Below are 114,467 nucleotides of genomic sequence, written 5' to 3'. Positions count from 1 at the left end.
GTGGCGGAGACCGTGCTGTCGTTCGGCACCGGCGCCCTGGCCAACGTGTCGGCCAGCCGGATCGGGCAGCGCAAGGTGCGAACCCTGGTGATCAGCGAGGTCGACCGGTTGATCGAGGCCGACCTGATCCGCAAGGACGTGACCATCTACCGGCACGTCTCGCTGGACGCCGCCACCCCGGACGGCCGCGGCTACCGGCAGCAGAGCATCATCGAGGTGCCGGAGCTGATCACGAACCGCGAGCCGCTCGCCGCCCAGCTGGACCACTTCCTGGACATCGTCGCCGGCACCGCCGACGCTGACGTCGAGCGGCAGCGGATCCTGCCGGCGCACCGGGTGGTGGGTCGGCTCTTCGCCGACAGCGGCCGCTGACGCGGCATCCCCGCCCGACGGGGATGCTGCGAACGCCGACGCCCAGGTACGCTCCCGTCGTCCGACCGGCGGGGGCGCACCTTAGGGTCGCGAGGACCTAGCCCTGATGAGAAAAGATTAGGAAGCTTCGTGTCGAAGGTCGGTAGTTCCGCTGTGGCAGAGACCGAGCCGGATGTGACCCAGCCGGACCCGCCGCGGCGCGACAGCCTCGCCGGTCGTCTGCGCGTGCTCGTGGCGGCGTCGCCCCGGCTGGTCACCGACGCGGCGGTGATCGCCTTCGCGCTCTTCACGGTGATCTACCACGTCGCGTTCCTGTTCCGCCTCGCCCCGTCGGTGATCTTCCTGATCTGGCTGGTCGGCTGCGTGTTGCTCGCGGGTGTCGCGATCGTGCGGGCGGTCCGCCGGCAGCCCGCACCGGCGCCGGCCGGGACCGAGAGCCCGGCGGACCCCGGCACGGACCGGTCGCGCCGCTGGCCGCTGGTCGCGATCGTCGCCGGGGTCGGCGCGGCGGTCACGGCCGGTGTCGCCGGCGACATGCCGTGGTGGGTGCCCGCCGTCCTGGGTCTGGTCGCCTCCGTCGTGGTCGCGCTGCTGGCCCGGCGGCACTGGCTGACCGGCGCCGGAGCGGAGGCCCCCGCCACCGGCGCCTGGCAGGCCGGCTACGCGCTGCTGATCTCGGTGCTGGTGGCCGTCTCGTCGTTCTTCATGGCCCGCAACTCCAGGGACGACGTCTTCTACGTCGGTAAGTCCGTATGGGTGGCCGACCGCGATCAGATCCCCCTGCGCGACTTCCTCTTCACCGAGGGGGTCGCCCCGGCGCTGACGACCCAACCGCCCATCTCGTCGATCGAAGTCTTCGCCGGCGCGCTCGGGCGGTTCCTCGGTATCCACGGCGCCTCCGCCACCTGGTACGTGCTGCTGCCCGTGCTGGCCGTGCTCGCGGTGCTCGCCCTCTGGCGGCTGGTGCACCGCTGGGCGCCGCGCCGACCGGTTCTCGCCTTCAGCGTCGGCATCGCCTACCTCTACCTCGTGGCCGGTTCGGACGCCGCACTCGGCACCTTCCATCTGCCCCGGCTCTACGAGGGCAAGGGCATGTTCGTCTCCGCGGTCGTTCCGCTGATGTGGGTCTACCTCACCGACTGGTTCGAGTCGCGGTCGCGGTGGCGGCTCTTCCTGGTCTTCGCGCTCTCGATCGTGGCCACCGGGCTCACCTCCACGTCGGCGATCATCCTGCCGATCCTGGTCGGTGGGGCCGCCGCGGCGATGCTGCTGGTCGGGCGCTGGCGGGAGGCGCTCGCCGCGTTCGTCGCCGCTGTGGCATACCCGGTCGGTTCGGTGGTGGTGTCGCGGCTCGTCCTCGGGCCGGTCACCGAGGCCGGCGGGGAGACGCAGTTCTTCGACGCCGAGGGCACCTACCGGCGGACCCTGCTGATCGGGGTGCTGGGTGTGATCGGTGGCCTCGCCCTCTGGTGCGCTCCGATGCTGGTTCGGAGGCGTACCCCGCAGTTGCTCGCGGCGGGCGCCGCTCTGACCATGAGCGTACTGTTCGTCCCCGGCGTACTCGAACTGCTCGGTGACCTGAGCGGGGTCTCCGCGGTGCTCTGGCGGGTGCCCTGGATCCTCGCCCTGCCCGGGCTCGTCGGCATCCTGTGCACCGTGCGGCTGCCCGGGGCCCGGCGGCTCCTTGACGGGTTGGTCGGAGCCGCGACCGCCGCCGCGCTGGTGGCGTCGTTCGCCGTCTGGGGCGCGCCGATGTGGTCGACCGAGAGCTTCGTCGAGGTGCGGCCGCACCCGATCTGGAAGCTGCCCCAGCAGCGCCAGAAAATCGTCTTCTGGATGCAGGGGCTGGACCGTCCGCCGGGCCTGCTGCTCGCTCCCTCGACGCTGATGCGAATCTCGCCGATCGTCAGCAGCCGGCTGCGGGTCGTCATGCCCCGGGACGGTTACCTGATCGAGTACGACCAGAGTTCCGATTTCGTCCAGGACCGGTTCAAGCTTGCGGCGCTGGCCGACGGCCGGCCGGATCTTGCACCGCTGCCGGAACTGAAGGCGGCGGTGGACCGGCTGGACGTGTCCACGATCTGCGTGTACTCGGGCAATCGCGCCGCCCGGGAGACCGCGGTGGAACTCGGGTTCCAGGAGTTCGCGAAGCGGGCAGCTCCGGGGGCGATGCGCTGCTTCCGCCAGCCCGCCTGATCCGGGCCGGGGCATCCCGTCAGGGCCGGCGCCGGTTCCGGGACGTGTGGCCGGGAGGAGGTCGGACGGCCACACGACCGTGTCCGGTCGATTCATCCTCCGACTGATCGACCGATACCCGAACGATGCCCCCCGGTCGCTCTCGCGTTAAGGTCTTGGGCGAGTTGGACCGGTATGACGAACGACGCGGCCCGTCGGGCATTTCGCGTCTCCGTATGACACGACGCCCGCCGGGTGCGGCTCGTCGTCTACGTCGATAGGGAGCGTAGTCCTTGTTCCGCAAGTTGATGGGACCGTCGGGAGTCGCCGCCCGCGGCGCGCTGCTTCTGCTGGCTTACGTGGTGATGCTCGCCGCCGGTGCGCTCGGCTGGGTCGCCGTCTTCACGGTGGCCGGCCTCCTCGCCCTCGGCGGCGAGTACGCGCTCGCCCGGTGGTCGCCCGGCACACACACACTTCTGGAGAAGGTCGGCCTACGCGGGGACTACCGGCAGCTCACCCGGGACCTCGCGGTTGTCCTGCTGGTGGTGGCCACGGTCCGCCCGCGTGCGGCCGAGCTGAGCGTGATTCTCCTGCTGCCGGCCGCGGTCTGGCTCACCGCGGTCCTGGCGGGCGCGCTCAAGACCATGATCGACCGGCGCAACCCGGTCTCGGCGTTGGTGCGCAACATCGACCTCGGGCCGATCGCCGCCGCGCCTCGCCCGCCGGAGTGGACGGCCTGGCTCGCCGGTGACCGGCTGGCCCTGATCAACGTACTGCTGGCACCGGCCGCGGTGGTCGCGGCTGTGCGGGACGACGCCACAGCGGTGTTGATCGCGGGTGGTGTGGCGGTGGCCGCCGCCGCGGTGGTCGGCGGGACGGTGGCGGTGACCTGGCTACGGGGTCGGGGGCGCGGGCAGAGCACCCTGCTGCCCGCCGTGCAGCGCTGGCTGGACAGCTACCGCCCGGAGGTCGCGCTCTACTTCGCGGGCCCGGCCAAGGACGTCTACCAGGCGAACATGTGGCTCGCTCCGACCGAGGCGCTGGAGCAGCGCGCGGTGGTGCTGATGCGTAGCCGGGAGGCGTTCACCGAGCTCGCCGACACTCGACTGCCGGTGATCTGTGTGCCGGCCGGGGTGGACTTCATGAACCTCGAGCTGGGCAGCGTACGCGGGACGCTCTACGCGGCGAACGTCGGCGCGAACATCCACATGCTCCGCGAGCCGGGCATGAAGCACGTCTTCGTCGGGCACGGCGACAGCGACAAGGCGGCCAGCGTCAACCCCTACAGCAAGGTGTACGACGAGGTCTGGGTCGCCGGTCTCGCCGGTCGCGAGCGGTACGCCCGGGCGGGCGTGGGCGTGCTCGACTCCGACATCGTTGAGATCGGGCGTCCGCAGCTCGCTGGCGTGCACACCTTCGGCGCGGAGTCGGTCGATCGGCCCTTCACCGTGCTCTACGCCCCGACGTGGGAAGGGTGGCTGGACGACGACCCGTACCACACCTCGCTCGTGCTGATGGGGGAGCGGATCATCAAGGGTCTGCTGGCGACGAGGCCCGAAGTGCGCATCATCTACAAGCCGCACCCGCTGACCGGCTCCCGTTCCAAGGACGCCAAGGCAGTGCACGAGCGGCTGGTGGAACTCATCCGGGCCGCTGGCGGTGACGCCGACGCGACCTCGTTGGACGGTACCCGGCACCTCGTGGTCACCGGCCGGACGCCGGCGCTGTTCGACTGCTTCAATCAGACTGACCTGCTGATCAGCGACGTCTCCAGTGTGGTCTCGGACTTCGTTCAGAGCGAACGGCCGTACGTGGTGGCCAACCCGGGCGGCCTGCCGGAGGACGAGTTCCGGCGGGAGTACCCGACCGCCCGGGCGGCGTACCTGCTCTGCCGGGACTGCGGCGAGCTGGAGAAGATCGTTGCCGTGACCCGGGCCGACGACGACCCGATGACCGAGGCCCGGCGTGAGCTGAAGACCTACCTGCTCGGTCCGGCCGAGGCGAACTCGATGGACCGGTTCCAGGAGGAGATCTCCCGGCTCTGCCGCTGAACGACCCGACCGACAGGAACGGCGGTGGACGGATGCCTCCCGTCCACCGCCGTTCGTCGTCGGCTCAGCCCCGCTGCTGCGGCGGGTTGTCCACGTCCCGGGAGACCACCTCGCCGCGGTCGTCGACCCAGCCCTTGGGTCGGGCCGGGTTGCCGGCGACGAGCTGGTACGGCGCGACGTCTCTGGTCACCACCGAGCCGGCCGCGATCATCGCGTACTCGCCGATCTCGATTCCGCAGACCAGGGTCGCGTTCGCGCCGATCGAGGCGCCCCGGCGCACCATGGTCGGGGTGATCTTCCAGTCCGGATTCTGCGCGCGGGGCCGCAAGTCGTTGGTGAAGACGACGCACGGGCCGACGAAGACCTCGTCCTCCAGGGTCACCCCCTGGTAGACGGAGACGTTGTTCTGAATCTTGACCAGGTCGCCGACTGTGACGCCGGCGTCGACGTACACGTTGCGGCCGATGACGCAGCCGGCGCCCACCTCCGCCGACGACCGGATGTGGGCCAGGTGCCAGACCTTCGTGCCGTCGCCGACCCGGGCCCCCTCCTCCACGTCGGCGGTGGGGTGGACGAAGACCGAGGGGGACGGGGAACTGCTGTCAGTCATCCTTCAACTCGCATGGGTCGCAGGGCGCGCCGGGCGCCGTCGGTGACCCGCGTCGGCATGCGCCGGGACGGCCATCGGCCGCGCGGATCGGGGCTGCCACGCCCGCCCGGGCACGGAGCGTGGGGCCGGGGCGCGCGGGACTCGGCGTAGCATAGCGACCGCTCAGGCCAGCAGCGTCGCCACCGCGTCGGCGGCCGGCTGATCAGCCGGTAGCGTCTGCGTCGACACCACCGCCGTCACCGGCAGCGGGCCGTACAGGTGGGGAAAGAGCTGGTTGCCGCGCGAGGGCTCCCAGCGCAGCGCATCGCCCAGCCGTTCCGGGTCCACGGTCAGCAGGGTGAGCCCGGTGGCGCCGGTGAAGTGTCGCCGGGCCGTCTCCACCACCTGGTCGGCGGCGGAGAGGTGGATGAAGCCGTCCTGCCGGTCCACCGCCGAGCCGACCAGGTGGCCGACCGCCCGGGCGTCGTCCCACTCCACCGTCGGCAGCAACTTGTAGATCATCGTGGCAGCCTACGCGGGCCGGCAGGCGTTTCGGCCGTACCGCCGCCGACGCCGGTCGCGGCCCGGCATGCTCAGGTGGAGCAGGCCGCGGGAGGGTGACGATGGAGAGCTACGACGACAACTGGACCGAAACCCAGCGCGCGCTGTACGACGAGTGCTACCGAGCCGGTGGCGAGTGGGCGGAGGATCCGGACACCCCGTCCGATGACGTACAGCACGTGATCAACCTGGCCGAGGCGGACGACGACGCCTTCACCGACGCCGAGATCGACTACCCGCCCCTGGTCGACGCGGTGACCCAGGTCACCGGGGTCAACGTCACCAGCGTGCCGGCCCGCCACGACGACCCGGGTTTCCGAGGCTTCGTCGACGGCGTCCGGGACGGCGTCGACGACGACGTCTTCGGCCTCTAGGGCCGTCCCGGGGAGGCGGCCCTCCCGCTCGCGGCACCCTTCTGCCACCATTCGCAGGACGGTACTGCGATGGACGGGGGCACGGGTGCGGATCCTGCTGGTGGAGGACGACCGCCGGGTGGCCGCCGCGCTCTCCTCCGCCCTCACCCGCCGCGGGTACCAGGTCGAGCACGCCGCCACCGTCGCCGCCGCGCTCGCCGCCGCCCCGTGCGACCTGGTGCTGCTCGACCTGACCCTGCCCGACGGGGACGGCACCGACCTCTGCCGGGAGCTGCGCCGGCGCAGCAGCCAGCTCGGCATCATCGCGGTGACCGCCCGGGGGGAGGAACGCGACCGGGTGCTCGGTCTGCGCCTCGGCGCGGACGACTACGTCGTCAAGCCGTTCTCGATGGTGGAGCTGCAGGCCCGCATCGAGGCGGTGCTGCGCCGGGCCGCGAACGCCGCACCGGAGCGGCACCTGATCGAGGCCGGTGCGGTGCGCATCGACGTCGCCGCCCGGACGGTGACCGTGGACGGCCGGGCGGTCACGCTGACCCGCAAGGAGTTCGACGTGCTGCTCTCGCTGGCCCGTCAGCCCGGGGTGGCGGTGCCCCGCGACCGCATCCTGCTCGACGCCTGGGGCACCACCTGGACCGACCGGCACACCGTCGAGGTGCACGTCGGGTCGCTGCGCGGCAAGCTGGGCGACGCCCGCCTGGTCGAGACCGTACGTGGGGTCGGTTACCGGTTGCGCGATGCCTGAGGGGTTGCCGTGCGCCGTCGACTGGTGATCAGCTATCTGCTGCTGATGGTGCTCGTCCTCATCGCGTTGGAGACCCCGCTGGCCGCCACCCTGGCCAGCCGCGAGACCGAACGGGTCCGCGCCGACCGGCTCGCCGACGCCACCCGGTTCGCCTCGCTGGCCGGGCCGGCGCTGCGCGGTGGCGGGCCGGGCCCGCTGGAGGCGGAGCTGCGCAGCTACGACGAGCTGTACGCGATCGGCGCGGCGGTCGTCGACCGGGAACGGGGCACGGTCGTCGCCTCGGCGAGCTGGCGGCCGGCCGCGGGGACCACCACGGCTCTGGACATCGCGCTGTCCGGGCAGCAGACCAGCGCCCCTGAGTCGGTCCTGCCGTGGACGGCCGGTGCGGTGGTGGTGGCGGTGCCGATCAACGACGGCGGCGAGGTCCTCGGTGCGGTGGTCATCGTGACCCCGGCCGGCCCGATCAGCCGGGCCGTCACCGCCTGGTGGCTGCTGCTCGCCCTGGCCGGCCTGCTCGCCGTGCTGGCCTGCGTGCTCACCGCGTTCGGGCTGGCCGGCTGGGTGCTGCGCCCGGTCACCGAGCTGGACGCGGTCACCCACGAGATCGCCGAGGGCGACCGGAGCGCCCGGGTGCTGCACCGGCTCGGCCCGCCGGAGCTGCGCCGGCTCGCGGCGAGCTTCAACCACATGGCCGACGTGGTCTCCGACGTGATGGACCGGCAGCGGGCGTTCGTCGCGCACGCCAGCCACCAGCTGCGCAATCCGCTCACGGCGCTGCGGCTGCGGGTGGAGGAGTTGGGTCCCAGCCTCACCGACCCGGACGGGCGCTCCGAGCATCGGCTGGCGCTGGAGGAGACCGACCGGCTGGCCCTGGTGCTCGACGCGCTGCTGACCCTGGCCCGGGCCGAACGCGAGGAGAACGAGCGGGTCACCGTGGACGCCGCCGCGGTGGCCGCGTCCCGGGTGGCCGCGTGGGCGCCGCTGGCCCGGCACCGGTCGGTCGCGCTGCGGCTCGTCACGACCGACGCCCCGGCGTACGCCCGGACCGTCCCGACCGCCGTCGACCAGGCGCTGGACGCGTTGATCGACAACGCGGTGAAGTTCAGCGGCGCCGGCGGGGCGGTGACGGTGACGGTGACCAGCCGCGACGACGGGGTGGCCCTGGAGGTGCGTGACAGCGGTCCGGGCATGACCGAGAGCCAGCTCGGCCAGGCCACCGAACGGTTCTGGCGGGCACCGGACGTGCAGAACGTGGACGGCGCCGGGCTCGGCCTGACCATCGCGGCGGTGCTGGTGGACGCCTCCGACGGGCGGCTCACCATGCGCGCCGGAAAGCCGCGTGGACTGGTCGCCGGCCTGTGGTTCCCGGCGCCCGAGTCCGGCCCCGCAGCGGAGCCGGCGGACGACGAACCGCCCGTCGACCTACGCTCCACCCTCGCCCGGTAGCGGGCCGGGCGTCATGGCTTGGCCGCGCGGTACCAGGCGGCGGCCCCCGGGTGCAGCGACAGCGGTGCGGTGGTGATCGCCGAGCGTGGGCTCATCCGGCCCGCCGCCGGGTGCGCGGCGCCCAGCTCGGCCCGGCGCTCCATCAGCAGCCGGGTCACCTCCCGCACCAGCCGTTCCGGAAGGTCGGCCTGGACGATCAGGTAGTTCGGGTTTGCCACCGTGGTCACCGGGTCCACGCCGTACACGGAGCGGGGGATGTCCCGGGAGACGTATACCTGGCCGTAGCGGGCGCGCAGCGGGTCCGTCCACTCGCCGAGGTCCACGACCCGGGTGGCGCTGCGCCCGGCCAGCTCCTTGATGCCCCGCACCGGCAGCCCGCCGGAGAAGAAGAAGGCGTCGATCCGCCCGGCGCGGAGCGCGGTCACCGAGTCGTCCAACCCGAGCCGCTCCTGGCGCACCCCGTCACCGCCGAGCCCGGCCACCTCCAGCAGCCGGATCGCGGTGATCTCGGTGCCCGACCCGGGCGCGCCGACGGAGACCCGCCGGCCGCGCAGGTCGGCCACCGTACGGACCGGCCCGCCGCCGGTGGTGACCAGGTGCAGCTGGTCGTCGTACACCCGGGCGACGGCGCCGACCGTCGGGCTCTCCGTCGTGGTGGTGGGCAGCACATCGGCCTGGGTGAAGCCCAGCTCGGCCGCGCCCGAGCCGACCAGCCGGACGTTCTCCGCCGAGGCTGCGGTGACGACCACGCTGGCCCGCACGCCGGGCAGCTCCCGGTTGAGGATGGCCGCCAGGGACTGCCCGAAGGCGTAGTAGACGGCGGTGGGGCTGCCCGTGGCGATCCGGATCGGCAGCGGCTCGGCCGGGGCGTCCCGGCAGCTGGCGGCCCCGGTCAGGGTCGCGGCCAGCAGCAGCGTCAGCAGCGCCGCCGTCCTCGGACGGCGGTGACCGGGCCGGCTGGGCGAGGTACGACTCACGCGGTGCACTGTGCGCCGTCGGACCGGTGGGCGCAAGCCCGTCCGGCCGGTCCCGGCCGCGGCTGCCGCCCGGGTCCGGGTCAGCAGGCGGGGCGACGCTCCGGCTGCGTTGCCGCGCTGCGGGCCGGCTCCATCGCGGTGGTGCGGGCCGGCTCCATCGCCGCGCTGCGCAGGATCCGCTCCCGGTCCGGTCCGTCGGCGACGCTGACCAGGAAACAGCCGGTGCCGGGACGGAGCAGGGCCGGCACGTCGAGCACGGCCGCGCCACGGATCAGCACCGCGGCCAGTTCCCGGTCGGTGAGCCGTACCCCGAGGATGTGCCGGCGGACGTGCCGCCCGCCGGCCAGCAGCGCCGAACGCCACGCCGCCGCGGCGAGCCGGGACACCCACCGCCGACGGGCCGGCGAGGCGCCGGGCAGCGGACCGCCGAGCAGCTCCCGGCGTCCCTGCCACCAACCGGCGTCCAGCATCCGGGCGTACGCCACACGGTGCTCCCCGGGGACCCAGAGCCGGTGCAGTTCGTAGCGGCGGCGCAGGCCGCCGACGGCCACCTCGTGGGTCACCGGGATGTCCAGCCGGGCGAGCAACTGCCGCATCCGCTGGGCGGCGTCCTCCCGGTTGAACTCCACCCCCGGCGAGTGCGACGAAGGCGCCGCCGTCGGTCGTGCGCCGGTCGGCCGTGGCGTACAGCGCAGCAGGCAGGCGGCCTCGAACGCGTCACCCAGGGTCAGCCAGTCCAGCGGAGGTGGCGTCGCCGGGGAGGGGAGCCGGTCGAGCAGGGCGGGTTCACGGGCCAACGGGGGTGCTCCCTTGTCGGAGTCTGGGTTCCCCTACCGTGGCCCCTGCGCCGCCGTTGCGGAACCGGTGCCGCCCAGCCTTGAGGAAATCTTGCGGCTGCACGCCTCTAGAGGTCCGTGGCCACCAGATCCACCTGCCGCGGCCGACCGGGGCCGGCCGCCTGCTCCACGACGGTGTGCTTGAGTTCGCGCAGCGCGCCGATCAGCTCCGCGGCGGTACGCGGCCGGGCCCCGGCGACCAGCAGGTCACGGACCAACCGCCCCTTGGTCGCCTTGTTGAAGTGGCTCACCACCGAGCGGACCGGCACTCCGTCCACCTCCCGCTCGTGCAGCACCCGTAGCGTCACCGTCCGCTCGGCCAGCTCGCCGCGCGGCGTCCAGGTGGCCGCGTACGCGCCGGAGCGCAGGTCGAGCACCGGCCCGGAGCCGGCCGCAGCGGACAGCACCGGCGCCAGCACCGGCCGCCAGTACGCCGAGAGCGCCCCCACACCGGGCAGCCGGGCGCCGATCGGGCAGCGGTACGGCGGGATCCGGTCGGCGAGCCGCACCGCGCCCCACAGACCGGAGCTGATCAGGATCGACCGGCGGGCCGTCCGCTGCGCCGCCGCCGGCAACGAGGCCAGGTCCAGCGCCTCGTAGAGCACCCCGGTGTAGACCTGCGCGGCCGGCGCGGTGGCGGCCACCCGCAGCCGGGCGTTGCGGCGCAGCTCGCCGCGCTGGCCCTCGCTGAGCCCGAGCGCGACCCGCGCCGCCGCCTCGTCCGGCCCGGCGCTCAGCGCCACGAGCGCGTCGAGCACCTGCTCCCGGGCGGGGTTCAGCTCGGGCAGCGCGAGCCGGTCCGGGGACCATCGTCGACCGGTGCCGGCGTCGGCCTTCCCCTCCGAGGGCGGCAGCAGGATGAGCATTGGATCTCCTCGACGGGCGGACGGCGGCGGCCCGGCCAGCGTACGACCCGCCGCTACCGCCAGGGCCGGACCGGGGTGTCGGGGTGGTACACGCGATAGCCGCCTACCTCGCGGACCGGTGCGGCGTCGGGCCGGTCCGCGAGCAGCCGGCGCAGCCGCCGGTCCATCGGCGAGTCGACCTCCACCACGTAGCCCGGTCGCTCGGCCCGGCCGACCTGTCGCCAGTACGGCGGGTAGCGGTTCTGCCCGGGGGACAGGTCACCGTCGAGCACACCGCAGACCACCGCCTCGTCGGTGTTGAAGATCAGCCGGTTGCAGGTCCAGTAGTCCCCGTACACCTCGTGGGGGCCGTTGGCGCGCAGCGCGCCGGCCAGCTCCCGGGCCTGGCGCTCCTCGGTCCGCGACGCCCCGACGCCGCTGGTCGCGAAGAGCACGGTGATCACCAGCGTGGTCGCGGTCAGCGCGGCCAGCGCGGCGGTGGCCAGCGCGCCGGTGAGCCGGCCGAGCGCGCCGACCGTGCCCCGCCAGCAGGCGACGGCGGCGATCCAGAGCGGCCAGAGCACCGCCGGCAGCGACAGTTGCAGCACCGACAGGTAGCGGGCGTTGTCCAGCGGGCTGGTCGCGGCGAGCGGGGTGCGTACGTACGACAGCAGGGTCAACGCGGCGCCGGTGATCAGCGCGAGCTGCACCAGCGGCCGTGCCCGCTCACCGCGTGACGCCCCGGCGGCCCGGCGGTACGCGACCACCGCCAGCACCGCGGCGACCACCAGCAGCACCGGGTAGAGCAGCCCGAACCACTGCTGCCAGCGACCGCAGCCGTCCACCGGGCAGAGCCCGTGCGCCAGCGGCACCCCCTCCAGCAGACCACCCCGGATCCGCTCGGACCACGGCGGCAACGGGCCCTCCTGGGTGCTGACCGCGCGGAACACCGACAGTGAGTCCGCACCTGGCGGCGCCCGTAGATTGTCGTAGATCATCGGCGCCACCCCGACCACGAGGCCCGCCACCAGCAGGAGGCCGGACCAGCCGAGGAGCTCTCGCCGTACCGCCCACACCAGGGCCAGCCCAGCCACCGCCAGGTACGGCAGGATCAGCCAGTCTGACCAGGCGGCCAGCCCGACGAGCAGGCCGAACAGGGCGACGGCGAGCCGCCGGCGGTGCACGGTGCCCGCCGCCAGCCCCACCATGATCAGCAGCATCAGCAGCACCGCCGGCTTCACCTCGGGCCGCCCGCCGACGACGGTCAGCTGGTCACGCACCACCCGTTCCGGTCCGAGTGCCAGCAGGCCGACGACGAAGGCGGCGAACCAGGGCGCGCAGAGCCGACGGGTCAGCCGGTGGATCAGGTAGAGGAAGACCGCGTACAGCGCGAGCATCGGCAGCCGCAGCACCGGCCAGCTCGGCCCGGTCACCGCGACCAGCGGCGCGGCCAGGTACGACTCCAGCATTCCCATGTAGTGCTGGCCGTAGAGGAAGACTGGTCGTTCCCGGCCCTGCCCGATGTGCAGCGCGGCGAGGCCGAACGTGGCCTCGTCGCTGTTCGACACCGGCACGGTGTACAGCGTCAGGACCAGCCGATATCCGACGCCGGCCAGCCCGAACAGCAGCGCGACGAGCGCCGGCCGGTCGAGTCGCGGACGCCATCGTCCGCGGTGCTGCTCTGGATGCGACACGACCACGCCCCCGTCGTCGTCCCGACCGGAGTGTTTCACGGACGGCGGGCCGGCCGGGGCGGTTCTGGGCAGCCGGCGTCGCTCGCGTGGCCGTCGCCGTCGAGGTGTGGCAGGGTTGGCGGGTGCCACCCACTCCCGCCGGCCAGCTGGCCGTTCCGAACCTGCACCGGGCCGCGCGGATGGAGGACGCTGTGCACCAGCTCGTGGAGCGTCGGCTGCGGCGCACCGGCTGGCGCATCAACGTCATCGCGTACACCGGCTACGGCTCTCCGGGTTGGGTGCGGGTGATGTGCCGGGTGCTGCTGGGCCGACCGGACACCCGCCAGCGGGGGCGGCTGGACAAGGTTCGCGGCTGGCGCAGCTTCACGACGCTGCCGGCCAAGCACGTGACGGTGACGATCGAGGCCGGCGGCGTGCGCTGCGAGGCGCGGGCCGACCGCAGCGGCTTCGTCGACACGCTCGTCGAGGCCGACCTGCCGCCCGGCTGGGGCACGGTCCGGCTGAGCGTGCCGGACGCCGAGCCGGTGGACGCGCCGGTGCGCATCCTCGACCCGGAGGTGCGGTTCGGCATCCTCTCCGACATCGACGACACGGTGATGGTGACCGCGTTGCCCCGGCCGCTGCTCGCCGCGTGGAACACCTTCGTGCTCGACGAGCACGCCCGCGCCGCCGTGCCCGGCATGGCGGTGCTCTATGAGCGGCTGGTCACCGCGCACCCCGGCGCCCCGGTCTTCTACCTCTCCACCGGCGCGTGGAATGTGGCACCGACGCTGACCCGGTTCCTGTCCCGGCACCTCTACCCGGCCGGGCCACTGCTGCTCACCGACTGGGGCCCGACCGCCGACCGGTGGTTCCGCAGCGGGCGCGAGCACAAGCGGGCCACCCTGGCCCGGCTGGCCCGGGAGTTCCCCGAGGTGCGCTGGCTGCTGGTCGGCGACGACGGCCAGCACGACCAGGAGATCTACCGGGAGTTCGCCGCCGCCCACCCGGAGAACGTGGCCGCGGTGGCGATCCGTCGGCTCTCCCCGACCCAGTCGGTGCTGGCCGGCAGCCTGCCCGCCCCGGCCGGAGAGCGCGAGTCGGCGGGACGGGTGGGGCAGAAGTGGCTCTCCGCGCCGGACGGTGCCGGCCTGTGGACGCTGCTGCGCGACGCCGACCTGGTCTGACCCGTCGGCTGGCGCCGACGGCTAGCCCTGGCGGAGCCAGATGACGCCGAGTGGCGGGACCTGGAGGGCGGCGGAGGCGACCATGCCGTGCCACGGAACGTCCTCGGTGTCCACCGCGCCCAGGTTGCCCACCCCCGAGCCGCCGTAGTGGTGGGCGTCGGTGTTGAGCACCTCCGTCCAGGTGCCACCGGCCGGTAGGCCGATCCGGTAGTCGTGCAGCGGCAGGGCGGAGAAGTTCGCCACGCAGACCAGCGTCGACCCGTCCGGGGCGATCCGGATGAACGACACGGTGTTGTTGGCGACGTCGTCGCCGGCGATCCAGCGGAAACCGGCCGGCTCGGTGTCCTGCGCCCAGAGCGCCGGGGTGGCCCGGTAGATCCGGTTGAGGTCGCCGACGAGACGCTGCACGCCGGCCCGGGCCGGGTCGTGCAGCAGGTACCAGTCGAGGCCGCGCTCCTCGCTCCACTCCCGGTCGTCGGCCAGCTCCGAGCCCATGAAGAGCAGCTGCTTGCCCGGATGCGCCCACATGTACGCGAGCAGCGCCCGGACGTTGGCCAGCCGTTGCCACGTGTCGCCGGGCATCTTGCCGGCGAGTGAGCCCTTGCCGTGCACCACCTCGTCGTGGCTGATCGGCAGGACGTAGTTCTCGCTCCAGGCGTACGCCAGGGAGAAGGTGAGCTGGTGGTGGTGGTGCTGGCGGTAGATCGGGTCCTTCGAGGTGTAGAGCAGGGTGTCGTGCATCCAGCCCATGTTCCACTTGAAGCCGAAGCCCAGCCCGCCCTCGGCGGTGGACCGGGTCACCCCGGGCCAGGCGGTGGACTCCTCGGCGATCAGCACCACCCCGGCGTGATGCTTGTAGACGGTCGCGTTCACCTCCTGCATGAACGCGATGGCCTCCAGGTTCTCCCGGCCGCCGTACTGGTTGGGGGCCCACTCGCCGTCCTTGCGGGAGTAGTCCAGGTAGAGCATCGAGGCGACGGCGTCCACCCGGAGCCCGTCGACGTGGAACTGGTCGCACCAGTAGAGCGCGTTGGCGACCAGGAAGTTGCGGACCTCGCGGCGGCCGAAGTCGAAGACGTAGGTGCCCCAGTCGGGGTGCTCACCGCGCCGCGGGTCGGGGTGCTCGTAGAGCGGGGTGCCGTCGAAGCGCGCGAGGGCCCACTCGTCCTTGGGGAAGTGCGCGGGCACCCAGTCCAGGATCACGCCGATGCCGGCGGCGTGCAGCTGGTCGACGAGGTGCCGGAACTCGTCCGGGTCGCCGAACCGGGAGGTTGGCGCGTAGTAGCCGGTCACCTGGTAGCCCCAGGAACCGCCGAACGGGTGCTCCATCACCGGCAGGAACTCCACGTGGGTGAAGCCAAGCTCGGTGACGTACGCGGTCAGCTGCTCGGCCAGCTCGCGGTAGCCCAGCCCGGGCCGCCACGAGCCGAGGTGCACCTCGTAGACGCTCATCGGCTCCTGGTGCGGCTGCCGCTCGGCCCGCCGGGCCAGCCAGTCGGCGTCGGACCACCGGTACGTCGAGTGGTGCACCACCGAGGCGGTGGCCGGCGGCACCTCGGCGTACCCCGCCAGGGGGTCGGCCTTGTCCCGCCACTGCCCGTCGGCGCCGAGGACGCGGTACTTGTAGCGGGCCCCGACCCGGGCGTTGGGGACGAACAGTTCCCACACCCCGCTGGAGCCGAGTGAGCGCATCGGCCAACCGTCGTCCGGCGACCAGCCGGTGAAGTCGCCGACCACCCGCACCCCGCGGGCGTTGGGCGCCCACACGGTGAACGCCACACCCTCGTCGAAGACCCGGGCGCCGAGCGCCTCCCACAGGCGCTCGTGCCGGCCCTCACCGATCAGGTGCAGGTCCAGCTCGCCGAGCGTCGGCGGGTAGCGGTACGGGTCGTCGTGGGTCGCCCCGTCGACGTCCACCCGGTAGTCGAGGACCTCGCCGGGCAGCACCGCCTCGAACACGCCCACGTCGTGCACCCGCTTCATCGGGTGCCGTTCGTCGCCGACGAGCAGCACGACGTCGCCGGCGCCCCGGCGCATCGTGCGGATCGTCGTCGACCCGTCGACGGGGTGCGCGCCGAGCAGCGCGTGCGGGTCGTGCGTCGCGCCGGAGATCAGCTGGTCCATCGGGCGTCCTTCGGGGCGGGAGCGGTCGGCGCGGTGCCGCCGGAGAGGTCGTCCGGCACCTCGGCGACGGTGAGGTCGGCCGGCTCGGTGCCTGCCGGCTGCGGCTCGGTCGGCGGGGTCGGGCGACGCACGGTCAACACGTGCGCGGGTTGCAGGTACGGGTCGAGCCGTACCGCGTTGCGCTGACCCCAGTCGTAGCTGGTGCCGGTCAGTTCGTCGTGCACGGTGAACCGTTCGTGCCAGTCGAAGCCGAGCGCCGGCATGTCGAGCGTGGTGTTGCCCCACTGAACGGTGCGCGAATCGAACGAGCAGATCACGATGATTGTGTTGCCGGTCTCCGCGTCGTGTTTGGACCAGCAGAGCAGCGCCGGGTTGTCGATCTCGTGGAAGCGCAGGTTGCGCAGCTGGTGCAGGGCTGGGTTGTCCCGGCGTACCCGGTTCAGGGTGGCGATGAACGGGGCCAGCGAGCGGCCCTGCGCCTCGGCGCCGGCCCAGTCCCGGGGGCGCAGCTCGTACTTCTCGTTGTCCAGGTATTCCTCGGCGCCGGGGCGGGCCACGTGCTCGAACAGCTCGTAGCCGCCGTACATGCCCCAGGAGGGGGAGAGCAGCGCGGCCAGCACCGCCCGGATCTTGAACATCGGGGGGCCGCCGTGCTGCAACGACTCGTGCAAAATGTCCGGAGTGTTCGGCCAGAAGTTGGGTCGCATGTAGTCGGCCGCCGCGAGCAGCTCCTCGCAGTACTCCCGCATCTCCGCGGCTGACGTGCGCCAGGTGAAGTAGGTGTACGACTGGGTGAAGCCGACCTTGCCCAGGCCGTGCATGATGGCCGGCCGAGTGAACGCCTCGGCGAGGAACAGCACGTCCGGGTCGACCTTCTTCACCTCGGCGATCAGCCAGTGCCAGAAGTCGAAGGGCTTGGTGTGCGGGTTGTCCACCCGGAAGATCCGGATACCCTCGCCGACCCAGTGCAGCACCACGCGCAGCACCTCGGCCCGGATGCCCTCCGGATCGTTGTCGAAGTTCACCGGGTAGATGTCCTGGTACTTCTTCGGCGGGTTCTCCGCGTACGCGATGCTGCCGTCGGCCCGGGTGGTGAACCACTCCGGGTGCTCGGTGACCCACGGGTGGTCCGGTGCGCACTGCAACGCCAGGTCCATCGCCACCTCCAGGCCCTGTGCCGCCGCCGCCTGGATGAAGGCTCGGAAGTCTGCCGGCGTACCCAGGTCGGGGTGGATGGCGTCGTGGCCGCCCTCGGCGGCGCCGATCGCCCACGGCGAGCCCACGTCGTCCGGCCCGGCGGTGAGCGCGTTGTTGCGGCCCTTGCGGTTGACCCGGCCGATCGGGTGGATCGGCGGCAGGTAGAGCACGTCGAAGCCCATCGCGGCGACACCGGGCAGTCGCTCGGTGGCGGTGGCGAAGGTGCCGGAGCGGGCGGGTGCATCCGCTCGGGCCGGCACCGCCCCCTCGGAGCGGGGGAAGAACTCGTACCAGGCGGAGAAGAGGGCCCGCCGCCGGTCCACCCACATCGAGTACGTCTCACCTGCGGTGACCAGCTCACGCACCGGATGAGCCCAGAGCAGGTCGGCCAGGGCCAGCGCCGGGTCGACCCGCTGCGGCAGCGGCAGGTCGGTGTCGACCAGCGCGGTGACCGCCGCGGCGACCCTGGCCCGGTCGGCGGCCGGCACCAGCGGGCGGGCGGCGGTGAGCACCCGCGCCCCCTCCGCCAGGTCGTTGGCCAGCTCGGCCGGCCCCTGCCCGGCGGCGACCTTCTTGGTCACCGCGTTCTGCCAGGTGAGGTACGGGTCGGCGAACGCCTCGACGGAGAAGGTCCAGGTGCCCACGGCGTCCGGACGGATCACCGCGTGCCAGCGGTCCTGCCCGGGCTGGCCGGGCCGCATCCGGGTGAACGGCCTGGTGGTGCCGTCCGGGCCGGTCCAGACCACGTTGCAGCCCAGCGCGTCGTGCCCCTCCCGGTAGGCGCGCGCCGACACCGGAATCGGCTCGTCGACCACCGCCTTGGCCGGGTACCGCCCGCAGGAGACGACGGGGGAGACGTCTTCGATCGGGAACCGTCCAGTCACCCCGCCAACCTACTGCGCGAGATCCGTTCGCGCGCGGCCAAGCAAGCGACGTTGGCGAGCTGCGCGTTAGGAAGGGCCCCTTCCTATACCGGAGGCGTTAACAAGGGTCCCTTCCTCACATCACCGACCGGTAGACCTCCAGCGTCTGTTGGGCGACGGCGTCCCAGGAGAAGTGCTCGACCGCGCGACGCCGGCCGGCCAGGCCGAACCGCTCGGTGCGGGCCGGGTCGGCGAGCAGCGTGTTGATCGCCGCCGCGAGGTCGGCCACGAACCTCTCCGGCTGCAACGGGGTCCCGGACCCGTCGGTGGCCTGCTCGATCGGCACCAGCAGGCCCGTCTCGCCGTCGGCCACCACCTCGGGGATGCCGCCGGTGGCGGTCGCCACCACCGCCGTCTCGCAGGCCATCGCCTCCAGGTTGACGATGCCCATCGGCTCGTACACGGACGGGCAGGCGAAGACGGTGGCATGGGTGAGCACCTGGATCACCTCGGGCTTGGGCAGCATCTCGGCCACCCAGATCACCCCGGAGCGGTTGGCCCGCAGCTCGGCAACCAGGTCCTCCACCTCCTTGGCGATCTCCGCCGTGTCCGGTGCGCCGGCGAGCAGGACGAGCTGGGTGTCCGCCGGCAGCTCCCGGGCGGCCCGCAGCAGGTAGGGAAGCCCTTTCTGCCGGGTGATCCTTCCCACGTACGCCACGCTGGGTCGAGCCGGGTCGATGCCGAGCCGGTCGAGCACGTCGGTGCCCCGGTCCGGGGCGTACTGGGCGGTGTCGATGCCGTTGTAGACCACCCGGACCCGGTCCGGGTCGACCTGCGGGTATGCCGCGAGCACGTCACGGCGCATCCCGCCGCTGACCGCGATCACCGCGTCGGCAGCCTCCATCGCCGTGCGCTCGCACCAGGAGGAGAGCGCGTAGCCGCCGCCGAGCTGCTCGGCCTTCCACGGCCGCAGCGGCTCCAGGCTGTGCGCGGTCATCACGTGCGGCACCCCGTGCAGCAGCTTCGCGGTGTGCCCGGCCAGGTTCGCGTACCAGGTGTGGCTGTGCACCACGTCGGTGCCGGCCGTGCCGGCGGCCATCTCCAGGTCCACGCCCATCGTGCGCAGCGCGGCGTTCGCGCCGGTCAGGCCGGGCGGTTCGGCGTACGCGGTGACGCCCGGCTCGGTGCGCGGCAGGCCGAAGCAGTGCACCCGCACGTCGGCCACGCGGCGCAACTCCCGGGCCAGGTACTCGACGTGCACTCCCGCGCCGCCGTAGACCTCCGGCGGGTACTCCCGGGTCAGCAGATCGACGCGCAGCGGGGTGGGTTCCGTCATGACCCCGCACCCTAGTGCAGAAGACTCCCCGTACGAGTGGTGAAGTGGGGCGAGGGTGGATAGCGTCTGGGCATGGCTGCCAAGGTGCTCGCGATCGTCCTGGCGGGTGGGGAGGGCAAGCGCCTGATGCCACTCACCACGGACCGGGCCAAGCCGGCCGTCCCGTTCGGCGGGATGTACCGCATGGTCGACTTCGTCCTCTCCAACCTGGCCAACGCCGGCTATCTCAAGATCGTCGTGCTGACCCAGTACAAGTCCCACTCCCTCGACCGGCACATCACCAAGACCTGGCGGATGTCCACGCTGCTCGGCAACTACGTCACTCCGGTGCCGGCGCAGCAGCGGCGCGGCCCCTGGTGGTTCGCCGGCTCCGCCGACGCCATCTACCAGAGCTTCAACCTGATCAACGACGAGCAGCCCGACTACGTGATCGTCTTCGGCGCCGACCACATCTACCGGATGGACCCGCGGCAGATGGTGGAGGACCACATCGCCTCCGGCGCCGCCGTGACCGTCGCCGGCATCCGCCAGCCGCTGTCGATGGCCGACCAGTTCGGCGTCATCGAGGTAGGCGAGGACGGCCGGCGCATCCGGGCGTTCCGGGAGAAGCCCACCGACGCGGTCGGCCTGCCCGACGCGCCGGACGAGATCTACGCCTCGATGGGCAACTACGTCTTCACCACGCGAGCGCTCTGTGAGGCCGTCGAGCGCGACGCGGAGGACAAGACCAGCAAGCACGACATGGGCGGCAGCATCATCCCGATGCTCGTCGAGCGGGGCGAGGCGAACGTCTACGACTTCCGCGACAACGAGGTGCCGGGCAGCACCGACCGGGACCGGGGCTACTGGCGGGACGTCGGAACGCTCGACTCGTTCTACGACGCGCACATGGATCTGATCAACGTGCACCCGGTGTTCAACATGTACAACTTCGACTGGCCGATCTACACCGAGCAGCCGCCGTGGCCGCCGGCGAAGTTCGTACACCAGTGGGGGGAGCGGGTCGGCCGGGCGGTCGGCTCGATGATCTCCCCGGGCGTGGTGATCTCCGGCTCGCTGGTCGAAAATTCGATCGTCTCGCCGAAGGTGCGGGTGCACTCCTGGGCGCACGTCGAGGGCTCGGTGCTGATGGAGGGTGTGGAGATCGGTCGGCACGCGGTCGTCCGGCGCGCCATCCTGGACAAGAACGTGTTCGTCCCGGAGGGCGCCGAGATCGGTGTCGACCTGGAGAAGGACCGGCAGCGCTACACCGTCTCCGACAACGGCATCGTGGTGATCGGCAAGGGCCAGAGAGTCGAGCTGTGACCCGAGCCCGCCCGTCGTTGATCGCAGTACCGAGGAGGTAGACCCCGTGACCCATCCCCGTGCCGGCCAGCCCGCCGAGCCCGCCGACCTGGTCGACGTGCCGCGCCTGGTGACCGCCTACTACGCCGAGCATCCGGACCCCGCGGACCCGGCGCAGCAGGTCTCCTTCGGCACCTCCGGCCACCGGGGCTCCAGCCTGCGCAACGCGTTCAACTCCGACCACATCCTCGCGGTCACCCAGGCGCTCTGCGACTACCGCCGCGAGCAGGGCCCGGACGGCCCGCTCTTTCTCGCCCGGGACACCCACGCGCTCTCCGCGCCGGCCGCGGTGGACGCCCTGGAGGTGCTCGCCGCCAACGGGGTCACCGTGCTGGTGGACAGCCGCGACGGCTACACCCCCACCCCGGCGCTGTCGCACGCGATCCTCACCCACAACCGGGGGCGCACCAGCGGGCTCGCCGACGGCATCGTCATCACCCCGTCGCACAACCCGCCCGACGACGGCGGCTTCAAGTACAACCCCACCAACGGCGGGCCGGCCGACACCGACATCACCCGGTGGATCCAGGACCGGGCCAACGCGATCCTCGCCGCCGGGCTCAAGGAGGTCCGCCGGATCACCTACGCGCGGGCCCGCGCCGCCGACACCACCGGGGAGTACGACTTCCTCGCCAGCTACGTCGACGACCTGCCTTCCGCGATCGACATCGACGCCATCCGCGACGCCGGGGTCCGCATCGGCGCGGATCCGCTCGGCGGGGCGAGCGTGGCGTACTGGGGCGAGATCGCCGAGCGGCACCGGCTCGACCTGACCGTGGTCAACCCGACGGTCGACCCGACCTGGCGGTTCATGACGCTAGACGGCGACGGCAAGATCCGGATGGACTGCTCGTCGCCGAACGCCATGGCGTCACTGATCGCCGCCCGCGCCGACTACCAGATCTCCACCGGCAACGACGCCGACGCCGACCGGCACGGCATCGTCACCCCCGACGCCGGCCTGATGAACCCCAACCACTACCTCGCGGTGGCGATCAACCACCTGTTCCGCACCCGCAGCGACTGGGGCCCGGCCGCCGCGGTGGGCAAGACCCTGGTCTCCTCCTCGATGATCGACCGCGTCGCCGCCGACCTGGGCCGGCCGCTGCTGGAGGTGCCGGTCGGCTTCAAGTGGTTCGTTCCCGGGCTCCTCGACGGCGCGGTCGGCTTCGGCGGCGAGGAGAGCGCCGGCGCGTCGTTCCTGCGCCGAGACGGCTCCACCTGGACCACCGACAAGGACGGCCTCCTGCTCTGCCTGCTCGCCGCCGAGATCCTGGCCAGCACCGGGCGCAGCCCGAGCGAGCACTGGGCGGAGCTGGCGGAGCGGTTCGGCGCCCCCGCGTACGCCCGGATCGACGCCCCGGCCACCCGGGAGCAGAAGGCCGTGCTCGGCAAGCTCTCCCCGGAGCAGGTCACCGCCACCGAGCTGGCCGGCGAGCGGATCACCGCGACGCTGACCAGCGCGCCCGGCAACGGTGCCGCGATCGGTGGCCTCAAGGTCAGCACGAAGTCCGGCTGGTTCGCCGCCCGGCCCTCCGGCACCGAGGACGTCTACAAGATCTACGCCGAGTCGTTCCAGGGCCCCGAACACCTGGCGCGCATCCAGCAGGAGGCCAAGGCCCTGGTCGACGGGGTGCTCGGGCAGGCCTGAGCGCGGACGGGAAGCGGGCCGGGTGGGCGGCGGCCCGGTCAGCAGGGCGGCGGCAGCTCCCGCTGGGTGCGCCGCCGCAGCTCGTCAGGGAGCAGTTCGCTGAGTTGCTCGGGCAGGAACGGCAGGTCGAGCAGCGTCATCTTCAACTGGTTGCGTTCCTGGTAGCGCAACGGGTCGAAGCGGACCACCAGGCCGGCGTTGCGGCGGTAGCTGATGTCCACGGCGCCCTCGGTCGCCGCGTCCCGAAACACCAACCCGTCCATCTCCACCACGACCGACGACGAGTTGGGCTCCAGCTCCAGCCGGATCTTCTCGTCCGGTGAGAGCACCACCGCCCGGGAGATGCCGGCCATCGGCGCCGACGGCGTCACCACCACCGCGTCCGCCGCCGGGGAGATCAGCGGGCCGCCCGCGGCGTAGCTGTACGCCGTGGAACCGGTCGGTGTGCTGACCACCACCGCATCGGCGCGGTAGTAGCCGTACTGCTGGCCGTCCACGGCGAGGGTGGCGGTGACGAAGCCGGAGCCCGGCTGGCGGACCAGCGCGATGTCGTTGAACGCCACCACGTCGTCGCCGCACACGTCGCAGACCAGGCAGGCGTGCGACTCGATGGTGAAGTCCTTCGACAGCAACCGACTCAACGCCTCGGGCAGCTCCGGCGGCTCGACCTCGACCAGGAAACCGAGACGGCCCAGGTGTACGCCGAGCACCGGCTTCGGATCGAGGACGGCGGAGCGCAGCGCACCCAGCATGGTGCCGTCACCGCCGATGCTGATCAACGCGTCGGCGCGGACAGCCACCTCGTCCTCCGGAACGGGCTCGACGCTGGCCGGCACGCGGTGCTTGTCCTCCGCGCGCACCATCAGCGACTTGTGGTGGCGCGTCGCCCACCGCTCGATGATCCCGACCACCTCGGTGACATCCCGGGTGGGGTGCAGTACCAGACCCAGACCCGACACCCGTACAGCTCACCACATCGGTGGCAGCCGCGCCGGGCGTACCCCGAAGGTGCGCCGCCGGTCCGGGGACCGGGTCCGCCGCGGACCGTGCTACGGCCAGCGCTAACGCAGGTCCTTGCTCACCTCGCTGGCGATCAACTTCTCGTCGTCGGGGGAAGATGAGGATCGACGGCCGAGGCCGACTCGTCCTCCGGAGGTGGGGTCTTCGCATGCCGGTCGACGCACGGGAGCAGCAGTTGCGCCGCCGAGTGGCAGTTGACGAAGAACTTGAAACCGACCCGACGGAGGAGCTTTCAAGCGCCCTGACCTCCGGCTACGAGTTGGTGCCGGGGCGGCGGTATGTCTCGCTGTGGGGCTCCGAAGACGAGCTCTCGTTGTCGTGCCCAACTGCAGCCAAAGTTGCGGCCGTTGTTTTCGCGCAGGCGCATGCGCCACAGCCCGTTGCCCGGGGGTGAACGTGTAATCGTGGCCGTCGGGGTTGGCAGCCGGCATCAACCACAGCTCGGTGATGTCCAGGAGGCGGGTGATCTCCCGGTCGGTGCTGTAGCTGTCCCGTACGTGATGCATCAGCCGGCGGGTCATCTCCGGCGTGATCCACTCCCGGACGTGCTGGGCGCTGCCTTAGAGCACCGCCGGGTGCCCGCCATCCGGCACCGTCCGGACGTTCTTGGTGACCTTGACCGCGAAGAGGCGCCGTTGCCGACACGGCTGTCGACGCCCTCGCGGTGCCGGGCCGGCGCGGCATGATCCCGATGATCGCCGGGGAACGGCTGTACCGCGTGGGCGTTCTCTCATCACGCTGACGCAACGACCGGCGTGATCGCCTCGTTGAACGATGCGCCGCGCTGGCTGGCCCGAGCCGTTCCGCCTGACCCGGGGTTCTGGACCGGATCTGCTGCGGTGCTGGAATCAGCGTGGTTGGCGCCGCGGTCCGGACCGGCCGGGTGGAGCGAGCTGAGGAGAGAGATGTCTATCCAGGTTATTCACATCACCGGTGCCCGGCCGAACTTTCCCAAGGCCGCGCCGGTCATCCGAGCCTTGGACCGATGCCACGTCCGACAGCAACTGGTGCACACGGGGCAACACTACGACGAGCGGATGTCTGAGGTCTTCTTTCGCCAGTTGGGCCTGCCCGAACCCGATCTGAACCTGGCGGTGGGTTCCGGCAGCCACGCCCACCAGACGGGCGAGATCATGAACCGGTTGGAGCCCTTGTTCCAGACTGCGCGCCCCGGTCTCGTGGTGGTGTACGGGGACGTGAACTCCACCGTGGCGGCAGCGCTCGTCGCCGCCAAGCTCGGCATTCCTATCGCGCATGTGGAAGCTGGTTTGCGTAGCTTCAACCGATCGATGCCCGAGGAGGTCAACAGGCTGGTCACTGATCGGCTCTCGGATCTGCTCTTCGCGACGAGCCCGGATGCTTTGGTGAATCTGGGCAACGAAGGAATCAGCGCGACCAACGTCTTCTTCACCGGGAACCCGATGATCGACACGCTGCTGGCGAATCTGCACCGCTTCGACGTCGCGGCCGCCCGCGCACAGCTGTCGCTGCCGGAGCGGTATGTGGTCGCGACGCTGCATCGCCCGGCGAATGTGGACAATTCAGGTGATGCCGCCGAGTTGGTCAAGGCGCTTCATGCGGTTGCCGACCAGACGCCCATCGTCCTGCCCTTGCACCCGCGCGGACGGGACAGCCTCGCCGGTGCCGGCCTTTTCCTCCACCCGAACCTGCGGGTGGTCGATCCGTTGGGCTACGTCGAGTTCCTCAGTCTGGTGCGCGGCGCCAAGGCCGTTCTGACGGACTCGGGCGGCGTCCAGGAGGAGACGACCATGCTGGGCGTACCGTGCCTCACTCTTCGAGACGAGACAGAGCGCCCGGTGACGGTCACCCAGGGGACGAATCGTCTGGTGGCGAGGGAGAACCTGGCGGAGGTGGTCCGCGGGGTCCTGGCGGCAGGGCCACCCGCTGCCGGCTGGCCCACGCCGCCGCTGTGGGACGGACGGGCGGGCGTCCGAATCGCCGAGGTGATTGAGCGGTTCGTCGGGACGCACTAGGCCTTCATCGAGCGATGAGACGTTTACCAGGCAGTCTGTTTTGTTCCAAACGCATCTTTTGCGTGTCCTGGGCGGGTTGAAGTCGTTGGACGGGCGATGGATGGCGTGCTGAGCGGAGGGGTCGATGCATGTAGTGATCATGGCTGGTGGTGCGGGTGTGCGACTGCGGCCATACACGTCGACACTTCCGAAGCCACTCGTGCCGATCGGCGAGAGCTACGCCATCCTTGAGATCATCCTGCACCAGTTGGCGGCATGCGGATTTTCGCAGGTGACGTTGGCCATCAATCATCTCGGTTCCCTGATCCGTGCGTTCGTCGGGGACGGCTCGCGGTTCAAGCTCAACGTGGAGTACATCGAGGAGCGAGAGCCGCTCTCCACCATTGGGCCCCTGTTTGGTATCCGGGACAGGCTGCCGGAGCACTTCCTAGTGATGAACGGCGACATCCTCACGAACCTGGACTTCGCCGATCTGCTCACTCAACACCAGCGATCCGGCGCGCCACTGACGGTCGCGACATTCCGCCGAACGGTCAAAATCGACTTCGGCGTACTGGAGGCCGAGGGTGAAAAGATCACCTCCTTCTCCGAGAAGCCGGTCCTTCAGTACCGGGTCAGCATGGGGGTCTACGGGCTTTCCAAGAGGGCGATCGCGTCCTACCCGCCCGGACGGCCCTTCGGGTTCGACCAGCTTGTGCTGGACCTGATTGGTAAGGGTGACCCGCCGACAGGCTACGAATTCGATGGCTACTGGCTCGATATCGGCCGCCCTGAGGACTACGACGAAGCCAATCGGTCCTTTGCGCAGATGCAGGACATGCTGCTGCCCGTCGGTACGACGCCAGTGGCATGACAAGTGTGCTGATCTTCGGTGCCTCCGGTTTCCTCGGGAGCCAGGTACGGAGGGCAATCGAGGCCGATGCGGACGTCGTTTGTCCCTCAAGGACCGACTGCGATCTCACCATCTGCACGCCCGCAGAGCTACGAGAGTTGGTCGGCTCCGTACGCCCGGCCGCAGTGGTCTGCTGCGCGGGCGCGACCTCCGGTACCGCTGCGGAACTGCTTCTCGGCAACGCCATCGTGGCGGCAAAGTTAGTGGAGGCGGTGGCCGCCACGGCGCCCCGCGCCCGGTTGGTCCGGCTCGGGTCGGCCGCCGAGTACGGGCCGATACCGTTCGGCGCGTCAGTCGACGAGGACGTTACGGCGAAGCCGGTCAGCGACTACGGCATCAGTCAGGCGACGGCCACCCGGCTGATCGAGGTGGCATCGGCCGCTGGTCGGGTGGACTCGATCGTGCTGCGCGTGTTCAACCCGATCGGTCCGGGTGTCCCACCGACGACGCTGCTCGGGCGGGCGGCGACGCTGCTAGCCCGGCTCGCTCCCGACGATTCCTTGCGGACCGGGCCGCTCGACGCGTATCGCGATTTCGTCGACGTTCGGGACGTGGCGGCGGCGGTACGGGCTGCGGTCATGGTCAGGGCACCCCGGGCTCGCGTCCTCAACATCGCCAGCGGGCGGGCCGTATCGGTGCGGGACGTGCTACGCCTGCTGATCGAAACGTCCGGCCTGCGGGTGCAGATCGTGGAGGACCAGCCCTCGTCACCGCGGACGGCGACGGTTGACTGGGTCCGTGCCGATATCAGCCGCGCAGTCTCCGTGCTCGACTGGAACCCCGAACACGCCCTGAGTGACTCGATTCGAACCGTCTGGAGCGCAGCGGCGCTCGGCCTGGCCGGACGCTCTCCAAGTCGCCCCGGCCGCACCAGCGGCATGCAGGCCTCTGTGCCGGGCAAACAGAAAGAGGAGCAGTTGACATGAGGACGGTTTCTGCCGGTGACACGGTAGTGGTGACGGGCGCCGGAGGATTCATCGGTTCACACCTGGTGGAGGCCCTCGTGGCAGGAGGACAGCAGGTGCGTGCCCTCGTCCACTACAACGGGGCGGGGACGCACGGGTGGCTGGACACGCTTAGCCCAGACCAGTTGGCGAACGTCGAGGTCATTGCAGGAGACATCCGTGATCGCGGCATTACCCAGCGTCTAGTGGACGGGACGAAGGTCGTCTACCACCTGGCTGCGCTCGGCGGGATCCCGTACTCGTACCTGGCACCCCAGTCGTACGTGGACACCAACATCACCGGCACGCTCAATGTGCTGGAGAGCGCACGGGTGGCCGGAGTCGACCGGGTGGTGGTGACCTCCACCAGCGAGGTTTATGGCACGGCCACCACGGTGCCGATGACCGAGGACCACCGCCTGCGTGGCCAGTCACCGTACGCAGCTACGAAGATCGGCGCGGACAAGTTGGCGGAGAGCTACCACCTCAGCTTCGGGCTGCCGGTGGTTACCCTCCGACCGTTCAACACCTTCGGGCCCCGGCAGTCGACCCGTGCCGTGATCCCGACGATCATCAGCCAGTTGGCGAAGGGGCGCGGCGGGGTGGAGTTGGGTGCGTTGACCACGACCCGCGATCTGCTGTATGTGGCGGACACCGTAGCGGCCTTTATCGCAGTCGGGACCGCTGTCGAGTCTGCGGTGGTTGGCCGGGTGTTCCAGGCCTCCACGGGGTGCGAGACAGCCATCGGTGAACTGGTCCGCCGGATCGGGGCGATGTTCGGCAACCACCCGGAGGTGGTGGTGACCGAGGCCCGGCTGCGGCCTGCGGGTTCCGAGGTTGAGCGGCTGGTGGGTGACAGCCGGCTGCTCCGGGAGCAGACGGGTTGGCAGCCCACCGCCACCCTCGACGATGGGCTCAAGGCGACGGTCGAGTGGTTCCTCGAGCCCGGGAACCTCGCCCGGTACCGGCCGGACCGCGCCGTCTGAGCGCGCCCCGCCTGACTTTTCACACCCACCTGGAGGGCGTCCGCTGCCGCCGCCCGACAACGAGTGGTGGCAGCCGACCGGAGGAACGACGTGATGATGACGCGTGGCGACACCTGGTCGCCGGTGATCGGGAGTGCTGTCCGTGCAGGGCGGACGACGGGATCGGAGGTGATGTCGAAGCAGCGTGGCGGGATCTGGTCCACCGTGACCAGAGCTGCCGTCATCGTGATGTTGCTGAACTTCGACCAGTTCCCGCGTACGGTTGGCCGAACCTTTCTCATCACTGGGGCCGCCCTGGCGGTGCTGCTGGTGTTTCACGACCTGTTCCGACCGGCCTCCCGCGCGCGGGTCGTCGTCTTCTGGGTGCTCATGACGTTCGGGGTCCTCGCCCTGCCGGGGATTCTGCGAACGCCGGAGACCGAGTACGGGCAGCAGAAGTTCTTCCTCCTGGTGACGCTGACCCTGCTCGCCACCATCGCTGTGGCCGTCATTCGAGGCCGGCGGGACGTGGAGATGTTCGCCGCGATCTTCCTGGGCTGCGGCGTGGTGTTGGCGCTCGCGGCGCTGGTCGGCGAATCGCAGGGTGACCGGTCGGGCGGCTTCGGCTCTAATCCCATCTGGCTAGCCCGGGCGATCGGGGGTGCGATGGTGGCCCTGGCATGGCTGTACTTCCGCAGTCGACTCTCGTGGTGGTGGGCGGCCGGGATCGGACTCTTCCTCATCATGGGCCTGTTCGCCACAGGCTCGCGAGGCCCGCTGGTGGCGACCGCCGCCGCCGTCCTCACTCTGGTACTCGCCGGTCTGCGTCAGAGGGGCAGGCGGGGGCGGCGGGAGTGGATCGGCGTCGGGCTCATGTCCAGCGTGGTCGTTGCCGTCTGGGCACTACCGTCGCTACTGCCGCCACGGATGTACGCACTCATCGTCGATCCATCCGAGGAGTTGTTCGACAGCGCCCGAGCGGACATGCGTCAGCGCACCCTGTCCGTCATCGCCGAGAACCCGGGCGGGGTGGGGTACGGCAACTGGAACAGCCACACCTGGATGATCGAGCACACCTATCCGCACAACCTGTGGCTGGAGCTAGTCGCCGAGGGCGGCTGGCTGGTCGGCGGGGTGTTCATGCTGGCTGTCGCACTCGTGGCTATCGGGCTCTGGCGGTCGGCCGCGACTGATCCGGTGGCCGGATTCGTCCTCGCGATTCTGACGTTCAACGTGCTCGCGGTCTCGACGTCCGGCGACATCAACGCGAGTCGGCCGTTGTTTTGTTCGCTGGCTCTCGGCCTGCTCGTGCTCCTCGGAGCGACTCGGGACGAGAGTGCGGGCAGGCACCGGATGCTGCGGGACGCATACCGGCACACGCCACCGGGCTGGCAGGGCGTCGATGGGCGTTGGCGGGCGCCAGACCGGTATCTGGCGTCCACCCGCCGGGGCAGGCCGCCGGTTTCCGGGCGGCGTGAGCCGAGCCGATCGAGGATGGGGCACGGGCGAGCGGGGGAGTGCGTACGCCGGTGAGCAGGCTGCGCGTCCGGTGCATGTCAGGGAGCCGGCGAGGCGTGGTTGCCATCATTGCGGGCTCGGCCGGCGGTCAGGTACTCGCCATGGCAGCCGCGCCGCTGCTGTCCCGAATCTACCGGCCCGCTGATTTCGGCGTCCTGACCGTGGTCGCCGCTCTGACGCTGACGATCGGGACGGTGTCGGTCCTCCGTTACGACCTGGCCGTCCCGCTGCCGGAACGGGAGCGCGACGCGCACACGCTGGTCGCGCTCGGGATCGCCGCAGCCTGCGTAACGGTGCTGGCGGGCACCGTCGCGGTGCTGGCGGTCAGGGATGAGGTCGCCCGGATCTTCGGACAGCCGGAGCTGGAAACGTGGTTGTGGGTCGTCCCGCCGGCAGCGGCGGCAACGGGCGTCGTGCTGCTGCTCAATCAACTCGCCATCCGGCACCGCCGGTATGGATCGATCGGCCGGCGCAACTTCTTCCAGTCGGCGACCACCGCGGCCATGCAGCTCACACTGGGCGGTGCGGCGCTGCGCCCCGGCGGCCTGGTGCTGGGGCTCGGGATGGGCCAGGCCATGGCCGCGCTCGTCCTTATGCGCGGCGCGGGCTTCTCCGGTGGACAGGCACGGGCGGGTCGTGAGAGGCGCCACCTGCGCGAGGTCGCCCGTCGATACCGAGGGTTTCCACTGCTGCTGACGCCGTCGGGTTTGCTCAACGTCCTCGGCACCCAGCTACCGGTGTTGCTCATCGCCTACTGGTACGGAGGCTCCGTCGCCGGCTGGCTCGGGTTGACCCAACGTGTGATCGCGATTCCGGCCGCTCTGGTCGCGTCGGCGGTCGCTCAGGTCTACCTGGCGGAGGTCTCCCGCGCGGCGCGCCAGCAACCCGGTCGTTGCCGGTCCATCTTCGTCGCCGCGAGTCGTAAGCTCGCACTCTTCGCCGGCCTCACCGCAGTGGTGCTCTGGGTCGCTGCACCCGCCGCGTTCTCTGTCGTGTTCGGGTCGGAGTGGGAGCGCAGCGGGACGTACGCACAGGCTCTGGCGCTATACGTCGCCGCCCAACTCATGGCGTCGCCGCTGTCCCAGACCCTGGTTGTCTTCGAGCAACAGGGCCGCCAACTGGCCTGGGACGTGGGTCGGGTCGTACTCGTCGCCGGGGCGGTCAGTGCCGTTGCCGCAGCTGGTGCATCATCGCTGGTTGCGGTCTGGGCCCTGAGCGTATCCGGGCTCCTTGCTTACACCGCGTCATGGCTGATGGCATTGCGGACCGTGACGTTTGCCGGGCGGCAGGCCGAGGCAGTCGGCGTGACCGAGACCCCGTTGGTGCCCCAGGGCTGACCGGTGGCGGCTCTTCCGACGCCCTGCACGTCTTTGCCGATGGAGGCGTCGTTGACCCAGGTGTCCAGTGCAGAAAGGAGCAAGGCGATGCGGGACGCTGATCGACAAAGGTACCGGTGGCTGCGCGGAGGACGTCGATGAGCCGTCGGCGGCCCGCTGCGCGGGACGACGCGGACCCAACCCGCGCCAGCGAACGGGTTCCCGACGGGATGCCCCGGATGCTGCTCGTCTCCTACCACTTTCCCCCGGCCGAGACGGTGGGGGCCCGGCGGCCAGCCGCTCTTGTCGTCTTCGCCATCGAGCACGGCTGGGACGTCCAGGTGCTCACCGCCGCTGCGGCTGCGTCGGGTGACGCGTCTGCCGTGATCCCCGAGGACCTGGTGGTGCGGGTGGCGCCCGCACCGAAGCTTCCGCGGTTCAACCTCTCGCCGTCGGGTATCCCACACTCCGCGACCGACCGGCCAGCGTCGCGGGTCCGGCTGGCGGCAGTCCGGCGGGCGGCCAACCGCCGGCTCTGGCGTCTCGGCATGGAGATGCTCGTGCCGGACCCGCAACTTAACTGGATCCGACCGGCCACTCGGGAGTACCTGAGGGTGCGCGGTGACTGGCGGCCGGACGTCATCGTCACCTCGGGCCCCCCCTTCTCCGGGTTCGTCGTGGCGGCCAAGCTGGCTCGCCGGCTCGACGTGCCTTGGGTCGCCGACTACCGCGACCTCTGGTCGATCGGCAACGAGTACTGGGCTCGATCCAGGTTGCGCCTCGTCGTAGACCGCTGGATCGAGCGGTGGGTACTTCGCTCGGTAGCCGCGTGCGTGACCGTTTCTGAGCCGATGGCCGAAACCTTGCGGGCCACGTTCGGATGCGAGACCTACGCGATCATGAATGGAATCGACCGCCGCCCGCTCCCCCCAACCAGCGCGGCACCTGCCATCAGGGCGCAGCCCGCAGCCGCTGGCCAGGCCGTACCCACGTTGACGCTGGCGCATACCGGCTACATCTACCCGGGAAAGCGGGAGCCTGGCCCGTTGCTTGACGCGATTGCGCTGCTCGGGCCGGACGCCGCACATATCCACCTCGTGTTCGCCGGCGAGGACAATGGGGTGGTGCGCGCTGGCGTGGAGCGTGCCGGTGTGCAGGACTCGGTCACCCTCCTCGGTCACGTCTCTGCTGAGAAGTCCTGGCGCATCCAGGCGGAAGCGGACGTGCTCGTCCTGTTGATGTGGAACGATCCGCGGGACGCCGGGACGATGAGCGGCAAGATGTTCGACTACCTCCAAGCCCGGCGGCCGATTCTGTTGCTCGGTTATGAGGGGGGTTTGGCGGCGAAGATGGTGCGCGAGCGCCGCGCCGGCGTTGTCCACAACGACAAGCACGCGATCGCGGCTCAGCTCCGCGAGTGGCTGGCCGTCAAGGAGCGGACCGGCCAGATCCCAGCCGTGCCCGCCGCCGCGCTGGACGGCCTCTACCGGGAGGACCAACTCATCGGATACATCGAGATTCTGCGTGATGTTGCCCTGCGAGCTGCGACCGGTCGAGGCTCCCGGACGGTCACGTCACGCCGCTAAGCCGCGACCCCGCGCCCAACCGGGCGGGCGCGGGGACGCGTCGCGCCGCATGACCCGGCCAGATCAGCGCCCGACCACGAGGGTGGAGCGCTGGCGCAGCGGCTTACGGGCAGCCTCCGCCACCGCATCATAGTAGGCGAGCCGCCGGGCACCGAGCGTCTCAGTGGAGAACTGCCTGGCCCGAGCCAGATTCCTGGCAGAGGCGCTGGCCAGCCGTTCCGGATCGGCCAGCAGCCGGGTGATGGCGGCGGCCAGGGCCGCAGGATCATTGGGCGGAACGAGATTCGCCGGGGTGAGCAACTCGGGGATTCCGCCTACGGTCGAGCCGACGGCGGGTAGAGCCCGAGCCATGGCTTCGATAAGTGCGCGTGGCAGCCCTTCGGTCCGCGAGGGCATCACGAACAGGTCGGCCCTGTCGAGCTGCTCGCGCACCGCCTCGACCGTAGGTAGGACACCGGTGAAGGTCACCCGGTCTGCAACGCCGAGCCGGGTGGCGAGCTGTTCGAGATCGAGGCGGTACGCGCCGACCCCGACGTGTACCAACTGGAGCCGCGGGGAAAGGGCGGACGACTGAGCGATCGCCTCGATCAGGGTATCGATGCCCTTGTAGAGCTGTTCGAGCGAGCCGATCGAAATTAGCTTGGCTTCCCGCAGCAGCGGCCGTACGCCCCGTGCCCGTGGGACGTACGCCGCCGGCGGCAGATCGACGCTGGAGATGCCAGTTGTGGGAGTACTGGGCAGGCTGGGGTATCGCCGCTGCAGATGCCGTTCCGTCTCGTACGCCACCGCGACTGCCGAGCGGCATTGCTGGCGCAGCCGTCGGGTGGCCGACGCTCGCAGCACCGGCCGCAGCGGATGGCGGACCACGCCGGGGGCGAGCACGTCGTACGGATCGCCGATGACCTCCAAGGCGTACGGAAGCCTGGCACGTTCTCGGGCCGCAGCCAACAAAGAGCCGATCGGGGAGGGCACTCGGAGGATCACCGCGTCCTCGGCGTCCGCCGACGCGGTGACGGCGCGTGCCACCAGGTGCCGACGGAGCAGGTACTGGCGGGGGCCGACGTAGTACGGCAACGGCCAGACCTCGACCCGGTCTCCGTCCACCCGGGCGGCCCCTTCGGGAACGTCCGCCACGTCAAGCGTCCGGCCGACCACCCGGACACGCTGGAACACGGTGAGGTAGCGCCGCCAGATCGAGTTGTCCGGTCCCGCCTGGACCCAGACCCGACCGTCGGGGGTGCGGCTAAACCGGGATTCGGTGCTCACCACGACCCTCATTGGCGCACCACCAGCGCGGCGACCTGTTCGCAGACATCGGTGACCTGCTCGGCTGTCCTACGGTTGTCGAACTGGTCGACCATCCGTTGCCGAGCGGCCGAGCCGCGGCCTGCCAACGTGCCTGCGATGAACTCGGCGTATGCGTTATTCAAGGCGGCTGCCAGCGCAGGCGGGTCGTCGCGGGGCACGACCCAGCCGGAGTGGGCGTCGACCGTCTCGGGGAGCCCTCCGGCGTCACTGACGATGCTCGGTACGGCCATCGCCCCGGCCTCGACCGCCGCCCCGTGGCTCTCGCTCAGCGACGGGCTGACGCTGACATCCGCAGCCAGGTAGCAGGGCCGGACGTCGGGCACGGTCGTCAGCCAGGTGATGCTGTCGTCCTCGTTGACCCTGAACCGATCGATGAGGCTACGCCGGTACGTCTCTCCAGCTTGAGTCCAGCCGCCACCGACCAGCAGCAAATGACAGTTCTCGTGCTTCTCGCGGAACATCCGCCACGCGTCGAGCAGCACGTCGTGACCCTTGATGCCGCGTCCCCGGTGGACCAGCCGCTTTGGCGGATACGCATACGCAACCATGATGACCAGGAACGCGTCCGGAGCAACGCCCAACGCGGCGCGGGCCGCTGCGCGCTGCTCCGGTGCTGTCTCGGTCGGGTCGAACCTGCTGGTATCCACCCCGTAGGTCGCCACCGGAAGTCGGTTTGGGGGGCATCCCAGCGCCGCGTATCGGGCAGCGGCGTTGGCGCAGCCGTTGACGATGACGTCGTCCAACCGCCACATCAGGCGCTCTGCGGTCCTAATCAGTGGCGAGTCCAGATACAGCGGGCCGGCAACGCTGTGTACCCGACGGACGGGTAGCCCGACCGTTGCCAGCCGCGCCGCGTACGCTGAGGCGATCAGGTGGTACTGCACGATGTCCGGCCGCAGGCGGCGGATCAGGCGACGCAGGCGTGCGAGCCCGACCAGCGTCGATGGTGCCGGCCGTAGTGGGAATAGGCACTCGAAAACCTTGAACCCGCGCCCACGCAGCTCGGAGGTGAGCCGGCCGGGGCCCGGGGGAAGCACCACCATGACCTCGTGTCCGCGCGCCCGCATCGCCTCCACCTGCGGCAGGATCCAAGTCCCCCCGCTGTTCGTCTTCATCAGAACGACGATCCGGAGCTGTCGGCTCGCCTGGGTCCCCTGCGTGTGAACCTGCTTCTCGTCGGTCGATGTCACCGTGCGGGATCTCCCTTCAGCACACGTTCAACGACTATGTGGGCGGGGGCCTGGCGCGCCGACGCGCCAGACCACCGCCCACGGGTCAGTGCGGTAGCGGCGCTTCGCGGGTGGAGGCGAGGGTCGGGTTGACCGGATGGGCGCAGAGTTGAGCGAGTTGCGCCACAATCTTGTCCGGGTCGTCATACGGATCGAGGCCGCTGACCTCCAGCGAATCCAGGGCAGGCACTGAAACATGCGATATCAGTGGGTGGAACGGCCTGGTGTCTGTTTCGCCGGTACCCAGCAGATCCTCGTGGAGCTTCTCGCCCGGCCGCAGACCGGTGTAGACGATCGGCACCGTACTCGCGGCCTGGTCGGCCATTTGCCGGGCCAGGTTGGCGATGCGGACCGGTTCCCCCATGTCAAGCACCAATGCTTCCCCGTCACGGCCAATCGCCGCAGCCTGTAGCACAAGGTGTACGGCTTCCTCGACAGTCATCAGGTAGCGCGTCACGTCCGGGTGCGTGACCGTCAGCGGGTTACCCGCCTCGATCTGCCGCTGGAAGGCCGTCACGACCGATCCACGGCTGCTCAGGACGTTTCCGAACCGGACGCTGAGGAAGGTGCCGGGAAACCGTGAGGCGGCGTGCGCGGTCAGCATCTCGGTGATTCGCTTGGAGTATCCGAGCACGCTGATCGGGTCGGCGGCCTTGTCCGTGGAGATGTTCACGAACCGTGCTACGTCCTGGCAGGCGTCGAGCACGGACACCGTGCCCCAGACGTTGGTCTTGACCGCCTCGCCTGGGTGCCGCTGGAGCAGGGGCAGGTGCTTGAGCGCCGCAGCGTGAAAGATGATCTCCGGGCGGCGTTCTCGGATGATCCGTCGGATGCCCTCGTCGTCCCGCAAGTCGGCGAGGATCAGCTCGGGACCGTCCAGCAGGGCCCGTCCGGCGAGCGACATCTGGAGGCTGTGCAGAGCGGACTCGTCCCGGTCCAGCATCATCAGCTCACCCGGGTCCGCCTTCATCACCTGACGGCAGAGCTCGGAGCCGATCGAGCCGCCGGCGCCGGTGACCAGGATCCGTCGGCCGGTCAGGCTGTTTGTGCTTAGCGGCAGGTCGCCGACCACCTGGCGGCGCCCGAGCAGGTCGCTGATCCGCACGTCGCGGACGTCGGTGACGGTGATCCGGTGGTCAACCAGCTCTCGCACCGGAGGCAGTACCTTGAACGCCGCCCCGGTCTGGAGGGTTGCTTCGCGCATCTGCCGTATTAATGCGGCGTCGGCGTTGGCGACAGAGAAGATGACCGTGCTGGCGTTGGTGCGGCGTACCACCTTGCTGACGTCGCGCCGTCCGCCGAGCACGCGTACCCCGCCGATGCGCAGGTCGCGCTTGTCCGGGTCGTCGTCGAGAGCGCCGACCGGCAGGTACCGGCCGCGTGGGTCGCTGAGCATCGCGCGGAGCAGGCCCTGCCCGGCGTCACCCATCCCGAAGAGCAGGACCGGCGTCGCCGACCGGTGATCAGGACGCATGGCAAGATCGCGCCGGTGCCGGTACGCGAACCGGGCTGCCAGCATGAGCAGTAGGGCGAGAGCGCCGCCGACCAGTGGGGTGCTCGCCGGCACGGGCCGGTCATCGGACGGCAGCAGCCCGAGCAGTAGGATGCCGGCCGTCGTGATCGTTGTTCCGGCCACGCCCTGGACTTCCTGCAGGCTGCCCAGCGGATGATGTCCGGAGTAGAGCCGCCGGAGCGCGGCCACCGCGACGTGCACCAGTGCGGCGAGCGCGGCGACGACGGCGGCTCGCGCGAATAGGTTGGGCGGGGGTTGGAACTCGTAGCGGGTCCACGCGGCCGCGAGAAAGCCGCATAGCCAGGCGGTGGCGTCGGCGGCGAGGAACGCGACAGTGCGGCGGCGGGCTCGGGACCTGCGTGTCGGCTCGTCCGCCCGAGGCGGGCTGTCCGTGTCCAGCGGCATGTATGCTCCTTGATCCATTTCCGACCATTCCGCCCGAGGGGGCGGGAAGTTTGTTCCGCTTTAAGCTTCATACATGCTATTTGCACGGTTTACGCAATCTCGTCGGTTTTGGGCTGAAAGTTCAGCAATGTCCGACGGTGATGCCAGCTCAGCGGGCCGGGACGCCCTTGACAACCGCGCCCTCGTGTACGTCGCGGACGACGCAGGCGCCTGCCCCCACGACGCTGTCCCGTCCGACGGTCAGGCCCTGCAGCACGGCGGCGGTGGTGCCGATCAGCACCCCCGCGTTGAGGTGGCAGTCACCGGATACCGCGGCGAGGGGGTTGACCGAGACGTAGTCGGCGAGCACGCAGTCGTGTCCGACCGTGGTGTTCTGGTTGAGGTGCACGTGGCGACCGATGGTCACGTTTGTGGTGACCCGAGCGCCTGCAAAGGCGACGAACCCGGGCCCGTGGACGGTGTCCGGACCGATCGTGGCCGCCGGATGGATGAGGCTCGCTGCGGGTGTGCCGTATTGGTCGATGCGCTCGCCGACGGCCCTGCGCACCTGTGGGTCGCCAATTCCGATGACATGGTGGGTGTCCGCTGGTGCGTCATGTAACCAAGCGAGGCCGCCGAGGAAGGGGACCTCCAGCCGCTGTACACGCTTCAGGTTCTCGTCTGAGGGCCGATCGTCGATGAAGCCGAGCAGTCGCCAACGTGGTCCCCCGGCGTGGTCTGCCAGAGCCCGAGCGGTGACGAGCATCTCGCGGCCGTGGCCGCCGCAGCCGACAACCACAAGTGGAATGGTCACGCGACCGCCGCCTCAACCCGGGCGGACAGGAACTCGTCGATCGCCGCGAGCACGAATTCGATCTGACGCTCGGTGAGCCCGCTGCCGCTGGGCAGGGTGAGTCCTTGAGCGAAGAGCGTGTCGGCCGCACCGGTGAGCACACTCTCGGCTTCGGCGTACACCGGCTGTCGGTGCATCGGTTTCCATACCGGCCGGGTCTCGATGTCGCGGGCGGCCAGGTGGGCGGCGAGGTCCGTCGCCTCCCAGCCGGAACGCGCCGCCTCCACGCGCAGGCACGTTAACCAGCAGTTGGAGCCGGTGTCTTCCCCGCCGATCAACTCGACGCCGGGGACAGGGGCGAAGAGCTTGGCGTAACGGTCCCGCAGCGCACGGCGGCGAGTGATCATCCCGTCGAGCCGCATCAACTGAGCCCGGCCCAGCGCGGCCAGCAGATTACTCAGTCGGTAGTTGTATCCGATTTCGTGGTGCTCGTAGTGCAGCGTCGGCTCTCGCGCCTGGGTAGCGAGGTGGCGGGCATGCGCGAGCAGGGTGAGATCGTCGGAGACGAGCATCCCGCCCCCCGAGGTCGTCATGATCTTGTTGCCGTTGAACGAGAACGCTCCGACGTGTCCGAACGAGCCGGCAGGTCGCCCGTTGTGGTAGGCGCCGAGAGCTTCTGCGGCGTCTTCCACGACCGGTACGCCCGCCTCCGCACAGAACGGCAACAAGGTGGTGTAGTCGACGCAGCTGCCAAACATATCCACCGGTATGACTGCGGCTATCCGCTCGCCTCGGGCACTGAGCTGTCCCAGCGCCTCGGTGAGCAGCCCGACATCGAGGTTGCCGGTGAGCGGGTCGCAGTCAACGAAGACTGGCCGGGCACCTGTGTAGCGAACCGCATTCGCGGTGGCCACGAAGGTCAGTGTCGGTACCAGGACCACGTCGCCCGGACCGGCCCCGAGGCCGAGCAGGGCCAGGTGCAGCGCCGCAGTGCCGGAGGTGACGGCTACCGCGCCCTGGGTGCCGACCCGGTGGGCAACCTCCCGCTCGAACGCCTCAAGGTCGGGGCCGACCGGCGCGACCCACCCTGACCGCAGCGCGGCCACCATGTACGACTCCTCCAAGGGGCCGACGTCGGGTGCTGACAGGTAGATCGTCCGGCTCATCGCGGCACCTCCGGCACGGGTCGTGGTGCTGGCTTCTGGTCCTGTCGGCCCGATCTCGACCAGTGGCCGGCTCCGAGGAATTCCGGCGCGGTCGCGGATCCGGCCGCGTTGATGCCCTCGCGACGCAGCACGGTGCGCGCGGTCGCGACCAGGATCGACAGGTCAAGTCGGAGGTTCCGGATGTCCACGTACTGCACGTCGAGGTCCAGCTTCTCCTCCCAGCTCAGGCTGTTGCGCCCGCGCACCTGGGCCAGCCCGGTGACGCCGGGCCGTACCTCATGCCGGCGGGCCTGGCTGGAGGAGTAGCGATCGAGGTACTCCGGCAGCAACGGGCGCGGGCCCACGAGGCTCATGTCGCCGCGCAGCACGTTCCAGAGCGTGGGCAGCTCGTCCAGGCTGGTGGCGCGCAGCCAGCGCCCCAGGGGGGTGAGCCGGTCGCCGTCGCCGACCAGGCCGCGGCCGTAGTTGGGCGGCCGCATGGTGCGGAACTTGACCACCTCGAAGGGCTGGCCGTGCAGGCCGGCGCGGCACTGGCGGAACAGCACCGGGCGGCCGAGGCCCACCATGACGAGGACCGCCACCACCAGCAGTAGCGGCGTGATCAGCACCAGCAGTACGGCCGCGAGGGTCGCGTCAAAGATGCGCTTGACCGGGTCAGGACGCGGCAACAGTGGGGGGTTTTCGGGGGCTTCCACGAGACCACCAGGCACCGGCACCGATCCGACCTCCGAGAGAAAGCGACGTAGAGCCACGTATGGGTTTTACCAGTACAAAGCGGTGAAGCGGCCTCGAATCCAGACAGTCAGGCTGCTTCGCCCCGATCAACCTCTAAACGGCGCGCATGGACACGGCCTCGCAGTGCGCCCTCCTGCAGTCCGTGCCATCAACGGTCGAGCGGTAGGGTCGCGACCGGCCGGTCGGGCGAGTGGAGAACTGGCCGGTCGGGCGAGGGGGAATACTGTGCTGCACCTGAGGGTGATTGCTCCGCCGGACCAGTCGGCAGCGGTGGCCGACCTGCTGGCCGCCGAGCCGGGGGTGACCCACCTGGTGGTGCTGCCCGGCGTCGCCCGGCAACCCCGGGGCGACCTCATCCAGTGCGACGTGGTCCGGGAGAGTGCCGACAGCGTCCTGCACGGCCTGCAGCAACTCGGTGTGGAGGCGCGCGGCGGGATCGCCGCTGACGACGTCGAGCTGACCATCTCCGCGGCGGCCGACCGGGCGGCGGAGAAGGCGCCCGGCAGCGGCGCCGACGCGGTGGTCTGGGACGAGATCGCGGCGAAGACCGGCGAGCAGACCGAACTGTCCGGCACCTATCTGGTGCTGATCACCATCGCCACCATGATCGCCGGTATCGGTGTGCTGCTGGACCAGCCGATCCTCATCGTCGGGGCGATGGTGGTCGGTCCGGAGTTCGGTCCCCTCGCCGCGCTCTGCGTCGCGCTGCTGCGCCGCCGGCTCCGGGTGATCGTCCGGTCGGTGCAGGCACTGACGGTCGGCTTCCTGGCGGCCATGGTCGCGACCGTACTGAGCACCTGGGCACTGAACGCCGCCGATCTGGTCAACCGGGAGATGCTGCTCGCGGACCGCCCGCTCACCGATTTCATCTGGCGACCCGACGCGCTGTCCTGGGTGGTCGGTCTGCTCGCCGGGGTAGCCGGCATGCTCTCGTTGACCTCGAAGAAGTCGGGCAGCCTGGTCGGAGTGCTGATCTCGGTGACCACGGTGCCGGCCGCGGCGAACGTGGCGGTGGCCGCCGCCTACGGGGTGTGGGACGAGGCGGCCGGGTCGGCCCTCCAGTTGGTGATCAACCTCTGCGCGATCGTCCTGGCCGGGCTGCTCACCCTCGCGGTGCAGCAGCTGTGGTGGTGGAGCCTGGCCCGTCGGTCCCGTCGTCCAGCAGCCGGTTGAGCAGGGTCCGCAACGGGACCGACTCACCGTCGCGGCCACCCGCCCCGACGATCAGCGGCGCCGGGCTGGGCTCCGGATCGACGCCGAACAGCCGGGCCCGCAGGCCGCCCGGCACCGTCAGCAGGTGGAACCGGCCGGCCACGTCCACCGCCCGGGTTCCGGCCCGGTCGACGTACCAGCCGGTCAGCCGGGTCCGGTAGCGGCCGCGCCCGTCGTAGCCACGGGCGACCAGCCGGGTGGTGGGCAGTCCTCGCCGCGTCGCCTCGGCCACGAACCAGGCCACCAGCTCCGCCGCCTCGGCCTGCTCGGCGGCTCGCCGCCGCGCGTCCGCGTCGGCGTGCGCCCGCACCGCCTGCCGCTGCCGCTCCCGCCACTCGCGGCCGTCCCGCTCACTCACGACGCCGACGGTACGCCCGCCGGTGCGGCGCGGCTCAGTCGAGTACGGCCCGCAGGGTGTACCGGGCGATGTTGGCCATCACCGGATTGGTCTCGACGTAGTACGGCAGTGCGTTGATCGCCTGCATCAGGGCCCAGCCGCGCCCCCGCTCCCACGTGTCGTCGTCCACGCCGAGCGCCCGCCGGTACGTCTCCCGCGACCCGCCGTCGAGCAGGTTCCACGCCGGCATCAGGTCCACCGCCGGATCGCCGACGCCGACCGTGCCGAGGTCGATGACCGCGGCCAACCGGCCGTCGCGGACCAGCAGGTTGCCCGGCATCAGGTCGGCGTGGATCCACACGTCAGTGTCGTCGTGCCGGGGAGTTTCCCGGCACCGGTCCCACACGACGGCGAGTCGGGCGGTGTCGGTGAGCTGGCCGCTGTCGGCGAGGGACGACCGCACGCCGGCGTCCTGGGCGGCCAGCGGACCGCCCCGGCCGAACCCGGGCCACGCCCGACCGCCGGTGTCGATGCCGTGCAGGGCGGTGACGACGCCGGCGAGGTCGCGGGCGAAGGCGTCCTGGTCGTCGATCAGTTCGGGCCGGGCCGGTTCGCCGGGGATCCAGCGGTACGCCGTCCACGGGCCGGGGTATCCCGCGCCCGGTTCGCCGAGACCGAGCGGTTCGGGCACCGCGACCGGCAGGTGCCCGGTGAGCAGCCGGGCGTACTCCTGCTCCCGCCGCAGCTCGGCGCGAAGCTCGGGGTCGGCGGTGGGTTGCAGCGGGAACCGCAGGACGATCGCCGGGCCGAGCCGGAAGAGGGCGTTCACCGTGCCGGACGACGGAAGCGGGCGGACCGGGAGGGCCCGCCACTCGGGAAATTGCTCGGCCACCAGCGCGGCGACCACGTCCGCGGTGACGTCGACCTGGTCGGTGTGCATCCTCACCGGGAGATCATCACTTTCCACTCCATCGCCAGGCGACCCTATTTCTCCCCGACGGGGTGCGGTGCGCATCCCGACCGGACCGGGCCGGCCAGTGAGGTGAGTCGAGCGCCGGGGCGTCCGGGATGCCGCCCGTGCGGGGCGGCATCCCGAGCCGGTCGGGCGAGGCATGCCGCCCCGCTGGTCGGTCAGGCCAGGCCGGCGCGGCGCAGGGCCTCCGCCATCGCGTCGTTGGCCGGTGCCGCCGCGCCGTTGCCCCGGCCCTGTCGCTGCTGCCCGCCGCGTCCGCCCTGCCCGCCGCCCGTACCCTGACCGCCGCGACCACCACCCTGACCGCCGCGCTGGTCGGGGCCGCCGCGTCCGCTCTGCGAACCGCGCTGAGCCGGCCCGCCGCGTCCGTCCTGGCTGGCGCGGCCGCTGCGGGCACCCTGCTTGTCCCGTGTGCCGTCGGGTGCCGCGCCCGGCTCGTCCTCGAGGCGCAGGGTCAGCGAGATCCGCTTACGGGGTACGTCCACGTCGAGCACCCGGACCTTGACCACGTCGCCGGACTTGACCACCTCGCGGGGGTCCTTCACGAAGGTCCGGGACATCGCCGAGACGTGCACCAGGCCGTCCTGGTGCACCCCGACGTCCACGAACGCGCCGAACGCGGCAACGTTGGTGACCACGCCCTCCAGCACCATGCCCGGCGTCAGGTCACCGATCTTCTCCACGCCCTCGACGAAGGTGGCGGTGCGGAACTCCGGCCGAGGGTCGCGGCCCGGCTTCTCCAGCTCGGCGAGGATGTCGGTGACGGTGGGCAGGCCGAACCGGTCGTCGACGAAGTCCGTCGCGCGCAGTCCCCGCAGGATCCCGCTCCTACCGATCACCGAGCGCAGGTCCTGGCCGGTGCTGGAGAGGATCCGGCGCACCACCGGGTACGCCTCGGGGTGCACGCTGGAGGAGTCCAGCGGGTCGTCACCGTCGGGGATGCGCAGGAAGCCGGCGCACTGCTCGAACGCCTTGGGCCCGAGCCGGGCCACCTTCTTCAGCTCGGTACGCGACCGGAACGGCCCGTTGGCGTCGCGGTGCAGCACGATGTTCTCGGCCAGCCCGGCGCCGATCCCGGAGACCCGGGTCAGCAGCGGCGCGGACGCGGTGTTGACGTCCACCCCGACCGCGTTGACGCAGTCCTCCACCACCGCGTCCAGCGACCGAGACAGTTTCACCTCGGACAGGTCGTGCTGGTACTGCCCCACCCCGATCGACCGCGGATCGATCTTGACCAGCTCGGCCAGCGGATCCTGGAGCCGGCGGGCGATGGACACCGCGCCGCGCAGCGAGACGTCCATCCCTGGCAACTCCTGCGAGGCGTACGCGGAGGCCGAGTAGACCGACGCACCCGCCTCGGAGACCACCACCTTCGTCAGGTTGAGCTGCGGGTGCCTCTTGATCAGGTCACCGGCAAGCTTGTCGGTCTCGCGGGATGCGGTGCCGTTGCCGATCGCCACCAACTCGACGCCGTGCGCGCCGGCCAGCCGGGCCAGCGTCTCGATCGACGCGTCCCACTGCCGGCGCGGCTCGTGCGGATAGATGGTGTCGGTGGCGACCACCTTGCCGGTGGCGTCGACCACGGCCACCTTGACCCCGGTACGCAGGCCCGGGTCCAGCCCCATCGTGGGCCGGGTGCCGGCCGGCGCGGCGAGCAGCAGATCCCGCAGATTCATGGCGAAGACGCGTACCGCCTCCTCCTCGGCCGCCTGCCACAGCCGCATCCGCAGGTCCGCGCCGAGGTGGATGAGGATCCGGGTGCGCCACGCCCAGCGGACCGTGTCGGCCAGCCAGCGGTCGGCCGGGCGGCCGGCGTCGGACACGCCGAACCGGCCGGCGACCACCGACTCGTACCGGCTCGGGCCGGTCGGCGCGGCGCCCGCCTCGCCGGCCTCCTCCGGCTCCATCGTCAGGTCGAGCACGCCCTCCTTCTCGCCCCGGAACATGGCCAGGATCCGGTGCGAGGGCAGCTTCGGGTACGGCTCGGAGAAGTCGAAGTAGTCGGCGAACTTGGCGCCGGCCGTTTCCTGACCCTCGCGTACCCGGGACACCAGCCGGCCCCGCGACCACATCTGCTCGCGCAGCGTGCCGATCAGGTCGGCGTCCTCGGCGAAGGTCTCGATCAGGATCGCCCGCGCGCCCTCCAGCGCGGCGTCGGCGTCGGCGACGCCCTTCTCCTCATCGACGAACCCGGCGGCGGTGGCCCGCGGGTCCTTGGTGGGGTCGGCCAGCAGCGTCTCGGCCAGCGGCGCCAGCCCGGCCTCGCGGGCGATCTGCGCCCGGGTCCGACGCTTCGGCTTGTACGGCAGGTAGATGTCCTCCAGCCGGGACTTCGAGTCGGCGGCCATGATCTGCGCTTCCAGGGCCTCGTCCAGCTTGCCCTGGCCGCGGATCGACTCCAGGACAGCGGCCCGCCGCTCGTCCAGCTCGCGCAGGTAGCGCAGCCGCTCCTCCAGGGTGCGCAGCTGGGTGTCGTCGAGCAGGCCGGTGGCCTCCTTGCGGTAGCGGGCGATGAACGGCACGGTGGCGCCGCCGTCGAGCAGCTCCACGGCCGCCCGCACCTGACGCTCGGCCACGCCGAGCTCGTCGGCGATCCGCTGATGAACAGACTGGGTCACGATCTCGATCCGCCTTTGGAAGTGGGTACCGCCTGCATTGTGCCGGGCGGTGCCGGACGTTGTCGCCGCGCCCGGCCGGGCTGATCCGTCTCGCCCGGCGGGGTTGAACCGCCGCGCCCGGCCGGGGCGACCCGGCGGCGGCCCCGCCGCGCCTGCGCTAGCGTGGCGATCATGGAAACCGCTGCGGAGCCGCGCGCCCGGCGGCTCTTCGGCGGCAGCGCCCGGGCCCTGGGCGACCTCGCGGCCAACCCGTTCCGCGCCGACCGGGACCGGATCGTCGGCTCGCCGTTCTTCGCCCGCCTCGGCGGCGTCACCCAGGTGATCAGCCCGGTCGGGTCCGGCCTGCTGGTGCACAACCGGCTCACCCACAGCCTGAAGGTCGCCCAGGTGGCCCGGGCGATCGCCGAGCGGCTGACGGCCGACGAGCGGTGGCGTGCCCTGCTGAACAGGCTCGGCGGCTGCGATCCCGACGTCGTGGAGGCCGCCGCGCTGGCCCACGACCTCGGCCACCCGCCGTTCGGGCACCTGGGGGAGCGGGTGCTGGACCGGCTGGCCCGCCAGCGCCTCGGCCTCAGCGACGGCTTCGAGGGCAACGCCCAGTCGTACCGGATCGTCACCAGCACCGAGATCCGGGGCGCGGCCACCACCGGGCTGGACCTGACCGCCGCGGTCCGCGCGGCGATGCTGAAGTACCCCTGGACCCGGCTGGACCACCCCGACCCGCACCCCCGCCTGCTGGACCCGCCGCCGCGAGGGGCCACCCCACCGCCGGACGACGCGGAGAGCGGCTCGTCGAAGTTCGGCGCCTACCGCACCGAGCTCGACGACCTGCGCCAGGCCCGGGAGCCGTTCGCCGGCCGCATCCCGGACTGGCAGCAGACCGTGGAGGCGTCCGTGATGGACACCGCCGACGACATCGCGTACGCCATCCACGACGTGGAGGACTTCTACCGGGTCGGGGTGCTCCAGCAGGGCGCGGTCTCCGCCGAGCTGATGGCCTGGCAGCGGGAGAGCGGGCACTTCCGGGCGATCACCGACGCGGCGCTGGCCACCGCGGCCCGGCGGCCCGGTGCGGCGATCGAGCGGCTACGCCGGCAGCTGCACCGCAAGGACGCCTGGATCGCCGACGACGACGCGTTCGCCGCCGCCGTCGAGCACGTCCGGGAGGAGCTGGCCGACGGGCTGCTGGCGATGCCGTTCGACGGCTCGATCGAGGCCGAGCAGTACGTGGCCCGGTTCTCCGCCCGCTGGTCCACCCGCTTCGTCGAGGCGATCATGGTGACCGACCAGCCGTCGGTGCGCTCGGGGTACGTGCTGCTCGGCTGCGCACAGTGGCACGAGGTGCAGGTACTCAAGTTCGTCCACCACCGGTTCGTGCTGGCCCGTCCCGACCTCGCTCTGCATCAGCGCGGCCAGGCCCGGCTGCTGGGCACCCTGGTCGAGGCGCTCTGGGAGTGGCTGCTCGACCCGGAGGAGGAGTCCCGGCTGCCCCGGCGGCTGCACGACCTGGTCGAGCTGGCCGAGGCGGAGCTGCACCCGCGTACCCCGGACCGGATCGGGCGTGCCCGGGGGCGGGCCATCGTGGACTTCGTCGCGCAGCTCACCGACGGCCAGGCGGTGGCCATGCTGGACGCGCTCTCCGGCCGCTCCGGCGCGCTCTGGACCGACGCCTTCGTGCTCTGAAATGAAAGGAAGGGCCCCTTATTAACGCCAGGCGTCAATAAGGGGCCCTTTCTTCAGGCGACGGCCTGCCACCAGCCGTCGACGGCGGGCGGATCGTCGACCAGCACGCGCTCCCCGGGGCGGGGGACGGCCAGCCGGACGTCGCGGGCCTTCGCCTCGGCCCACAGCCGGTTCACCGGCTCGGACCAGTCGTGCAGAGCCAGGTTGAACGTCGCCCAGTGCACCGGGATGAACAGCCCGCCGCGCAGGTCGAGGTGGGCGTCGACCGCCTCCTCCGGGAACATGTGGATGCTCGGCCAGGCCCGGTCGTACGCGCCGATCTGCATCAGCGTCACGTCGAACGGCCCATGTTCCGCGCCGATTGCCGCGTACCCGTCGAAGTAGCCGGAGTCGCCGGTGTAGAAGGCCTTGCGGGACGTTCCCTCGATCACCCAGGAACTCCAGAGCGTGCCATCACGGCGCAGCCCCCGGCCGGAGAAGTGCTGGGCCGGCGTGGCGATGACCTTCAGTCCGCCGATCTGGTGACTCTCCGACCAGTCCAGCTCGATGATCCGGTCTGCCGGTACGCCCCACCGGTCCAGGTGTGCCCCCACCCCGAGTGGCACCATGAACGGCGCGGGCTGCCGGGCGACCAGTTCCTGAACGGTGGCCATGTCGAGGTGGTCGTAGTGGTCGTGGGAGATGAGGATCGCGTCGAGTCGGGGCAGCTCGTCGAGGCGTACCGGAGGTTCGTGCAACCGGCGGGGCCCGACCAGGGCCGACGGTGAGCAGCGCTCGCTCCACACCGGGTCGATGAGCACCCGGTACCCCTCGATCTCCACCAGCGCGGAGGCGTGGCCGTACCAGATGACGCCGAGTTCCCGGTCGGTGCCGGTGGTGGCCGGCTCCTCGGCCGGACGCAGCAGCGGCACCGCGGTGCTCGGGCGGCGCTTCTGCTTGCCGAAGATCAGCTCGCGGAGCAGGTTGCGGCCCGGGTCGGCGATCATGGTGCGGGTGCCGGCCTGGTTGTGGAAGGTCCCGTCGCGAAACTGGGGCGAGCGGGCCGCCCGTTCGGCCCGGACACCGGCGAGCCGGCCGCCCAGTGCCGCCGGCACGTCCCGAGCCACCCAGGCCAGACCGGCCAGCGCGGCCAGCCCTGCGGCGCCACCCATCCGTCGCCCGAGCGACCGTTCGACGTCCGTGCGTTCCGCTGGTGCCATCGCCGTCCCTCCGCCGTGTCCCGCATTACACGGTAGTCACCCGGGCCGGCTCGCGCCCCGGCGGTCGCCGCACCGGGCCGGCCACCGCCACGGCGGCCGGCCCGGTCGCGTGCTCAGCCGCCGTTGCTGGGCCGCCGGGCCGCGACCCGGTACGCCGTGCCGGCACCGGCGAGCCGGTCCACCGCGGCCAGGAACCGGGGGCCCATGGCGGCCCGAGCCTGCACCGCCGGGTGGGTGGCGCCGAAGTCGTCCGGGTCGGCCTGCCCGTCGGCGAACAGCGCGTAGGTGAGCACCGCGGCGCCGGACCGGTCGAAGATGATCCCGGCCTCGTGACGGGCATCGGCGAACCAGCCCGCCTTGGTGGCGATCCGGGCCCGCTCCTCCGAGGACATGGTGCGCCGGATGCCGTCGGTGAACGCCACCGGGGCGCGCAGCAGCCCGAGCAGGAACGCCGTCGAGGCGGGGGAGAGCAGGGTGCCGGCGACCAGGGCGCGCAGCAGGTCGTGCGTCTCGCGGGGGGTGCTGGTGCCGAGGAAGAACCGGTTCGGGTTGGCCACCGGCTCGACCTGGGTGTTCGGGAAGCCCTTGGCGACCAGGATGGCGTTCAGCTCGGCGGCCGGGCAGACCGACCCGCACAGCCGTACCGCCGTGTCGTCGGAGACGGTCAGCAGCGTGGCCAGCACGTGCCCGAGGGTCACGCTGCTCGGGTACGCGCCGTCCAGGCTGAAGATGCCGTCACCGCCCGGTACGACGATCGCCGCGGTCACCTCGACCCGCTGGTCCAGGGCGAGCAGCCCCCGGTCGACCTTGTCGAGCACCGCCGTGGCGACCGCGATCTTGTTGACGCTGTACGCCTCGATCCGCCGGTCCGCCTCGGCCGACACCGCGACCACGGGCGCGCCGGCCGGGTCGGCGACGCTGACGTACGCCTGCCAGTTGCCGCCGGCCTCGGTGCTGCTCCGCGCGTAGCTGGCGGCGACCCGGCGGGCGGCCCGGGCCGGGGTGGTCGGGCTCGGTTCGGTCGTCTCGGCGGCGCTCGCCGGGCCGGCGGCGCCGAGCACCGTACCGGCGGTGGCCACCGTGCCCAGCCCGAGCGCGGTCCTGCGGTTCAGTCGGATGGTCAATCGTCTCCCCCATCGTGGTGCGCCGGAGCGCGTGCCGGACCACCACCCTAGGCGAGTTGATCGATACAAGGGGTCCCCCGACCGCTCACCCGAGCCACCGGCGCAGCGCGGCGCCGCCCGGCCCGGGGACGCTGCGGGCGAACTGCCGCAGGTCAGGCAGATGACCGCCGCGCACCGCCTCACCGGCCGGGTTCGGGGCGAAGACGGTGCCGTCGTGCGCGTCGACCGGCCGCCCGCTCAGGCCGGCCAACCGCATCAACGGTCCGACCAGGACGTCGTACACACCCGGCAGCACGGTGAAGCCGGCTCGCAGCAGCACGTTCAGCCGGCCCACCGAGACCTCCCGGCGGGGCCGGTCGACGCAGTCCACGATGGCCCGGGCCACCCGCTGCGGGCTGGTGACCGGCGGTGGGGGCCGGCCGACCCGGCCCAGGTAGTTCGCCGCCTGCTGGTACACCGGGGTGTCCACGCTGCCCGGGTTCACCAGGCACAGCCGGATCTGCGGGCTGTCGCGCAGCTCCTGCTGCACCGTCCGGACCAGCCCCTCCAACCCCCACTTGCTGGCCACGTAGGCGCTCATGTACGGCGCGGTGATGTGCGCGAGCACCGAGCCGGTGAGGATCAGGGTGCCGGCTCCGGTGGCCCGGAAGTGCCGCAACGCCACCCGCGCCGAGCCGGCGGCGGCCAGCAGATCGGTTCGCACCACTTGGTCGAAGACCCGCTCCGGCAGCTCGTCGAAGCGCCCGTAGGCCATGACGGCAGCCGTGTGCACCCAGACGTCGATGCGGCCGAACCGGTCGGTCGCGGCGTCCGCGAGCGCGTCCAGTGCCCCCGGCTCGGTGACGTCGGTGGGCACGGTCAGCACGTCGACGTCGGCGCACTCCTCGCGTACCTCGGCCAGGGTCTGTGGGGCGCGGGCGGCGAGGACGAGGCGGTCGCCGCGCTCGGCGAACGCCCGGGCCGTCGCCCGGCCGATCCCGCTGGTCGCGCCGGCGATCACCACGACCCGGCTCACGGAGCGAGCACGACCTTGATGCAGCCATCCTCCTTCTTCTGGAACATCTCGTACGCCTGCGGCGCCCTGGCCAGCGGCACCCGGTGGGTCCGCAGGTCCTCCACGCCCAGCGGGTCGTCGTCGCCGGCGAGCAGCGGCAGGATCTCGTCGGTCCACCGACGCACGTGGCACTGCCCCATCCGCAGCTGGATGCCCCGGTCGAACATCTCCATCAGCGGCATCGGGTCCGCCTCGCCCCCGTAGACACCGGAGAGCGAGACGGTGCCGCCGCGGCGGACCGCCTTGATCGCGGCGTGCAGGACGGAGAGCCGGTCCATGCCGACCCGGTCGGTCATCGTCCGGGCCAGCTTGTCCGGCAGCAGTCCGACGGCGGCGTGGGCCAGCTTGCCGGCCGGTGAGCCGTGCGCCTCCATGCCGACGGCGTCGATCACCGCGTCCGGGCCGCGTCCGTCGACCAGGTCGATCAGCGCCCCCGGTACGTCGTCGAGCTCCCGGACGTCGAGCACCTCGATGCCGTGCCGGCGGGCCAGCTCCAGCCGCTCGGGCACCAGGTCCAGCCCGATCACCCGGCCGGCACCGAGGTGGCGGCCGATCCGGGCGCAGAACTGGCCGACCGGGCCCAGACCGAACACCGCCAGGGTGCCGCCGGGCGGGGTGTCCGCGTACTTCACCGCCTGCCAGGCGGTCGGCAGGATGTCGGAAAGGTAGAGGTAGCGCTCGTCGGCGCCGGTCTGCGGGACGGTGATCGGTCCGAAGTGAGCCTGCGGGACGCGCAGGTACTCGGCCTGCCCGCCGGGGACCGAGCCGTAGAGCGAGGTGTAGCCGAACAGCGCCGCGCCCTTGCCCTCGCTGCCGACCTGGGTGGTCTCGCACTGGGCGTACAGCTGGCGCTGGCACATCCAGCAACTGCCGCAGGAGATGTTGAACGGGACCACCACCCGGTCGCCGGGCTTGAGCCGGGTCACTTCCGGGCCGACCTCCTCGACGATGCCCATCGGCTCGTGGCCGAGGATGTCACCCGGCTTCAGGTACGGTCCCAGTACCTCGTACAGGTGCAGGTCTGAGCCGCAGATCGCGGTCGAGGTGACCTTGATGATCGCGTCGGTCGGGTCCTCGATGCGGGGGTCCGGGACCTCTTCGACCCGTACGTCCCGCTTGCCATGCCAGGTCAGTGCCTTCATGCCGCTCGTCCCCTCTCCGGTGCCGTCCCTCGGACTGCTACCCGCGCTCCGGCACTTGAACCGGTCCCGGGCGGCTGCCTCGGGGGATCGTCCGGTTCCGCTCCGGTCGGCTCGGCTCGGCTCCGGTCCGGTCGGCTCGGTTCCGGTTCGTCGGTGGTTGCGGTGGGGGCTGGGGGCGACCGTCCCCGGCTCCGGGCGGTCAGGCTTGATCCCTGCGCCGGGGACGCTCGCCCCCAGCCCCGAGCCGGTCCGGGTTCGTCCGGGCCTGCCGGACCGCCCGCCTGCCCCGTGCGGGGGTTGGCTCTTCGTGTGCCGTGGTCGCCTCTGGATGGCCTTGTCGGCGGCTAGTGATCAACTCGGTTTGCGGGGCGTCGGGGTGTCCCGGGCGTGGGGATACGCCGATTTCCAGGGGCCGGAGTTGATCTCCGCTCCCGCTCCGACGGTCAGCCGTAGCACCTGCGGCCCCGGTCGGCCGCCTGCCTCGTCGGCCCAGCGCCGAAATAACAGACCCACCTCAGCGCCAAGCGCAGAAGGAAAGAGCCGCTGGCCGGCACCCACGAGGGGTGCCGGCCAGCGGCGTTTTCACGTACTCGGGGAGAACCGGGACCGGTGCGCGGACGGTGACCAGGTCAGGGCTGGGGGCGACCGTCCCCGGCGGAGGGATCAAGCCTGACCGCCCGGAGCCGGGGACGGTCGCCCCCAGCCCGAAGCCCGACCACGGAGAGGCCCGACAAGGATCAAGATCCCGGAGTGTTGTCGCCCCGCTTCGAGGTGGCCATGAGGTAGTCGCGGTTGAGGCGGCCGATCGTGTTCAGCGGAATGCCCTTCGGGCAGGCCGGGGTGCACTCGCCGGCGTTGGTGCAGCCGCCGAAGCCGGCCTCGTCGTGCGCGTCGACCATGCCGATCACCCGGGTGTACCGCTCGGGCTGGCCCTGCGGCAGCAGCGAGAGCTGGGTGAGCTTGGCGGCGGTGAAGAGCATGCCGGAGCCGTTCGGGCAGGCGGCGACACACGCGCCGCAGCCGATGCAGGCCGCCGACTCGAAGGCGGCGTCCGCGTTGGCCTTGGCCACCGGGGTGGAGTGCGCCTCGGGCGCGCTGCCGGTCGGGGCGGTGATGTAGCCACCGGCAGCGATGATCTTGTCGAAGGCACCCCGGTTGACCACCAGGTCCTTGATCACCGGGAAGGCGCTGGCGCGCCACGGCTCGATGTCGATCGTCTCGCCGTCGGTGAACTGCCGCATGTGCAGCTGGCAGGCGGTGGTGCCGCGCTGCGGCCCGTGCGCGTCACCGTTGATCATCAGGCCACACATGCCGCAGATGCCCTCGCGGCAGTCGTGGTCGAACGCCACCGGGTCCTCGCCGGCGAGGATCAACCGCTCGTTGAGCACGTCGAGCATCTCGAGGAACGACATGTCCGGGGACACGTCGTCGACCTGGTAGGTCACCATCCGACCCTTGTCCTCAGGGCCCTTCTGGCGCCAGATGCGCAGGGTCAGGTTCACTTGTAGCTCCGCTGCGTGGGGTGGACGTATTCGAACTTCAGGTCTTCCTTGTGCAGCACCGACGGCTCACCGGTGGCGGTGAACTCCCAGGCCGCCACGTACGCGAACCGGTCGTCGTCGCGCTGCGCCTCACCGTCCGGGGTCTGGTGCTCGGCCCGGAAGTGGCCGCCGCAGGACTCCTCGCGGTGCAGGGCGTCGATGCACATCAGCTCGGCCAGCTCGAAGAAGTCGGCCACCCGGCCGGCCTTCTCCAGCGACTGGTTGAGCTCCTCGCCGGTGCCGGACACCCGGACCCGCTGCCAGAACTGGTCGCGCAGGGCGCGGATCTCGTCGATCGCCTTGCGCAGCCCGGCCTCGCTGCGCTCCATGCCGCAGTGCTCCCACATGATCTGGCCCAGCTCCCGGTGGAACGAGTCCACCGTCCGGTCGCCGTTGACCGCCAGCAGCCGCTGGACCCGGTCCTCGACGTCGGCGCGCGCCTCGACCGCCGCCGGGTGGCTGGCGTCGACCTTCTCCAGCGGACCCGAGGCCAGGTAGTTGGCGATCGTGGTCGGCAGCACGAAGTAGCCGTCGGCCAGGCCCTGCATCAGCGCCGAGGCGCCGAGCCGGTTCGCGCCGTGGTCGGAGAAGTTCGCCTCGCCGATCACGAACAGGCCGGGGATGCTCGACTGGAGGTCGTAGTCGACCCAGAGACCACCCATCGTGTAGTGCACGGCGGGGTAGATCCGCATCGGCACCTCGTACGGGTCCTCGCCGGTGATCCGCTCGTACATCTCGAAGAGGTTGCCGTACTTGGCCTCGATGGCCTTGCGGCCCAGCCGGCCGATCGCGTCGGCGAAGTCGAGGTAGACGCCGAGCTTGGTCGGTCCGACGCCCCGCCCCTCGTCGCAGACGTTCTTCGCGGCGCGGGAGGCGATGTCGCGGGGAACCAGGTTGCCGAACGAGGGGTAGATCCGCTCCAGGTAGTAGTCCCGCTCGTCCTCCGGGATGTCCCGGGGGTTGCGGTCGTCGCCCTTGGTCTTCGGCACCCACACCCGGCCGTCGTTGCGCAGCGACTCGCTCATCAGGGTCAGCTTCGACTGGTGGTCGCCGGAGACCGGGATGCAGGTCGGGTGGATCTGCGTGTAGCAGGGGTTGGCGAAGTACGCGCCCTTGCGGTGCGCCCGCCAGGTGGCGGTGACGTTGCAGCCCTTGGCGTTGGTGGAGAGGTAGAAGACGTTGCCGTAGCCACCCGAGGCGAGCACGACGGCGTCGGCCATCTCGGTGCTGATCTCACCGGTGACCAGGTCCCGGACCACGATGCCCCGGGCCTTGCCGTCCACGATGACCAGCTCCAGCATCTCGTGGCGGGCGTTCATCTCCACGTTGCCGAGGCCGATCTGCCGCTCCAGCGCCTGATAGGCGCCGAGCAGCAGCTGCTGGCCCGTCTGCCCCCGGGCGTAGAAGGTGCGCTGCACCTGGGCGCCGCCGAAGGAGCGGGTGTCCAGCAGGCCGCCGTACTCGCGGGCGAACGGCACGCCCTGGGCGACGCACTGGTCGATGATGTTGACCGAGACCTCGGCCAGGCGGTGCACGTTCGACTCCCGGGAGCGGAAGTCGCCGCCCTTCACGGTGTCGTAGAACAGCCGGTGCACCGAGTCGCCGTCGTTGCGGTAGTTCTTGGCGGCGTTGATGCCGCCCTGCGCCGCGATGGAGTGCGCCCGGCGCGGGCTGTCCTGGTAGCAGTAGGACCTGACGTGGTAGCCCTGCTCGGCCAGGGTCGCCGCGGCCGAGCCGCCGGCCAGGCCGGTGCCGACCACGATCACCGTCATCTTGCGGCGGTTGGCGGGGTTGACCAGCTTGGCCTCGAAGCGCCGGGTTTCCCAACGCTTCTCGACCGGGCCGGTGGGAGCCTTGGTGTCGGCGATCGGGTCGCCCTCGGTGAAGAGTTCCATGTCAGGCCACCAATCCGGTGAGAACGGCGAACGGGACCACCAGGTAGCCGACGCAGAGCGCGACGGCGAAGACCAGCGCGGCGTTGCGTGCCCGGCGTTCGCCCCGGGGCGTCTGCTGGCCGAGGCTGCGGAACGCGCTGAACGCGCCGTGGCGCAGGTGGAAGCCCACCGCGACGATGGCGAGGGTGTAGAAGAGCGTGACGTACCAGCGCTCCGGCGCGAAGTCGGCGACGACGTTGCCGTACGGCTTGCTGGCGTCACCGACCGGGTTCAGCGTGCCGGTGGTCAGGTCCAGGAGGTGGTAGATCACGAAGAGCAGGATGATCACGCCGCCCCAGCGCATGGTGCGGGCCGCGTAGCTGCCGTTGACCTTCTTGCGGTGGGCGTACTTCACCGGTCGGGCCGCGCGGGCCCGCCGGGCCAGCACGGTCGCGGCCACGATGTGGGCGACGACCGCCACCACCAGCACGGAGCGCAGGATCCACAGGAACCACACGCCGGGCAGCAGCGGCTTGCCGATGTCGCGCAGCCAGTGCGCGTAGTGGTCGAACGAGGTCTCCCCCGTGAACACCTTCAGGTTTCCGATCATGTGCGCGATCAGGAACAGCGCCAGCAGGATGCCCGTCACCGCCATGACGGCCTTGAGGCCGACGTTGGAGCGGATGGGCGACCGAGTTTTCGTGACTACCACACGATCGACGCTAGGAGCACTTGGATCAGTCGTCCAATGCATCAAACTCGCAGTGTTGATAGCCATAAGCTATGTAGATGCAACTCCATCAGCTCCGGTACTTCGTTGCGGTGGCCGAAGTACGACATTTCACCCAAGCCGCCGACATCGTCGGCATAACTCAGCCTTCGCTCAGTAAGCAAATTCACGCCCTGGAGACCGACCTCGGGGCCCCACTCTTCGAACGGGTACGGGGCAACATCGCCCTCACCGCTGCCGGCGAGGTGCTGCTGCCGTTGGCGACCCGGATCCTCGCCGACGTGGAGACCGCGACCCGCGAGGTCCAGGAACTGGTCGGGCTGCGCCGGGGCCGGGTCCGGCTCGGCGCCACCCCCAGCCTCGCCACGTCGCTCGCCCCGCCGGTGCTGCGCCGGTTCCGCGACGCGCACCCCACCGTCGACCTCAAGGTCGAGGAGGGTGGATCCCAGGACCTGGTGCGCAATCTGCTCCGCGGTGACCTCGACCTGGCGCTGATCATCATGCCGGCCCAGGGCGTCGACCCGGGGCTGCGCGTCGACCCGATCCTCCAGGAGAGCCTGGTGGTCGCCTCGGTGGGGGAGGTGCCGACCGCCTCGGCGAGCGGGGAGTTGCGCATCACCGACCTGCGCGACCAGCCCATGGTGATGTTCAGGGAGGGCTACGACCTGCGCGACGCCACCATCGAGGCGTGCCGCGCGGCGGGCTTCGAGCCGACCTTCGCGGTGGACGGCGGTGAGATGGACGCGGTGCTCAGCTTCGTCGAGGCAGGGCTCGGCATCGCGCTGGTGCCCGGCATCGTGCTGGCTCGCCGGCCGGGGGTGCGGATCACGCCGCTGGCGCCGCCCGGGGTCCGGCGGACCATCGCGGTGGCCCGCCGGCGGGACGTCGTGCCGACCCACGCCGGCCGGGAGCTTCGCCGGATCCTGCTCGACTACGTGCAGTCCGCGATCGACCGCGACAACCTCCCGTCCGGCGTGGACCCGCGCTGATCGCCGTCAGCGTCCTTCGGCGTCGTCCATCGCCCGGTAGATCCGCTGCTCCGAGACGGGGTACGGGGTCCCCAGCGCCTGGGCGAAGACGTTCACCCGCAACTCCTCGATCATCCAACGGATCTGCCGGACGGCGGTCTCCTGCCGGCGCCCCGGCGGCAGCGCGGCGAGCAGGTCGGCGTACTCCTTCTGCACCGCCGCGACCCGGTCCTGCTGCTGGCGGTCGCGCTGCGGGTTGCCTGGCAGCCGTTCCAGCCGGCGCTCGATGGCGGTGAGGTAACGCAGCAGGTCGGGCAGGCGCGCGTACCCGGTCTCGGTGATGAAACCGGCGTGCACCAGCCCGGCGAGCTGGCTGCGGATGTCGGCCAGCGCGGCCACCACGGCGAGGTTCCGGGTGGCGCCGAGCCGTTGCTCGACGGCGTACGCGGCGGCGAGCACCTTGCGGACCCGGTCCATCACCTCGACCACGGTGTCGACCAGGTCGGCGCGGACCTTCTCGCGGAGCGCCGCGAACCCATCGCCGTCCCAGGCCGGCCCGCCGGCGGCACCGATCAGCCGGTCGATGGCCGCGCCCGCCGCGTCCTCGATCAGCTCCTGCACGCCGCCGTGCGGGTTGCGGCTCAGCGCCAGCTTCGCCTCGTTGCTCAGCCGGCCCTGCAGGAAACGCGCCGGGGACGGCACGGTGAGCCGCAGCAGCCGGCGGGTGCCGGCCCAGTGCGCCGCCTCCGCCTCGGCGGGGGAGTCGAAGACCTTCACCCCGACCGTGGCGCCCTCGTCGACCAGCGCCGGGTACGCGGTCACCGCGTAGCCGGCGCGGACCTGCTCGATGGTGCGAGGAAGATCGTCAATGCTCCACTCGCGCAGCCCCGTCCGGGCGACCTCCGGCGCGGCGGCCGCCACCACCTGGCGTACCTCCTGGTGGAGCTGGCGTTGCAGGGCCGGTAGGTCCTTGCCCTCGGCGACCGGCTTGTCGTCGTCGCCCAGCACCCGGAAGGTGACCCGCAGGTGGGCCGGGAGTTTGCCCGGTTCCCAGGCGTCGCGGGGCACGGTGACACCGGTCATCCGGCGCAGCTGCCGGGTGAGCGCGTCCAGCAGCGGCTCCTCACCAGGGGTGATCGCCGCCAGGGCGGCCCGCGCGAAGTCCGGCACCGGGACGAAGTTGCGGCGCACCGCCTTGGGCAGCGAGCGGATCAGCGCGATCACCGTCTCCTCGCGCAGCCCGGGCACCTGCCAGTCGAAGCTCTCCGCCGGCACCTGGTTGAGCAGCGGCAGCGGGATGTCCACGGTGACGCCGTCGGTCGGCGTGCCCGGCTCGAACCGGTAGGTCAGCGGCAGGGTCACCCCGTCGGCTCGCCACTCGTCCGGGTAGTCGCCCTCGTCCACCCCCGGCCGGCCGTCGTTGACCAGCAGGTCGCGGGTGAAGGTGAGCAGATCGGGTTGGTCCCGGCGGGTCTTCTTCCACCAGGCGTCGAAGTGCCGGCCGGAGACCACGTCGGCGGGGATCCGCTGGTCGTAGAAGCCGAAGATCGCCTCGTCGTCGACGAGGATGTCCCGGCGGCGGGCCCGGCTCTCCAATTCCTCGATCTCGGCGAGCAGCCGCTTGTTGTCCGCCCAGAACTGGTGGTGGGTCTGCCAGTCGCCCTCCACCAGCGCGTGCCGGATGAACAGCTCGCGGCTCAGCGCCGGGTCGATCCGACCGAAATTCACCTTGCGCGAGGTCACCAGCGGGATGCCGTACAGGGTGACCTTCTCGTAGGCCATCACCGCGGCCTGCTTCTTCTCCCAGTGCGGTTCGCTGTAGCTGCGCTTGACCAGGTGCTGCGCGAGCGGTTCGACCCACTCCGGTTCGACCCGGCCGGCAATCCGGCCCCACAGCCGGGACGTCTCCACCAGCTCGGCGGCCATCACCCAGCGCGGCGGCTTCTTGAACAGCGCCGAGCCGGGAAAGAGCGCGAACTTCGCTCCCCGCGCACCCAGGTACTCGTGCTTCTGGGCGTCCTTGAGCCCGATGTGCGACAGGAGGCCCGGCAGCAGGGACAGGTGCACCTTCGGGGTGTCGATCTCCTCCGGCAGGTCCGCGCCGCCACGTCGGCTCTCACCCCGGCCGGCGTCCGCGCCGTCCGAGGTGTCGCGCGCCGGCCGCTCACCACGCCGGTCGCCGTCGGGCGGGGTACGCAGCACCTGACGCAGTTGGCCGACGATGTCCTGCCACTCGCGGACCCGCAGGTAGTTCAGGTACTCCGCCTTGCACATCCGGCGGAACGCGCTGGACGACAGCGCCCGCTGCTGCTCCCGCAGGTAGCGCCAGAGGTTGAGGAAGGCGACGAAGTCCGACTCCTTGTCGGCGAACCGGGCGTGTGCCTGGTCGGCCTGGGCCTGCTTCTCCGCCGGCCGCTCCCGCGGGTCCTGGATGGATAGCGCGGCGGCGATCACCAGCACCTCGGTGGCGCAACCGTTGCGCTCGCCCTCGACGACCATGCGGGCCAGTCGCGGGTCGACCGGCAGTTGGGCCAGCCGCCGGCCCAGCGCGGTGAGCCGCTTCGCCGGGTCGGCCTCGGCCGGGTCGAGCGCGCCCAGCTCGTGCAGCAGGTTGACCCCGTCGGTGATGTTGCGCCGGTCCGGCGGGTCGATGAACGGGAACGCGGCGAGGTCGCCGAGCCCGATGGCGGTCATCTGGAGGATGACCGACGCCAGGTTGGTGCGCAGGATCTCCGGGTCGGTGAACTCCGGCCGGGAGAGGAAGTCCTGCTCGTCGTAGAGGCGGATGCAGATACCGTCCGAGGTCCGGCCGCAGCGCCCCTTGCGCTGGTTGGCCGACGCCTGGGAGATCGGCTCGATCGGCAGCCGCTGCACCTTGAGGCGGCTGGAGTAGCGGGAGATCCGGGCGGTGCCCGGGTCCACGACGTACTTGATGCCGGGCACGGTCAGCGAGGTCTCCGCGACGTTGGTGGCGAGCACCACCCGGCGCGAGGTGTGCGCGGCGAAGACCCGGTGCTGCTCGGCGCTGGAGAGCCGGGCGTACAGCGGCAGGATCTCGGTGCCGAGCAGTGCGCGTTTCTTCTGTACCAGCTTGCCCAGCGCGTCGGCGGTGTCCCGGATCTCCCGTTCCCCGCTGAGGAAGACAAGGATGTCGCCGGGGCCCTCGGCGGCCAGTTCCTCGACGGCGTCGCCGATCGCCTGGATCTGGTCGCGGACGGTTTCCTCGTCCCCGTCGCCGTCCTCCTCGCCCTCGGCGACCTCGACCAGCGGCCGGTAGCGCACCTCCACCGGATAGGTCCGCCCTGAGACCTCCACCACCGGCGCCGGTACGCCCTGCGGCTCGTCGGCGGTCGGCGGTCCGGCGAAGTGCCGGGCGAAGCGGTCGGTCTCGATGGTCGCCGAGGTGATGATCACCTTGAGGTCGGGTCGCCGGGGCAGCAGCTCCCGCAGGTACCCGAGGATGAAGTCGATGTTGAGGCTGCGCTCGTGCGCCTCGTCGATGATCAACGTGTCGTACTGGCGCAGCATCCGGTCGGTCTGCAACTCGGCCAGCAGGATGCCGTCGGTCATCAGCTTGACCAGGCTGCGCTCGCTGACCTGGTCGGTGAAGCGCACCTTGTAGCCGACCACGTCACCCAACTCGGTGCCCAGCTCGTCGGCGATCCGGTCGGCGACCGTCCGGGCGGCCAGCCGCCGGGGCTGGGTGTGCCCGATCAGCCCGTGCACTCCGCGCCCCAGCTCCAGGCAGATCTTGGGGATCTGGGTGGTCTTGCCGGAGCCGGTCTCGCCGGCCACGATCACCACCTGGTGGTCGCGGATGGCGGCGGCGATGTCGTCCTTGCGCTCGCTGACCGGCAACCCCGCGGGGTACGTGATGACGGGCACCGCCGCTCGCCGGGTGGCGATCCGCTGCTCGGCCCGGACCACGTCAGCGGTGATCTCGGCCAGCGCCGCGTCCCGACGCTGCGGGTCGCGCAGCTTGCGGGCGCCGTCCAGCCGTCGCTGGAGCCGGCGCTGGTCGCGGAACATCAGGGGGGTGAGGCGGCGGTGCAGCTCGCGGACGGGATCGGTCGCGGCGGAGGCGGCTGGATTCTGCATGTCGTGCCCAAGGATAGGCAGCCCGGCCGCGTACCGCCCCCGGGTTACCGCGCCACCGCCGCCTGGACGCCCGGGCGGCGGTCTACAGTTGGCGGCCGACGTCGAGCGCGGAGGGCCGGAATGGAGCTGCGGGACACCGACCGGGCGCTGGTGCAGGCCGCCACGGCGGTCGCCAAGCTGCGCTGCCGCAGCGAGCACCACACCGTCGCGGCCGCCGCCCGGACCGCCGACGGGCGGGTCTTCACCGGAGTCAACGTCCACCACGTCACCGGAGGGTCCTGCGCCGAGCTGATCGTCGTCGGCACCGCCGCGACGCAGGGGGTGACCGGGCTGGAGGCCATCGTGACGGTCGCCGACCGGGGGCGTGCGGTCGTCGCGCCGTGCGGCCGGTGCCAGCAGGTGCTGCGGGACCACTTCCCGGCGCTGCGGGTGATCATCGGCTCGGTGGAGGCGCTACGGGTGGTCCCGATCGGGGAGCTGCCGCGAGAGCACCGCAGTGAGGATGAGCAGGGGAGCACGCCCGCGCCGGTCAGCTCGTCCGGCCTCCCGGCGGCCCCGACCGGCGCCACCGGCTGAGCCCACCGGCGTCGGATCAGTCGCCCGCCGCCGCCTCCAGCATCGACCGGGGCATCGGCACGCTCTCGAACCGCACGTTGCCCTCCGGGACCAGCCAGCTCGTCACCTGCACGGCCAGGCGGCCGGCCCGCACGGCCGGATCGTTGGCGTAGAGCGTACGGGCCTCGTCCGGGGCGATGGAGAGCACGACGAAGCCCCGCAGCCGGTCGTCGTCGGCGTGCAGGAACGGCCCGGCCGCGAGCACCAGTCCCTGCTCCACGAGCCCCGCCTGGTGCGCCAGGTGCGCGTTCTGCAACCGGTCGATCGCGTCCTGCGGCAGCTCCGGGGCGTCCTCGGGCCGGACCAGAAGCACGACCGTGTGCTGGTCGAATCGCATGCTCCCACCCTAGGCGCGCCGCCCCCTCGGCGCGGGCGTCCGCCCTGGTCATCCGCTCGGGATCGACGAGCGCCAGTTAGGCGACCCTCAGCACGTCGGCTAAGGTAAGGCGAACCTAAGCGCGAACGTGCAGGAGACTCGTGACCACCCTCGCCATCCGGCCGGCACCGGCCCGCAGCCGGTCCGGCACCCGCACCGGCCGCCGGGTGGCCGTGACCGTCGGCGCCGCGCTGGTACTGCTGCTCACCGTGCTGGCCAGCTTCGCGCTCGGCAGCCGGCAACTCGGTGTCGACCAGGTCTGGAACGCCCTCGTCGCGCCGGACGGCGGTGACGCCAGCACCATCGTCCGGGAGCTGCGGGTGCCGCGCACCGCGCTCGGCCTTGCCGTCGGGCTCGCGCTCGCCGTGGCCGGCGTGCTGTTCCAGGCGCTCACCCGCAACCCACTCGCCGAGCCGCGCATCCTCGGCATCAGTGCCGGCGCGTCGTTCGGCGTGGTGCTGGCCATCTCCGTCTTCGGTGTCGGCACGCTCGCCGGGTACGTCTGGTTCGGCATCGCCGGCGCGCTGCTCGCCGGGCTGTTGGTCTTCGCCATCGCCAGCCGGGCCCGCGAGGGCGCCAGTCCGGTCACCCTCGCGCTGGTCGGGGCGGCGCTCGACGCCAGCCTCGCCTCCGGGGTGTACGCGCTGCTCAGCATCGACGCCCGCACCTTCGAGGAGTACCGGTTCTGGGTGGTCGGTGGGCTGGCCGGGCGGGACCTGTCGGTCACCGCTCAGGTACTGCCCTTCGTCCTCGCCGGGCTGGTGCTGGCCGCCCTGGTGGCCCGGGGTCTGGACGCTCTGGCCCTCGGCGACGACGTGGCCCGCGGCCTCGGCAACCGGGTCGGCCTGGTCCGCCTCGGCGGTGGCCTCGCCGCGGTGCTGCTGACCGGGGCCGCTGTGGCGGCCGCCGGCCCGGTCGCCTTCGTCGGGTTGGCCGTGCCGCACCTGGCGCGCGCACTGGTCGGGGCGGACCACCGCTGGACCCTCGCCGTCTCCGCCCTGCTCGGGCCGGCGCTGCTGCTCGGCGCCGACGTCGTCGGCCGGCTCGTCGCCCCGCCCGGTGAGATACCGGCCGGGATCGTCACCGCCCTGATCGGCGCGCCGCTGCTGGCCGTGCTGGTCCGCCGTGCCCGGGTGGTGACCGCGTGACCACCGTCGACCGCCGCCCCGACTCCTCGACCACGGCGCCCGACGCCGACGCGTCGCCCGGTACCGCCAGCGCACGGCTGCCCGGGCGGTCGCTGCTGCGGATCGGCCCGGTCAGCCTCCAGGTCCGCCGTCGCGCGGTGCTGGTGGCCGCCGCGCTGATCGTGCTGCTCCTGCTGGCAGTGGTACTCAGCCTCTCCCTCGGCACCCCGTACGTCGCCCCGGCCGACGTGCTGCGCGCGCTCTCCGGGGCGGGCACCCCGTACGACCTGGTCGTCTTTGACCTTCGGCTGCCGCGGATCGTGCTGGCCGCGGTGGCCGGCGCGGCCTTCGGCGTGGCCGGGACGCTGATCCAGAGCGTCGCCCGCAATCCGCTGGCCAGCCCCGACGTCATCGGCATCACCCAGGGCGCCGGGCTCGCCGCGACCGTGGCGTTGACCAGCGGGGCCGCCGCAGTGCTGGTGGCCCCCACCGCGCTGGTGGGCGGGCTGCTCGCCGCGGTGCTGCTGTTCGCCCTCGGTGCTCGGCACGGGCTGGCCGCGCAGCGGTTCGTGCTCGCCGGGGTGGCGGTCGCCTTCGCCTTCCGGGCGCTGACCGAGGTGGTCATGCTCACCGCCGACCCGATCGACGGGCTGCGGGCGCAGATCTGGCTGATCGGCACGCTGGCCGGCAAGGGCTGGACCGAGGCCGCCTGGATCGCCGGGACGCTGCTGGTGCTGCTGCCGGTGCTGGCCTGGGCCGGTTGGGCGCTGAACAGCACCGCGCTGGACGACGACACCGCGCGCGGGGTCGGGCTGCGTCCGGTGGCCCGTCGCATCGGGCTCGCCGGCACCGGCGTACTCGTCGCCGCGATGGTCACCGCCCAGGTCGGCGCCGTCGACTTCGTGGCCCTGGTCGCGCCCCAGGTGGCGCGGCGGCTGGTGCGCGCCGAACGGCCGCCGCTGGTCTGCGCGGCGCTGCTCGGCGCGCTGCTGCTGGTGCTGGCCGATCTGGCCGGCCGGCGGCTGTTCGCACCCACCCAACTGCCGGCCGGCGTGCTGACCGCGGCGATCGGTGGGCCGTACCTGATCTTCCTGCTGCTGCGCGGACGGCGGCGTTCCTCGTGACGGCCACCCGCCCCGGCCCCCTGAAGGAGTCGTGATGCTCTCCACCCGCGACCTGGTCGCCGGCTACGACGATCGGACCGTGCTCGACGGGCTCGACCTGGACCTGCCGACCGACGCGTTCACCGTGATCGTCGGGCCGAACGCGTGCGGCAAGTCCACCCTGCTGCGAACCATGGCCCGGTTGCTCACCCCCCGCCGCGGCACGGTGCTGCTGGACGGCAGCGCGATCCGCGACCTGCCTACCCGGGAGGTGGCCCGTCGACTCGGCGTGTTGCCGCAGAGCCCGCTGGTGCCCGAGGGTGTCACCGTTGCCGACCTGGTGGGGCGTGGCCGGCAGCCGTACCAGCGGTGGTGGCGGCAGTGGTCACCGGAGGACGGCGCGGCGGTGGACCGGGCGATGGCCCTGGCCGACGTGGCCGGCCTGGCCGACCGGCCGGTCGACAGCCTCTCCGGCGGCCAGCGACAGCGGGTGTGGATCGCCATGACGCTGGCCCAGGACACCGACGCCCTGCTGCTGGACGAGCCGACCACCTTCCTCGACCTGGCCCACCAGGTGGAGGTGCTGGACCTGCTGCACCGGCTGCGCGTCGAGCGGGGCCGCACCGTGGTTGCCGTGCTGCACGACCTGAACCAGGCCGCCCGCTACGCCGACCACCTGGTCGCGATGCGCGCCGGCACGGTGGTGGCCGCGGGGCCGCCCCGGGAGATCCTCACCGCGGACCTGGTCCGTGACGTCTTCGGGCTGGCCTGCGTGGTCGTGCCCTGCCCGGTGACCGGGGCGCCCCTGGTGGTTCCCGCGCACACCGGCGGCACCACCGCCCGCCCGGTTACCCCCTCCGCCCAACCCGCCGACGACGGGAACATCCCGCTCGCCGGCTCGTACCCTTCGAAAGGACTCTGATGCGTCGTCTCGTCGCCGCCCTCGCCGCGGCCGTCGCCCTCGGCGTCGGCCTCACCGCCTGCGGTGAGAGCGACCCGGTCGCCGGCTCCACCACCGGGGAGACCCGGGAGATCACCCACGCCATGGGCACCACCAAGGTCCCGGCGGAGCCCAAGCGCGTCGTCGTGCTCGACACCGACAAGATCGACACGGTGCTCTCGCTGGGCGTCACGCCGGTCGGCGCCGCCACCGCCGGTGAGGCCAAGAGCTGGCCGACCTACTTCGGCGCGGACAAGCTCGCCAGCATCAAGGAGGTCGGGGTGCTCACCGAGCCCGACCTGGAGGCGATCAACGCGCTGAAGCCGGACCTCATCCTGGGCAGCAAGTTCCGCCAGGAGAAGTTCTACGACGAGCTGGCCGCCATCGCGCCGACGGTGTTCACCGACAAGGTCGGCATCACCTGGAAGGAGAACTTCCTCCTCGACGGCAAGGCACTCGGCCACGAGCAGCAGGCCAAGGATCTGCTCGCCGCGTACGAGAAGCGCGCCAAGGACTTCGGCGCGGCGCTCGGCGACGCCGCCGCCCGCAAGGTGTCCATCGTGCGGTTCCTCCCCGGCAACATCCGGGTCTACGGCCCGGACTCGTTCTCCGGCATCGTCATCGGCGACACCGGCCTGGGCCGCCCCGAGCGGCAGCAGCTCGCCAACAAGGAGGACAAGCGCTTCGACCTGGTCAGCCCCGAGCGGATCAACGAGGTCGACGGTGACGTCATCTTCGTGACCGCCTACGGCGACAAGGCCGCCGCCGAGCAGACCAAGATGACCGCCGGCACCCTCTGGAAGGGCCTCGGCGCGGTCAAGGCCGGCAAGGCGTACCCGGTCGCCGACGAGGTCTGGATGACCGGCATCGGCGTCGGCGCCGCCAACAAGATCCTCGACGACCTGGCAAAGTACCTCCCCGCCGCCTAACCCCGGCGCGCCGCGCGCCACGCCCCAAGATCACGCTCGACCCAGGAAGTAGTGGTCTCCCTTGACGGGGAGGCCACTATTTCCTTATTCGAGCACGATCATGGTGCCCAGGGGAGCGGGACCGGGTACGCAGGGCGGCCCTGACCTCGGCAAGGAAGCCGTCGAAGTCGTCCCGGAGGCGCTTGGCGGTCACGTGCAGGACGATCCAGTCGCCGCCGAGCAGCCGGTTGAGCCGCTGGCGGTCCCGGTGGAACTGCTCGGGGTCGTCGTGCCAGAGCCCGTCGTACTCCACCGCGACCTTGAACTGCGGCCAGGCCAGGTCCAGCCGGGCCACGAACCGGCCCTGATCGGCGACGATCCACTGCGTCTGCGACCTGGGCAGCCCGGCGAGCACGAGCCGCACCCGGGTGCGGGACTCCTGGGGTGACTCCGCGCCCGCGTCGGCCAGGTCAACCGCGCGCAGCAGAGCCCGCCAGCCCCGTCGACCGGCCCGGCCCAGCGCGTACTCGCGCAATGTCGGCACGTCGATGAGCCGGCTGGCCATCAGGGAGTCGATGACGACCACCGCCTCGACGACATCGAGCCAACGGGCGAGGTCCCAGCAGGTCCGCGCCGGACTGGTCACCCTGACTCCCGCCCGGTCCACCGTGTCGCCGGGGTCGATCTCCCCGTGGTGGATCCGAAGGCCGGCGGTCGGCCCGATCCGGGCGTCGCTGGGCACCAGCACGTCGACCGGCTCGCTCAGAGTCGGTGTCGCGCAGCCGTACAGGGCCGCCGCGGCGCTCCCTGCGATGGCCGCGCCGGGCGGGATCAGCCAGCGTCCGACAGCGGCGCACCTGGTCAGGTGGGTGACTCTGACCCGGGCGTCGACGTAGACGTCCCGGAAGAGTGGCCGCCACGCGGAGCTGCGTAGGTCGTTGCGGGTCAGCAGCCCCTGCGAGATGGCGACCGAGCCGCGGAAGACCCGACCGCGCAACTGGGGCGGCCGGCGAGGAGCTTTCGGCATGGCCTCCAGGCTGACCGATCGCGCTGCCCCACGCCGCCCCTGTGGATAACCGCAGAACGCGCGGCACGTTCACTGCCCACTGACCTCATGATCTCGCCCGAACATGAATGTAGTGGCCTCCCGAGGAGGGGAGGCCACTACATCCTGGATCGAGCGTGATCTTGCCGGGCAGCGGCCCCGGACAGCGGCCCGGGCTGGCGGGGTTGGTTGTCAGGCGGCGGTGGACCAGATGGCGCGGAAGGCGGCGGCTTCGCCGGCCAGCCAGCGTTCGATCTGCTCGGGCTTGGCGTCGGCGGGCATGTGGTGGGCCTGACCGCGTCGGACGTCGACCAGAACCGGCTCGGCGTGCGGCAGCACCGCGTCCATGTGCCGGGTCATCAGGTGCAGGGTGGCGAGCACGGATTCCGCACTCGGCGGGGTTTCGTCGAAGTGCAGCCGGACCGCCTCGGCCCGGCCGTCGGCGTGCCGTACCCCGAAGTGGGGGTTGATCTTGACGGGTAGGTCGCCCAGCATGGCCAGGGCGTCGCGGGTCTGGGCAAGGTCGACGGCCGACGGCTCGCCCAGGGAGTGCAGCCAGGCCGTGGCGCCGGGCACCAGCGCCTGGTAGAGCGGGCGCCAGCGCGGCTTGACCACGTCGACCACGCCGGTGAGGTGGGTGCCGCCGGTGTGGAAGGCGATGTCGGCCTTGAGAGCCTTGACGAACTGGCCGTGCGGGTTGAAGCCGGAGCGGCTGGCCCGCTGCTTACGCAGGCCGCCCACGAAGGTCGCCTTGGTGGGGCCGTTGCGGTCGACGTAGCGGGTGAAGCCGAGCAGTGTGGCGTAGGGGGTGAGGGGCGTGGAGGCGGGCGCGGTCACGGGCGTCCTCCCAGGTCAGGATCTCGATTAGTACATACATTCTAATCGACGGGTCTGACATTGCCCAGCGAAACCGGGGGCGGGAAGGAGTCGCCTCGGAGGCCCGGATACGGCCCCTGGCGGTCAGTCGGCCGGGGGCGGTTCCGGGGCCGCGAAGGCGGCGGTCAGACGGATGATGCCGAACTCGAAGGCCTCGTCGAGGTCGCCGCCGAGGTTGAAGGCGCCCGCGAACTCCATGCTGACGAAGCCGTTGGCCCAGGCGGTGAACATGCGGGCGGCCTCCAGGGCGTGCCCGGGCCCGGCGAGGTCGGCGGCGACGCGCAGGGCGGGGGCGCTGGCCATGGTGAGGGCGTCGAGGCTGGGCCGGGTCTCCTCGCGGCCGTTGGCGAAGATCAGCTGATAGCCGGCCGGGTGCGCGTGGGCGAACGCGCGGAATGCGCGGGCCAACTCGCCGAGGTCCGTGGCCGGGTCGCCGCTGCTGGCGACGGCGCTGAGCTGCTGGCCTAGGTCGCGAACGGTGGTCTCGGCGACGAGCCGGATCAGGGCGTCGCGATTGCGGACCCGCTTGTAGAGCGACGGGGCGCGCACACCGACCCGCTCGGCGACCGCCTGCATCGTCAGGCGCGGGAGCCCTTCCGACTCCAGGATGTCGCGGGCGGCCTCGACGATGTGGGCGAGCGACGTCCGGTCGGGGGTCGGCATGCGGGTGCTCCTTCCGGGTAGGGCGACGGCCGTCACCATGATAGCTATAGCTTTTAGCCATGATGGCTATATACCGTAGCCATCAGGGGCGTGACGTCACTTCGGGAGGCACTCATGAGGCTCGGTCCACACCTGCACCGCATCGGCAACGACATCGTCGCCGCCTACCTGATCGAGACCGAGGAGGGCGTGACCGTCGTGGACGCCGGGCTCTCCGGTCAGTGGTCGGAGCTGGTGGCGGAGTTGTCCGGCATGGGCCGTTCGCTCGCCGACGTCCGCGGCCTGATCCTCACCCATGGCGACACGGACCACATCGGGTTCGCCGAGCGGCTCCGGCGCGATCACGGCGTGCCGGTCCACGTGCACAGCGCGGACGCCGCCCGCGCCCGGGGCGAGGTCAAGCCCGAGGCGTCCTTCGGGAAGTTCAAGGTGGGTGCGACGGCGCGCTTCCTCTGGTACGCGAGCCGCAAGGGCGGGTTGCGCACGACCCACCTCACCGAGGTGACCGCCGTGGAGGACGGTCAGGTGCTCGACCTGCCCGGTGCCCCGCGCGTGATCGGGATGCCCGGCCACTCGCCGGGCAGCATCGCCGTGCACGTGCCGGTCGCCGACGCGGTGTTCGTCGGGGACGCGCTCACCACCCGGAACGTGCTGACCGGCCGGCAGGGTCCGCAGCCGGCGCCGTTCACCGACGACCCGGCGTTGGCCCTCGCCTCACTCGCCCGCATCGAGGACCTGCAGGCGACGTGGATCCTCCCCGGCCACGGCACCCCGTGGAACGAAGGCGTCCGCGAGGCGGTGCGCCGGATCAGGGCGGTGGCCGAGGCACGGTGAGTGGAGCCAGGCCGAGGCCGTCGCCGGTCGTGTGCCGGAGGCGAAGTTCCGGCTCGCATCGCGTCAGAGCTGGCCGACCTCGGTGATCCGGATGACGGCCGCGCCGATCTCGTCCGAGGCGGCCAGGTCGACCTCGGCGCTGATGCCCCAGTCGTGGTCGCCGTCCGGGTCGTCGAAGATCTGCCGGACGGTCCACCGCTCCCGGCCCTGCTCGATCATGAGCAGCGCCGGTCCGCGCGCGTCCGGCCCGACGCCGAGTAAGTCGTACGCCTCGAAGTACGGCCGCAGCGCGTCGGCCCACGCGTCGTAGTCCCAGCCGTCGGCGGCGTCCAGTTCGGCGAGCAGGTCCCAGCGGCGCAGCGCCGCCAGCTCGACCCGGCGGAACAGCGCGTTGCGCACCAGCACCCGGAACGCACGCGCGTTGCGGGTCACCGCCGGTGGCCGGTCGGTCAGGGCGGCGTGCGCCTGGGCCACCTCCGCCACGTCGGAGGGGTTGCGCAGCCGCTCCCACTCGTCGATCAGGCTGGAGTCGACCTGGCGGACCAGCTCGCCCAGCCACTCGATGAGGTCGATCAGCTCCTCGGTCTTGGCGTCCTCGGGCACCGTCTGCCGCAGCGTCTTGTACGCGTCAGCCAGGTAGCGCAGGACGAGGCCTTCCGAGCGGGTCAGACCGTAGAACTGCACGTACTCGGTGAAGGTCATCGCCCGCTCGTACATGTCGCGGACCACGGCCTTGGGGGAGAGCTGGTGGTCGGCGACCCAGGGGTGCCCCTGCCGGTACATCTCGTACGCGGCCTCCAGCAGCTCCGCGAGGGGCTTCGGGTGGGTCACCTCGTCGAGCAGCTCCAGGCGAGCCTCGTACTCGATGCCCTCGGCCTTCATGGCGGCGACCGCCTCGCCGCGCGCCTTGAACTGCTGCGCGGACAGGATCTGTCGGGGGTCGTCGAGGATCGACTCGATCACCGAGAGGACGTCCAGGGCGTACGACGGGGACTCGGCGTCGAGCAGCTCGATGGTGGCCAGCGCCAGCGGGGAGAGCGGCTGGTTGAGCGCGAAGTCGAGCTGAAGGTCGACGGTGAGCCGGATCCGCCGGCCGGTCTCGTCCGGCTCGGGCAGCTCCTCGACCACACCGCCGGCCCGCAGCGCGCGGTAGATGGCGATCGCCCGGCGGATGTGCCGGCGCCGCGCGGCGGCGTCCTCATGGTTGTCGGTGAGCAGGTGCCGCATCGCGGTGAACGCGTCCCCGGGCCGGCCGATGACGTTCAGCAGCATCGAGTGGCTGACCTGGAAGCTGGAGGTCAGCGGCTCCGGCTCGGCGTCGACCAGCCGGTCGAAGGTGGGTTGACCCCAGCCGATCGAGCCCTCCGGCGGCTTCTTGCGGACCACCTTGCGCCGCTTCTTCGGGTCATCGCCGGCCTTGGCGAGGGCCTTCTCGTTGTCGATCACATGCTCGGGCGCCTGCACCACCACCCGGCCGATGGTGTCGAAGCCGGCCCGGCCGGCCCGGCCGGCGATCTGGTGGAACTCGCGGTTCTTGAGCAGGCGGGTGCGCACCCCGTCGTACTTGGACAGGCCGGTGAACAGCACGGTGCGGATCGGCACGTTGATGCCGACGCCGAGGGTGTCGGTGCCGCAGATGACCTTGAGCAGGCCGGCCTGCGCGAGGGTCTCGACCAGCCGGCGGTACTTGGCCAGCATGCCGGCGTGGTGGACGCCGATGCCGTGCCGGACCAGCCGGGACAGCGTCTTGCCGAAGCCGGAGGTGAAGCGGAAGCCGCCGATCGCCTCAGCGATCATGTCCTTCTCGGCGCGGGTGCAGACGTTGACGCTCATCAGCGCCTGGGCGCGCTCCAGCGCGGCGGCCTGGGTGAAGTGCACCACGTACACCGGGGCCTGCTTGGTCTCCAGCAGCTCCTCGAGGGTCTCGTGCAGCGGCGTCATGGCGTACGAGAAGATCAGCGGGACGGGCCGCTCGGCCGAGCGGACGACGGCGGTCGGCCGCCCGGTGCGCCGGGTCAGGTCGTCGACGAACCGGGTGGTGTCCCCCAGGGTGGCGGACATCAGGATGAACTGGGCCTGCGGCAGCTCGATGATCGGCACCTGCCAGGCCCAACCCCGGTCCGGCTCGGCGTAGAAGTGGAACTCGTCCATGATCACCTGGCCGACGTCGGCCCGGTCTCCCTCGCGCAGCGCAAGGTTGGCCAGGATCTCCGCGGTGCAGCAGATGATCGGGGCGTCGGCGTTGACGCTGGCGTCGCCGGTCAGCATGCCGACGTTCTCGGCGCCGAACACCTCGCAGAGGGCGAAGAACTTCTCCGACACCAGCGCCTTGATCGGTGCGGTGTAGAAGGTGGTCCGGCTGTCCGCGAGGGCCGTGAAGTGCGCGGCGACCGCCACCAGGCTCTTGCCCGAGCCGGTGGGCGTGTTCATGATCAGGTTGGCGCCGGAGACGATCTCGATGACCGCCTCCTCCTGATGGGGGTAGAGGTCGAGGCCGCGCTCCTTCGCCCAGCCGGCGAACGCGTCGAAGAGGGTGTCGGGGTCGGCGCTTGTCGGCAGCGCGGCGGTGAGCGTCATATCCCGTCCATGGTGCCTGGATCATGCCCCCGGGCGCCAACCCGCCGTCCGCCGGACCCCCGTCCGCGTGCCGCGTACGCCCGGGTCACCGTCGGCGGTAGATCAGGTCGGCGACCGGCCGGCCGGCCGTGAGCGCCCGTCGCTCGAACTTCGTCACCGGGCGGTGCGCCGGACGCGGCGCGAACCCGCCGTACGCGTCCACCAGCTCCGGGTCCGCGTCCAGGGTCTGCCGCATCCCATCGGCGTACTCGGCCCAGTCGGTCGCGCAGTGCAGCGTGCCGCCCGAGGTCAGGCGGGAGCGCAGCAGCGCCACGTGCGCCGGCTGGATGATCCGCCGCTTGTGGTGGCGGGCCTTCGGCCACGGGTCCGGAAAGAAGACGTGGACGGCGTCCAGGACACCCTCGGACAGGCCACGGACCAGGTCCAACGCGTCGCCCTGAGCCACCCGCACGTTGCCCAGGCCGCACCGGTCCACCAGGTCGAGCAGGTTCGCGATTCCCGGCGTGTGCACCTCTACCGCCAGATAATCTCGGTCCGGGTCGACGGCGGCCATCGCGGCGGTGCTGTCGCCCATGCCGGAGCCGATCTCCAGCACCACCGGCGCCCGGCGGCCGAACAGGCCGGCGAGGTCGACCGGCTGGACGGGCCCGTCCGGCACGTCCAGGCCGTACGCGTGCCAGAGCCGATCCAGCGCATCGGTCTGCCGGCCGCTCATCCGGCCCCGTCGGGGGTGGAAGGTGCGGATCGCCCGGCTCGTGGGCGGGGCGGCGGGGTCATGGTCAGTGGCGGTCACAGCGACCCGAGCGTACGCGACCCTGTCGGCGGATCGGATGTGATGTGCGACCGGGAATGAGAGGATCCAACTGGTACGGCAAGGCCGGGTGGTCCGATGCCCGGCACGGCCGCACGGCGTCGAGAGGGGGCATCGTGACAGTGACCCGCGGCGGCGTGACCCTGTCGGTGGTGGCCATGCTCGCCGGCCCTCTGCTGGCCGCCGCCCCCGCACACGCCGCGCCAGCCACCCCCGTACCCGCCGCCGTCCTCGCCCCCGCCGCGCCCGTCCGAGTGTCCACGGCCGCCCTCATGCTCGCCGCGCCCGCGCCCGGGGCGCCGCAGCCAGACCCGCCCGGTGGCGCACCCCAGCCCGGTCCGGTGGTGGACGTCTTCGTCGAGGTGAGCCCGAGCACGGTGCAGCCCGGCTACCTGGTCGGCATCCGGGCCAGTTGTCGGGACAACTCGGTGGGCGCCACGGTGGTCTCGGATGCCTTCGGCGCGGTCGGTGTGCAGCCGCAGCGCGGGGTGCTCACCGCCGCGCCGATGGTGCGTGAGCGCACCCGCCCCGGCAACTACCGCATCAAGCTCGAGTGCCGCGACGGCGAGAGCGCCACGACGATGCTCCAGGTGGTCAAGAAGATCCAGCCCAGTCGGGGCCCGGCCACCGGCTTCGGCGGCGGCGCTGGCGGCATGACCAGCAATCTGCTGCTGCCCGGTGGCGCGGCGCTGACCATCACCGGGTTGATCGTCGCCGTGGTGGCCCTGCGCCGGCCGCGCGGCGTCTCCCGCCGCTGAGGCCGCCATGGAGATCTTCCGCCCCTCGCAGCCGCCCGCCGACCGACCGTCGGTGGCCGCCCGACCGCCGACCGCCGTCGCGCCCCGGCGCAGCCGTCCGCCCGGCCGCAGCCCCTGGTCCCTGCCGGTGGCCGTGGTGCTGGTGCTGGCCGGCGTGTTCGCCACCGGGGCGGGGCTGGGTGGCTCGGCCGGTCCGTTCGACTGGGCGCCGGCCGGCGGTGACCGGCCGGCCCGCAGCGAGACGGTCGGGTTGTCGGCCAGCCGTCCGGTGCGCCTCTCGGTGCCGACGATCAAGGTCGCCGCGCCGGTGGCGCCGGTCGGGCAGGCGCGGGACGGCTCGATCGCCGTACCCCCGTTGGAGCGGCACAACGAGACCGGCTGGTACGACCGCGGGCCCACGCCCGGCGAGCCCGGCCCGGCGGTGATCGTGGGGCACGTGGACACCAAGAGCGGGCCGTCGGTCTTCTACGACCTGGGCAAGCTGCATCCCGGCGACCTCATCGAGGTGGCCCGGGCGGACAGGTCGGTGGTGGTGTTCAAGGTCGACACGGTCGAGCACTTCCCGAAGGACCAACTGCCCGCCGAGCGGATCTACGGCCACGACGGGCCCCCCGGGTTGCGCCTGATCACCTGCGGCGGCCAGTTCATCGGCGGCCGCACCGGCTACGCCGACAACGTCATCGCCTTCGCCACTCTCCAGAGCTCCCGCAAGCCCTGAACCCACCCGACAGCCGACCCGCATGATCGATACGGCGTCGGCGATGTCGGGGCATCCCACCAACCCAGACACCCCGATATCGCTGACGTGGAGTCGATCTGTCCACCCCATGATCAACGGGGCGGGCGGGGTCAGGGCTGGGGGACGTGGAGGGCCACCTCGAACTCCAGGAGGTTGGCGCCGGTGGCCACCGGGGGGCGGGGCTTTTCGCCGGGCTTCTCGGCGTGTGCGGCGCGGGACGGGCCGGCGGCCCACGCCTGGTACGCCTCCTCGGTCTCCCACCGGGTGTAGACGAAGTAGCGGGTCTCGCCGGCCACCGGCCGGAGCAGCTCGAAGCCGAGGAAGCCGGGGGACTTCTCCACGGCGCCGGCTCGGGCGGCGAACCGCTTCTCCAGTTCCGCGCCGGCGCCCGGGGGAACCTCGATTGCGTTGATCTTCACGACTGCCATCTGCCCACCCTAGCCACGCCGGTCGGCTCAGAACGTCTCGACCACGGGTACCAGGTCGGCGTCGACCACGATCGGGGCGTGATCGGAGGGGCCCTTGCCCTTGCGGGCCTCCCGGTCCACGTACGCCGAGCGGACCGCCCGGGTGAACGGCGCGGAGGCGTAGACCAGATCGATCCGCATGCCCTTGTTCTGATGGAACATCCCGGCGCGGTAGTCCCAGTAGGTGAACGGGTGCGGTCCCTTCATGGGGGTCGGCACCACGTCGCTGAGCCCCAGGTCGCGCAGCGCCGCGAGAGCCGCCCGCTCGGCCGGCGTCACGTGCGTGGAGTGCGTGAAGACGGCCGGGTCCCAGACGTCGGCGTCGGTCGGGGCGACGTTGAAGTCGCCGCAGACGGCCAGCGGCAGCCCGCCGGCCAGCTCCGCGTCCAGCGCGTCGCGCAGCGCCGCGAACCAGGCCAGCTTGTACGCGTAGTGCGGGTCGTCGGGTGTCCGGCCGTTGGGCACGTACACCGACCAGACCCGCACCCCGTCGCAGGTGGCGGAGATGGCCCGGGCCTCCGGCGCGGGGAAGCCGGGCTCACCGGCGAACCCGACCCGGACGTCGGTCAGGCCGACCCGGGACAGGATGGCCACCCCGTTCCACCGGCCGTCGCTGTGGCTGGCCACGGTGTAGCCCAGCTCGCCCACCTCCGCCATCGGAAACGCGCCGTCCGGGCACTTGGTCTCCTGCAGGCAGACCACGTCCGGCCCGGTGTCGGCCAGCCACTCCAGCAGCCGGGGCAGCCGGGCCTTCACCGAGTTCACGTTCCAGGTCGCCAGGCGCATGTCCCCAGCCTGCCGCATCCGCCCCCGTGATGCCCGGTCAGCTGCCCGGGGTGTCGCCGGGACGGGTCTGTTCGGCGAGGAACCGTTCCAGCTCCGCGCCGAGTTCGTCAGCGGTGGGCAGCGGGCCCGCCTCCGCGGCGAGCAGGCTCTTCTCGCCGCGGCCCCGGGCGAACGCGTCGTACTGCTCCTCGAGGGCCTGGACCAGGGCGGCGGCGTCCTCGGTCTGGGCGACCTGCCGGTCGATCTCCACCCGGACCACCTCGGCGGCCGAGCGCAGTCCGTCGCCCGGCAGCAGCAGGCCCGTGCTGCGGGACACCGAGGTGAGCAGCACCTCGGCGGCGGCCGGGTACTCGGTCTGCGCCACGTAGTGCGGCACGTGGGCGGCGAAGCCGAGCGCGTCACGACCCTGCTCGCCGAGGCGGAACTCCAGCAGGTGACCGACGCTGCCGGGCACCTGGACCCGTTGCAGCCAGGGCTCGTACCCGGCGATCAGCTCGGGCCGGGTGGCGTGTGCGGTCACCCCGGTCGGACGGGTGTGCGGCACCGCCATCGGGATCGAGTTGAACCCGACGGTGAGCCGGACGTCCAAGCGGGCGGCCAGCCCGGCGACCGCGGCCACGAACCGCTCCCACTGCAGGTCCGGCTCCGGGCCGGTGAGCAGCAGGAACGGGGTCTCGTCGTCGTCGTGCAGCAGGTGCAGCTCGAGCTCGGGCGCGTCGACGCTCTCCCAGTGGTCCTCGACGAAGGTCATCACGGGGCGCCGCGAGCGGTAGTCGAAGAGCTGGTCCACGTCGAACGTGGCGATCGGCCGGCTCTCCAGCGAGGTGAGCAGCTGCTCGCGGGCCAGCCGGCTTGCGTTGCCGGCGTCCACGAACCCGGTGAGGGCCTGGATCATGACCGGTTGCCCGAGGTCGGGCAGATCGTCGGTGAGCTGGTAGAGCTCGTGTGGGTCGAGCACCGGTGCGGACCTCCCTGGAATGTGCCTACGGGATGCCGACGCGACGGACGGCACCCGGTTCGGGCAACGTACCCGCCATCCTGGTGCATTCCTGCGTCGGGCGATCCGTCGCCCGGCGGATGGGCGCGACCGGACCAATCACCCGATTACCCCGCCAGGTTGGCCCCTGCCGACCGATCGGCCGAGGGCGGTTCAGCCCAAAGGCCGAGTTTGTCGATCATGTCGGGGCGCGGGGCCCGATGTCCGCCCCTGTCGTGGGCCGTGTCGGCCTGCGTGCCGCGCCGGCTTCATCCGGTACGCGAGGTCCATTCCTCGGGCGGGTCGACCCGCCCCGGTCGTCCACCAGGACGGCCCCGATCTGTGGCGAGCGCCACGTGATCACCGTGCGTGATCGGCGTTTGCGCCTGCCTAGCCTCGGTTGATGCGTGACGACGGCACCCTCGACGACCCGGACGCCCCGAGTAGGCCCACTGCCGATACGGAGGATGGCACCTCAGCCGAACGGACAACCGTCGCGAGCCGGCTCCTGGCGTACGCCCGGGACCTGACCGGTCGACGCCGGGCACAGGTGGCGCTCGCCACCGGCGTGGTCTGCTGCCTCGGCCTGGGCGCCGTCGCGCAGGTCAGCGACGAGAGCGCTGGCGCCGTGGCCCGCGATCCGCTCGCCGGGAGCGCGGAGCTGGTGCAGCGCGCCGAGCAGCAGCGTGCCTCCCGTGGCCTCGACCGGGCCACGTCCGCCGCCACCCCGTCCGCCGTCGCGACCCCCGCCGACCCGGACACCACCCGGTCGGCGCGCAAGGCCGCCCCGGTTCGGCCGACCGACCCGGCCCCCGTCGCCGGACTGGACGAGGACCAGATGGAGAACGCCGAGGCGATCGTCCGGGCCGGCCGCGAGATGGGGATGCCCCGCCGTGGCCTGGTGATCGCGGTGGCCACCGCCATGCAGGAGAGCAACCTGTACAACGTGGCGAGCGGCGTGCTGCCCGAGTCGCAGGACCATCCGCACCAGGGCGTCGGGTGGGACCACGACTCCGTCGGGCTGTTCCAGCAGCGCTCCAGCAGCGGCTGGGGGCCCGTGGGCCGGCTGATGGACCCCGAGTTCGCCACCCGGCAGTTCCTCAGCGCGCTGGAGCAGGTGCCCGGCTGGCAGCACATGCGGCTCACCGACGCCGCCCAGGCGGTGCAGGTCTCCGCGTACCCCGAGCACTACCAGAAGCACGAGTGGCGGGCCAGCAGGGTCGTCGACGCCATCGTGCCGGCCGGGCGGTAACGTACCGACCACTATGGACGGTTGGGGTTGAGCCTGTCGGGTCCCGGGTGCATCCGTTGCGGGTACGGGGTACACATGACAGAGGTATCACCGACAGGAGGACGTTATGTCACTGATGCAGCGGATCAGCATGTTCCTGAGATCACCCAAGGGGCAGCAGTTGGTCGACCGTGGGCGGCGCGAGCTGGCCAAGCCCGGCAACCAGCAGAAGCTCAAGGGGTTGGCGGCCCGGCTGTCCAACCGCCGCCGCTGACCGTTCCACCGGCCGTCCTGCCCGCCGTACCGACCCCTGGGGAGACCCGGTGACCGACACCCCGCCCGTCGGCGGCCAGCCCGCCGCGCCCACCCCCCAACCGTCCGGCAACCTGCCGACCCCGCCGGTGGACGCCCCCGAGGGTCCACCGGCCCGGCTCTGGGACCGGATGCGCGCGGATCCGCAGTACGCCCCGGAGCACCTCGCCCTGGAGGCGGTGCGCCGGCTCGGGCCGGAGGCCGCCCAGTGGGCTGCCCGGGCCAGGGCCGATCAGCCGGGTGTCTCAGCCGACGTCCTGGTCGACCAGGCGGCCCGCAAGTTCCTCAACCTGGCCCGTCTCTCCGGCGCGGTCTCCGGCGCGGCCGGCCTGCCCGGCGCCGTGCTCGACGTGGGCGTGCTGGCCTGGACCCAGGCGCGGATGGTGCTGCACATCGCCGCCGCGTACGACGTCGACCCGTTGCACAGCGACCGGGCCACCGACCTGCTGGTGCTTCAGCGGGTGCACAAGGTCGCCGAGAGCGCGCGGCTGGCGCTCGGGGTGGCCGCCGGCCGGGAACGCGCCGACGCGCTCTTCGGCCTGGGCGGGCGCCAGCGCCCGCTCGGTCACGTCATGTTGAAGCTCGGCATCCGGCTGGCGCAGATGGCCGGGGTCCGCGCGGCCAAGCGGATGGTTGCCAAGGTCGTGCCAGGCGCGGCGATCGTGCTCGGCACCTGGGCCAACTCGTCGGCCACCAAGGATCTCGCGGAGCGCTCCCGCGCCCTCTACCGCCCGCGCGGCGCCGTGCCGGAGCCCCGCCACCACTGACACCCGCGGGGCGTACGGCCGGTCAGTCGGCCAGGCCCGAGGCGCGCCAGGTCACCTCGGCGAGCCGGCCCTGCCCGGCGGCGTCGGGGTGGAACCAGTCGAGCGGGTTGAGCAGGTCCAGGGTGAACCGGACCCTGTGCACGGCGCCGCCGTCGTGCCGGCAGCGCGAGCCGTAGGCCCGGCAGGCTGCCACCAGTTGGGCGTTGTACGCATCGATCCGGTCCCGGACGGCGGCCCGCCGGGCCCGGTCCGCCGGCGCCGTCGAGGTCGCGTCGGCCAGCAGGGCCGGGCAGACGCCCCGCCGCCAGGCGCGCACCGCCCGCGAGTCGCCGTGCCCGACCTCCCAGAGCCGGTACAGGTCGGGAATGCTCACCACCAGGACCCGGGCCTTCGGCCGCCCGGTCCGCAGCACCCGCAGGCCGCGGTCGACGTCGGCCCGGAACTGGGCCACCGGCGTCATCGCCTCCACGCCGCCCCGGCAGACGTCGTTGGCCCCGATCAGCACCGTGACGTAGTCGGCGCGGTCGCGTACCGCAGCCTTGGCCTGGCCCTCGAGGGCGTCGGCGCGTGCCCCCGGCCGGGCGTGGTTGTACGTCCGCCCGCGGATTGCGGAGTCCTGGTCCAGCAGCCGCCGGTAGTGACTGCGCACCCGCAGGCCGTCCCCGGTCGACCAGGAGTTTCGCTCGCAGGAGGTGAGCACCAGGCAGGAGGCGAAGCCGGTGCTGATCGAGTCGCCGAGCGCGGCGATGCCGCCCGGCCCGCCGGGCTGCGGAGTGCCCTTGGTGGGGCGGGGGGTGGCGGAGGTGCCACCCTCGCAGGCCAGCGCGACGAGCGCCGCGAGACAGGCCAGGGCGGTGACCCAGCGTCGAGGCATGACATCCCCCGTCTTGGCGGCGCAGAGCGACGGCGTGGTAACTCTATGCGTAGGGGTCGGTCCGTCGGGAAGTTGCTGTCGGGTATGCGGCAGAGTGTCGGTGCGGCCGCCCCTACGTGCTATGTGCGCGGGCTGCGCCAGGGGGCCGGGTGGCCGTGCAGCCATCAGTGCAGCGCCCGGGTTATCCGGGGCAGCACCAGGTAGGTCATCAGCGGGGTCAGGCAGAGCGTCATCAGCAGCACCCGGGCCGCCAGCGGCACGTGGGCGAGGAACCGGCTGGTCAGCAGAGTGGCGGTGAGACTCAGCGGGAAGAACGCCAGCCAGATCGTCACCGCCTGCTTCCACCGCGGCGGTGACGCCGGCGGGATCGGCTCGACCGGGTCGACCCAGTGCTCCAGCGGCGGGTCGAACCAGCCCTCGATCCCGGTGCGCCGCTCGACCCGGGTGTGCTCGACGATGCCCTGTGCCGAGCTGAGCCACCAGTGCCGTTGCGGCGACTCCTCCCACCGGTGCAGCGTCTCCGCGTCCGCGAAGCGGTAGAGCATGTGCCACTCCGGCGAGCCCGGACCGCTCTGCACCCAGCCCGCACCGAGGAACCCGGGGAACGCCTCGGCCAGCGCCGTGCCGGCCCGCATCCATGCCACCATCTCGCTGGCCCGGGCCGGGTCGGCGCGCCGGGCGATGGCGACGGTCACCGGCACGGTCTGGGTCATGGACATGCGTCCATCCTGCGGTCGACGGGGCTGTGGGGCGAACGGATGTAACCGAGCACACCGGCGTGCCCCGCAGCCTTGCCCGGTGGCCCCGGCGACCGACCCGGCTGTCGGGGCCGGTGGTCTACTCGGGCCATGGACGGCAGCGAGATCCTCGTGCTCGGGGCGACCGGCACGACAGGGCGGCGGGTCGCCGACCGGCTCCGGGCCCAGGGTGTCCGGGGCCGCGCTGCCTCCCGCAGCGGTGCGGTGCGTTCGACTGGTCGGCACCGCGGACGTGGGCACCCGCGGGCGACCGAGATCATCAGGCGGGCGGTGGGCCGACCGGTACGGCACCTCGGCACCGCCGAGGACTACCGGGCCGCGCTGGGTTCGGTGGGCGTCCCCGCGGAGGACATCGAGCAGCAGATCAGGGCCTTCGCGGCGCTGCGCGACCTCGGCCACGCCGTGCCCACCGACACCGTGCGCCGGGTGACCGGGCGCGACCCCCGCGACTTCGTGGCGTACGCCGCCGAGGCCGCGTCACGCGGCGCCTGGCGCGACTGACCGGGATGCGCCGGGCCGGTTAACGCTGGCGATCTGGGGTAGGTCGAGAGGTATGACGAGATCGCAGCCCCGGCGTGCCCGTGGCACGGTCGGGCACGCGTACAGCGCGTTGAACCTCCGGCTGATCCTCGCCGGCTTCGGACTGGTGATCATGGTGCTCTTCGCGGTGCTGGCGTTCTGGGCTGGCATCGCCTGGCTCGGCGTACTCTGCGCGATCTTCGCCGTGGTCGCCGTGGTCGACCTGGTCGTGATCCAGCGCCGCCGCGCCGCCCGCCGCCGCGAGGAGCCGGGCGTCCGGCACTCACTGTTCGAGTGACAGGAGGACGAGATGTCCATCGCCACCACCAACCCCGCCACCGGACAGGTGCTCAAGACCTTCGAGGCGATGTCCACCGAGCAGATCGACGCAGCCATCGAACGCGCGGACCTCGCGTACCAGCAGCTGCGCGAAACCACCGTCGACCAGCGCGCCCGGTGGATGAACACCGTGGCCGACCTGCTGGAGGAGGACCGGGACGAGATCGCCCGGATCATGACCCAGGAGATGGGCAAGACGTACGTCGCCGCGCAGGCCGAGGTGACCAAGTGCGCCTCGGCCTGCCGGTTCTACGCCGACCGCGCGCCGTCGTTCCTCGCCGACCAGCCGGCGGACGCGAGCGCGGTCAAGGCGACCCGTGCGTTCATCCGCTACCAGCCGATCGGCGTGGTGCTCGCGGTGATGCCGTGGAACTTCCCGCTGTGGCAGGTGCTGCGCTTTGCCGCGCCGGCGCTGATGGCGGGCAACACCGGCCTGCTCAAGCACGCCTCGAACGTGCCGCAGACCGCGCTGCTGCTGGAGGACGTGTTCCGCCGGGCCGGCTTCCCGGAGGGGGCGTTCACCACCGTGCTGGTCGGTTCGGAGGCCGTCGACCGGATCCTCAGCGACCCCCGGGTGCGCGCCGCCACGCTCACCGGCAGCGAGCCCGCCGGCCGCTCCATCGCCCAGATCGCCGGCCGGGAGCTGAAGAAGACCGTCCTCGAGCTGGGCGGCAGTGACCCGTTCGTGGTGATGCCCTCGGCCGACGTGGACCGGGCCGCCGAGGTGGCCACCACCGCCCGCTGCCAGAACAACGGCCAGTCCTGCATCGCCGCCAAGCGGTTCATCGTGCACACCGACGCCTTCGACGCCTTCGCCGAGCAGTTCGCCGCGAACATGGCCGCGCTGCGGGTCGGCGACCCGATGGATCCGGGCACCGATGTGGGGCCATTGGCCAGCCAGCGCGGTCGCGACGAGGTGCACGCCCAGGTACGCGACGCGGTGGACAACGGCGCGACCGTGCTCTGCGGCGGCGAGCTGCCCGGCGGTGACGGCTGGTACTACCCGCCGACCGTGGTCACCGACCTCACTCCCGAGATGCGGATGTGGCGCGAGGAGGTCTTCGGCCCGGTCGCCGGGCTGTACCGGGTGTCGTCGTACGAGGAGGCGATCGAGGTGGCCAACGGGACCTCGTTCGGGCTCGGCTCGAACGCCTGGACCCGGGACGAGGCCGAGCAGGAGCGCTTCGCCGTCGACCTGGACGCCGGAAACGTCTTCATCAACGGCATGACCACCTCGTTCCCCGAGCTGCCGTTCGGCGGCGTGAAGAACTCCGGCTACGGCCGGGAGCTGTCCGAGCTGGGCATGCGGGAGTTCTGCAACACCAAGACGGTCTGGGTAGGGGAGGGCGTGGCTTCGGCCGGCGCCGGCGCGCACGCCGAGTAGCGGGGCGCCGAAGTTGTTAGGAAGGGCCCCTTGTACAACGCGAGACGTTAACAGGGGGCCCTTCCTTGTGCGCATCAGTGGGTGGTGTTGTGGGTAGGAAGTGCCCCATGACGGTGTTCGGATTTCACGCGTCCCACGAGCAGATCCACCCTCGCGCCCTGCTGGAGGCGGTGCGGCACGCCGAGCGGGCCGGCTTCGACGCCGCCATGTGCTCCGACCACTTCTCCCCGTGGAGCGCCCGGCAGGGCGAATCCGGCTTCGCCTGGTCCTGGCTGGGGGCCGCGTTGCAGGCCACCGGCATGTCGTTCGGCGTGGTCAACGCCCCCGGCCAGCGCTACCACCCGGCGATCATCGCGCAGGCGATCGGCACCCTCGGCGCGATGTACCCGGGCCGGTTCTGGGCCGCGCTGGGCACCGGTGAGGCCAGCAACGAGCACATCACCGGCGACCCGTGGCCGCGCAAGGACGTACGGGCGGCCCGGTTGCGCGAGTGCGTGGACGTGATCCGGGCGCTGCTGGCCGGCGAGGAGGTCAGCCACGACGGCCTGGTCCGAGTGGACCGGGCCCGGCTGTGGACCCGGCCCGAGCAGCCGCCCGCGCTGGTCGGCGCCGCGGTCAGCGTGGCCACCGCCCGCCGGTGCGCCGAGTGGGCGGACGGGCTGATCACCGTGAACGCGCCGGTGGCACACCTGCGCGAGATGATCGGCGCGTACCGGGACGCCGGCGGGCGCGGCCCGCTGCACCTGCAGGTGCACGTCAGCTGGGCGCCGGAGCAGGCGCAGGCCGAGGCGCTCGCGTACGACCAGTGGCGCAGCAACGTCTTCGCCCCGCCGGTCTGCTGGGACCTGGAGACCGTGGAGCACTTCGACGCGGTCTCGGCCGACGTGCCGCCGGAACGGGTCGCGCAGGTCGTGAACGTCTCGGCCGACCTGGGCCGGCACGTGGGCTGGCTGGAAGAGTACGTGGAGCTCGGGTTCGACCAGATCGCCCTGCACCACGTCGGGCAGGAGCAGCGCGGGTTCATCGACGCGTTCGGCGCCGAGGTGCTGCCGAAGCTGCGCCCGGGCCGCTGAGCGAGGTCCACCACGCGGGACCCCTAGGCTCCTGTCCCATGGAAAGCCTGTTTCCGGTCGTCGTCTTCCTGGCGATCGCCACCCTGGGCGCCGCGCTGGCCCGCCGGCTCGGCCTACTCGCGCCGATCCTGCTGGTCGTAGTCGGTCTGGCGCTCTCCTTCGTGCCGGGTTTCCCGCAGGTCCACCTCGAGCCGGAACTGGTGCTGGTCGGCATCCTGCCGCCGCTGCTCTACGTGGCGGCGCTGGAGACCTCGGTGCCGGCGTTCAAGAACAACATCCGGCCGATCCTGCTGCTCGCCGTCGGCCTGGTGCTGTTCACCGCGTTCGTGGTCGGCCTGGTGCTGCACCTGCTGCTGCCGCAGGTGCCGTTCGCGATCTGCCTGGCCCTCGGCGCGGTGGTCGCGCCACCGGACGCGGTGGCCGCCACCGCGGTCGCCCGGCGGGTCGGGCTGCCCCGCCGGGTGGTCACCATCCTGGAGGGCGAGAGCCTGATCAACGACGCGACGGCGCTGGTGCTGCTGCGGGTCGCGACGCTCGCCGTCGCCGGCTCGGCGGTCGGCACCGCCGACGTCGCCATCGAGGTGCTGCGGTCCGCCGGCGGCGGAATCCTGATCGGTGCGTTAGGCGCGCTGGTCTTCGGTTTCCTGCACCGGCGGATCAACGATCCGCTGCTGGACAACGCGCTGTCGTTGATCATTCCCTTCGCGGTGGTGTTCGCCGCCGAGGAGGTGCACGCCTCCGGCGTCGTGGCGGTGGTGGTCACCGGGCTGGTGCTCGGTCACAAGCTGCCCCGGCTGCTCTCGGCCGCCTCCCGGTTGCAGGTCGGCGCGTTCTGGCGGCTGGCCCGCTTCCTGCTGGAAGGACTGGTCTTCCTGCTGGTCGGGCTCCAGCTGCCGGACGTGCTGCGGGACCTCGACGAGCCGCTCGGTTCGCTCACCGCGATCACCCTCGCCGTGCTCGCCACGGTCTTCCTCACCCGGTTCGTCTGGGTCTTCCCCGCCACCTACCTGGCCCGGCTGGTTCCCCGGATCCGCCGCCGGGACGTGGCCCCGTCGCCGAAGTTCCCGATCGTCATCGGGTGGGCCGGGATGCGTGGCGTGGTGACCCTGGCCGCCGCGCTGGCCCTGCCGCTGACCCTGGCCGACGAAGCGCCGTACCCGAGGGCGCTGTTCATCTGGCTGGCCTTCGCGGTTATCGTGGTCACCCTGGTCGGCCAGGGGGCCACGCTGCCGATCGTCGCCCGCCGGCTGAAGCTGCCGCAGGACGACCCGATGCAGGACGCGTTGTCGGCCGCCGGGGTGCAGCAGCAGGCCAGCCGGGCCGCCCGGGACCGCCTTGACGAGCTGGCCGTAGGCGCGCCGGCGGCGGTGGTGGACCGGCTGCGCCGGCTGTTGGAGGACCGCACCAACCTGGCCTGGGAACGGCTCGGCGGCACCGAGCGGGAAACCCCGTCCCAGGCGTACGGTCGACTCCGACAAGAGATGATCGACGCCGAGCGGACCGTCTTCCGGGATGCCCGGGACGCCGGTCGGATCCCGGAGGAGGTGCTGGTGCAGGCCTATCGTGACCTGGACCTGGAGGAGTCGTTGCTGCGGCAGGAGGTCGAGAAGTGAGCTGTCAGCACCTGACCGAGACGGGTGCGGTGGAGCCGCGCACCACCGAGGAGTGCCCGGACTGCGTCGTCATCGGCAACGCCGACTGGGTGCACCTGCGGGCCTGTCTGACCTGCGGGCACGTCGGCTGCTGCGACTCGTCGCCGTATCAGCACGCGACGAAGCACTTCGAGTCCAGTGGCCACCCGGTGATCCGCTCCGTGCAGCCGGGCGAGGCCTGGCGCTGGTGTTACGTGGACGAGGAGATCGGCTGACGGGCCCGACGACTGGAAACGGCCCGGCCGTCAGCGTCGGGGCGAGCACTCAGCCGAGCCGACGGACGAGGAGCTGCCCGGGCCACGGGTCGCGTCCCGGTCGCGCGACAGTGAACGAGTCGGTGGCGGTGAAGCCGCAGCGCTCATAGAAGCTAACCAGCGCCCGATCGTCGCCGCCGTAGCAGTCCACCCGGAGCAGCCCCAGCCCTCGCGACCGGGCAAGTTCCGCGGCGTGTTCCAGCAGCCGCGCCCCGATCCCCAGGCCTGCGTGCTCCCGGTCGGTGACCAACAGCCGCACGTAGAGTTCCGGCTCGGTTGCCGGGGGCACGTCGTCGTTCGCGGCGCCGACCACCAGGGCGCCGACCGGGCGGTCGTCGCGCATTGCCAGGTGCAGGCCGCCGCCCGAGGCCCAGCCGTCGGCCTGGGCGATCCGGCGCGGATCCGTCGACGCCGGCTCGGTGCCCCACTGACCGGTCCGGCCGCGCGCCGCCAGCCAGGCGGTAGCGCCGTCGAGCAGCCGCAGCACGGTCGCGGCGTCGGCGGGACCACCGGGGCGAATGGTGATGCTCTGCTGGTCGGTCATGCCCACCATGCTGCTACACCCCGGGCGGATGGCCAACGCCCACCGGGTCAGCGTCGGGATGGCCAGGCCCACCACGGCGAAGAGGCCGCCGACGGCCAGCCAACCGGGCACGCCCCCGTCGAGCACTACGAGCGTCAGCAGGGCCGGGGCGACGGCGCGGGCCAGACCGGCGAGCATCCCGTCGGCACCCTGGTACGCGCCGACCGCGTCGGGCGGAGCGAGATCGTAGGCGAGACCGGCCCCGGCGGTGCTGTGCCACAGATCGCCGACGGTGTAGACGACGGTGGCGACCAGCAACAGCGTGACCGCCGAAGCTCTGGGCAGGGTGGCGGTGGCCGCGTACAGCGCCATCGCGGCGGCCAGCATCAGGCCGCCCCGGCGCATCTTCCGGGCCGCCGGGGCCGCGGCGTCCGCGCCCCGGCTCAGCCGCACCGCCAGCAGTACGGTGAGCAGCGTGTTGGTCAGCAGCACAGCCGACACGACGGGCGGGGGCGCCCCGACCAGGGTCACCGCCCAGAGCGGCACCACCAGCGTTAGTACCGTCTGGTGGAGGCTGAGCACCGCCGACGCACCGCTCACCGCGAGGAACCGGCCGTCGTGCAGCGGACGACCCCGGCGGAGAGCAGCGGCCGTCGCGGGATGCGGGGGCGGCGGGAAGGCCGGCAGCCGCGACAGCAGCGCCGCCGACACCAGATAGCTGGCCGCGTTGCCTGCCACCAGGATTTGGTACGCCAGATGCGTGTCGGCGGCCAGCGCGAACCCAGCCAGCCCCGCACCGAGCGCGATGCCCAGGTTCGCCACCGCCCGCAGCGTGGCGAAGGCGTGCACCCGCCCCTGCGGGCCGGCGACGGCGGCGACCAGCGCGGCGCGGACCGCGAGATTGCCAGAGGTCAACAGCAGCTCGAGCACCGCGACGACCAGGAACACCGGGAACGAGCCGACCAGCAGGTACGCCACGGCAACCGCCGCCTGGAGCACTTGCAGGACGGCTCGCAGCGTTCGCGGGTCGCGCCGGTCCGCCAGCCCGCCCAGCGGCACGCTGGCGGTCAGCCCGACCAGCCCGGCGACGCTGAGCCCGACGCCCACCTGGACAGCGGAGAGTCCCACGACCCGGGTGAGGTAGAGAGCCGCGCCGGTCAGCCACAGCCCCGCGCCGACGGAGTTCGCCAGGGTGGCGAGGGAAAGGGTGCGCAGCCGCCCGGACGGGGGAAGCGGCGACATACCCCGCATCAGCGCCGGCAGGGCGGGGTGGCCGGGACCGCCATGGTCAGCTCAACGCTTTCGGTGTCCAGATCGAAGTCCATGTCCCCGTTGGCAGTCATGGTGCCGACGCTAGGCAGGCTGAGCGGAGCCTGCGGTCCCGAACGACGCGAGGTCGGTCACATCGCCCCTGGCCGGCGCTACGGTGACGCCCAGTGCTGGGTGTGATGGGCGTCGTACCAGCGCGGCGGTCGCAGCACGGGAAGGCGCAGCCCCGGCCGTGGTTCCGGGGTATTCGTCGGTGGAGCGCGGCCCGCGTCCCTGCCGGCATCGCCGTCCACACCCGACGTTCCGAGCCGGAAGACACGACGACCGCCGGCGGCCCGAGGCCCGCTGGTGGCCGCCCACAGCGGACGGCCACCAGGAGTCGGGGTCAGGAGAGGGTGCAGGGCACCCCGTTGACGGTGACCAGGCCCGGGTTGGGGTTGGCGCCGCCCCCGGTCGTCGCGTTGAAGCCGAACGTCACCGTGCCGCCGGGCCCGATCCGGGCATTGTGCGACTCGTTGCGCGCGGTCACCGTCGCACCGGACTGGGTGACCTTCGCCAGCCATGCCTCGCGCACCCGCTGGTCGCCGGTGAATGCGAACCGCACGGTCCAGCCGTTGACGGTCGTGGCGCCGGTGTTGCGCACGGTCAGCTGTGCGGTGAATCCGGTGCCGCCGTGCCAGGTGCCGTGGTTGGTGTAGCGGACCGCGCAGGTGGTGGTCGGCACCGCGCCGGCGTCACGCTGGTCGGCCAGGAACGAGGCGATCCAGGCCAGCGCCGAGTTCCAGTTGATCGCCACCTCGTTGGTCGCGTAGGAGTTGATGTCGTCGACGTAGCAGAACATCGGCTTGCAGCCGGCGAGCAGTCGCGCCGCGAACGGGTCCTGGAGTGCGGCGTTCGCGCCGCCGGCGAGGGAGCCGGCGGGCGGGCGGGGCAGGTTCGGGTCGAGCTGGTGGCCGAAGATCCGGCTGTGCTGGTTCTGCGCCGCGTGCTCGCCCCACCCTGTGACGTACGAGATGTTCAGCGCGTTGCGGCCGAAGATGTAGTCCATCGCCTGCACGGCGCCGTCGCGGTAGGCGGCGTCGCGGGTCAGGTCGAAGGCGGTGGCCAGCACGACCGCGTTGTTGATGATGTTGCTGTTGGCGCCCCAGAAGTAGCTGGTTTCGTCCCCGGGCATCGGCAGCCCGTACGCCTGCCCGCGCAGCTCGGCGAGGTACGCGTCGGCGGCGGCGGTGACCGAGGCGCGGATCCGGGTCAGCTCGGCGGCGGGCAGCCCGTTGGGCACGGTGGCCAGGTCCAGCCGGCCGAGCGCGGCGGTGCCCTGCCAGCCGAATCCCTGCGGGGTGAACACGTCCCCGGCGTGGTGCGGCGAGGCGGTCAGGTCGGTCAGGTACGCCTGCGCGCCGGTGCTCAGGTACAGCTCGACCGCCGCCCAGTAGAACTCGTCGGTGACGGTCGTGTCGTCGTACGCGCCGCCGCCGGTGCTGTCGCTGGGGCTGGCGTACACCGCGGGGTGCGCCTTGGCCGCGGTGTAGGCGGTCGCCGCGGCGGTGGCGCAGCGGGCCGCGAACGCCGCGTCGTAGGGGGCGTAGAGCCGTGCGCACTGGGCGGCGGTGGCCGCCAGGTTGAGGGTGGCCGCGGTGGACGGCGGGTGCAGCTCGCGGGGCTGCGGGTCGTCGTGCGGGGCGAGCGGCAGCCCGGTCCAGTTCCGGTCGTGGATCTTGTGGTGGACCATTCCGGCCAGCGGCTTGCCCGCCGGCACCTGCATGCGCAGCAGGAATTCCAGCTCCCAGCGGGCCTCGTCGAGGATGTCCGGCACGCCGTTGCCGCGCTCGGGCACCCGCAGCGTGCCGTCGGCGAGACCGGCGCCGCCGCCCGCCGTGACCGCGGTCCTGGTCCGCTCGAAGGTGTTCAGCAGCTGGTAGGTGGCGATTCCGCCGTTGACCACGTACTTGCCGTGGTCGCCCGCGTCGTACCACCCGCCGCGCACATCCAGCGAGTAGTCGCAGACGCCTGGCTGGCAGGGCACGGTGGTGTCACCCTGGTTGGGCGCCACCCCGAGGTGGCCGGCCGGCCGTGCGTACTCGTCGCCGATCAGGTGGCCGTCGATGGCGATGCCGCTGCGCTGGGCGTAGAAGAACTGGAGCGAGTCGGCGCGCAGCCGGTCGTAGAGGGTGCCCGAGATGTCGAACGGGTGGCTGGTCTCACCGTCCACGGTGAGCGTCAGCCCGCTGCCCGGTGTGCGGTATCCGGAGAAGTCGGCCGTGTGCACGTTCTGCCCGGAGGCGGCGTCCACGCCGCGTGCGGTGGTGGTGCCGCTGGCCAGGACCGTGCCGGCGGCCGAGCGTAGCTGCCAGGGCAGCGGCTCGGTGGCCTCGGTGACCACGGTGGCGTTCTTCGGCCCGCCGGGCAGGTAGCCGACCTGGTTGATCCGCACCCGTGGCCCGGTGTCCGGCTCGTACGGCTCGGGCGGCTCACCGCCGCGCAGCGAGACGTCGTCCAGGCAGACGGTCTGCGTCTCGGCGGCGCCGCCGACCTGGAAGATCAGCTGGGCGCCGGGGTTGTCGTCCGGGACGGTGAAGGTCTGCTCGACCCGTTGGGCGGTGTCGGTGGCGGTGGCGTCCACGGCGGCGTACGTGGTGTACGGGGCGCTGCCGAGCTGGAGGACGGCCTTGACCGCGGCGCCGGGAGTGGCGGATACGGCGAAGCCGAGGGTGTATTCGGCGCCGGCGACCAGCGGCACGCCGTCCTGGCCGATTCCGGCGTCCCACGGGTTGGCCAGCCCGCCGGGGACGGTGGTGCAGAGCCGGCCGCCGGTCACCGCGAGCGCGCCGGTGCCGTAGGAGAACCAGGGGCTCACGCCGGCGCTGAAGTCGCCGTTGTCGATCTGCTCGGGGGCGTCCGGTGGTGGGTCGGCGTGGGCCGCGCCGGCGCCCGCGCCGGTGAGGGCCAGGGTGGTCGCCGCGGCCAGCAGGAGGCGGCATCGGGATGACGTCACGGGGAGTCCTTCCGGGACGGATTCGGGGACGGGTGGTGGCGAGAACCTGGGAGCGCTCCCAGGCATCGGCTCGATGTTTCCAGCGGCGGTACGCCGTGTCAATCGATCCGACTGGATGGCTTTCGCCGTCCGACGAGGGCGGTAGGCTCAGCACCACGCCGGGCCGGGGTGCCGCGACGCGCCGGGGCGGACACGTGACATTGGCCGCGCCACGCGTCGTCGTCCTGATCTCCTAGAGACAACTGCGCCCTTCGCCTGGCAGGCTGCCTCCCATGACCCTGAAGCTGCGTTCCGTGGGAACGAGCGACCGTGGGCTGATCCGCAGCGGAAACCAGGACGCCCTGCACGCCGGGAGCTGGCTCGTCGCCGTCGCCGACGGCATGGGCGGGATGGCGGCCGGTGACCTGGCCAGCGCGCTCACCATCGACGCGGTCGCTCCTCTGGACGTGGAGACCCCCGAGGACGCCCTGGTGGCCGCGCTCCAGGGCGGCATCGCGCTGGCCACCACCCGGATCCGGCAGGCGGTCGCCGAGGACCCGGAGCGCCAGGGCATGGGCACGACGCTGACCGCCCTGCTCTTCGCCCGTACCGGCACCTGCCTCGCCCTCGTGCACGTCGGTGACTCGCGGGCGTACCTGTTCCGCGAGGGAGTGCTCAAACAGGTCACCCGCGACGACACCTTCGTCCAGATGCTGGTGGACCAGGGCGTGATCACCGCGGACCAGGCCAGCAGCCACCCGCGCCGGGCGGTGGTCACCCAGGCGTTGCAGGGCGAGGATGTCTCCCCGTCGTACGCGACGATGGTGCCCCGGGTCGGCGACCGGTGGCTGCTGTGCAGCGACGGGCTCTCCAACGTGGTCCGCTCGGACACCCTCGCCGAGGTGCTCGCCAGCTACCCGGACCGAGCCGCCTGCGCCGGCAAGCTGATCGACCTGGCGCTGCACGCCGGCGGGCCGGACAACGTCACCGTCGTGGTGGCCGACGTGGTGGAGGAGTAGACGGCCTCAGCGCCGGCGCGGTGTGGCGCGCCGGGTGGGCGTCGCGGTCGTCGGATCCTCCGGCCACGGGTGCCGGGGATAGCGACCGCGCAGCTCGCCGCGGACCTGCGGGTAGCCGGTGCGCCAGAACGACGCCAGGTCGGCGGTGACCGCCACCGGCCGGCCGGCGGGGGAGAGCAGGTGCAGCAGCACCGGCACCCGCCCGCCGCCGATGCGCGGGGCCGCCGGCCAGCCGAACGTCTCCTGGAGCTTCACCGCCAGCACCGGCGCCGCCGGGTCGCTGTAGTCGAGCCGGATCCGCGAACCACTCGGGACGGCGATCCGCTCCGGGGCCAGCTCGTCCAGCTGGGCGGCCTGCGCCCACGGCAGCAGCCGGCGCAGCGCCGCGGCCACATCCACCCGGGCCAGGTCGGCGCGGCGCCGGGCGCCGGAGAGCTCCGGGCCCAGCCAGGTCGGCGCGGCGGCGAGCAACGCCTCGTCGCTGACCTCCGGCCACGGTGCGCCGAGGTGGTGCCGGGTGAACGCCAGCCGCTCGCGCAGCGCCCGGGCCGCCGGCGTCCAGGACAGCAGCCCCAGACCGTCCTGGCGCAGGCCGGTCAGCAGCGCCGCGGTCACGTCCGCCCGGTCCGGACGATCCAGCCGGCGCTCCTGCAGCACGATCGCCCCCAGCCGGGTCACCTCCCGGGCCACCACGTCCCCGTCGGACCAGCCGACCTCTCGGCGGGTGGACAGCAGCGGACCGGCCGCCTCCCGGGCCGTCGCCTCGTCCAGCGGCGTGGCTCGGCGGATCCGCGCCGAGGGGGCGCCGGGGGTACGGTCCGCGACGGCCACCGCCAGCCAGTCCGACCCGGTCAGACCCGACCCCGCCGCCAGTTCCGCGGCGGTCCCACCGGTCATCAGGTACGCCGCACCGCCCGGCCGCCGAACCCGCGCCAGCCGCTCCGGGTACGCCAGCCCGACCAGCAGCCCAGCGGCCAGGTCGTCACTGAGTCCACCGGAGCCGGCGGGCCCGCTGGCTTCCGGGCTGCCCGTCCGGCCGGCCGCGTCGGCGGTGGCGCGGCCCGGCGGCGGGGAGCCGGCGGGCAGGGCACCTCGTAGCCGGCGCACCTCGGCCCGCCAGCGGGCGGTCGCGCCCGCGTCCGCCCCGGCGCGCAGCCGACGCCAGCCGGCGACCAGATCGTCGCCCGGGCCGGCCGCGCTCTCCTCGGCGAGCAGGGCCACCACCTCGGCCGCCCGTTCGGCGCCGACCAGACCCGCGCCGTCGAGCAGCGCCCGGGCCAGCCGGGGGTGCGCCCCGGCGGCGGCGATGGCCCGCCCCCGCCCGGTGATCCGGCCGTCCGCGTCGACCGCGCCCAGGGTGGCCAGCGTGTCCCGGGCCACCGCCATCGCCGCCGCCGGCGGCGCGTCGGGGAGCGCGAGCCCGACGCCGTCCGGCCGCCCCCAGGCGGCCAGCTCCAGCGCGAAGCCGGTCAGGTCGGCGGTGGCGATCTCCGGCTCCGGCCGGGCGGGCAGCCGCTCGTGGGTCGCCGCGGACCAGCAGCGGTAGACGGCCCCGGGAGCCTCCCGGCCGGCCCGGCCGGCCCGCTGGGTGGCGGCGGCCCGGGAGACGCGCACGGTGATCAACGCGCCGAGCCCACGGGCCAGGTCGGTGCGGGGGACCCGGGACAGCCCGGCGTCCACCACCACCCGCACACCCGGCACGGTCAGGCTCGTCTCGGCCAGCGCGGTGGCCAGCACCACCCGGCGTCGATCCGCCGGACGCAGGGCCGCGTCCTGCTCGCTGCCGCGCTGCCGGCCGTGCAGCGGCAGCAGCGCGACGGCGTCCCGCAGGTCGGCCAGCCGGCCGGTGACCGCCGCGATCTCACCGGCCCCGGGCAGAAAGACCAGCACGTCGCCGTCGCGCTCGCGCAGCGCCCGCCGGACGGTGGTCGCCACGTGGTCGAGCAGGGCCCGGTCCACCGGCCCGCCCCCGGGCGCGGCGATCGGCCGTGCCGGCGGCGCCCAGACCCGCTGCACCGGGTGCAGCGCCGACTCGGCGCGAACGACCGGGGCCGGGGTGGACCCGCCGAGCAGGCCGGCGAACCGGTCCGTGTCCGGGGTGGCGGACATCGCCAGCAGCCACAGGTCCGGTCGGAGGGTGGCCCGTGCCTCCACCGCGAAGGCCAGCGCGAGGTCGGCGTCGAGTTGCCGCTCGTGGCACTCGTCGAGCAGCACCGCGCCTGTGCCGGGCAGCTCCGGGTCGTGGTGCAGCCGGCGGACCAGCAGGCCGGTGGTGACCACCTCTACCCGGGTGGCACGGCTGACCTGGCGCTCGCCGCGTACCGCGTAGCCGACCCGGTCGCCCACCCGCTCGCCGAGCAGCTCGGCCATCCGCCGGGCGGCGGCGCGCGCGGCCACCCGGCGGGGTTGCGCGATCACCACCCGGCCGGTGACCCGGTCGGCCACGGCCAACGGCGCGAGGGTTGTCTTACCGGTGCCCGGCGGGGCCACCAGGATACCGGCTCCGGCCGCGTCGAGCGCCGCGACCAGCGCCGGCAGCACCGGGCGTACCGGCAGGTCCAGGGTTACGTCGGAGAGCACGGCCCAGTCTCGCACCGGCCCCGGGGGCTCAGCTGCGGTGGACCTCGCCGACGCCGTGCAGGAACGTGCGCCAGGCCGGCGCGTCGAAGGCGAGCACCGGACCCGACCGGTCCTTGCTGTCCCGGACGGCGACCTGACCTTCGGCTGTCGCGACCTCCACGCAGTTGCCGTTGCCGCTGCTGCGCGTGCTGGTCCGCCAGTCCGCCCGGGTCAGGTCGTGCGCCGTCATCCGCGGTACCTCTCGTCTGCGTCGGCGTGCCGCAGACGCGGTCACGCAAAGTTACGAGAAGCCTGCTCAAGACGGGTCAACGACGCCGCCGGATCGAGCGCCATCCGGCACAGCTCCTCGTGCAGAAGGCTATACCCGAGCACCTGGTCGGCATCCTCCAGAGCCAGGCCCATCGTGAGGTTGTCCAGGTAAACCACGGAGGCGTCGGCGGCGTCGGCGAAGTTGAGGATCACGTACGGGGTGCTCATCGCGGGATGCCCACCGGCAGCGAATGGAAGTACCTGGATTGTCACGTTCGGTAGTTGCGCGATTCGACTCATGTGGATCAGCTGCTCGCCCATCACGGCGTTGCCGCCCACCGGGCGCAGGAGCACCGCCTCGTTGAGCACCACCGACAACCGGACCGGATCGTCGCGGCGCAGCACCTCCTGCCGGTGCAGCCGGGCAGCCACCTTGCGCTCCACGCCGTCCTCGCCCGCGGTGCGCCGGTAGATCGCCCGGGCGTACGCCTCGGTCTGCAACAGGCCCGGCACGGACTCGGCCTCGTACGTGCGCAGCGCCACCGCCTCGGCCTCCAGCCCGACGTAGAACTCGAACCACTCGGGCAGCACGTCGCTGTAGTTCTGCCACCAGCCCCGCTGCTGGGCGCTCCGGGCGATCTCGATCAGCGCCTCGGCGTCCGCTCCGGTCACCTCGTAGAGGGCCAGCGCGGCCCGGACGTCGCGCGGCCTGATGCCGATCTGCGCGGTCTCGATCCGGGAGAGGTTGCTCTTGGACATGTCAAGCTGGCGGGCCGCCACATCGAGGGTCATGCCCGCGCGTTCCCGGAGCTGGCGCAGCTCCCGCGCGATGCGTCGACGACGCACGGTCGGGCTGGCGGCGGGTGGGACGGCGGGGGTGGCGGTCACCGTCCGAGTCTGTCACGACAAGATCCGCAGGTCGGGCCTGCACGGAGTGCAACTTTCAAATCTGGGAGTTGCATTGCGGTAGCTGTCGGTGCATCCTTTGCCGGTCGCGATCACTGTGGACACACCCGTGCGGGAGGACCGTTGCTCATCGCCGACGAGTTCTTCCTCATCGCTCACAACGACAGCCGCGGCAAGGCCAAACTCCACCCGGCCGCGACCGGGCTCGGCCTGGCCGGTGGGCTGCTCGGCGAGTTGATCCTGTATGGACACATCACCGTCTCCGGCGGGCACGTCACCGTCATCGACCGGCGCCCGCCGGGCGACGCGCTGGCACACACCGTGCTCGACCAGTTGATCGGCGAGTCCCAGCACCAGGCGGTCCGCACCTGGCTCAGCTTCCTGGCGCAGAGCGCGACGACCTCGGTGGGGGAGCGGCTGGCCCGGGCCGGCATGCTGCGCCGCCAGGAGAGCCGCCGGCTGCTGCGCACCTCCGTCAGCTACCTGCCGATCGATCTCAACGCGGTGGCCTGGCCGGCCACCCGGCTGCGGGCCCTGCTGGACCGGCCGGACCCGCCGAGCGTGCCGGACGCCCTGCTGCTCGGCCTGGTGGTGGCCGCCGGACTGACCCGCGAGGTGCTGTGGAGCGCCGGCCCACGTGCCCACCACCGGCTGAACGTGCTCATCCCCGCGCTGCCGGCGCCGCTGAAGGAACTCGTCGGGCACACCGAGGCCGCCGTCGGCGCCGCCGTGCTCCGTGGCGTCCCATGATCCCCCGGTAACCCCACCCTCCCCTCGACAACCGGAGTAGTCGAATGCCCCCGACATCGACAGTCGACCGACCCAGCAACGTCTCCGAAGCGCTTGCCCGAGGCCGCCTCGGCGTCCCCTCGGTGATCTTCTTCGTGCTCTCCGCCGCCGCGCCACTGACCGTGGTGGCCGGTGTCGTCACCACCGGCTACGGCGTCATCGGGGTGACCGGCATCCCGCTGGCCTTCCTCGTGGTCGCCGCGGTGCTCGCCCTCTTCTCGGTGGGCTACGTGGCGATGTCCCGCCGGGTGGAGAACGCCGGCGCCTTCTACGCCTACATCTCCCGTGGTCTGGGCCGGCCGGCCGGCGTGGGCGCCGCCTGGGTGGCGCTGATCGCGTACAACGCGCTTCAGGTCGGGCTCTACGGCACCATCGGTGTCGCCGCCGAGCCGGTCCTCGACCGGATCTTCGGTGGGCACCCGCACTGGTCGATCGTCGCCCTGGTGGCGTGGGCGCTGGTGGGCCTGCTCGGTCTGCTCCGGGTGGACATCAACGGCCTGGTGCTGGCGGCGCTGCTGGTCGCCGAGATCGTGGTGATCCTGATCTTCGACCTGGGACAGCTCGGCAATCCGGCCGGCGGCGAGGTCAGTTTCGCCTCGTTCTCGCCGGACAACCTCTTCGTGCCCGGGGTGGGCGCGGTGCTCGTCCTGGCCATCCTCGGGTTCGTCGGCTTCGAGTCCGCGGTGGTGTTCAGCGAGGAGAGCAAGGATCCCAAGCGCACGGTGCCGCTGGCGACGTACCTCTCGGTCGCGATCATCGCCGGGCTGTACGCGCTCTCCTCCTGGACCATGACGGTCGCCGTCGGGCCGGACCAGATCGTCGCCGCGGCCGGCGAGCAGAGCGTCGGGCTGATCTTCAACCTGGCCGGCGAGCACCTCGGTGACACCGCCGTCACCATCGGCCAGGCGCTCTTCCTGACCTCGGTACTGGCCGCGATGATCTCGTTCCACAACACCACGGCCCGCTACACGTTCGCGCTCGGTCGGGAGCGGGTGCTGCCGGCGGTGTTCGGGCAGACCTCGCCGCGCAGCGGCGCGCCGCGGGCCGCCTCGCTGGCGCAGAGCGTCCTCGGCCTCGTGGTCATCCTGCTGTACGCGGTGAACGGCTGGGACCCGGTGGTCAAGCTGTTCTTCTGGGGCGGCACCACCGGCGGGTTCGGCGTGCTGCTGCTGATCGCCACCACCTCGGTGGCCGTGATCGTCTACTTCCTCCGTGCCGGCGGCGGCGAGACGCTCTGGCGGCGGATCATCGCACCCGGCCTGGCCACCCTCGCGCTCTTTGTGATCATCTGGCTAGCCGTGTCGAACTTCGCCAACCTGCTCGGCGTCGCGCCGGACTCCACCCTGCGCTGGGCGCTGCCGGCGGTCTACCCGGTGGCGGCCGCGTTGGGCGTCGGCTGGGCGCTGGTGCTGCGCAGCAGCCGCCCGGACACGTATGCCCGGATCGGCCTCGGCGCGGCGAGCGCCGCGGCCGCCGTGCAGCCGGCGGAGCAGCCGTCGGCACCGGCCGGCGCGGAGGTGCCCCGATGAGCGTGGCCATCGGCCGGCTCGGGCTCGAGGACACCGCGCTGGTGGCCGGCCGGATCGCCCAGGCGTTCACCGCCCTGGAGGTGACCCGCTGGCTGGTGCCCGACGCGAGCAAGCGGGAGGCCGTGCTGGCCGGAAACTTCGAGATCCTGGTCGAGCACGCGATGCGGCACGGCCTGGTGTACGCCAGCGTGGACCGGGCCGCGGTCGCGGTCTGGTTCCCCTCGGTCGGCGAGCCGGCCCCGCCGCCGCCCGACTACGATGCCCGGCTCGCCGCTGCCTGCGGTGACTGGACCGACCGGTTCCAGCATCTCGACGAGTTGTTCGCGGCGAACCACCCGCATCCGGACCACCACCATCTGGCCTTCCTGGCGGTCCAGCCGGACCGACAGGGGCGGGGGCTGGGCACCGCGCTGCTGGAGCACCACCACGCGTGGCTGGACGCCAACGGGATGCCCGGTTACCTGGAGGCGAGCAGCCCGCGCAGCCGGGACCTGTACGCGCAGCACGGCTACCGGGCCGGCGAGCCGTTCCGGGTGCCGGACGGCACGCCGTTCTGGCCGATGTGGCGGGAGCCGGTGAGCCGCTGACGGGACTGGCCGCCACACTGCCCGGCCGGTACGCACAGCGGACGCGCTGTAACGTTCGCGTGACAATTCGTAGCGCGATGGAGGGCCGGGTCGACGACCCGGCCCTCCATCGTGAACCGCCTAGTACGTGCCGTCGAGCTGGCCGCGCAGCTTGGTCAGCGCCCGGGCCAGCAGCCGGGAGACGTGCATCTGCGAGACGCCGATCTGCTCGGCGATCTGCGACTGCGTCAGGTTGCCGTAGAACCGCAGGGTGAGGATCTTCTGCTCCCGCTCGTCGAGCGTGGCCAGCGCCGGGCCCAGGGCGACCCGCAGCTCAGCGAGCTCGAACTCGGCGTCCTCGCCGCCGAGCATGTCACCCAGCTCGGTGGCACGCTCGCCGTCGCCGGTCGGGGTGGACAGCGACACCGCGTTGTACGCGCGGGCGCCTTCCAGGCCCTCCAGCACCTCTTCCTCGGTGAGCTTGAGGTGGGCGGCGATGTCGGCGACGGTCGGCGAGCGGCCGAGGGTCTGCAGGAGCGAGCTGTTGGCGTCGGAGATGGCCAGCCGCAGCTCCTGGAGCCGGCGGGGCACCCGGATGTCCCAGGTGCGGTCGCGGAAGTGCCGCTTGAGTTCGCCAATGATCGTGGGGATGGCGTACCCGGCGAAGTCGACGCCGCGGGACGGGTCGAACTTGTCGATGGCCTTGATGAGGCCGACCGCGGCGGTCTGCGCCAGGTCGTCGGTGGGCTCGCCCCGCCCGCTGTAGCGGTGGGCGAGGTGGTTGGCCAGCGGCAGCCAGGCCTCGATCGCCCGATCCCGCAGAGCGGCGCGCGACGGGTGGGTGGTCGGCAGCGCGGCCATGGCGTTGAGCAGGTCGGTGGCGCTGTCGGTGAGGGCGCGCGGGTCGAGCTTCGTGCTCTTCGTCGTGGTGCTCGACTGCTCAGTGATCGTTGGCGCGGTCATGGGTGGTCCTCCCTGCACCTCGTCCGCGGACAAAAAGACGTGACGCTCTGGTTTAGCTTCGTATGGGCCGTTCGGGACTCACCTTAACCTGATCGTCTCCCCGAAACCTAGCCGAAAGGCTGATGTACTTAAGCCCTTTTGGCGAGCAGAAGAGACAAATCGGGTGGCTGCTTGGTCGGCTGTGAGATCTCTTGCCGGTTCCTGCGCACCCGCCCGGCCGCCCGGCCGTCCCACCCCGGCCTGACCGGTCGGCCCACCGCACCCGGCCGAGCGGTCAACATGAAATCCGACATCTGGACCGAGGTGTCTACTATCCGTCGTTGTCCCGCCGGTGGGACTAGCCGTAGCGTCGGTGTACACACCCGGTTCGGAGGCACCGTGCTCGATCCAGCCGCTCCCCAGCTCGTCGTGAACAGTCGCACGCTCTACTTCAGCTGGTTGCCGGCGGATCCGGACGCGGTGGCCGCTCTGGTCCCGGCCGGCCTGCGTCCCCGCCCGGACCGACAGGTGTTCCTCAACCAGTACATCGTCGACGACGAGACGCAGACCTCCGGCTTCGGCGCGTACTCGCTGACCTACCTCGGCGTCTCGCTGACCGGAGTGGACGCCCCCGGCGGCCTCAGCCCGGGCGGCTGGTGGACCCACTACGTGGCGTCCAGTCGCACCGTCCGGGACTACGCCGCCGCCCGCGGCGCCCCGGCGATCACCGGCCGCACCAGCATCGAGGTGCGCGGCGGCGAGCTGGTCTCGGTGACCGAGGCCGACGGGGCGCCGCTGATCCGCGCCCGTTGCCGGGTCGGGGAGACCGGCCACGTGATCAGCAGCGGGCACCACCGCTACTTCACCCGCCGCGACGGGCAACTGCTCAGCGCCGTCTACCCGTTCGTGGCGGAGCCGGTCGCCCCGTTCGAGATCGAGTCGGTCGAGTTCCTGGAGCCCGGTCACCCGATGTACGCGCTACGGCCAGCCAACCCGCTGACCATCGGCTTCGGCTACTACTCGCCGCGCTCCTCGTTCGCCTACCCCGGCGGGCTCAGCGTGTACCCGGGCGGGAGCGGCCCGCCACCGGCGCCGGCCCGCTCGGCTCACCAGGTGCCGGCCAACCTGGTCCGCAGCGGCCTGCCGTCCGGGTCGTAGACCAACCGGTAGATCGGCAACGCCCAGGCGCGGGTGTACCAGCGCAGTCGATCGGGGCGGTGCGGGCGCAGCCGGCCGGGCGGACGGGCACCCACCTGGCCACCGTCGTACCACTGTTGCAGCGCGTCGGCAGCCGCCGTGACGGCCGCGACGGCGTCCGTGGGGTCGAGCAGGTCGGCGTCGTCCGCGCCGGCCGGGTCGCGGTCCAGGTGTTCGCGCCAGAGCCGCAGCCGTAACTCCCGGGCGAAGACCCGCGCCCCGTCGCCCTGCCCCGCCGGATCGGTGGGCTTGCGCTGGTCGCGGGTGTCGTCGAGCACCGCACAGGACAACTCGCTGTCGTGCGTCCACGAGCGGCGGTTGAAGTTGTCGCTGCCCACGCTGGCCCAGACGTCGTCGACCACGCAGACCTTCGCGTGCACGTAGACCGGGTCGCCGACGTGATTCTCCACGTCGAACACGTGCACCCGGTCCGGAGCGGCCCGCTCGCACAGCGACAACGCCTGCTCACGGCCGACCATGTTCGGCGGCAGCGCGAGCCTGCCGTCCACGTCCGGGTGTCTGGGCACCACCGCGATCAGGTGCAGCTCCGGGTTGTCGCGCAGGGCGTGCGCGAACAGATCCGCGACCTCGCTCGACCAGAGGTACTGGTCCTCCAGATAGATGAGCCGGCGGGCACGGCGTACCGCCTTGGTGTAGCCCCGGGCCACCGACCGTTCGCCGTGCGGTGCGAAGGAGTAGCGCGGTCGGACCGCGGGGTAGGTACGCAGCACCTGGATCTGGTGCGGACCGCAGGGCGGCGGGTCGGCAGGCTGCCCGGGCAGCGGGTCCGGGCGGAGGTCCGTGCCGCTCAGCCGGTCCCGCAGGTAGGCCATCGGGTTCTCCGAGTCCAGCGGCATCGGGTCGGTCCAGCGCTCCCGGAACACGGTGTCCAGCGCGCCGACCACCGGTCCGCGTACCGCGAGCTGCACGTCGTGCCAGGGCGGGTTGGGGCCGTACCGGGGAGACATCCGCACCGGCTGCGGGTCGCCGTGGTGCGCGGCGCCGTCCCGCCGGCTGTGGCACAGGTCGATTCCCCCGGCGAACGCGATGTCCCGTTCCGGGGCGCCCGGATGCCGCAGCACCACCAGCTTCTGGTGGTGCGAGCCGCCACGGCGCACCCGCTGGTCGAGCAGCACCTCTCCGCCGGCCGCGCAGATCACCTCGCTGAGGTCGCGGTTCTCCGCCTCGCTGTAGGTCAGCGCGTCGAGGTGGGAGCGCCAGATCAGCCCCTTGACCACCACCCCGCGCTGGGCGGCCTGGGCGAAGAGCTGGGCCACGGTCGGGCCGTCCGGGCGCAGCCGCTGGTCCGGATCACCCCGCCAGTCGGTGAAGAAGAGGTGGTCGCCGGCCGTCAGTGCCTGCACCTCGTCGACCAGCCGGTCGAAGTACGCCGCACCGTGAATCAGTGGCTCGGCGAGGTTTCCGGTGGTCCAGACGGGTAACACAGAGACCGGGTTGGCCCGTTCCTGTGCGGTGAGGAACCAGTCCTGCAACGGCAACGTCCAGCCCCCCCGAGGTCGACAACGTCCTCACGGTAGGACCCCCGACGCGGGTCCGCACGCCAGGGCCGGCAGACCGACCACCTGGCGACACCACCGGAACGACGTGACAACAACCGAGGAGGCCACACCATGCCCCGCGAGACGACGAACCCCGTGACCGAGTACCGCGAGCCGGCGGTGGAGAGCGAACGGGGGGCGTTGGTAGCGGTGTTGGTGATGGTGATTCTCGGCGTGGCTGGGATTTTCGCCGTCTCCTGAGGCGGCGCCAGCGCCCCCGGTGTACGGGGGCGCCGGCGCCGATCTCAGCGGTTGACCGTGGTCAGGGCCGGGCGCCCTGACCGCCGGTGTGCGGCAGCCGCTCGGAGGGAATCACGCCGAGCCGACCGGCCTGGTAGTCCTCGAACGCCTGGATCAGCTCGTCCCGGGTGTTCATCACGAACGGGCCGTACTGTGCCACCGGCTCCCGGATCGGCTGACCGCCCATGATGTAGAGGTCCAGCGCAGGGGTGTTGCTGTCCTGCGTGGCGTCCGCGCTGAAGCGCAGCGCGTCGCCCGGGCCGTGCACCGCGAGCTGGCCGGTCCGTACCGGCCGGCGGTCGGTGCCGACGGTGCCCCGCCCGCCGAGTACGTAGACCAGGGCGTTGAACTCCGGCTGCCAGGGCAGGTCGACCTGCGCCCCCGGCTGCACGGTGACGTGCGTGATGGTGATCGGGGTGAAGGTGGAACCCGGGCCGCGGTGCCCGGCCACCTCACCGGCGATGACCCGGATCAGCGCACCGCCGTCGGGCGTCGTGAGCAGCGCCGACTCCCGGCCCCGGATGTCCTGGTAGCGGGGCGGGTTCATCTTGGCCGCGCGGGGCAGGTTGACCCAGAGCTGGGTGCCGTGGAAGAGACCACCGCTCGTCACGAGGTGCTCCGGCGGGGCTTCGATGTGCAGCAGCCCGCTCCCGGCGGTCATCCACTGGGTGTCGCCGTCGGTGATGGTGCCGCCGCCACCCTGCGAGTCCTGGTGGTCGAAGACGCCGTCGATGATGTACGTGACGGTCTCGAAGCCACGGTGCGGGTGCCAGGGGGTGCCCTTCGGCTCGCCCGGCGCGTAGTCCACCTCACCCATCTGGTCGAGGTGGATGAACGGGTCCAGGTCGGTCGCCGGCACCCCGGCGAAGGCCCGGCGGACCGGGAAGCCCTCGCCCTCGAAGCCGCTGGGCGCGGTGGTCACCTTGCGGACCGGGCGGATCTTGGCGGACTCGTCGAGCTGGGGCAGCCGGGGAAGGACGAGGACGTTGTCAACGGTGATCGCGGGCATCGAAGGCTCCTAGTTCGTGGCGTGGGTGGTCGACGTGGCCCGGGCCGCCCGCAGGCGGTCACCGAGCCGGCCGAAGACCCGGGTGAGGCAGGCGACCTCGGCGTCGTCGAGGTCGTCCATCAGGTGGGTACGCACCGACGCCAGATGGTGCGGCGCGGCTTCCCGCAGAGCGAGCAGCCCAGCGGCGGTGAGCACCGCCTCGCTGCCCCGTCGGTCGTCCGGGCAGGACTCCTTGCTGACCAGGCCGCGGCGTTGCATTGAGGAGATCTGGTACGTCAACCGGCTGGGCGAGAAGACCAGTCGGCCGGCCAGCTCGCCCATCCGCAGCCGCTGCCCCGGTGCCTCGGAGAGCAGGACCAGCACGTGGTAGTCGGCGAAGCTGAGGTCGCTGTCGGCCCGAAGGTCCTCTTCCAGCTGGGTGTAGAGGCGCTGGCTGGCCTCGATGTAGGCGCGCCAGGCGGCCTCTCGGGTGCTGTCCAGGCTTCTTGTCACGTCCACGACGATAGCACTCTTTCAAAATTTAACTAGTCCCTGTGAGTGTTGTCTGGGTCACATTCGAGCGGTCGATGGCCGGGATTCGTGCAGCTTTGAAAGAAGTCGCCAATGATCCGGCGGGGCGGGCGGGGCGCGATGTACCAGACTCCGCCCTCGTGGATCACGTGGAGCTCACCGCCGCCGACCTGTTGCTGCGCCCCTGGGTGGAGGCGGACGTCCCCGCATTGCGCGACGCCCTGCACGACCCGGCCATCGCCCAGTGGAACCCGCACGGTGGTGGCCCGATCGACGACGAGGCCGCCCTGCTGTGGGTGCGCCGCCGGGTCGACTGGTCCGGCGGCGACCATGCCTCGATGGCGGTGACCGCCGCGGCCGGCGGGGACCTGCTGGGCTCGGTGTCGCTGTACCACATCCATCACGGCGACGCGTCCATCGGTTACTGGACGGTGCCGGCGGCGCGCGGGCGCGGGGTGGCGGTGCGGTCCGTCGTCCGGCTCACCGACTGGGCGTTCGCCGACCTCGGGCTGCACCGGGTGGAGCTGTGCCACGCGGTGGCCAACCGGGCGTCCTGCCGGGTCGCCCACCGGGCCGGCTACCTCGCGGAGGGGACGCTGCGCGAGTCGTACCGGTACGGCGACGGCCGTCGCCACGACGAGCACCTGCACGCGCGCCTGTCCACCGACCGCTAGGCGGTCGAAGCACGTCAGGATTCGCGTGCGGCGTACGTCGGGCTCACTCGAGCACTCTGCGCAGGAAGGCGCCGAGGATGGTCGTCGTGCGGTCGATCTTCTCCTCCAGGGTGATGGTCTCGTCCAGGCGTCGCCCAGCGTCCTTCCTGCCCCGCAGGTAGAACGAGCAGGCCAGGTCGGAGCAGACGTAGACCCCCACGGAGTTGCCCTGCCGCCCGTCCCGGCCGGCCTTGCGGGCGGTCATCAGCGAGACGCCGTCCCCGGTGTGCGTGGTCAGGCAGAGCGAGCACATGCTGCGCCGGGCGCGCCCGGTCTGCGGGGCCACCCGCAACGCCACCCCGACCAACCCGCTGTCGGACTCGGCGACCAGGTAGGCCCGCTGCGTCGCGGCGGGGTCGCGCCAGCCGAGGAAGTCGAGGTCGACCCACGGTCGCGTCTCAAGATCGTTCGGTACGGCCAGCCGCTTCGCCTCGCCCTGCGTGCAGTTGACGAAAGACGCGCGGATGGCGCGCTCGGTTATCGCTAGCATAGGTAGTAGCCTAGCTCTCCTAGGCAAACCATAAAGACGGCTAGGTTTGGGGTGTGCGGGATGGCACGTGCCGGGGTGACCGCCGAACGCCTGACCCTGGCCGCGGCCGAGCTGGCCGACGAGATCGGCATGGAGAACGTGACCGTCGCCGCGCTCGCCCGGCGTTTCGGCGTCAAGGACGCGAGCCTGTACTTCCACATCAGGAACGCACAGGACCTGCGGGTCAGGGTGGCGCTGCTGGCGCTCGCGGAGCTTGCCGACCGGGTGGCTGCCGCGCTCGCCGGCCGCGCGGGCAAGGACGCGCTGGTGGCCTTCGCCAACGCGTACCGGGACTACGCGACGCGGCACCCGGGCCGGTACGCCGCGATGCAGATCGACCTCGACCCGGAGACGGCCGCCGCGAGCGCCGGCGTCCGGCACGCCGAGATGACCCGGGCGATCCTGCGTGGCTACCGGCTCTCCGAGCCCGACCAGACCGACGCGGTCCGGATGATGCACAGCACGTTCCACGGGTTCGTCAGCCTGGAGAAGACCGGCGGCTTCCGGCACACCCCCCGTACGACGGACGCCTCCTGGTCCCGCGCCCTGGACGCCCTCGACGCGGTCCTCAGCAACTGGCCGCCCGCCGAGAGTACCGACGCGGAGACGGCTCGGTGACGTACGGCGACCGCCTAGGCTCGACAGCGTGGATGATCTGGAGTTGGCCGACTGGCGGGAGCGGGTAGCCCGGCTGTACCTGTCCGACGTCGACCTGGCGGGGTTCCGCGCCGGCCGCAATCAGCTCTTCGCCACCCACCCGCAGAGCCCCATCCCGTCGGCGGAGAGACCGGGCTTCTCCGGAGTGCGCTACTTCCCGCCCAACCCGGCCGCCGTGGTGGAAGCGCCCCTGCGCCCGGCCAGCGGTGAGCTGCGGATCGACACCGGCGGCCCGGACGGGGTGGTCGCGTACCGGCGGGTCGCGGTGGCCGAGACGTCGTGGGGGCCGCTGACCCTGTGGTGGATCGAGGCGTACGGGGGCGGGCTGTTCGTGCCGCTGCGCGACGGCACCTGCGGGCGGGAGACCTACGGCGGAGGCCGGTACCTCACCGACACGGTGAAGGGCACCTTCGGCCGGGGCCTCGAGCTGCTGCCCGGCGACCGGGTCCGGCTGGACGCCAACTATCTCTACAACCCGTCCTGTGCATACGATGACCGCTGGGCGTGCCCGCTGGCACCGCCGGAGAACCGGGTCGACGTGCCGCTGCGGGCCGGCGAGCTGGCGTACCACGACTGAACGGCCGCCCCAGCGTGCTGCCGGGACGGCCGGTCGAACCGCTCTCAGCCGGCGCTCGTGGCCGAACCGGACATCTGCATCCGACCCAGCAACTGCCGGGCCTGGTCCGCGAGCTGCGCGTCGACGATCACCGCGTACTGGCCGGCGCGTAGCGAGCTGGCCGAGGTGAAGTCCCGCTGGCCGCCGGTCATCGCGTGCGCGACGGCGCCGAACACGGCACCCCAGATCGCGCCGATGACCAGCCCGACCAGGATCACCGCCAGCCAGTTGCCGACCGTGAAGATGCCGAACAGCAGGCCGATGAAGAGCCCGAACCAGGCGCCGGTGCCGGCGCCGAGCAGCGCGGCGCGGCCGGTGGTCATCCGCCCGAGCACCGTCTCCACCAGCGTGAGATTGGTGCCGACGATCGCGCTGTGCTCCACGGGGAAGCGGTTGTCGGCGAGATAGTCGACTACGCGCTGCGCGGCCGGATAGTCCGGATACGAGCCGATTGTCACGGTGGGCGGGCCGGTCTCCGGCCCGTGCCCGTCACCGGACGGCGCCGACGGACGGCCGGCCGGGCCGGACGGCAGCAGATCGCCACCCTGTGTGCCGGGCCGCCACGCGGCGGCCGGCCCCGAAGCTGACGTCATGAGCATCCTCCCTCGTCAAGCCGTCCGGGTTCCCGCCCGCGCCGTTCGGTAACGCCAGCAACCACGGTGGATGCCGTGCCGTTCGGCAGGAATGCGCCCGGACGCCCCGGGTAGGTAACCGGGTGCAGAGCGGACAGATCAGCGACCACGGCTTCCTCGCCGACGGCCGCAGCGCGGTGCTGGTGGACCGCTCCGGCTCGGTGAACTGGTGGTGCCCGGGCCGGTTCGACGCACCGTCGGTGTTCGGGCGACTGCTCGACGAGAATGCCGGGCACTGGTCGATCCAGCCGGAGGGCGAGTTCAGCGTCGAGCGCTGCTACCTCGACGACACGCTGGTACTGCGGACCGTATTCCGCACCGGGCAGGGGGAGGTGGCGCTGACCGACGCGCTCGCCTTCGAGCCCGGGGCGCGCAACCACGACATCGGGCTCCGCTCGCCGCAGGTGCTGGTCCGCAGCGTGCAGGGCCTCTCCGGCGAGGTGCCGATGCGGGTGCACTACCGGCCACGCTTTGAGTACGGGCGGACCACCGCGTTCCTCGTCGAGCGGGACGGCACGCTGGAGGCCATCGCCGGGGCCGCGCGGCTCACCCTGCGCGGCAGTGTGCCCCTGTGCTGTGGCGAGGGTGAGGCCACCGCGACGTTCACTGCCCGCTCCGGTTCGGTCCACAACTTCACCCTCGGGTGCGCCCCGACCTACGACGCACCGCCGCCGGAGGTGCCGGACGCCGACCGGACGATCGCCGACACGGTCGCCGGCTGGCGGTCCTGGGTCGAACGGCACGAATACCAGGGGTGCTACCCCGAACAGGTGCGACGCAGTGCGCTGGTGGTGCAGGGCATGACGTACCGGCCCAGCGGGGCGGTGGCGGCGGCGACCACCTCATTGCCGGAGAAGCTCGGTGGGAACCGGAACTACGACTACCGCTACGTCTGGGTGCGCGACTTCAGTCTCACCCTGCGGGCGTTGTGGCGGTCGGCCTGCTTCGACGAGGTGCAGCGGCAGTTCTCCTGGGTGAGCCGGGCGATGGGCCGGATCGGCGACGAGCCGGTGCCGATCATGTACGGGGTGCATGGAGAACGGGACCTCACCGAGCACCGCCTGGAGCAGCTCGCCGGGTACCGCGACAGCCCGCCGGTGCTGATCGGCAACGACGCGTGGCGGCAGCGGCAGACCGACATCTTCGGCGAGGCGCTGGACGCCGCCTGGCTGATGCGCGACAAGATGGAGCCGATGGAGCCGGAGGTGCGCAACGTGCTGCGGGTGCTCGCCGACCAGGCCTTGGTGGACTGGCGGCGACCGGACGCGGGCATGTGGGAGGAACGCGGGATCGAACACCATCACGTGTCCTCGAAGGTGCAGTGCTGGGTCGCGCTGGACCGGGCGGTCCGCTTCGGCGACAAGCTGGGTGGACCGGAGGACGTGGCCCGCTGGGCGGTCGCCCGCGACGAGGTGCGCGCGACGGTGCTGGAGCGGGGATGGAGCGACCGGCTCGGTGCGTACACCGGGAGTTTCGAATCCGACGACCTGGATGCCTCGGTGCTGGTGATGCCGTTGGTGGGTTTCCTGCGGGCCGATGACCTGCGGATGCGCTCGACGATCCGGGCGGTGGAGCGGCGGCTGTCCCACGACGGCCTGCTGCGGCGCTGGGACGGTGATCCGGCGGGCTTCGTCATCTGCTCGTTCTGGCTGGTGGGTTGCCTGGCGTTGGGTGGTGAGCGGGACCGGGCGCACGAGTTGTTCCTCTGGCTGGCCGGTCGGGTCAACGATCTCGGCCTGTTCGCCGAGCAGATCGACCCGCTGACCGGTGAGCAGATGGGCAACTTCCCCCAGGCGTTCTCACACATCGGCCTGATCAACGCCGCGGGTCAGCTCACCGACGTCGAGCGGGATCCGGCGCTGCGGCATCGCGGCATGCCACCACCGCACTTCACCCCGACGCGGTCCTGACCAGGTCCTTTTGCAAAAATCTTGACGACTATCGATTCATTGGATCGAAGTTCTGTCGCGATGAAGTGAAAGACGTTAATGTCCGGGACACCCTGAGGTGCTCCTCCAGTCGGCGGGAGCGGCACCGAGTTCCCCCGGACACCTGGAGCTCTCGTGTCACGCACCCCGCGCCGACGTCTCGTCATCGCCACCGCCGCTCTGTTCGCCGTCCTGGTCACCGTCGGCTTCGCGCCATCGGCGAACGCCCGTCCCAACACCGAGCGTCCGCTCGCCGGCACTCCGGTGCCGGCGGCCGCAGCCCTCGCGCCACCGGCCACCACCGGATTCGAAAAGGTCGCCCTCGACGGCGGACTGTCCATGGGGGAGCCGATCGAGCTGGCCGTCGCCGGCGACGGCAAGGTCTTCTACATCAACCGGGGCACGAGCAGCGGCGGCGGTCAGGTCCGCCTCTACAACCCGGCGACGCGGTCCACCACCGTCGCGCTGACCCTGGCCCTGGACGCCCGGTTCGAGGACGGCCTGATCGGCATCACCCTGCACCCGGGCTTCGCCAGCAACCGCTGGGTGTACCTGTTCTACTCGCCCAAGGTCACCCCGCTGGTCAACCGGATCAGCCGGTTCACCTTCAACCCGTCCACCCTGCTGCTCGACCCGGCCAGCGAGGACGTGCTCATCGAGTGGCCCACCGAGCGGGACCTGTGCTGCCACTCGGCCGGCTCGATGAGCTGGGACACCGCCGGCAACCTCTACTTCGCCGTAGGGGACAACACCAACTCCGGCGGCGACTCCGCCGGGATGGCCCCGATCGACGAGCGGACCACTCGCAATCCGCAGTACGACGCGCAGCGCACCTCCAGCAACACCAACGACCTGCGCGGAAAGATCAACCGGATCCACCCGGAGAACGACGGCAGCTACACCGTCCCGGCCGGCAACCTCTTCGCCGCCGGCACCGCGCGGACCCGCCCGGAGATCTACGTGATGGGTGTGCGCAACCCGTACCGGATCTGGGTGGACCGCAAGGCCGGCAACACCCTCTACTGGGGAGAGGTCGGCCCGGACGCCGGTGCGGACCTCGCCAACCGCGGCCCGGCGGCGTACGACGAGTTCAACCGGGCCGCCGGGCCCGGCAATTACGGCTGGCCGTACTGCGGCGGCCCGAACGTGGCCTACAACGACTGGAACTTCGCCACCGCCTCGCCGCGCGGCTGGTTCCCGTGCGGCGGCTCCACCGGCCCGGTCAACGACTCGCCCCGCAACAGCGGCCTCCAGCAGCTCCCACCGACGAAGCCGGCGCTGGTCTGGGAGCAGCACGGCGGCAGCGACGACTGGCCGGCGCTGGACAACCCGGGCGGCTGTGGCTCGCCCAACCACGTCGAGGCCTACCACTACGACCCGAACCTCGCCTCGGACGTGAAGTGGCCGGCCTACTACGACAACAAGTGGCTGATCTCCGAGTACTGCCGCAACTGGATCAAGGAGGTCCAGTTCGACAACGGCAACCCGGCCACCGGCGCGCCGACGGTCATCGAGCCGGTGCTCGCCGGCATGAAGCTCGTCCACCCGATCGACTGGCAGTTCGGCCCGGACGGTTCGCTCTACCTGTTGGAGTACGGCAGCGGCTACTTCTCCGGGGCCACCGACGCCGGCCTGTACAAGATCAATTACGTCCAGGGTGGCCGGTCGCCGGTGGCCAAGGCCAGCGTGAACAGGGACAACGGCCTGGCCCCGCTGGCGGTCGCCTTCTCCAGCGCCGGCAGCTCCGACCCGGACGGCGAACAGCTCAGCTACGCCTGGGACTTCACCAACAACGGCAGCACCGACTCGACCGCGGCGAACCCCACCTTCACGTACACGGCCAACGGCAGCTACAGCGCCCGGCTCACCGTCAACGACGGCACCGGCCGCAGCGCGACCACGCTGGTGCCGGTGGTGGTCGGCAACAACCGGCCGACGGTCACTCTCAACGGGCTGCCCGCGGGCGGGCTCTTCGACTGGGGGCAGGACCTGACCGTCAGCGCCGCCGCCAGCGACCCGCAGGACGGCACTCCGGCCTGCTCGGCGGTGGTCGTCCGGGCCGCGCTCGGCCACCAGGAGCACGCCCACGAGGAGGGGGAGGGGACCGGCTGCGGCGCCACGTTCAACACCGGTGCGGTGCACGCCGGCCCCGACTCGGTGCTGTTCTTCGTGCTCCGGGGCAGCTACACCGACCGGGGAGCGACCGGCTCGGCGGCGCTGACCGGGGAGAAGGAGATCAGCCTCTATCCGAAACAGTGGCAGGCGGAGCACTTCGTCCAGCTCAACGGGCCCAAGGTGATCGACCAGTCGGCGGCTGAGGGCGGCCGGCGACTGGGCGACATCCAGAACGGCGAGAACGTCCGGCACCACGCGGTGAGCCTGAAGGGGATCACCGGGGTCCGGGCACGGGTCTCCTCCGGCGGCCCCGGGGGCACCGTCTCCTTCCGGTACGACTCGCCGACCGGCACCGAGGTCGCCCGGATCGCGGTGCCGAACACCGGCGGTTGGGACACCTACACCGAGCTGAGCACCACGGTGACCAGGCCGGACGACGGCACCCACGACCTGTACCTGGTCTTCACCGGCGGCAGCGGCGCGTTGCTGGACGTGGACAGCTACACCTTCACCGGCCCGGGGGTCGGCACCGGCGGCGCGCGCACCGGGGAGATCAAGGCCCTCGGCAAATGCGCGGACATCGCCTCCAGCCAGACCGCCAACGGCACCAGGGTGCAGACCTGGACCTGCAACGGCACCGGCGCGCAGCGCTGGACCCTGCCCGGCGACGGCACCGTGCGAGGGCTCGGCAAGTGCCTGGACGTGAAGGGCAGCGGCACCACCGACGGCGGCCTCGTGCAGCTGTACGACTGCAACGGCACCGGGGCGCAGCAGTGGGCCGCCCAGCCGGACGGCGGCCTGCGCAACCCGCAGTCCGGGCGCTGCCTGGACATCCCCAACTCCGACCTCACCGACGGTCGGCAGCTGCAGATCTGGACCTGCAACGGCTCCGGGGCGCAGCGCTGGACGCTGCCGTGACCGGCGGTTGATCGACTCCGTAGCCCGCTTCCCGGGGCGTCCCGACGTCGTGTCGCCCCGGGAAACGGGCCCCGGAGGCGATCCCGGCCGTCCACCCGCGTCCCCGGGTGGACGGCCAGGGCTCGGGGGACAATGCCGGGATGCGGCTCGTGCTCACGGCGGACACCCACCTACCGAAGCGGGCCCGGGATCTGCCCGGGCCGCTCTGGACGGCGATCGAGGCGGCGGACGTGGTGCTGCACGCCGGCGACTGGGTTGACGAGTCGCTGCTCGACGCGATGATCGCGCGCTCCCGCCGGCTGATCGGCGTCTACGGCAACAACGACGGCCCGGCGCTGCGCGCCCGGCTGCCGGAGGTGGCCCGGGCCGACCTCGACGGCCTGCGGGTCGCCGTGGTGCACGAGACCGGCGCCCGGACCGGTCGCGAGCAGCGGTGCGCGACCCGCTTTCCCGACGTCGACCTGCTCGTCTTCGGGCACTCGCACATCCCCTGGGACACCGAAGCCCCCGGCGGCCTGCGGCTGCTCAACCCCGGCTCACCCACCGACCGCCGCTCCCAGCCCCACGCCACCTACCTCACCGCCGAGGTGACCGCCGGCCGCCTGACCCAGGTCGAGCTGCACCGGCTGCCCCGCCGCTGACCCGACCCCTCGCCCGGTTTCACTGGCCCCGGCCCGTTTCGGCCTGGAGCTCGTCGATCCGCTTGGACGCCTCGGCCTTGGTCAGGTCGTCCGGCAGCTCCGCGTCCGCCTCTCGGGCGAGGGTGGCCAGGTAGGACTCCTGTGCCGCGGTGGGCGCCTCGTCGCCGGTGACCCACTCGTCCGGATCCTTGATCGCGCCGCGCGGGTCGGTCTGCTCGTTGTTGCGGTCCGTCATCGTCATCACCCTTTCTTCGAACAGGTGTGCCAGTACCCGGGCCGTCGCCGGTTCATGCCTGCTCGGCCCGTCCGCCGGCACCTACGATCACCGGATGAGCGTGGACCGGTCGGGTGTGGTGGTGGTCGGGGCGGGCATCGCCGGGGTGGCCTGTGCGGTGGAGCTGGCCGAGGCCGGGGTGCCGGTGCAGGTCCGCGAGCGGGGGCACGTGCGCGGTGGCCGGATGGCCAGCAAACGCTTTGACGGCCGCCCCGCCGACATCGGCGCCGCCTACTTCACCGCCAGCGACCCCGACTTCGCCGCGCTGGTCGAGCAGTGGCGCGCCGCCGGCCTGGTCCGCGAATGGACCGACACCTTCCAGGCGTACGACCGGGACGGGCGGCACGACGAGCCCGGGCCGATGCGCTTCGCCGCGCCGCGCGGTCTGCGCTCACTGGTCGAACATCTGGCCGGCGCGGTCCCGGTGACCGTCGACCGGTTGGTGCTCAGCGTGGAACCCGGGCCGGCCGTGGACGGCCAGCCGTGCGCGGCGGTCGCCCTGGCCATGCCGGGCCCGCAGGCCGCCCTGCTGCTCGACCCGGCCCTGGCCGACGCCACCCGGGTCGTGCAGGCGCAGCGCTGGTCGCCGTCGCTGGCCGCGGTGCTGCGCTTCCCGGCCCGGCGCTGGCCGGACTTTCGGGGCGCGTTCGTCAACGACCACCCGGTGCTCAGCCTGGTCTGCGACGACGGCGACCGGCGGGGCGACGCCGCCCCGGTGCTGGTCGCGCACACCGTGCCGGAGTTCGCCGCCGGCCACCTCGCCCAGCCCACCGGAGCCGGCCCGGTGATCGAGCAGGCGGTCCGGGACCTGCTGGGGTTGCCCGACGCGGCGGCCAACGTGCACGTGCACCGCTGGACGTACGCGAAGCCCACCACCAACCCCGGGGGCGGCACCCATCACCTGGACGCCGACCGGATCGGCCTGGCCGGTGACGCGTTCGGCAAGCCCCGGGTGCAGAGCGCCTGGCGCTCCGGGCGGGACCTCGGCCGCGCCCTGGCCGCCTGCCTCACCTGACGCCCGCCGGCCCTCGGCTGGCCGCCGGTGTCGGATCGACCGGCGGGCCGGGGCTCAGGCGCTGCCGGCGACCCGCTGGGCGGGCACGTCCGTTTCGGCCGGGCCGCTGGTCCGCTCGCCCTTCTGGTCCAGCAGTTGCATGACCGGGGTCGCCGCGATGCCGTGCACCACCACGGAGACGAGCACCACCAGCCCGACCGTGGCCCAGAGCAGCTCCGCCTGCGGGAAGTCCGCCTTCGTGGTGGCGTACGCCAGGTAGTAGAACGAGCCCACACCGCGGATGCCGAACAACGAGATCACCCAGTGCTCGGCCGGTCGGCCCGGCGCGCCGCGCAGCGACAACCAGCCGACCAGTGGCCGGACCAGGAACACCAGCGCCACCCCGACGGCCGCCGCCGGCCAGGTCAGCGGAGTGAGCAGCCCGCCGACGACCGCGCCGCCGAGCAGCAGCAACAGCACCAGGGTGAGCAGCCGTTCGATCTGCTCGGCGAAGTCGTGCAGCACCGAGTGGAACTCGTGGGTCCGCTCGGCGGCCCGGATCGCGCGGGCGGCCACGAACACCGCCAGGAACCCGTACCCGCCGACCACCTCCACCAGCCCGTACGCCAGGAAGGTCGCGGCCAGCGCCAGGAAACCCTCGGCGTGCCGGGCCAACCGCAGGTGGCTGGGCGCCCGGAAGAACAGCTTGCCGAGCAGCCAGCCGATGAGCAGGCCGCCGCCGACCCCGACGCCGACCTTCCAGAGCACGTCGACGGTGAACCAGTCGGCCAGCCAGTCCCGTGGCGCGAGGCTGGTCGAGGCGATGGCGATGGCCGCGTAGACGAACGGGAACGCCAGCCCGTCGTTGAGGCCCGCCTCGGAGGTCAACGCGAAGCGGACCTCGTCCTCGGAGTCCTCCACGTCGGTCGGCTCGCCGACCTGCACGTCGGCGGCGAGCACTGGATCGGTCGGGGCCAGGGCGGCGCCCAGCAGCAGCGCGGCGGCCGGCACCAGCCCGGCCCACCACCAGCCGAGCAGCGTCACCGCCGCGATGCACAGCGGCATCGCGATGACCAGCAGGCGCCAGGTGGACGACCACTTCGCCCAGCTCAACGGTCGGTCGATCTTGAGCCCGGCGCCCATCAGGGCGACGATCACCCCGATCTCGGTCAGGTGGGTGGTCAGCTCCGGGTGGGCCAGCGGGTCCGGTGTGGGCAGCCCGATCGGCAGCAGGAAGACCAGCATCCCCAGTGCGAGGAAGGCGATCGGCATGGACAGCGGCCGTCGCTCCAGCACCCGGGGCAGGATGCCGGCGAGCAGGGCGCCCAGACCCACCAGCGCGAACGCCACGTCTACCGGCTCCACCGTGCCACCTTCCGGCCGCGCCCACGGGTTGCGGGCAGGTGGTCACAGACCATGCCCCGCGAGCCGTACGTGTAAGTGGTCGCGCAAATAGGTGGGCTTCATGGTCGGCGGGTGGGGCGGGTGTCCCATCGGTACAAGATCCACGCCTGGCGGATGAGGCTACGGATGGTGATGATGGCGTCGGCGAGGTCGAAGTAGGCG

At 72.0% G+C, this 114,467-nt stretch carries 100 protein-coding genes and 2 pseudogenes (1 of these 102 running past the window's edge); 49 read left to right on the top strand and 53 right to left on the bottom strand.

Translation table 11 applies throughout. The features are described 5' to 3' along the window. The 3 genes from KBX63_RS05205 to KBX63_RS05195 all read left to right on the top strand — a co-directional run. Positions 1-372 carry the end of a Gfo/Idh/MocA family protein gene (locus tag KBX63_RS05205; protein WP_210908767.1) on the top strand. The gene continues 594 nt to the left of window position 1, outside the view, so only the last 372 of its 966 coding nucleotides appear in the window; the start codon falls outside the window, past its left edge; it ends in the stop codon at positions 370-372. A 153-nt stretch (positions 373-525) separates the two neighbouring features. Beyond that, positions 526-2,568 carry a DUF6077 domain-containing protein gene (locus tag KBX63_RS05200; RefSeq protein ID WP_210908765.1) on the top strand — a complete coding sequence of 681 codons (2,043 nt, stop codon included), beginning with the start codon at positions 526-528 and terminating at the stop codon, positions 2,566-2,568. Positions 2,569-2,840: 272 nt separating this feature from the next. Continuing rightward, positions 2,841-4,598, top strand: a complete 1,758-nt coding sequence (locus tag KBX63_RS05195) for a CDP-glycerol glycerophosphotransferase family protein (protein ID WP_374102186.1) — start codon at positions 2,841-2,843, stop codon at positions 4,596-4,598. Between the two features lie 64 nt (positions 4,599-4,662). Here KBX63_RS05195 and KBX63_RS05190 read toward each other — a convergent pair whose 3' ends face one another. Further along, positions 4,663-5,208, bottom strand: coding sequence for an acyltransferase (locus KBX63_RS05190; RefSeq protein WP_210908756.1), 546 nt, complete (start codon positions 5,206-5,208; stop codon positions 4,663-4,665). Between the two features lie 162 nt (positions 5,209-5,370). Continuing rightward, complete coding sequence (locus KBX63_RS05185) at positions 5,371-5,709, bottom strand: DUF952 domain-containing protein (RefSeq protein ID WP_210908754.1); 339 nt, start codon at positions 5,707-5,709, stop codon at positions 5,371-5,373. A gap of 101 nt (positions 5,710-5,810) precedes the next feature. Here KBX63_RS05185 and KBX63_RS05180 point away from each other — a divergent pair, with 101 nt between their 5' ends. The 3 genes from KBX63_RS05180 (at position 5,811) to KBX63_RS05170 (ending at position 8,310) form a co-directional block, all read left to right on the top strand. Then, the gene (locus KBX63_RS05180) at positions 5,811-6,122 is read left to right on the top strand and encodes a hypothetical protein (RefSeq protein ID WP_210908753.1); all 312 of its coding nucleotides are present in this window, start codon (positions 5,811-5,813) and stop codon (positions 6,120-6,122) included. Positions 6,123-6,207: 85 nt separating this feature from the next. After that, positions 6,208-6,864, top strand: a complete 657-nt coding sequence (locus tag KBX63_RS05175) for a response regulator transcription factor (RefSeq protein ID WP_074318390.1) — start codon at positions 6,208-6,210, stop codon at positions 6,862-6,864. A gap of 9 nt (positions 6,865-6,873) precedes the next feature. After that, positions 6,874-8,310, top strand: coding sequence for a HAMP domain-containing sensor histidine kinase (locus KBX63_RS05170; protein WP_210908751.1), 1,437 nt, complete (start codon positions 6,874-6,876; stop codon positions 8,308-8,310). An 11-nt stretch (positions 8,311-8,321) separates the two neighbouring features. Here the strand turns inward: KBX63_RS05170 and KBX63_RS05165 are convergent, their stop codons facing one another. From KBX63_RS05165 to KBX63_RS05150, 4 genes are all read right to left on the bottom strand, one after another. Beyond that, entirely contained in the window at positions 8,322-9,287 is a 966-nt protein-coding gene (locus tag KBX63_RS05165) for a TAXI family TRAP transporter solute-binding subunit (RefSeq protein ID WP_307871623.1), read from the bottom strand. A gap of 80 nt (positions 9,288-9,367) precedes the next feature. Next, complete coding sequence (locus KBX63_RS05160) at positions 9,368-10,084, bottom strand: hypothetical protein (RefSeq protein ID WP_247661740.1); 717 nt, start codon at positions 10,082-10,084, stop codon at positions 9,368-9,370. A 107-nt stretch (positions 10,085-10,191) separates the two neighbouring features. Continuing rightward, complete coding sequence (gene yaaA / locus KBX63_RS05155) at positions 10,192-10,989, bottom strand: peroxide stress protein YaaA (RefSeq protein WP_210908747.1); 798 nt, start codon at positions 10,987-10,989, stop codon at positions 10,192-10,194. A 53-nt stretch (positions 10,990-11,042) separates the two neighbouring features. After that, a complete protein-coding gene (locus KBX63_RS05150; protein ID WP_210908745.1) occupies positions 11,043-12,662 on the bottom strand; it encodes a glycosyltransferase family 39 protein in 1,620 nt (539 codons plus the stop codon). A 179-nt stretch (positions 12,663-12,841) separates the two neighbouring features. Here KBX63_RS05150 and KBX63_RS05145 point away from each other — a divergent pair, with 179 nt between their 5' ends. After that, complete coding sequence (locus KBX63_RS05145) at positions 12,842-13,828, top strand: App1 family protein (RefSeq protein ID WP_210909217.1); 987 nt, start codon at positions 12,842-12,844, stop codon at positions 13,826-13,828. A gap of 21 nt (positions 13,829-13,849) precedes the next feature. Here the strand turns inward: KBX63_RS05145 and glgB are convergent, their stop codons facing one another. From glgB to glgA, 3 genes are all read right to left on the bottom strand, one after another. Further along, positions 13,850-15,952 carry a 1,4-alpha-glucan branching protein GlgB gene (gene glgB, locus KBX63_RS05140; RefSeq protein WP_210908743.1) on the bottom strand — a complete coding sequence of 701 codons (2,103 nt, stop codon included), beginning with the start codon at positions 15,950-15,952 and terminating at the stop codon, positions 13,850-13,852. Then, positions 15,940-18,033, bottom strand: coding sequence for an alpha-1,4-glucan--maltose-1-phosphate maltosyltransferase (locus KBX63_RS05135; protein WP_210908741.1), 2,094 nt, complete (start codon positions 18,031-18,033; stop codon positions 15,940-15,942). The genes glgB and KBX63_RS05135 overlap by 13 nt, the downstream gene beginning before the upstream one ends. A gap of 115 nt (positions 18,034-18,148) precedes the next feature. Next, complete coding sequence (gene glgA / locus KBX63_RS05130; protein ID WP_247661739.1) at positions 18,149-19,348, bottom strand: glycogen synthase; 1,200 nt, start codon at positions 19,346-19,348, stop codon at positions 18,149-18,151. A gap of 72 nt (positions 19,349-19,420) precedes the next feature. Between glgA and glgC the strand changes: the two genes are divergently transcribed. After that, positions 19,421-20,653, top strand: coding sequence for a glucose-1-phosphate adenylyltransferase (glgC, locus tag KBX63_RS05125; protein ID WP_210908739.1), 1,233 nt, complete (start codon positions 19,421-19,423; stop codon positions 20,651-20,653). 46 nt (positions 20,654-20,699) lie between these two features. Continuing rightward, the gene (gene pgm, locus KBX63_RS05120) at positions 20,700-22,343 is read left to right on the top strand and encodes a phosphoglucomutase (alpha-D-glucose-1,6-bisphosphate-dependent) (RefSeq protein WP_210908738.1); all 1,644 of its coding nucleotides are present in this window, start codon (positions 20,700-20,702) and stop codon (positions 22,341-22,343) included. Positions 22,344-22,381: 38 nt separating this feature from the next. Here pgm and KBX63_RS05115 read toward each other — a convergent pair whose 3' ends face one another. After that, the gene (locus KBX63_RS05115) at positions 22,382-23,293 is read right to left on the bottom strand and encodes an NAD(+)/NADH kinase (protein ID WP_247661785.1); all 912 of its coding nucleotides are present in this window, start codon (positions 23,291-23,293) and stop codon (positions 22,382-22,384) included. Between the two features lie 194 nt (positions 23,294-23,487). Beyond that, a pseudogene (locus KBX63_RS36345) lies at positions 23,488-23,992 on the bottom strand (M14 family zinc carboxypeptidase); the annotation flags it as partial. A 276-nt stretch (positions 23,993-24,268) separates the two neighbouring features. On the opposite strand from KBX63_RS36345, the gene wecB reads away from it, so the two are divergent. The 7 genes from wecB to KBX63_RS05075 all read left to right on the top strand — a co-directional run bounded on the left by wecB (position 24,269) and on the right by KBX63_RS05075 (position 32,578). Then, the gene (wecB, locus tag KBX63_RS05105; protein ID WP_210908736.1) at positions 24,269-25,357 is read left to right on the top strand and encodes a non-hydrolyzing UDP-N-acetylglucosamine 2-epimerase; all 1,089 of its coding nucleotides are present in this window, start codon (positions 24,269-24,271) and stop codon (positions 25,355-25,357) included. 124 nt (positions 25,358-25,481) lie between these two features. After that, on the top strand, positions 25,482-26,210 hold the full coding sequence (locus KBX63_RS05100; RefSeq protein WP_210908735.1) for a sugar phosphate nucleotidyltransferase: 729 nt from the start codon (positions 25,482-25,484) through the stop codon (positions 26,208-26,210). After that, positions 26,207-27,175, top strand: a complete 969-nt coding sequence (locus tag KBX63_RS05095; protein WP_210908734.1) for an NAD(P)-dependent oxidoreductase — start codon at positions 26,207-26,209, stop codon at positions 27,173-27,175. The genes KBX63_RS05100 and KBX63_RS05095 overlap by 4 nt, the downstream gene beginning before the upstream one ends. After that, on the top strand, positions 27,172-28,179 hold the full coding sequence (locus KBX63_RS05090; RefSeq protein ID WP_210908731.1) for a GDP-mannose 4,6-dehydratase: 1,008 nt from the start codon (positions 27,172-27,174) through the stop codon (positions 28,177-28,179). Before KBX63_RS05095 ends, KBX63_RS05090 begins: the two co-directional genes overlap by 4 nt. Before the next feature lie 171 nt (positions 28,180-28,350). Next, positions 28,351-29,691, top strand: coding sequence for an O-antigen ligase (locus KBX63_RS05085; RefSeq protein ID WP_210908730.1), 1,341 nt, complete (start codon positions 28,351-28,353; stop codon positions 29,689-29,691). Positions 29,692-29,777: 86 nt separating this feature from the next. Then, positions 29,778-31,013 carry a lipopolysaccharide biosynthesis protein gene (locus KBX63_RS05080; RefSeq protein ID WP_210908723.1) on the top strand — a complete coding sequence of 412 codons (1,236 nt, stop codon included), beginning with the start codon at positions 29,778-29,780 and terminating at the stop codon, positions 31,011-31,013. Positions 31,014-31,231: 218 nt separating this feature from the next. Beyond that, positions 31,232-32,578: a glycosyltransferase gene (locus tag KBX63_RS05075; RefSeq protein WP_210908721.1), complete on the top strand. Its 1,347-nt coding sequence runs from the start codon at positions 31,232-31,234 to the stop codon at positions 32,576-32,578. Between the two features lie 63 nt (positions 32,579-32,641). Here the strand turns inward: KBX63_RS05075 and KBX63_RS05070 are convergent, their stop codons facing one another. The 6 genes from KBX63_RS05070 to KBX63_RS05045 all read right to left on the bottom strand — a co-directional run bounded on the left by KBX63_RS05070 (position 32,642) and on the right by KBX63_RS05045 (position 39,666). Next, positions 32,642-33,844, bottom strand: a complete 1,203-nt coding sequence (locus KBX63_RS05070) for a glycosyltransferase (RefSeq protein ID WP_307871622.1) — start codon at positions 33,842-33,844, stop codon at positions 32,642-32,644. An 8-nt stretch (positions 33,845-33,852) separates the two neighbouring features. Continuing rightward, positions 33,853-35,076, bottom strand: a complete 1,224-nt coding sequence (locus KBX63_RS05065; RefSeq protein ID WP_307871621.1) for a glycosyltransferase family 4 protein — start codon at positions 35,074-35,076, stop codon at positions 33,853-33,855. An 85-nt stretch (positions 35,077-35,161) separates the two neighbouring features. Then, positions 35,162-37,033 carry a polysaccharide biosynthesis protein gene (locus KBX63_RS05060; RefSeq protein ID WP_210908718.1) on the bottom strand — a complete coding sequence of 624 codons (1,872 nt, stop codon included), beginning with the start codon at positions 37,031-37,033 and terminating at the stop codon, positions 35,162-35,164. A gap of 148 nt (positions 37,034-37,181) precedes the next feature. Further along, positions 37,182-37,811 (bottom strand): acetyltransferase, encoded by a 630-nt coding sequence (locus tag KBX63_RS05055; protein ID WP_307871637.1) that lies wholly within the window; start codon positions 37,809-37,811, stop codon positions 37,182-37,184. A gap of 11 nt (positions 37,812-37,822) precedes the next feature. Continuing rightward, entirely contained in the window at positions 37,823-38,914 is a 1,092-nt protein-coding gene (locus tag KBX63_RS05050; protein ID WP_247661738.1) for a DegT/DnrJ/EryC1/StrS aminotransferase family protein, read from the bottom strand. A gap of 53 nt (positions 38,915-38,967) precedes the next feature. Further along, on the bottom strand, positions 38,968-39,666 hold the full coding sequence (locus tag KBX63_RS05045; RefSeq protein ID WP_307871620.1) for a sugar transferase: 699 nt from the start codon (positions 39,664-39,666) through the stop codon (positions 38,968-38,970). Between the two features lie 280 nt (positions 39,667-39,946). Here KBX63_RS05045 and KBX63_RS05040 point away from each other — a divergent pair, with 280 nt between their 5' ends. Beyond that, positions 39,947-40,879: a DUF389 domain-containing protein gene (locus KBX63_RS05040; RefSeq protein ID WP_307871619.1), complete on the top strand. Its 933-nt coding sequence runs from the start codon at positions 39,947-39,949 to the stop codon at positions 40,877-40,879. On the opposite strand, the gene KBX63_RS05035 is transcribed toward KBX63_RS05040, so the two are convergent. From KBX63_RS05035 to KBX63_RS05025, 3 genes are all read right to left on the bottom strand, one after another. After that, positions 40,809-41,276: a hypothetical protein gene (locus KBX63_RS05035; RefSeq protein ID WP_210908696.1), complete on the bottom strand. Its 468-nt coding sequence runs from the start codon at positions 41,274-41,276 to the stop codon at positions 40,809-40,811. The two genes, KBX63_RS05040 and KBX63_RS05035, sit on opposite strands and share 71 nt — an antisense overlap. Before the next feature lie 34 nt (positions 41,277-41,310). Then, on the bottom strand, positions 41,311-42,195 hold the full coding sequence (locus KBX63_RS05030) for an aminoglycoside phosphotransferase family protein (protein ID WP_210909205.1): 885 nt from the start codon (positions 42,193-42,195) through the stop codon (positions 41,311-41,313). Positions 42,196-42,386: 191 nt separating this feature from the next. Further along, complete coding sequence (locus KBX63_RS05025; protein WP_307871618.1) at positions 42,387-44,846, bottom strand: Tex family protein; 2,460 nt, start codon at positions 44,844-44,846, stop codon at positions 42,387-42,389. Positions 44,847-45,017: 171 nt separating this feature from the next. On the opposite strand from KBX63_RS05025, the gene KBX63_RS05020 reads away from it, so the two are divergent. After that, a complete protein-coding gene (locus tag KBX63_RS05020) occupies positions 45,018-46,529 on the top strand; it encodes a deoxyguanosinetriphosphate triphosphohydrolase family protein (RefSeq protein WP_210908695.1) in 1,512 nt (503 codons plus the stop codon). Positions 46,530-46,582: 53 nt separating this feature from the next. Here KBX63_RS05020 and KBX63_RS05015 read toward each other — a convergent pair whose 3' ends face one another. From KBX63_RS05015 to KBX63_RS04985, 7 genes are all read right to left on the bottom strand, one after another. Next, on the bottom strand, positions 46,583-47,728 hold the full coding sequence (locus KBX63_RS05015) for an MBL fold metallo-hydrolase (protein WP_210908687.1): 1,146 nt from the start codon (positions 47,726-47,728) through the stop codon (positions 46,583-46,585). Between the two features lie 113 nt (positions 47,729-47,841). Further along, positions 47,842-48,852, bottom strand: a complete 1,011-nt coding sequence (locus KBX63_RS05010) for a serine hydrolase (RefSeq protein ID WP_210908686.1) — start codon at positions 48,850-48,852, stop codon at positions 47,842-47,844. Positions 48,853-48,937: 85 nt separating this feature from the next. Beyond that, complete coding sequence (locus KBX63_RS05005) at positions 48,938-49,867, bottom strand: SDR family NAD(P)-dependent oxidoreductase (protein WP_210908684.1); 930 nt, start codon at positions 49,865-49,867, stop codon at positions 48,938-48,940. Beyond that, positions 49,864-51,048, bottom strand: a complete 1,185-nt coding sequence (locus tag KBX63_RS05000) for a zinc-dependent alcohol dehydrogenase (protein ID WP_210908680.1) — start codon at positions 51,046-51,048, stop codon at positions 49,864-49,866. Before KBX63_RS05000 ends, KBX63_RS05005 begins: the two co-directional genes overlap by 4 nt. 737 nt (positions 51,049-51,785) lie before the next feature. After that, positions 51,786-52,550, bottom strand: coding sequence for a succinate dehydrogenase/fumarate reductase iron-sulfur subunit (locus tag KBX63_RS04995; protein ID WP_074318407.1), 765 nt, complete (start codon positions 52,548-52,550; stop codon positions 51,786-51,788). After that, positions 52,547-54,484: a fumarate reductase/succinate dehydrogenase flavoprotein subunit gene (locus KBX63_RS04990; RefSeq protein WP_210908678.1), complete on the bottom strand. Its 1,938-nt coding sequence runs from the start codon at positions 54,482-54,484 to the stop codon at positions 52,547-52,549. Before KBX63_RS04990 ends, KBX63_RS04995 begins: the two co-directional genes overlap by 4 nt. Before the next feature lies 1 nt (position 54,485). Next, positions 54,486-55,217 (bottom strand): succinate dehydrogenase cytochrome b subunit, encoded by a 732-nt coding sequence (locus tag KBX63_RS04985; protein WP_210908676.1) that lies wholly within the window; start codon positions 55,215-55,217, stop codon positions 54,486-54,488. A 35-nt stretch (positions 55,218-55,252) separates the two neighbouring features. Between KBX63_RS04985 and KBX63_RS04980 the strand changes: the two genes are divergently transcribed. Further along, positions 55,253-56,182: a LysR family transcriptional regulator gene (locus KBX63_RS04980; protein WP_210908674.1), complete on the top strand. Its 930-nt coding sequence runs from the start codon at positions 55,253-55,255 to the stop codon at positions 56,180-56,182. Positions 56,183-56,188: 6 nt separating this feature from the next. Here KBX63_RS04980 and hrpA read toward each other — a convergent pair whose 3' ends face one another. Then, positions 56,189-60,259: an ATP-dependent RNA helicase HrpA gene (hrpA, locus tag KBX63_RS04975; protein WP_210908673.1), complete on the bottom strand. Its 4,071-nt coding sequence runs from the start codon at positions 60,257-60,259 to the stop codon at positions 56,189-56,191. 120 nt (positions 60,260-60,379) lie between these two features. On the opposite strand from hrpA, the gene KBX63_RS04970 reads away from it, so the two are divergent. Next, positions 60,380-60,835 (top strand): cytidine deaminase, encoded by a 456-nt coding sequence (locus tag KBX63_RS04970; protein ID WP_210908669.1) that lies wholly within the window; start codon positions 60,380-60,382, stop codon positions 60,833-60,835. A 16-nt stretch (positions 60,836-60,851) separates the two neighbouring features. Here KBX63_RS04970 and KBX63_RS04965 read toward each other — a convergent pair whose 3' ends face one another. Beyond that, on the bottom strand, positions 60,852-61,211 hold the full coding sequence (locus KBX63_RS04965; RefSeq protein ID WP_210908667.1) for a YciI family protein: 360 nt from the start codon (positions 61,209-61,211) through the stop codon (positions 60,852-60,854). Positions 61,212-61,351: 140 nt separating this feature from the next. Here KBX63_RS04965 and KBX63_RS04960 point away from each other — a divergent pair, with 140 nt between their 5' ends. The 4 genes from KBX63_RS04960 to KBX63_RS04945 are packed head-to-tail and all read left to right on the top strand — an operon-like array spanning position 61,352 to position 65,349. Next, positions 61,352-62,398: an iron ABC transporter permease gene (locus KBX63_RS04960; RefSeq protein ID WP_210908665.1), complete on the top strand. Its 1,047-nt coding sequence runs from the start codon at positions 61,352-61,354 to the stop codon at positions 62,396-62,398. Continuing rightward, positions 62,395-63,501 (top strand): iron ABC transporter permease, encoded by a 1,107-nt coding sequence (locus tag KBX63_RS04955; protein ID WP_307871617.1) that lies wholly within the window; start codon positions 62,395-62,397, stop codon positions 63,499-63,501. The genes KBX63_RS04960 and KBX63_RS04955 overlap by 4 nt, the downstream gene beginning before the upstream one ends. Positions 63,502-63,535: 34 nt before the next feature. After that, the gene (locus tag KBX63_RS04950; protein ID WP_210908663.1) at positions 63,536-64,402 is read left to right on the top strand and encodes an ABC transporter ATP-binding protein; all 867 of its coding nucleotides are present in this window, start codon (positions 63,536-63,538) and stop codon (positions 64,400-64,402) included. After that, positions 64,402-65,349: an ABC transporter substrate-binding protein gene (locus KBX63_RS04945; RefSeq protein ID WP_210908661.1), complete on the top strand. Its 948-nt coding sequence runs from the start codon at positions 64,402-64,404 to the stop codon at positions 65,347-65,349. Before KBX63_RS04950 ends, KBX63_RS04945 begins: the two co-directional genes overlap by 1 nt. Before the next feature lie 76 nt (positions 65,350-65,425). Here the strand turns inward: KBX63_RS04945 and KBX63_RS04940 are convergent, their stop codons facing one another. From KBX63_RS04940 to KBX63_RS04930, 3 genes are all read right to left on the bottom strand, one after another. Next, positions 65,426-66,355 carry an endonuclease domain-containing protein gene (locus KBX63_RS04940; RefSeq protein WP_210908660.1) on the bottom strand — a complete coding sequence of 310 codons (930 nt, stop codon included), beginning with the start codon at positions 66,353-66,355 and terminating at the stop codon, positions 65,426-65,428. Between the two features lie 210 nt (positions 66,356-66,565). Next, complete coding sequence (locus KBX63_RS04935) at positions 66,566-67,210, bottom strand: hypothetical protein (protein ID WP_210908659.1); 645 nt, start codon at positions 67,208-67,210, stop codon at positions 66,566-66,568. Positions 67,211-67,333: 123 nt separating this feature from the next. After that, positions 67,334-67,912 carry a TetR/AcrR family transcriptional regulator gene (locus tag KBX63_RS04930; protein WP_210908658.1) on the bottom strand — a complete coding sequence of 193 codons (579 nt, stop codon included), beginning with the start codon at positions 67,910-67,912 and terminating at the stop codon, positions 67,334-67,336. Positions 67,913-68,026: 114 nt separating this feature from the next. Here KBX63_RS04930 and KBX63_RS04925 point away from each other — a divergent pair, with 114 nt between their 5' ends. Continuing rightward, positions 68,027-68,746 (top strand): MBL fold metallo-hydrolase, encoded by a 720-nt coding sequence (locus tag KBX63_RS04925; protein ID WP_210908657.1) that lies wholly within the window; start codon positions 68,027-68,029, stop codon positions 68,744-68,746. Positions 68,747-68,809: 63 nt separating this feature from the next. Here the strand turns inward: KBX63_RS04925 and KBX63_RS04920 are convergent, their stop codons facing one another. Together KBX63_RS04920 and trmB are read right to left on the bottom strand one after the other, a co-directional pair. Continuing rightward, a complete protein-coding gene (locus tag KBX63_RS04920) occupies positions 68,810-71,323 on the bottom strand; it encodes an RNA helicase (protein WP_210908656.1) in 2,514 nt (837 codons plus the stop codon). 85 nt (positions 71,324-71,408) lie between these two features. Further along, positions 71,409-72,116, bottom strand: coding sequence for a tRNA (guanosine(46)-N7)-methyltransferase TrmB (trmB, locus tag KBX63_RS04915; protein WP_210908655.1), 708 nt, complete (start codon positions 72,114-72,116; stop codon positions 71,409-71,411). Positions 72,117-72,247: 131 nt separating this feature from the next. Here trmB and KBX63_RS04910 point away from each other — a divergent pair, with 131 nt between their 5' ends. Then, positions 72,248-72,892 (top strand): hypothetical protein, encoded by a 645-nt coding sequence (locus KBX63_RS04910; protein ID WP_210909199.1) that lies wholly within the window; start codon positions 72,248-72,250, stop codon positions 72,890-72,892. A gap of 7 nt (positions 72,893-72,899) precedes the next feature. Then, positions 72,900-73,610: a class F sortase gene (locus KBX63_RS04905; RefSeq protein ID WP_247661737.1), complete on the top strand. Its 711-nt coding sequence runs from the start codon at positions 72,900-72,902 to the stop codon at positions 73,608-73,610. Between the two features lie 131 nt (positions 73,611-73,741). Here KBX63_RS04905 and KBX63_RS04900 read toward each other — a convergent pair whose 3' ends face one another. From KBX63_RS04900 to KBX63_RS04890, 3 genes are read right to left on the bottom strand one after another with little or no spacing between them, the layout of a single operon-like run. Further along, on the bottom strand, positions 73,742-74,059 hold the full coding sequence (locus KBX63_RS04900; protein ID WP_210908654.1) for an antibiotic biosynthesis monooxygenase: 318 nt from the start codon (positions 74,057-74,059) through the stop codon (positions 73,742-73,744). Positions 74,060-74,086: 27 nt separating this feature from the next. Beyond that, positions 74,087-74,884, bottom strand: coding sequence for an exodeoxyribonuclease III (locus KBX63_RS04895; RefSeq protein ID WP_210908652.1), 798 nt, complete (start codon positions 74,882-74,884; stop codon positions 74,087-74,089). Between the two features lie 37 nt (positions 74,885-74,921). Then, entirely contained in the window at positions 74,922-75,842 is a 921-nt protein-coding gene (locus KBX63_RS04890; protein ID WP_210908650.1) for a proteasome assembly chaperone family protein, read from the bottom strand. 421 nt (positions 75,843-76,263) lie between these two features. Between KBX63_RS04890 and KBX63_RS04885 the strand changes: the two genes are divergently transcribed. The 3 genes from KBX63_RS04885 to KBX63_RS04875 all read left to right on the top strand — a co-directional run bounded on the left by KBX63_RS04885 (position 76,264) and on the right by KBX63_RS04875 (position 78,170). Further along, a complete protein-coding gene (locus KBX63_RS04885) occupies positions 76,264-77,112 on the top strand; it encodes a peptidase M23 (RefSeq protein ID WP_210908649.1) in 849 nt (282 codons plus the stop codon). Positions 77,113-77,218: 106 nt separating this feature from the next. Then, positions 77,219-77,365 (top strand): hypothetical protein, encoded by a 147-nt coding sequence (locus tag KBX63_RS04880; RefSeq protein WP_167627088.1) that lies wholly within the window; start codon positions 77,219-77,221, stop codon positions 77,363-77,365. A gap of 49 nt (positions 77,366-77,414) precedes the next feature. Further along, positions 77,415-78,170, top strand: coding sequence for an EcsC family protein (locus tag KBX63_RS04875; protein WP_210908648.1), 756 nt, complete (start codon positions 77,415-77,417; stop codon positions 78,168-78,170). 22 nt (positions 78,171-78,192) lie between these two features. On the opposite strand, the gene KBX63_RS04870 is transcribed toward KBX63_RS04875, so the two are convergent. Both KBX63_RS04870 and KBX63_RS04865 read right to left on the bottom strand, forming a co-directional pair. After that, on the bottom strand, positions 78,193-79,044 hold the full coding sequence (locus KBX63_RS04870) for a GDSL-type esterase/lipase family protein (RefSeq protein WP_210908647.1): 852 nt from the start codon (positions 79,042-79,044) through the stop codon (positions 78,193-78,195). A gap of 164 nt (positions 79,045-79,208) precedes the next feature. Further along, positions 79,209-79,763, bottom strand: a complete 555-nt coding sequence (locus KBX63_RS04865; protein ID WP_210908646.1) for an antibiotic biosynthesis monooxygenase — start codon at positions 79,761-79,763, stop codon at positions 79,209-79,211. Between the two features lie 129 nt (positions 79,764-79,892). Here KBX63_RS04865 and KBX63_RS04860 point away from each other — a divergent pair, with 129 nt between their 5' ends. The 6 genes from KBX63_RS04860 (at position 79,893) to KBX63_RS04835 (ending at position 84,984) form a co-directional block, all read left to right on the top strand. After that, entirely contained in the window at positions 79,893-80,303 is a 411-nt protein-coding gene (locus tag KBX63_RS04860; RefSeq protein ID WP_210908645.1) for a hypothetical protein, read from the top strand. 52 nt (positions 80,304-80,355) lie between these two features. Next, complete coding sequence (locus tag KBX63_RS04855) at positions 80,356-80,619, top strand: DUF6343 family protein (protein ID WP_210908644.1); 264 nt, start codon at positions 80,356-80,358, stop codon at positions 80,617-80,619. Positions 80,620-80,631: 12 nt separating this feature from the next. After that, positions 80,632-82,044, top strand: coding sequence for an NADP-dependent succinic semialdehyde dehydrogenase (locus KBX63_RS04850; protein WP_210908643.1), 1,413 nt, complete (start codon positions 80,632-80,634; stop codon positions 82,042-82,044). Between the two features lie 107 nt (positions 82,045-82,151). Further along, complete coding sequence (locus KBX63_RS04845) at positions 82,152-83,117, top strand: TIGR03885 family FMN-dependent LLM class oxidoreductase (protein ID WP_210908635.1); 966 nt, start codon at positions 82,152-82,154, stop codon at positions 83,115-83,117. Between the two features lie 38 nt (positions 83,118-83,155). Then, positions 83,156-84,730 (top strand): Na+/H+ antiporter, encoded by a 1,575-nt coding sequence (locus KBX63_RS04840; RefSeq protein ID WP_210908634.1) that lies wholly within the window; start codon positions 83,156-83,158, stop codon positions 84,728-84,730. Further along, positions 84,727-84,984 carry a UBP-type zinc finger domain-containing protein gene (locus KBX63_RS04835; protein WP_210908633.1) on the top strand — a complete coding sequence of 86 codons (258 nt, stop codon included), beginning with the start codon at positions 84,727-84,729 and terminating at the stop codon, positions 84,982-84,984. The genes KBX63_RS04840 and KBX63_RS04835 overlap by 4 nt, the downstream gene beginning before the upstream one ends. A gap of 49 nt (positions 84,985-85,033) precedes the next feature. On the opposite strand, the gene KBX63_RS36230 is transcribed toward KBX63_RS04835, so the two are convergent. Continuing rightward, positions 85,034-86,788 carry an MFS transporter gene (locus tag KBX63_RS36230; protein WP_305798324.1) on the bottom strand — a complete coding sequence of 585 codons (1,755 nt, stop codon included), beginning with the start codon at positions 86,786-86,788 and terminating at the stop codon, positions 85,034-85,036. A gap of 412 nt (positions 86,789-87,200) precedes the next feature. Beyond that, positions 87,201-89,810: a glycoside hydrolase family 9 protein gene (locus tag KBX63_RS04820; RefSeq protein WP_210908632.1), complete on the bottom strand. Its 2,610-nt coding sequence runs from the start codon at positions 89,808-89,810 to the stop codon at positions 87,201-87,203. A 272-nt stretch (positions 89,811-90,082) separates the two neighbouring features. Between KBX63_RS04820 and KBX63_RS04815 the strand changes: the two genes are divergently transcribed. After that, positions 90,083-90,808: a PP2C family serine/threonine-protein phosphatase gene (locus KBX63_RS04815; RefSeq protein ID WP_210908631.1), complete on the top strand. Its 726-nt coding sequence runs from the start codon at positions 90,083-90,085 to the stop codon at positions 90,806-90,808. A 6-nt stretch (positions 90,809-90,814) separates the two neighbouring features. Here the strand turns inward: KBX63_RS04815 and hrpB are convergent, their stop codons facing one another. The 3 genes from hrpB to KBX63_RS04800 are packed head-to-tail and all read right to left on the bottom strand — an operon-like array spanning position 90,815 to position 94,483. Beyond that, complete coding sequence (gene hrpB, locus KBX63_RS04810; protein ID WP_210908630.1) at positions 90,815-93,388, bottom strand: ATP-dependent helicase HrpB; 2,574 nt, start codon at positions 93,386-93,388, stop codon at positions 90,815-90,817. A gap of 28 nt (positions 93,389-93,416) precedes the next feature. Further along, positions 93,417-93,617, bottom strand: coding sequence for a DUF397 domain-containing protein (locus tag KBX63_RS04805; protein WP_210908629.1), 201 nt, complete (start codon positions 93,615-93,617; stop codon positions 93,417-93,419). 41 nt (positions 93,618-93,658) lie between these two features. Continuing rightward, entirely contained in the window at positions 93,659-94,483 is an 825-nt protein-coding gene (locus KBX63_RS04800; protein ID WP_307871636.1) for a helix-turn-helix transcriptional regulator, read from the bottom strand. 183 nt (positions 94,484-94,666) lie between these two features. On the opposite strand from KBX63_RS04800, the gene KBX63_RS04795 reads away from it, so the two are divergent. The 3 genes from KBX63_RS04795 to KBX63_RS04785 are packed head-to-tail and all read left to right on the top strand — an operon-like array spanning position 94,667 to position 97,448. Then, the gene (locus tag KBX63_RS04795) at positions 94,667-95,293 is read left to right on the top strand and encodes a GPP34 family phosphoprotein (RefSeq protein ID WP_210908627.1); all 627 of its coding nucleotides are present in this window, start codon (positions 94,667-94,669) and stop codon (positions 95,291-95,293) included. 44 nt (positions 95,294-95,337) lie between these two features. Beyond that, complete coding sequence (locus KBX63_RS04790; RefSeq protein WP_210908626.1) at positions 95,338-96,861, top strand: APC family permease; 1,524 nt, start codon at positions 95,338-95,340, stop codon at positions 96,859-96,861. Further along, positions 96,858-97,448 (top strand): N-acetyltransferase, encoded by a 591-nt coding sequence (locus KBX63_RS04785; RefSeq protein ID WP_210908625.1) that lies wholly within the window; start codon positions 96,858-96,860, stop codon positions 97,446-97,448. The genes KBX63_RS04790 and KBX63_RS04785 overlap by 4 nt, the downstream gene beginning before the upstream one ends. 120 nt (positions 97,449-97,568) lie before the next feature. Here the strand turns inward: KBX63_RS04785 and KBX63_RS04780 are convergent, their stop codons facing one another. Further along, positions 97,569-98,390, bottom strand: a complete 822-nt coding sequence (locus tag KBX63_RS04780; RefSeq protein ID WP_210908624.1) for a SigB/SigF/SigG family RNA polymerase sigma factor — start codon at positions 98,388-98,390, stop codon at positions 97,569-97,571. Positions 98,391-98,768: 378 nt separating this feature from the next. Here KBX63_RS04780 and KBX63_RS04775 point away from each other — a divergent pair, with 378 nt between their 5' ends. Next, a complete protein-coding gene (locus KBX63_RS04775; protein ID WP_210908623.1) occupies positions 98,769-99,527 on the top strand; it encodes a hypothetical protein in 759 nt (252 codons plus the stop codon). On the opposite strand, the gene KBX63_RS04770 is transcribed toward KBX63_RS04775, so the two are convergent. Then, positions 99,476-101,065, bottom strand: coding sequence for a phospholipase D-like domain-containing protein (locus KBX63_RS04770; protein WP_210908622.1), 1,590 nt, complete (start codon positions 101,063-101,065; stop codon positions 99,476-99,478). The genes KBX63_RS04775 and KBX63_RS04770 overlap by 52 nt on opposite strands. 132 nt (positions 101,066-101,197) lie before the next feature. On the opposite strand from KBX63_RS04770, the gene KBX63_RS35910 reads away from it, so the two are divergent. Further along, positions 101,198-101,326, top strand: coding sequence for a hypothetical protein (locus KBX63_RS35910; protein WP_255421212.1), 129 nt, complete (start codon positions 101,198-101,200; stop codon positions 101,324-101,326). A 61-nt stretch (positions 101,327-101,387) separates the two neighbouring features. Here KBX63_RS35910 and KBX63_RS04765 read toward each other — a convergent pair whose 3' ends face one another. Together KBX63_RS04765 and KBX63_RS04760 are read right to left on the bottom strand one after the other, a co-directional pair. Next, the gene (locus tag KBX63_RS04765) at positions 101,388-102,374 is read right to left on the bottom strand and encodes a pirin family protein (RefSeq protein ID WP_210908619.1); all 987 of its coding nucleotides are present in this window, start codon (positions 102,372-102,374) and stop codon (positions 101,388-101,390) included. Positions 102,375-102,383: 9 nt separating this feature from the next. Continuing rightward, positions 102,384-102,866: a MarR family winged helix-turn-helix transcriptional regulator gene (locus KBX63_RS04760; protein ID WP_210908618.1), complete on the bottom strand. Its 483-nt coding sequence runs from the start codon at positions 102,864-102,866 to the stop codon at positions 102,384-102,386. 158 nt (positions 102,867-103,024) lie between these two features. Between KBX63_RS04760 and KBX63_RS04755 the strand changes: the two genes are divergently transcribed. Then, the gene (locus tag KBX63_RS04755; RefSeq protein ID WP_210908611.1) at positions 103,025-103,558 is read left to right on the top strand and encodes a GNAT family N-acetyltransferase; all 534 of its coding nucleotides are present in this window, start codon (positions 103,025-103,027) and stop codon (positions 103,556-103,558) included. Positions 103,559-103,601: 43 nt separating this feature from the next. Here KBX63_RS04755 and KBX63_RS04750 read toward each other — a convergent pair whose 3' ends face one another. Beyond that, positions 103,602-104,087, bottom strand: coding sequence for an FBP domain-containing protein (locus tag KBX63_RS04750; protein WP_210908605.1), 486 nt, complete (start codon positions 104,085-104,087; stop codon positions 103,602-103,604). Positions 104,088-104,147: 60 nt separating this feature from the next. Here KBX63_RS04750 and KBX63_RS04745 point away from each other — a divergent pair, with 60 nt between their 5' ends. Both KBX63_RS04745 and KBX63_RS04740 read left to right on the top strand, forming a co-directional pair. Continuing rightward, positions 104,148-104,744 carry a TetR/AcrR family transcriptional regulator gene (locus tag KBX63_RS04745; protein ID WP_210908604.1) on the top strand — a complete coding sequence of 199 codons (597 nt, stop codon included), beginning with the start codon at positions 104,148-104,150 and terminating at the stop codon, positions 104,742-104,744. A 28-nt stretch (positions 104,745-104,772) separates the two neighbouring features. Continuing rightward, positions 104,773-105,360 carry a DUF1684 domain-containing protein gene (locus KBX63_RS04740; RefSeq protein WP_210908603.1) on the top strand — a complete coding sequence of 196 codons (588 nt, stop codon included), beginning with the start codon at positions 104,773-104,775 and terminating at the stop codon, positions 105,358-105,360. 44 nt (positions 105,361-105,404) lie between these two features. On the opposite strand, the gene KBX63_RS04735 is transcribed toward KBX63_RS04740, so the two are convergent. Further along, the gene (locus KBX63_RS04735) at positions 105,405-105,992 is read right to left on the bottom strand and encodes a general stress protein (RefSeq protein ID WP_210908602.1); all 588 of its coding nucleotides are present in this window, start codon (positions 105,990-105,992) and stop codon (positions 105,405-105,407) included. A gap of 122 nt (positions 105,993-106,114) precedes the next feature. Here KBX63_RS04735 and KBX63_RS04730 point away from each other — a divergent pair, with 122 nt between their 5' ends. From KBX63_RS04730 to KBX63_RS04720, 3 genes are all read left to right on the top strand, one after another. Beyond that, a complete protein-coding gene (locus tag KBX63_RS04730) occupies positions 106,115-107,941 on the top strand; it encodes a glycoside hydrolase family 15 protein (RefSeq protein WP_210908601.1) in 1,827 nt (608 codons plus the stop codon). A gap of 153 nt (positions 107,942-108,094) precedes the next feature. Next, positions 108,095-110,992: a ricin-type beta-trefoil lectin domain protein gene (locus tag KBX63_RS04725; protein WP_210908598.1), complete on the top strand. Its 2,898-nt coding sequence runs from the start codon at positions 108,095-108,097 to the stop codon at positions 110,990-110,992. A gap of 140 nt (positions 110,993-111,132) precedes the next feature. Continuing rightward, on the top strand, positions 111,133-111,633 hold the full coding sequence (locus KBX63_RS04720) for a metallophosphoesterase (protein WP_210908595.1): 501 nt from the start codon (positions 111,133-111,135) through the stop codon (positions 111,631-111,633). Positions 111,634-111,652: 19 nt separating this feature from the next. Here KBX63_RS04720 and KBX63_RS04715 read toward each other — a convergent pair whose 3' ends face one another. After that, complete coding sequence (locus KBX63_RS04715) at positions 111,653-111,868, bottom strand: DUF3072 domain-containing protein (RefSeq protein WP_210909196.1); 216 nt, start codon at positions 111,866-111,868, stop codon at positions 111,653-111,655. 115 nt (positions 111,869-111,983) lie between these two features. Here KBX63_RS04715 and KBX63_RS04710 point away from each other — a divergent pair, with 115 nt between their 5' ends. After that, the gene (locus KBX63_RS04710; RefSeq protein WP_307871635.1) at positions 111,984-112,922 is read left to right on the top strand and encodes an FAD-dependent oxidoreductase; all 939 of its coding nucleotides are present in this window, start codon (positions 111,984-111,986) and stop codon (positions 112,920-112,922) included. Positions 112,923-112,976: 54 nt separating this feature from the next. On the opposite strand, the gene KBX63_RS04705 is transcribed toward KBX63_RS04710, so the two are convergent. Next, positions 112,977-114,266: a cation:proton antiporter gene (locus KBX63_RS04705; protein ID WP_210908592.1), complete on the bottom strand. Its 1,290-nt coding sequence runs from the start codon at positions 114,264-114,266 to the stop codon at positions 112,977-112,979. A 98-nt stretch (positions 114,267-114,364) separates the two neighbouring features. Continuing rightward, positions 114,365-114,467: pseudogene (locus tag KBX63_RS35010) on the bottom strand (IS5/IS1182 family transposase); the annotation flags it as partial.

Origin of the sequence: Micromonospora sp. U21 (genome assembly GCF_018070045.1) — a bacterium.
Taxonomy (GTDB): Bacteria; Actinomycetota; Actinomycetes; order Mycobacteriales; family Micromonosporaceae; genus Micromonospora.
Note: the sequence above shows the minus strand (reverse complement) of the source record. Positions and strands in the feature narration are given on the sequence as shown.

Excerpts from the sequence above, each read along its gene's own strand:
- KBX63_RS05190 (WP_210908756.1), bottom strand. The coding sequence starts at position 5,208 with ATGACTGACAGCAGTTCCCCGTCCCCCTCGGTCTTCGTCCACCCCACC.
- KBX63_RS05185 (WP_210908754.1), bottom strand. The coding sequence starts at position 5,709 with ATGATCTACAAGTTGCTGCCGACGGTGGAGTGGGACGACGCCCGGGCG.
- KBX63_RS05180 (WP_210908753.1), top strand. The coding sequence starts at position 5,811 with ATGGAGAGCTACGACGACAACTGGACCGAAACCCAGCGCGCGCTGTAC.
- yaaA (WP_210908747.1), bottom strand. The coding sequence starts at position 10,989 with ATGCTCATCCTGCTGCCGCCCTCGGAGGGGAAGGCCGACGCCGGCACC.
- KBX63_RS05145 (WP_210909217.1), top strand. The coding sequence starts at position 12,842 with ATGGAGGACGCTGTGCACCAGCTCGTGGAGCGTCGGCTGCGGCGCACC.
- glgB (WP_210908743.1), bottom strand. The coding sequence starts at position 15,952 with ATGGACCAGCTGATCTCCGGCGCGACGCACGACCCGCACGCGCTGCTC.
- glgA (WP_247661739.1), bottom strand. The coding sequence starts at position 19,348 with ATGACGGAACCCACCCCGCTGCGCGTCGATCTGCTGACCCGGGAGTAC.
- glgC (WP_210908739.1), top strand. The coding sequence starts at position 19,421 with ATGGCTGCCAAGGTGCTCGCGATCGTCCTGGCGGGTGGGGAGGGCAAG.
- wecB (WP_210908736.1), top strand. The coding sequence starts at position 24,269 with ATGTCTATCCAGGTTATTCACATCACCGGTGCCCGGCCGAACTTTCCC.
- KBX63_RS05100 (WP_210908735.1), top strand. The coding sequence starts at position 25,482 with ATGCATGTAGTGATCATGGCTGGTGGTGCGGGTGTGCGACTGCGGCCA.
- KBX63_RS05095 (WP_210908734.1), top strand. The coding sequence starts at position 26,207 with ATGACAAGTGTGCTGATCTTCGGTGCCTCCGGTTTCCTCGGGAGCCAG.
- KBX63_RS05090 (WP_210908731.1), top strand. The coding sequence starts at position 27,172 with ATGAGGACGGTTTCTGCCGGTGACACGGTAGTGGTGACGGGCGCCGGA.
- KBX63_RS05085 (WP_210908730.1), top strand. The coding sequence starts at position 28,351 with ATGTCGAAGCAGCGTGGCGGGATCTGGTCCACCGTGACCAGAGCTGCC.
- KBX63_RS05080 (WP_210908723.1), top strand. The coding sequence starts at position 29,778 with ATGGCAGCCGCGCCGCTGCTGTCCCGAATCTACCGGCCCGCTGATTTC.
- KBX63_RS05075 (WP_210908721.1), top strand. The coding sequence starts at position 31,232 with ATGCTGCTCGTCTCCTACCACTTTCCCCCGGCCGAGACGGTGGGGGCC.
- KBX63_RS05060 (WP_210908718.1), bottom strand. The coding sequence starts at position 37,033 with ATGCCGCTGGACACGGACAGCCCGCCTCGGGCGGACGAGCCGACACGC.
- KBX63_RS05050 (WP_247661738.1), bottom strand. The coding sequence starts at position 38,914 with ATGGTGGCCGCGCTGCGGTCAGGGTGGGTCGCGCCGGTCGGCCCCGAC.
- KBX63_RS05030 (WP_210909205.1), bottom strand. The coding sequence starts at position 42,195 with ATGCACACCGACCAGGTCGACGTCACCGCGGACGTGGTCGCCGCGCTG.
- KBX63_RS05020 (WP_210908695.1), top strand. The coding sequence starts at position 45,018 with ATGGAAACCGCTGCGGAGCCGCGCGCCCGGCGGCTCTTCGGCGGCAGC.
- KBX63_RS05015 (WP_210908687.1), bottom strand. The coding sequence starts at position 47,728 with ATGGCACCAGCGGAACGCACGGACGTCGAACGGTCGCTCGGGCGACGG.
- KBX63_RS05000 (WP_210908680.1), bottom strand. The coding sequence starts at position 51,048 with ATGAAGGCACTGACCTGGCATGGCAAGCGGGACGTACGGGTCGAAGAG.
- KBX63_RS04990 (WP_210908678.1), bottom strand. The coding sequence starts at position 54,484 with ATGGAACTCTTCACCGAGGGCGACCCGATCGCCGACACCAAGGCTCCC.
- KBX63_RS04985 (WP_210908676.1), bottom strand. The coding sequence starts at position 55,217 with ATGCATTGGACGACTGATCCAAGTGCTCCTAGCGTCGATCGTGTGGTA.
- KBX63_RS04980 (WP_210908674.1), top strand. The coding sequence starts at position 55,253 with ATGCAACTCCATCAGCTCCGGTACTTCGTTGCGGTGGCCGAAGTACGA.
- hrpA (WP_210908673.1), bottom strand. The coding sequence starts at position 60,259 with ATGCAGAATCCAGCCGCCTCCGCCGCGACCGATCCCGTCCGCGAGCTG.
- KBX63_RS04970 (WP_210908669.1), top strand. The coding sequence starts at position 60,380 with ATGGAGCTGCGGGACACCGACCGGGCGCTGGTGCAGGCCGCCACGGCG.
- KBX63_RS04965 (WP_210908667.1), bottom strand. The coding sequence starts at position 61,211 with ATGCGATTCGACCAGCACACGGTCGTGCTTCTGGTCCGGCCCGAGGAC.
- KBX63_RS04950 (WP_210908663.1), top strand. The coding sequence starts at position 63,536 with ATGCTCTCCACCCGCGACCTGGTCGCCGGCTACGACGATCGGACCGTG.
- KBX63_RS04945 (WP_210908661.1), top strand. The coding sequence starts at position 64,402 with ATGCGTCGTCTCGTCGCCGCCCTCGCCGCGGCCGTCGCCCTCGGCGTC.
- KBX63_RS04940 (WP_210908660.1), bottom strand. The coding sequence starts at position 66,355 with ATGCCGAAAGCTCCTCGCCGGCCGCCCCAGTTGCGCGGTCGGGTCTTC.
- KBX63_RS04930 (WP_210908658.1), bottom strand. The coding sequence starts at position 67,912 with ATGCCGACCCCCGACCGGACGTCGCTCGCCCACATCGTCGAGGCCGCC.
- KBX63_RS04925 (WP_210908657.1), top strand. The coding sequence starts at position 68,027 with ATGAGGCTCGGTCCACACCTGCACCGCATCGGCAACGACATCGTCGCC.
- KBX63_RS04920 (WP_210908656.1), bottom strand. The coding sequence starts at position 71,323 with ATGACGCTCACCGCCGCGCTGCCGACAAGCGCCGACCCCGACACCCTC.
- KBX63_RS04905 (WP_247661737.1), top strand. The coding sequence starts at position 72,900 with ATGGAGATCTTCCGCCCCTCGCAGCCGCCCGCCGACCGACCGTCGGTG.
- KBX63_RS04900 (WP_210908654.1), bottom strand. The coding sequence starts at position 74,059 with ATGGCAGTCGTGAAGATCAACGCAATCGAGGTTCCCCCGGGCGCCGGC.
- KBX63_RS04895 (WP_210908652.1), bottom strand. The coding sequence starts at position 74,884 with ATGCGCCTGGCGACCTGGAACGTGAACTCGGTGAAGGCCCGGCTGCCC.
- KBX63_RS04885 (WP_210908649.1), top strand. The coding sequence starts at position 76,264 with ATGCGTGACGACGGCACCCTCGACGACCCGGACGCCCCGAGTAGGCCC.
- KBX63_RS04880 (WP_167627088.1), top strand. The coding sequence starts at position 77,219 with ATGTCACTGATGCAGCGGATCAGCATGTTCCTGAGATCACCCAAGGGG.
- KBX63_RS04870 (WP_210908647.1), bottom strand. The coding sequence starts at position 79,044 with ATGCCTCGACGCTGGGTCACCGCCCTGGCCTGTCTCGCGGCGCTCGTC.
- KBX63_RS04865 (WP_210908646.1), bottom strand. The coding sequence starts at position 79,763 with ATGTCCATGACCCAGACCGTGCCGGTGACCGTCGCCATCGCCCGGCGC.
- KBX63_RS04860 (WP_210908645.1), top strand. The coding sequence starts at position 79,893 with ATGGACGGCAGCGAGATCCTCGTGCTCGGGGCGACCGGCACGACAGGG.
- KBX63_RS04855 (WP_210908644.1), top strand. The coding sequence starts at position 80,356 with ATGACGAGATCGCAGCCCCGGCGTGCCCGTGGCACGGTCGGGCACGCG.
- KBX63_RS04850 (WP_210908643.1), top strand. The coding sequence starts at position 80,632 with ATGTCCATCGCCACCACCAACCCCGCCACCGGACAGGTGCTCAAGACC.
- KBX63_RS04845 (WP_210908635.1), top strand. The coding sequence starts at position 82,152 with ATGACGGTGTTCGGATTTCACGCGTCCCACGAGCAGATCCACCCTCGC.
- KBX63_RS04840 (WP_210908634.1), top strand. The coding sequence starts at position 83,156 with ATGGAAAGCCTGTTTCCGGTCGTCGTCTTCCTGGCGATCGCCACCCTG.
- KBX63_RS36230 (WP_305798324.1), bottom strand. The coding sequence starts at position 86,788 with ATGTCGCCGCTTCCCCCGTCCGGGCGGCTGCGCACCCTTTCCCTCGCC.
- KBX63_RS04815 (WP_210908631.1), top strand. The coding sequence starts at position 90,083 with ATGACCCTGAAGCTGCGTTCCGTGGGAACGAGCGACCGTGGGCTGATC.
- KBX63_RS04805 (WP_210908629.1), bottom strand. The coding sequence starts at position 93,617 with ATGACGGCGCACGACCTGACCCGGGCGGACTGGCGGACCAGCACGCGC.
- KBX63_RS04790 (WP_210908626.1), top strand. The coding sequence starts at position 95,338 with ATGCCCCCGACATCGACAGTCGACCGACCCAGCAACGTCTCCGAAGCG.
- KBX63_RS04785 (WP_210908625.1), top strand. The coding sequence starts at position 96,858 with ATGAGCGTGGCCATCGGCCGGCTCGGGCTCGAGGACACCGCGCTGGTG.
- KBX63_RS04780 (WP_210908624.1), bottom strand. The coding sequence starts at position 98,390 with ATGACCGCGCCAACGATCACTGAGCAGTCGAGCACCACGACGAAGAGC.
- KBX63_RS35910 (WP_255421212.1), top strand. The coding sequence starts at position 101,198 with ATGCCCCGCGAGACGACGAACCCCGTGACCGAGTACCGCGAGCCGGCG.
- KBX63_RS04765 (WP_210908619.1), bottom strand. The coding sequence starts at position 102,374 with ATGCCCGCGATCACCGTTGACAACGTCCTCGTCCTTCCCCGGCTGCCC.
- KBX63_RS04750 (WP_210908605.1), bottom strand. The coding sequence starts at position 104,087 with ATGCTAGCGATAACCGAGCGCGCCATCCGCGCGTCTTTCGTCAACTGC.
- KBX63_RS04745 (WP_210908604.1), top strand. The coding sequence starts at position 104,148 with ATGGCACGTGCCGGGGTGACCGCCGAACGCCTGACCCTGGCCGCGGCC.
- KBX63_RS04735 (WP_210908602.1), bottom strand. The coding sequence starts at position 105,992 with ATGACGTCAGCTTCGGGGCCGGCCGCCGCGTGGCGGCCCGGCACACAG.
- KBX63_RS04720 (WP_210908595.1), top strand. The coding sequence starts at position 111,133 with ATGCGGCTCGTGCTCACGGCGGACACCCACCTACCGAAGCGGGCCCGG.
- KBX63_RS04715 (WP_210909196.1), bottom strand. The coding sequence starts at position 111,868 with ATGACGGACCGCAACAACGAGCAGACCGACCCGCGCGGCGCGATCAAG.